This is a genomic window from Phycisphaeraceae bacterium (assembly GCA_019636795.1).
In the GTDB taxonomy this organism is placed as follows: Bacteria; Planctomycetota; Phycisphaerae; order Phycisphaerales; family UBA1924; genus JAHBWW01.
Window position 1 is genome coordinate 519045 of record JAHBWW010000003.1, and the last position, 115343, is coordinate 634387.

Here is a 115343-nt window from a genome sequence, read left to right on the forward strand (position 1 = left end):
CTCGAAGTGGATGTCGATCTCGATGAGCTTGCCGACATTCTCGCTGAGGAGCTCGAGCTCCCGCGCATCAAGCCCCGCGGCGAACATCGCATCACCTCGATCCGCGACAAGTACTCCGGCATCCGCCCGGTCGGTCCCGCAGCCCTTCGCAACTTCAAACGCAGTTACAAAGAAGCCCTCAAGCGTCAACTCGCGATGGGTGACTACGACCCCGCAAACCCGATCATCATTCCTGTGCGGGAGGATCTGCGGTTCCGCAGCTGGAACGAGGTCAAGAAACCGCAGTCCAATGCGGTCATTGTCCTCATGATGGACGTCTCAGGATCGATGGGTGAGGAGCAGAAGCAGCTCGTTCGCTTGCAGGCGTTCTGGATCGATACCTGGCTTCGCCGCAACTACGAGGGTATCGAAACTCGCTATATCGTTCACGATGTGCGTGCTGCCGAGGTCGACAAGAAGACATTTTTCACGATGCGTGAAGACGGTGGCACACGCATCAGTTCTGCCTACGCGTGCTGCCACGAACTGCTCGACGCCCACTACGACCCCGAAGCGTGGAACACATACCTGTTCCACTTTTCCGATGGTGACAACTCATCCGAGGCTGACAATCGACAGTGCGTCAAGATCCTGGATGAACAACTCATCCCCCGGTGCAATCTGTTCGGGTATTGCCAGGTTCATTCCGCGTATGGATCGGGCAACTTCATCAACGTTCTTCATGAAGCGTTCCCGGATGGGAGGCGTGATGAAGACGGCCAGCGTCTGATTACCAGTCGCGTCAATCAGAAGGCGGACATCTACGATTCGCTCAAGACGTTCTTCCAGGCCGGGCGGTGAAGTATCCACCGCCGGCGCAGTACTCAGAGCATTCGGGAACTCACGGGTGATCGCATTCACGATCTATGCTGCGCTGGTTACGTTCTTTGCTGCTCGTTGGCGCAGGACATTGCGCGGATTTGTGATCGTGGCGCTGGCCGACGCGTTACTCGTGGGTTTGGCGTGGTTGCACCTCCAGATTCCTGTGCTTGAGGAGCAGGGATTCAGACTCGCTGCGAACATCAACATTCGACCGTTCCAGGCGATTCTGTATCCGTACATTGCGGTCATCGCGTTGGTCGGGCTGTTTGTCGCTTCACTGCCTCGCCATGCCCCGGTCGAGAGTTGCGGGCACTGCCGCTATGACCTGTCCGCGCTGCTTGAAGAACCGGGACCACTGATCTGCCCGGAGTGTGGGCGTCGCCATGTGCGTATTGGCTCGAAGGAGCATCGGCAATCGGGTACGCTGCGATCAAACTACCGCGAGAGTGATTTCGTCGCCATTGACATGCTGCATCCTGAAGAGCGTGCCTGACGAAGTTTGCCGCCTATCTCCCGCTGATCCCCTGCCTGCAGCGAACTATGCACATACGATGCCCTGTGAGTGACTTCGTACGCATCACAGACGTTTCGCCGCGCGACGGGCTGCAGAATGAGCCTGTGCCGATATCGACAGAGCGCAAACTCGAACTCATCGGTGCTCTGGTGCGCACTGGTGTGGCGGAAATCGAACTGACGAGTTTCGTCAGCCCTAAATGGGTTCCCCAACTGTCCGACGCGGCCGAGGTGCTCGAACGCGCTGCCGAGATGCGCTCAGACTCCGTCTGTTTCAGTGCTCTCATTCCAAACGAAAAGGGGCTCGAACGCGCACTCGAGATTCGGGATCGCACCCGATGCCTTGATAAAATCGCGGTCTTCACCGCTGCCAGCGAGACCTTTACACAACGCAACACGAACACATCGGTTGATGGCACGATCGATCGTTTTCGCCCCGTTGTGGACATGGCGCGGCAGGCAGGGCTCATGGTGCGTGGGTATGTCTCGTGCGCGATCGCGTGTCCGTTTGAAGGCCCGATTGCGCCCGAGGCGGTGGTGCATGTCGCGGCTCGGCTGCTCGCGCTGGGTGTAGACGAGATCGACCTGGGCGACACCATCGGTGCGGGCACGCCGGATTCGATTGCTCACCTCATTGACACGATGTTCGGTCGCCTCGGGCCCTGCCGCCAGACCGATCTGGATGAGCCATGTCTGACATTGCACCTGCACGACACGTTGGGCCATGCTGCTGCCTGTGTGCGCAAGGCTTTGGAACTTGGCGTGCGTTCGTTTGACTCGAGTGCCGCTGGTCTTGGCGGGTGCCCGTATGCATCGACCGAGACGTCGCGCGCTCCGGGCAATATCGCGACTGACACGCTTGTGCGCACGATTGAAGAGGCTGGCTACAACACGGGAATCAACCACGCTGCGCTTGCCGATGCGACCACGATCGCGCGTGCGATTGTTGCGGAGGCGCACTGAGATGATCCGAGTGGAAGATGCTGCGGCTGTGCGCACCATCGCGATGTCGCGCCCGGAGAAGCGCAATGCGCTCACGACTGCGATGCTTGGCGAACTTGAGCATGCGTTCGCAGTGCCCGATTCGATCCGTGCGGTGGCTTTGATTGGTGAGGGTCCGGTGTTCTGCGCCGGGTTTGATCTCTTCGAGAATGCGCCAGACGTTGAACTGCGCTCACTGCGGGCTCAGCTATCGGGCTTGGCGGCGGTGCTGTCGGTCATGCGAAGCAGCCATGCAGCGATTGTGGCTGGTGTGCAAGGAGCGGCTGTGGCTGGCGGATGCGCGCTGCTGGGCGGCTGCGACCTTGTGATTGCGGACCGCGCAGCCAAACTCGGCTATCCGGTGGTGCGACTGGGTATTTCGCCAGCAGTCACTGGTCCATACCTGCGGCAGTCGGTGGGCGACGGAAGCGCGCGAGCGATCATGCTTGATCCGATGCTGCTCACGTCGGACGCAGCACATGCAATGGGGCTTGTATCGCAAGTGGTGAACGACGCAGCGGAGGTCGCACCCGCGGCACTCGCCGCCGCCGGGCGCCTGGCGAGCAAGCCCGGTCTCGCCATTGCTGAGACACGACGCTGGCTCGGTGTGCTTTCGCCGATGGGTGATTGGACTGATGTTGCGCGCGATGCGTCGCTGGCGGCGCTTGATCGTGATACCTTCGTACGCCTTCAGCAGGAGGTCTGGAACCGATGAGTGACTTCGCACTGCTCGATTTTGACGCGCCACGAGCGACGCTCAGGCTCAACCGGCCACAGCAGCACAACGCACTCTCACTCGACTTGCTTGCTGCGTTGCACGCGCGACTCGAAGAACTCGAGGGGCGTGATGACATCACTGTGCTGACGCTGACGGGCACTGGGCGGAGTTTCTGTGCTGGGATGGATCTCAAGCAAGTGCTTCGGACCGAAGGTGCAGAGTGGCAGGGACCGGCGGTACTCGAAGCGCTCGCACGGTTTACGTTGAGGCTTCGCGAGCTTCCCATGGTCGTTGTCGCGAGCGTCAATGGTGCGGCGATTGGTGGCGGGTGTGGCCTGGCATGCGTTGCGGATCTTGCGATCTCGCATTCAGACGCGAAGGTTGGCTTTCCCGAAGTCGATCTGGGCTTGTGCCCTGCGGTGGTCGCGCCGTGGGTGGTGCGCAAGCTTGGTGCGGGTCGTGCGCGGCGGGTGCTCTTGAGCGGGGGAGTGATGAGCGGTGCCGAAGCACACAACATCGGGTTGATTGATCATTGCGCACCCTCGCGCGATGAACTTGCCGGGCTGACCGATAGGATCGTCAGTAGGCTGGCAGCTGGTGGAGCGGGTGCGATGCGGGCGACCAAGGATCTCTTGAACCGGCTTGATGGGTCGCTTGATGCAGCGAGCGTGCTTGAAGGTGCGCAACTGTCGGCCAGGGTGCTGGGAACGGCAGAAGCACAGGCTGCATTGGCGGCGCGGTCGGGTTGAAAGAGAGTTGCGGTTGCCAGGATGATGCAAAAATGCGGATTCGCAGGGGACTTGAAATCACGGGGCACCCCGGACCCAATACTGTTTCAGGCACGATCTTTCGGATCGCTCGAAGAGCGAGATTGATCGGGCCTGGGTGGCTGCTTTGCGGTTGGGGAAAGGAAGGACGATGCACGATCGAACAGGTCAAGAACGCACATCATTGAGAGCAATGAACATGGGAAGAGCTCTCACGTGGCCGTGCAAGAGTGCAGCAACGGGCGCGTGGCGACGGCGACGAGCGGTGTTTGCGGGCGTGCTCGTTGCGACATTGGCTGGCGGTGTTGTCGCGGAGCATGTGCCAGGCGCGGCATCGGTCGCGCGCGTGGCAGCCGAGCCGACAGTTGCTGAGCGCATTGCCTGGATTGAAGCCGAGTTGGAAAAGGCCCGCGTCGAAGCCCGCACACCCGGAGCGGGCGTTGCAATCATCGTTGACGGCAAGATTGTGCTGTCGCGAGGGTTCGGGTTGGCCGATGTCGCGTCGGGACGTGAAGTCACGGCGGATACTCGCTTCGCGGTTGGCTCGACAACCAAGGCATTCACAGCAACATTGTGCGTGATGCTGGCAGAAGAAGGCGCCATGAGCCTTGACGATCATCCGCGCAAGTTCCTTCCTGAGTTCGCCATCTCGGACGCGGAGGCGGATGAAAAGGTGACGATCCGTGATCTGCTGTGCCACCGCACGGGGCATGCAGCAATGACTCAAGTCTGGTACGGCGTCGAAGGGTTGTCGCGCGAGGATGTGCTGGAATGCTATGCGAAGGCCGAGCTGTTGCACCCGTTCCGATCGGCCTGGAACTATTCGAATGAATCTTTTCTTGCGGCAGGGTTGGCGAGCGCGGCGGCGGCGAAGACAGACTGGGACTCATTGCTGGCGGCGCGTCTGTTCAAGCCATTGGGCATGACAGGAGCGAACTCAACGCTCGCGGCGGCGAAGGCCGATGTGCTTATGGCGACTGGGTATTACCTTGACCCAACTTCTGATGCGATGGAAACTCAGCCGATGCGACTGATCGACCACGTGGCACCTGCGGGCTCGATCAATGCGAGTGCTGCCGATATGGCACGGTGGGTGATGTTGCAACTCGGGCGCGGGACGATCGATGGCGAGCAACTGCTCTCGCGTGAGAGCATCGAGGAAACGTGGAAGTCGCACAGCAAGATGAGCGGGAGCATCGGCTATGGACTGGGCTGGATGATCGCTGATTGGGAAGGGAAGCGTCTGATTACGCACGCTGGCGGAATTGACGGCTTTACAGCCGAGGTTGCGTTTGTGCCCGATGAAGGTTTTGGCGTCGTGATTCTGACTAATCATTTTGGGACTCCGTTTGCGCAGCAGGGGCGTGAGATTGCACTGCGCGGCATGTTCAAGGACCTGCCCAGTACGGTGGCCGATTTGCCGAACGAAGAGAACTTTGATCGCATGCTCGGCATGTACATTGCCAACTTCGGGCCGTTCAAGGATGCGGAGATGCCGGTGAGCGTGCAGAACGGCAGGCTTGCAGTGCTTGTGCCGGGGCAGACGACGTATGAGCTTCGGGGGCCGAGTGCGGATGGCAAGCGTCCATTCGCGCTGACCGATGCGATTGCAGTGACATTCAACGAAGACAAGGACGGAAATGTCTATTCGTTCACGTTTCATCAGGGCGGCATGAACTTTGAGGTATTCAAGCAGGGGGCTAGCGCACCGCTCGACATTGATCTTGCGGAGGCGAGTGAGTTGTGCGGCGTGTATCGCATCGATGCTGGCGGGCCTCAGATCGATGTGGATGTTCGCATTGAAAACAACCGCCTCGCGGTCAATGTGCCGGGGCAGATGGTGTATTCGTTATACGCGCCCGATGCGGAGGGGTGGTGGGTTTTTCGAGCGACGGACATGATTCGTGTGCGGTTCGACCGCGATGATGAAGGAAACGTTGTGTCGATGACTCAAAGGCAAAGCGGCAACGACATTGTGATGAATCGCGTTGGCAATCTGTCAGATCAGCCTTCACTTCCTAGCGTTGCCGATCTGATGACTCTGATTGCCGAGACGCTTGATACTGAGGGGCGCATCAAGTCGCTTGAAGTTTCGGGAGCAGTCGTCGCCCGACATCAGGGACTGGCCGGCACGCAATTGCTGCTGTCGGATTCGAGCGGGCGAGTTCGAAGTCACAGTAACTTGGGGCATGGGCGCGTCTCCGACTCGTGGGTCGGGGCGAGCGGCGGAACGAGTCGTGTGTACGCTGTTGCGGAAGATATCCCGATGACTCCGGGCATGTGTTTTGGTCTGTTGCAGCAGACGCCGCTCTTCTGGATGCGTGATTGGCGTGAACAATTCGAGCGGGTGCGCGTTGTCGGGAAGGAGCAGCGTGATGGTGGCGAGACATACGTTGTGCATTGTTCACGTCAGGGTTCGCCAGCGACGATCATTGAAGTGGATGTGTCGACCGGAAGGCTGCGGTCGATGAAAGTCACGAGCGAAAATTATCTCGGAATGCCAGTGGAGATCGAGACAAAGCTGGATGACTGGAGGCCGGTCGAGGGCGTGATGATGGCGCACCGATGGGAAATGAGCGTAGCGATGGCCGGTTCGAGCGTGATGCACTGTGAAAAGGTGCGTGTCAATGTGCCAGTGATGGATGCGACTTTTGAAGTGACGCCTCGCGAGTAGGGCGAGCACTCGAATCGTTTGTAGCATTCAAATGAAAAAGCCCCGTCATTGGTATGACGGGGCTTTCTATTTCGGACGCAGTGTTTCGCTGCGCGTCGGCGTTCAGGCGCGACGGCGGCGGGCTGCCATCAGGCTTCCGATGCCCAGAAGCGCGAGCGTGCTCGGCGAAGGAATGATGCAATAGGACAGGAAGTCGCCCGCGACCGAAGCAGTATCCCAGTCGGTCGTTGCGAAGTCACTGCGGCTCAGGTGGTCGACGCCCGGAGGGTTGCCGACTCCGCCAGATGAAGCGATATCGAACATGATCTTGTCACCGACACTGACGCCGAGCGATGCGAGCGAGACGGAGAAGACCTGCCTCCCGGCTGCATGCTGTGAGTCGTCGGAAGAGGTCAGGCCGTCGATCAGGTTCCAGCCGCCGCCGTCATGCGACCACAACTGCCCACCAACGCCGCTGCCGTTGTCATTTGCCCAAGTGCCGATCCAGTGACTGATGGATTGGCCGCCCCAGTTGATGTTGCGACCCCACGGGTTGTCGCCAGCGACGCCCGCACCGGTGTTGATGCCGACCACGTAGGTGCCCCAGTTGGTAGCATCGAGGTCTGCCCCGGTCTGAATGCTGATGTAAAGGTTGGTCGCGTCGTTGGTCACGGTGACGCTGATGATGTCGAGGTGATTGAACCCCTGCGAGGCGAAGAAGTCGTGGAGGTCGCCACCTGCGAGATGGTTTCCACTGTTGTCGTTGTAAACGTCCGCCGCTGCGACTCCGGCAGCGAGCGCCAGTACTGCCAATGCCATCTTCATACTCTGACTCCTCTCTCAATGAACGAACATCGAATCGTAAGGCCAAAGCCGCGGAACCGAGCACATCGCCAGCCGCGAGCGGCAGAGTCCAAGCCAACATGGTACAGCCAAATGCCGAAGATGCAACGCAAATCGCGGTCGGATCCGTGTGAAATTCACAAGATTTCAATCGGTTCCGAACAGGAATTTCAGCGCATCGGGAAACCGCTGGGCCCATGCGGCTTCATTGTGGCGGGCCTCGGGAACGATCACAAGCCGAACGCGATGCGGGTTCGCTCCTGATTCAGTGAGCCTTGCGTGAGCAAGACGGGCCCAACGTTGGAGGCGATCGTTGCCCAGTTTGACATCGGGTGAGTCGCCGAGCTCGCGGCCGCCCACTCCGATCGAGATTTTGGCTGGCCACAGATCCGAGCGGGCGAAAAGGGATGCCGCTTCGTCGCTGCGTTCCTCGACCGATGTAACGCTCTCGATCAGCAGACGTCCGAAAACTCCCGGGTTGGTGGTGGCAATGTAGATGCTGATGACGCCACCGAGCGACGACCCTCCAATGCCCGTCTGGTTGGCATCCTTCGATACACGAAAAGCCCGCTCCACGCGCGGCTTGACTTCGGACATGAACCAACTGCCAAACTCGGCACCCGCCGGCGCAACACCCGGCAACACATCGAATGGCAAGTACTCGGCGATGCGGTGACTCCCAGCGTGCGGGACGCCGACGATGATCATTGGCGGGATCGCACCGTGTTCGATCAGGCGTGAGGCCGTCTCATCCACCTGCCACTCGTCGGGCCCGCCCGGTGCACGATCGAAGAGATTCTGCCCGTCAAACATGTAGAGCACGGGGTACTGGCGGTTGACGTTCTCGGCGTTGTCATAATCTGGTGGCAGCCAGACGATCAGGTCTCGCATCATGCCCGCGGCGGGGCCTGCACCGCCAGCGACCTGAAGGCGGCGCACCGTGCCTGTGACAGTCAGGTCACGATACTCGGTGGTCTGCCGCCCGCTGGCAATGTCGCGTGGACTGCGAAAACGAGGTACCTGGAACTCGATCACCGGGCGCGAGCCATCGGCGAAGTCTGCGGCTTTGATGCGAGGCAGGACACGATTGTCGATATCGTTGCCATCCGGATCGGTCTCAACATAGTCCCAGGACCCGAGCGTGAACTTGAACTGGATTGTGCCATCGTGTGTGAATTGTTCGAACACATACTGCCACCGGCCGTCGGATCGAGGTGACATCTGGAACTCGCGTTTGGCCGGATCCCACCCACCGACGTTCGAAGCGATGAACATCGGTCGTGCGTCCGATGCCATGCGCGTGGTGTCATCAACAACGATCACAAATCCCTGAGGCAAGGTTTCGGGCTGGACGAGATCATCCTTGACGGCCAGAACAATGTCTGCGAAAGCGGGTGAGACCATTACAGACGCGAAAGAACAAGTCATGAGGCCGGCAATGAGAATTGATCTGAGCATGACTGGATCGTAGATCATTTGTTGGCGAGCAGGCTGGCCTTCACGCCATGGACTGGGAGGAAAAATGAAGCCTACTGCGGAGCAAAAAAAGCGTCGCCCGCGCCTAGAAGACACGGGCGACGAAATCGTGGTTGTTTCAGTCAGGTCAATGTGCCCGACATGGAATCATGACCTCAAGGGCAGCCCTGGCTGAAGATGTTGAGGTAGAACTGAACATCGAAGAAGTCGTAGAGACCGTCATTGTTCATGTCAGCAGACGGATTCTGAGCGGAGAAAGCTGCGAGGAAGTTCTGGACGTCGAAGAAATCGAGCGAGCCGTCTCCGTTGCGGTCTGCCAAACAGGGTTGAGCCGTTGCACTGAGGTTGACGTACTGCGTGCCTGCGATGGTGTTGAAGTCGATTTCGGAGACTTCACCGAGATTGTCGGCTGATGGCAGTCCACCGATGACCTGGTTTGAGACGAACCCGAAATCGCCGCTCGAAATCCAGCCGGCCATCAGAATGTCCTGTGTGCCGTCCCACCCGAGTTCGGTGAGATCGATGCAGAGCTCGATGCCGGTATTGACATCGGCCGCACCGGCTGTGGTCGTTGAGGTTACGCCTGCGACGTTGGAGTTGTTGATCGCGCCCTGGACCAAGCCGACTGCCGGGCGATCGGACGGGAGTGCGGAGCCCTGAAGAATCTCCAGCCCCAGTTCAGATGAACGACGCGGGCCATACTCAGCGAACAGGTTTGCGCTGAATCCGTCCTGCTGGTCAAAGCGAGGCCCGGAGAAGTTGATGAGTTCTACCGCGTTGGGCACTGCGTTGCCCTGACCATCGGTGACCGGGCCACCGAAGTAACAGCCATAGTCGGCCTGAAGCCCGAAGAAAGGATCAACCAGCGGGGAAGTGCGAAGCACAGCACAGTCGATGTAGTTGATGAGGTTGCCATTGCCCCCATCGACGCCGTTATTGATATTCAACCAATAGTCAGCCGCAAAGGGGCTGTCGAAGGTCACACCCGCCATGCGGTTGAGCCCACCGAAAGAGATGTCAACGTTGTCGTTGCGAAGCGAGCTTTGGCCGCCCGGACGAACATCGAAGAACAGGCTCAGCTTGTTGTAGTTGACTTCCATGTTGCCACCGATGAAGACGTACAACTTGCCCGCGTTGGTATCGATGTAGGAGCGGACATTGTTGATTTCAGAGCCGTATGCCCAGTTGGCATTGGGCGAGACCGGCGAGGCCTGCGACGGGCTGCCGATGACGCCTTCGACGTTCGAGTTGTCGACCGCGAGGGCATAGTTGGACGCGACGACGCCGGCATTGGCAGCCCCATAGCCTGCGATGGTGCCGAGTTCGTCAATCGATCCGGTCGTGGGCCCGGACCACAGGCGAGGTTGGGCGTTGGTCGAATCGACAGTAACCAGGAAATCGGCCCCGAAGTTTGAATCGAATGTCAGTCCGCCCTGCGCGTTGATGATGAACGCGCCCGCGCCTGAGCCGCCGCCGAGCGTGTTGAGCCCCGTTCCGGCATTCGAGTCAAGATCGAGGTAAAGGTCCAGCCCATTGCCATTGGCTTCGAGGTTGCCGGCAATGAAGAGGTAGAGGAATGTGCCGTCGGTGGCTGCGTAGACAGCGTCGATTTCGGATCCGCCGCCACCAATCTCGGTGCCTGCGGTCGAGTTGCCAAAGCCGGTGTAATTGGTCTGAAGGAACTGCGCCGCGCCGTAGGCCGCATCGCGCGTGCCATCGACAGTAATTGAACCGGCAGCGACTGCGTTGATCGCGACCCATTGATTGCCGGGGAAGGCGGGGTTGTTAGCGAAATCTGGGGTTCCGCCGATGTTCGGTGTGTCGATCGGAAGGTTGGAGTGAATGATCTGATTCGAGAGGAATGAACGATCGCCGGAGTTCACCCAGCCCGCGAGGCGGAAACTGGTCGCGTTGTTGATGGCTGAAAGTGGGATACGGATTTCGACACCGGTGCTGACGTTCTCGGGCGGCAGGCCGAAGTCGCCGCCGGTGAACATGCCGGCTTGATTGTCGCCGAAGGCTGTGGGCTGATTCTGAACCCACTGCACCGCGCTGTAGAGCGAGCCTTCCGCCCCCGGGTCGAAGATGCCGTCCACGGTGGGTTGGGCGACAGCAAGACCGGCACATGCCGCGAGCGCGGCGCACGAGATCATCCTCTTCATCATCACTTGGTTCTCCTCAAAGTGGGCTCGATCATGTCGCGCCCGTTGCTTGCCGAGTTCGCCCACATTGACCGCCCCGATGCGTTCGGGTCGTTCAAAGCACGGTGTGGGCATCGCGTCTGATCAGAATCAGAAGCCGCAACGGAAGAGTTTACCACCCTAATGACTTTTCGGCTAGACTTTTTTTCGTGGTGTGTCGATTTCGTGGTATTTACACAATCTGAACAAATGCCGCCCCAGGAACGATGACCGAATGCGATAAAGGCAAGCAGATATCGCATCCATGTCCCTGCGACAGCGAACAAGTGTTGTTGCACTTTTGATTGACTCGTTGTTGAACCGACTTTATCATCGGGGTCAGGAACGATGCACGTGGACAGGACCGATAGCCAATTCTTGGTGATCCGGCATGCCAGAGCGTGCCCCTGTCAGAGGGATTGACATATGAAACAGCCTCCAAACCGCTGCCTTCGGGCCTTCACGCTGATCGAGTTGCTCGTGGTCATCGCGATCATCGCGCTGCTGATCGGGATTCTGCTGCCTGCACTGAGCAAGGCACGCAAGGCTGCGCAAGTCGCGGGGTGCCTGTCCAACGTAAGGCAGGTTGGAATCGCGATGGCTGCCTATTCGGGCGACTCCAAGGATTGGAACCCGTTTCTTCCGTTTGCCAGCGTTGTTGATGAGCAGGCGTGGAGAGGCCAACTCTCTGCTCGTCCATACCTAACCGGGCAGGAAAAGTATGGCGGCGTTGCTGGCCTGTTCAGCACATACCAGATCGGCGATGGCACGCCGGGAACTCCGCCTACGGGCGATGTCGGTCACACCTTCACACTCATTCCCGGGCGTGGAATCGTCTATGGAGCGTATAGAGATGGAAACACATCTCCGCTCCTCGCGTCTTACATTGACGGCTTCGGCGTGCTCAAGTGTCCGTCGGATCGCGAAACCATTTACTGGGGACGCTTTTACGGCCAACTCGAAACACGTCTTGCAGCCGCTGTTTCTGCAGGACGACTCAAACTCCCAATCGCACCTGGTGGAAGTAACGAGGTGATCGGCTACAACATTTCATATATGTACATTGCCGGTTTCAAGAGTTACGACCCCGACATCCTTTCTCCCGCTCCACTATGGGGCGATGAGACGCAGGCTTCAGATGTCGGCACCAACTCGTTCTATGGCAATTCTGCCGACGCTCAGTACGCAGGCCTTACCGGCACTCACGCTGATCGCCAATCTTCCTACGCCAAGATCGACAACCATGGCGACTCAGGGGGCAACTGGGTCTTTACCGATGGCCACGCGACGTTCTATCAAGGCAACGTTCACGAGACATTCTTCAGGACCTTCCCTCCCGGCCAGCCGGCCAACGGCGAGAGCATCAACGTCATCAATCGTTACCGCAGCGAAAAGGTGCAGACGTACGATTGAAATTCGTCGGGTGGTTCAGCCGTCTACTCGCTCAGGAGTCGCTTCACACCCACGAGCCAGTTCACGCACAAACGCCCCGGCTTCGAAGGCAACATTACCGTTGCGCGCTTGTACCTCGCCCATGCGTCTGACGAGCGCGCTGCCGACGATTGCAGCCTCGGCGTGAGCGACGACTGCACGCACATGTTCCGGCGTCGAGATGCCAAAGCCGCAGGCAATCGGCAGGTCTGTCACTTCGCGCAGCTGCGACACGCGCCGTCCGACATCGGGAGCCTGGTCACGCTCTCCGGTGATGCCGGACCGCGCGAGCAGATAGATGAACCCCGTCGAAAGGGCTGCGATTCTGGCTGCACGTTCGCGTGAAGTGGTCGGGGCGATGAGCAGGCTGGCGGTCATGCCTGCCTCGGCTGTACGCCTTGCAAGCTCGCCCGCTTCTTCGAGCGGTGCATCAGGAAAGATGAACCCATCGAAGCCCGCTTCGCGCGCTGCTTCGATGAACCGGTCAGCGCCGATCCGATGCACGATTGACACACTCACCATCGCGATCAGCCCGACATTGGTCCGGCTGCGCACATGGTGTACCTGTTCGAACACTCCTAACGGGGTGCTGCCCTGAATCAACGCCTCGTGCATGGCCGCTGCAATCACAGGTCCATCGGCGATCGGATCAGAGAACGGAATACCGATCTCGATGATGCTCGCGCCCGCGCCGGCGACAGCCTCGATCACGCCTGCAAGCGACCCGCGTTGAGGATAATCCGCACACACGAATGGCATCAGGGCTTTGCGTCTGCTCTCCCGAAGTTGCGAAAAGATCTGATCAATCCTGTTCATTCGTCTTTGCGCCTCGACCTTGCGGCCATGACCGGCTCTATTCGATCACATCCCGTACCTGCTCAAGCCCGGCAGTCAGCACTCGAGGCCCATCGGGCGTGATGAGCACATCGTGTTCGTAGTGCACCGATTGCGACCCATCGGCGGTGTAGATCGGCCAGGCGCCCCGCGCTTGCGTGGTTTGCCCGGTCCCGACTGCAATCATCGGCTCAACCGCAAGAAGTGTGCCGGGTTCGCAGGGTTTGGCACCATCGGGCCATTCTCCGGAGTAGGTCGGTACCACGTTGGACACAAAAGGAGGCTCGTGCAGCCTGCGTCCGTATCCATGCCCGCCTAGCCCACGAATGAGGTGAAACCCGGCGATCTTCTCGACATGATTCTGTACCGCCTGGGCCCACGCCATATAGGTGTTGCCAGGGCGCAGTTCCGCGATGCCCAATTTCAGCGAGCGTTTGCCAGCGTCGCAAAGCCTGCGCACTTCGTCGGTGGGTTTGCCGAAGACGTAAGTCCATGCGGCGTCGCCGATCCACCCGCGATAGGTCACGCCAATATCGATCTTGAGCACATCGCCCTCGACAATCGGACGGGTGATATAGCCCGCTGTGCCGTGGACAACACATTCATTAAGGCTCAGACACGCATGCGAGGGGAACGGCGGCAGCCTCGGAACGCGATACCCGCGAAAGCAGGATTTGCACGATAGTTCTTCGAGGGTGCGCGCGACGAATGAGTCGATCGTCGCCAGCGTCAAGCCCACTTTGAGCATGTCCGCCAGGCGCAAGTGCACCTCGACGACCTTCTCGGCAGCCTCGGCCACCGCCTGCTCATCGCGTGTATGAAGGGTCTTTGACATCGACCCCATGGTAGGTTGCACAGACATGGTCGGCAGGCCGCTATTGTTGCTACTGCTGTGCATGTGACCATTGCCTACAACCCGTCCTCCGGCCTGGGCAAGTCCGAAGCGTCGGCTCGCCAGCTCGTGGGGGCTTTGGAGTGCTCCGGGCTGGAGGTTGATCTTTGCGACGCCCGCGCCGGGATCGACGAGACAAGCCTTACACAGTCAGCTGCACTGGTGGTTTGTGGCGGCGACGGAACGGTGCTGCATGCTTCAGCTGTTGCCGTACGCGCTGGTGTGCCACTCTATCATGTTCCAACCGGCAACGAGAATCTGTTCAGCCGAGCGTGGGGATTCTCACGCGATCCGGAGATGCTGGTCGCTGCACTTCGGTCCGGACGCACCGTGCGAGCCGATGTAGGACTCGCAGCAACTCAAAGCCCGGCGATCGCGCCCGAACGGTTCCTGCTCATGTGGTCGATCGGGCCCGATTCGAGTGTCATCACGCGACTCTCTCAATCACGCACGCGCCCGAATGGGCATGCGGCGTATCTTGGTCCAGTCTGCGTCGAAGCGCTCAGCCCGATGCTTCCGACGGTCAGCATCTCGATTGACGGACAATCGCTTGTCGAGCGTAAGCGAGGCTGGGTAATTGTCGCAAACTGCGCTCAGTATGCCTGCCGCTGCAACTTCGCCCCCGATGCCTCGATGACGGATGGCTCGCTGGATGTCGTCTTCATCCCGGCGACAACAACACTTGGCTGCTGCTGGGCTCTGCTTCGCGCTCGCCTTGGTACGTTGAGCAGCGACTCTCGAGTGCGCCGAGGCCGAGGCCAGTGCATTCAGGTTGCCGCAAAACGTGCACAAGGTATCGCTGCGCAGATCGACGGTGAATCTGCAATGTCCGCGGAGTGCCCCAATGCACTCGAGGTGACTCTCTCGCTCGATCCGGCCAGCCTGCAAGTGCTTCTGCCAGCTGTAAACTAGTCTGCCTGAGGTGAAGGGATCGCCGTTTTTTGTGTGCTTGGCGTACCGCTGTCAGGCGTGCGCAGAACAACCTCTCCATCCTTGTCATAAAACGTGAGCGAGCCGATACTGTCCTTGAGCATCAGAACCGCTGCCCCCTTGAGTTCAGGGCCGTGCATCGCGATTCCGCCTCCGCCATGCGAGAACTGTGCCGCGCCGAGTCGCACAACGCCGGCTTCATCCATGAGGTACATCGCGGTCTGAACTTCGTCATGAACGAGCGTCGCTCGGATCAGCCCGCCCCCATCGAGCACGAACAGCCCCGCTGAACCTTGTTCATCGATCCCCAGCTCTGCTCGTACACGCTCATTGTCATCGACCATCTGAATGCGTTTGGCCCGCAATACCTCTGGTGATCTGGTTGCTGTCGTCGTCAATCCCACTGTTGCCAGCGTGCCAATCGCACACAACGCGACAACAAGCGAGCGGTTGATCCTGCGAAGATTCGCCACGCGCGATTCGAGGCTGTCCAACCTTGCTGCGATTGATTCGCCCTCTGCGCTGGTCGTGCTGTTGGCGATGTCATTCAACGTCTTCATCCCTCGTCCTTTCATGGTGCCGTGCATGTTTGTCAAAGTGTGTCCATCTAGTCTCACTCGATCGGCCTCGGCCCGAGTCGGGCTCGGGACCGCGCCCCCGCATCAATTATCGACATGTCGAGTCAGTCTGGGCGAATCTATATCCTCCAGTGTTCCTTTCAGCCGCCACCTGCGCAAAAGTCGCAGGGCGTTGAGCACCACCACAACCGTTGACCCCTCGTGCAGAACCACCGCAACCCCGAGTTGTGCATATCCAATAGCTGCAAGCGGAGCGACAGTTGCGATGACGCCCAGTGCAATGACCAGATTCTGCACCATGATTCTTCGGGCACGCCGCGCCAGTGCATGAGCCTCGGCAACCGACATCAATCGTTCGCCCATGATCGCAATGTCGGCGTTCTCTGCTGCGACGTCGGAGGCTGCCGACCCCATCGATAGACTCACCGACGCGCGAGCCAGAGCCGGGGCGTCATTGGCACCATCGCCGACCATTGCCACCCGCCCGGTCTCATGCTCGATCGACTCAAGCCATGTCATCTTCTCGCCCGGTGCGAGTTCTGCGTGAACTTCATCAAGCCCGACCTCGGCAGCAATGACACGCGCCGAGCCCGCATGATCCCCGGTCAGCATCGTCAGCCGCAACCCCCGTGCAGCGAGCGCCGCAAGCGCAGCCTTCGCGTCAGGCCGCACCTGATCGCGCACACCGATAAGCCCGATGATGTGCTGCCCGCGTGTGACCACGACGATTGAGCAGCCCTCCGCAGCCAGTGCCGCAACATGCTGTAACGCATCGCTTCGCTCAGGTTGATTGTCGATGAGTTTGGGCGAGCCTGCCTGCACGGACTGCCCGCCGACGACCGCTTCCACCCCGCGGCCGGCGATCTGCCGGGCATTGCTGACTTCGGGCAGTTCGAGCCCGCGCTCCTCGGCCTCGTGCACAATCGCATCGGCCAGCGGATGCGTGGCCAGTGCCTCAACCGCGGCTGCAAGCGAGAGCAATTCCTGCTCGGTCGCTACCGCACTGCGCCCTGCTCCTTCCATGACCAACACGCGATGCACACGAGGCGTGCCTTGCGTGATTGTGCCAGTCTTGTCGAATGCAAACGCCTTCACGCGCGACAGGCGTTCGACGCTTTCGCCGCCCTTGAAGACGATCCCGTGCCGCGCGCCTGATGCGATCGCGCACAGATATGTCGCCGGCGCACCAATCACCAGCGCGCACGGTGAAGCCGCCGTCAAGAACGCCATCGACCTGTAAAACCACACCGCTGCCTCATACCCGAGTGCGACCGGCACAGCAAACAGCAACGCTGCCGCACCGAGCACACACGGCGCATACACCCGCCCGATGCGTTCGGTCAGCATCTCGATGCTCGCCCGCTTTGACCTTGCCTCGGTCACGACGTGAACGACGCGCGCCAGCGCGCTCTCGGCTGCTGGCCTGCTTGCTTCATAGACAAACGCCGAGCCCGTGTTGAGTGTGCCGGCAAAGACTTCGGACCCCACCTTTTTCTCGACCGGCATCGCCTCTCCGGTCAGCGTTGATTCGTCAATGGCCGTCTGCCCTTCGATCACGATGCCATCGCAGGCGATGCGCTCGAACGACCGCACCCGCACGCGATCGCCAACCCGCAGCGCGTCGATCGTGACCACTTCGTATGTACCGTCGCCGCGACCACGCTCAGCGGCAACGGGCACGAGCGATTCAAGGTGCTTGAGCGATCGTTCGGCGCGATCGAGTGCCATGTGCTCGCCCGCAGCCCCGAGCCCGAAGAGGAACAGCAGGAACGCCCCCTCGACCGCGTGATCGATTGCCGCTGCTCCGATCGCCGCGACGAACATCAGCGTATCGACATCAATGCGACGCTCTCCCAAGGCCTTGAGCGCACGCCGCGAGGTCCGCTGGCTCGTCAGCAGCGCGCTGAGCCCCGCAAAGATCCAGAGCATCGCCCCTGGCCAATCGCGAAGCTCGACCACCCATGCCAGCGCCACGCAGAGCCCGCCCGCGCCCACCATCGCAACTTCGTACCATGATCGATCGGGCACGACGGGCGCCTCGCCAGCCGCTTCCGTGGTGGGGAGTGCCGCTGATCCGTCTGGCGCAATACCACTCACATTCGGCTTTGCGCTGCGGCTCAATCGTCGCTCTCTTCGTAACGGCGAGGCACGAACACAGGCCAGTTCGTATCGCCCGTGTACTTCGTAAGCGGAGCGTGCACCCCGAACTCGTGGACCAGTCGCCCGCCAAGGTGCCCGACGTTGGCCAGTGCCACCACTCCGCCCATGAACGCAAGCAGATACACCGTGTGCAGACCGAGCATCATCGCTTTCTTCTTTTTCCTGAGCAGCACGGCCGTCAGACCCAGCACCGCGACGTAGCCCGCAGTCAGACCGAGAAAGATCCACCGCGCCATCTCGCCGCCTTCTTCATGCTGCTCAAGGACCGTGGTTGCGGCTGGAGACAGAATCCCATCGACCAGTTTCGCAGCCGCCTCGCCGCTCATCACCGCCAGCACCAGGCCCAGCGTGCCCACCGCGATTACCGTCATGGTCGCTGCAGCCAACCCGCGTCGCCAACGCTCGCCCGCAAGCGCCGTCGCAACGATCAGCACCGGCGCAAACGCAAGCAGACCGATCGGTAGATGGACGAGAATCGGATGTGCCGCGTCCCATGAAGGAATCGACGGAAGCGCAAACATGATCGTCCTTTCAATAAAGGTGTCTGCACGCTGATTATACTCTGCGCGGGCAAAGCCCAGAGTGACCAGAAGGATTGAACGGTCCAGCGGCGAATCAGGATTGTCCTGCACGTCGCACGCCGTGCCCGCAACACACACAAGGGCCATACTCCATGCAAACGCACAACCTCATCGCCGGGCAGTGGACTGCTGCTGCCGACGGCGCGACCATCGAAGTCACCAACCCCGCCACCGACGAAGTCATCGCCAGCGTCCCGCGCTGCGGCCGCGACGAAACCCGCCGCGCGATCGAGGCCGCTCACGCCGCTCTTTCCGCCTGGCGGACCCGCCCGGCACACGAACGGGGCGCCTTGTTGCGCACCCTCGCAGGCCTGATGATGCGCGATGCCGACCGCCTTGCGCGGCTCATGACCCTCGAACAGGGCAAGCCTTTGGCCGAAGCTCGCGGCGAGATCGCCTACGCCGCTTCGTTTCTCGAGTGGGCAGCCGAAGAAGCCCGTCGCGTCAGCGGCGAGATCATCCCCGCCTCGACAACCGCTAAACGCATCCTGGTCCTGCGTCAGCCTGTGGGCGTTGCCGCGATCATCACGCCCTGGAACTTCCCGTCGGCGATGATCACGCGCAAACTCGGCCCGGCTCTTGCGGCCGGCTGCACCGTCGTCATCAAGCCTGCCGAATCAACTCCGCTCTCGGCCATCGCCATCGGTGAACTCTCGCTCGAAGCCGGCATCCCAGCCGGTGTTGTCAACATCGTCACCGGCACCGCGCGCGAGATCGGCAGCGAGATGTGCGACAACTTCCTCGTGCGCAAACTCTCCTTTACCGGTTCGACGCCTGTGGGCCGCGTGCTCATGCAGCAGGCCTCGAAACACCTGCTGCGTCTGAGCCTCGAACTGGGCGGGCACGCTCCGTTCATCGTCTTCGACGATGCCGATCTCGACGCCGCCGCTGCCGCTGCGATCACCACCAAGTTCCGCAACGCGGGCCAGACGTGCATCTGTGCCAACCGCTTCTATGTTCACGCCAGCGTCCACGATGCCTTTGTCCAGCGGCTGGCCGCTGCGACCGAGCGCCTCGTGGTCGGCAATGGCCTGGGCGAGGGCGTTAACATCGGGCCGCTCATCGACGACAAGGCCATCGCCAAGGTCGAGGAACACGTCGCCGATGCGACCGACCGTGGCGCACGCCTGGTCTGCGGCGGTTCGCGCGTGCGCGTGAGCGGCTGTGCCGATCGCTTCTACCGCCCCACCGTGCTGGCCGGGCTCGCGCCCGAGATGAAGATCGCGCACGAGGAAACTTTCGGCCCGGTGGCGCCGGTGGCGCGCTTCGAGACCGAGGCCGAGGCCATCGCGCTGGCCAACGACTCGGAGTACGGGCTGGCGGCGTATTTCTTCACGCGCGACGCCTCGCGGCTCATCCGCGTGGCCGAAGCGCTCGACTATGGCGTGATCGGCGCCAACGACGCAGCACCTTCGACGGCGCAGGCGCCGTTCGGCGGGATGAAGCACTCGGGCTTCGGCCGCGAGGGCGGGCACTACGTCATGGACGAATACACCGAGATCAAGTACGTCTCGTGGGGCGTGTAGGCCGCCGCTCGGGTTCCTGTACGCCCACAAAACACAGAACCCTCGCATGCCAAGGGGCGTGCGAGGGGTGTGCGGTCCGGACTCATGCTCAGCAATGACCCCGGCGGGATTCGAACCCGCGTTACCAGGATGAAAACCTGGTGTCCTGGACCTGACTAGACGACGGGGCCGAGGGGCGTCATTGTAGCCCCCACACCCCCGGGGGTCGTGCATCCTCGCTGCATGTCGTACCATCGAGCGATGCCCGCAGACTCTGGCCAATCCTCCCGCCCCCCCCCGCCGACGCCTCTGCCTGTCGATCCGCGCTCTGCTGAACTGGTCCTCTTTGGCGGTTCTTTTGATCCGCCGCACCGCGCTCATTTCGCCTTTGCCCGTTTCGTTCTTGAAACTGTGCCGGGTTCATCGCTGATTTTCGTGCCCGCTGCGCGTTCGCCGCACAAGTCCACCGGCCCCATTGCCACAGGCCCGCAGCGCGTCGCCATGCTCGAAGCCGGCCTCTCCGATCTCGGGCTCGCGACCGACCCCCGCATCGGCATCTGGACTGACGAACTCGACCGCGCCGAGTCTGGAAGCGAGCCGAGTTATTTCGTCGACACGCTCTGCCGCGCCCGCTCGCTGCTGCCCGCGTCGGTGCGTGTGCGCTTCGTCATCGGCAGCGATCAGTGGTGCTCCTTGGGCGACTGGCGTGAGCCGCACGCGATCCTCGAACTGGCCGCTCCGATCCTGCTTGTGCGCGGCGCATCGGTCGAGACCACGCCCCCCGCCCCCCCCGGTCCCTCCGCCCCCCCCGGTTCCTGGTCGGCGGCTGAGCGTCTGCTCTTCGATCGCGCCGTGCTCCCGCACCAGCCTCGCTTCGACGCCTCTTCGACGCAGGCCCGCGCTCTGCTGGCCAACGATCCGCAGTGCGATGACCTCGATGCCCTGCTGACGCCTTCGGTGCTGCATCTGGCCCGCGGCATCTACCGCGGCTGAGCCCGCGGCCATAGATAGAAACGCCCGCCCGGATCATTCCGGACGGGCGGAGTGTTGGCGTCGATTGCTCCCGCGGTCCGGGCGCGTTTCAGGCCGCGATCGTCAGGTTCTTCTTGCTCGCGATGGGGTTGCCCTCGGCCGAGCCGAAGAAGACGGTGCTGACATCGCTGGGCAGGCTTGCTCCGCCCGAGCGAACGGCGATGATGTAATAGGTTGCGTTCTGGAGTCCGGTGGGCAGGGCCGAGTCGGTGAACCTGCGTTCTTCGCTGGTGCCCAGGAGGACGAAGGGGCCGCTCTCGGAGTTGGGGCTCTTGAGGCTGCGGAAGATCTTGAATGACGTTCCGCCCTCGCGTGAGCCCTGCCATGCCAGTTCGATCGTGCCGCCGGTGGTGAGGGTGGTGGTCAGATCGGTCGGCTGCTCGGCGGGCCCGAGCGGCGAAGGCTCGGCCGGTGCGGGGATCTGGGCCATGGCGTAGACGGCCGGGTTGTTGGTCTTGAAGGCCCAGGCGCGAATGACGCGCACCTGTGCGCGTCCGATCTCGAGCATGGCCGCGACCGCGATGTCCTGCTGTTCTGTGGCTGCCTTGGCAAGGTTGCGTGCGGCCTGTGCTGCGTTGAAGGCGGCGCGTGCAGCGGTGACGGCGTTATTCAAAGAGACGATATCGGCGGGCAAAAGGCCCAGCGATGGTGGACTGACCGACCAGACGGGCAGCCGCTGCTCGAAGAACTGAATCTTCTCGTTGAGCTTGGTGGGAATTGTTTCGTTCGCCATTGTGTTCACATTCCTTTTGAGTCGGGGGCGAAGCACCATCGTGCACACAGATCGAACTGCGCCGGATTCAGATGTGCGGCCCGCGACATGCGACCCGCGTCCGCCTGTTGCATCGACTCTCGATGAATGCAACTGAAGTGTGCGGGCGGGAAAATCTGAGAATTCTGTTCGCCCGTGGCTCGGCCCGCGGGGATCGGTCGCCTGGCGGCGCAGAAAATGCGCGGCGGCTGCGGCACGAGCGTGCAGTGTTCATGCATGGGTTCCGCGCTCGTTGATGCGACACCCCAGGGGGGGGGCGGCTTCCAGCCGCCCATGCACGGTCCAGTGTCTATCCATCGGGGCCGCGTTGGTTGGTGCGGCGTCAGATCATGGCCACAGACGGCACAAACAACACATGCCCCTACATCGGGACCGCGCTAGGTGATGCGACACCCCAGGGGGGGCGGCTTCCAGCCGCCCATGCACGATCCAGTGTCTATCCATCGGGGCCGCGCTGGTTGGTGCGGCGGTCCCAGGAGGGGCGGCTTCCAGCCGCCCATGCGTGTCCATTCACCGGGGCCACGTTGGTTGGTGCGGAGTCAGATCATGGCCACAGACGGCACAAACAACACATGCCCATTCATCGGGGCCGCGCTCGTTGATGCGACACCCCAGGGGGGGCGGCTTCCAGCCGCCCATGTACGGTCCCGTGTCCATTCATCGGGGCCGCGTTGGTTGGTGCGGCTCGCCCAGCCGCATCATCGGGCTGGCGTGCAGGCTGTGTCCATTCATCGGGGCCGCGTTGGTTGGTGCGGCGCGCGACTGCTGCATGGTGCGTGGGAGCGAGCCGGTGTCCATTCATCGGGGCCGCGTTGGTTGGTGCGGCTGCGCATCGAAACCGCCGCTGGTGACGCATGGAGGGTGTCCATTCATCGGGGCCGCGTTGGTTGGTGCGGCTGCGCATCGAAACCGCCGCTGGTGACGCATGGAGGGTGTCCATTCATCGGGGCCGCGTTGGTTGGTGCGGCGCGCGACTGCTGCATGGTGCGTGGGAGCGAGCCGGTGTCCATTCATCGGGGCCGCGTTGGTTGGTGCGGCGAGCGACTGCTGCATGGTGCGTGGGAGCGAGCCGGTGTCCATTCATCGGGGCCGCGTTGGTTGGTGCGGCCGCCGCACTCGCAACATGCTGCCAAACAGGCACTTGCGAGGCGGTTTGCGAGCGTGGGCGACAACGGGGCATCGCGGGGGCCTGTTTCGGGCGCTGCCGGGCCTCAAAACCATCGAAAACGCCGGGGAAAACCGCATCCGCGAGCGTGCCCCGGCCCCCCATGCACCACCATCGCACTCGCGGGGGCGGTGCGCGACAAAACGCCCGCGCACCAACACCCCCCGCCCGGAGGGCCGCAATCAACCAACTTGCCAACGCCGCGTCGCTCTCCCGCTGCGGCCCACGCCGCCCGAGATCACCACCAACGCGAACCGGATGAATGCCGAGTGCCAAGGCGCAGTGAAGGCGACGACACGTTCTCGGAGATGCGCTGGCCCGTGGCCAGACATCGGCAGTATATCAACCCGATGCACGGCTCGCAAGTTGGAGTCCCGTCGGATCCGGGCTGCGGCGAAACGATGAGGCCGATTCAAAACGGCGTTTCGAGGTCGTCATCGCGCTCAGGTATGGGGTTATCCACAAGGCCGTTGGCAAGGCGCAGGCGCGCCATGACGCGGTGCTCGACCATTCTCCAGTATGCACCCGGTTCCCACCACGCGCCTTCGTTGAGCGAGCCCGGTTGTGCATCCGGGTCTTTCCAGAGATTGATAATCTCCTTTTGCGATGCCGCCTTCTTCGCATCGTCGTGAGCCTTCTTCGCCACTTCGTAACGTGCCTGGGTCTGCGCCAGCAAGGATTGGTCCGCGCCCTTCTTCTTTGCCGCCCTCTTTGCGGCATCCCGCTCGCGTTTGGCTTCCTCCAGTTGCAACTTTGCTTTCTTCACCGTTTCGTCATCCGCTTCACCCAGTGGCGAGCCATCGGCGCACAAGAAGGCCTTGCCTTGCTTTGTCGCAACCTTCCAGCCGTCGAGACATGCTGCGCCTGCGCAACTCTTTGGCATCGGCACGCGCCAGCCATCCCCGATGGAGGCGGGCACATACCACCACCGGCCCGCGAAATCGGGGTCGAGCAGGGCCCGCAGCCCGATGTTGGCCGCGGCGTTGAGATCGGCCTGAATCGCTCTTTTACCGTCGCACAGGGGACAGGGTTGATGGCCGACCTTCCTGCACGATCGTGGGGGCGCGGCGACGAACAGGTCGCCGCTCTTCGACAGGATGCGAAGGGGCTTTGCCTTGTTCACCTTTTCCGTGTATTCCTCCTGCTTCGCTTTCGGGATGCTGCTGCGGTCGGGCCACAATTCATCGAGCGCAACGAAGAAGCGGGCCGCCGCATCGAATGGCCTGTCCTTCGTCGAGTTTTCCTTACGTTCCTTTGCCTGTCTGACCCGCTTGCGACACCACGCCTTGTCGAGAAAGTCGGCAACGGAAATGTCCTGGCATCGATGCCCCGGCAGGCCGGTGCGACTGCACTGGCGGCTGGTGTAGTTCGGCGAGACTTCGCGCAGGTGCAGGCCGCTGAGTTGGCAGGCTTCTTCAAGGTACTTGCGTACCTTTCCCGCCGACCACGACATCAGGCCCCGATTCTCGCGACGAGGCTGGGTGTCAGCGAACTTGTAGTTGCGCAGATTCTCGATGACAATGGCGTGACAGGGCGCGTACCTGGCGCTTGGCTCCTCGACCCACACTGATTTGGTCCGCTGCCGGCCGCGTGCGTCGAGCAACGCCCGGCCCGCATGGTCGCGGCGAATGACCTGTTTCCAGTGCCCGCCCAGCCCGAGGGCCGAAGCGGCGATGCGACTGGCGATCTGCTTGACACGCTGCTCGCGCATGCGCTCCATCGTGTCGAGAATGCGCTGCGCGACCCCGGCGTTGCTCTCGCCCTTTTCTGGCGCTCCTCTGACGTTGTCCGGCTTCGGCCGCATGGCAAACTGCTTGTGCAGTCGATACAGCGATTGCATCGTCCCGATCCGCGTCAGGGAGAGTCCGCCGACATTGCGGGTCCACATCGGTGAAGACGCACCATCAAGATGCCTGCCCATGATCCAGTCGGTCAGTTCGCGCAGGTGCCCGTGCCAGCCGCCGCCTGACTCCTTGCCCGGCTTCGGGGTTGTGCGCGTGCCGATGACTACGCCGTTCTCGTCAGTCACGGGAGCATGTACAAAATCTGCTTTCGTCCGTCCTTCGCCGTCGTCGCCTTCCCATCGCTGCCTCCATCCGGCATGCATCGCCTTGGTCATGTCCGGCTTGGCCTTGGACAGGTATTCAGCGATCGGCTTGATGCGCGTCTCGCGGAACTCGTCTTCATTCTTCCTTCGCTGTTGCCGCGAAATCTCAGTCGCTTCGGGATCGACCCGCGCAGGCTCGCCGACGGCGAAACCAACACCTTGCAGCGGCTGGATATGCTCGTTCCACAACTCCCGCTCGGCAGTCCCGTCCCAAGATGTGTCAACCGCAAGTGCGTGCCAGTCGGCGAGCGTCTTGGTGAGAAATTCGATGTGCTCAGCATCGCCGCGCGTGATGGCCGTCCGCTTGTCGCCCATGCCCGGGATGTACGGACACGCGGGATCGAGCGCGTACGCGATCTTGGCTCGCCGACCGTGGCGTGTGAGGCCTGTTGATGCGATCCAGACCGCGCGGCGCATGAGTTCGTCTACGCCGCGACCCTTGACCTTGTCGGCAATATCACCCCGATACCCGAGGCTGCAAGCCAACCGAGCCACCATTTTCTCTTCGTCGATGTCTGTTGGCGTTCCGTCCTTCAAGCGGCCTCGGGTCGCGGCCCGCGCAGGCTTGTCCTCACCTGGAAGTTTGATTGAGAATTGGCGTTCGAGCCGCGCCCAGGGCGCGGGATGCGGAGTCTCCGTCGGCTTGCCTGTCTTTGGATCGCGCAGATAGTCCTCGCCGATGCGGCGGTAGATCGTCGTCTCTTCAACAGGCACGGTCTTGCCTTTGTCGCGGCCCTTGGTGCGTTCCTTCTGCACGGTCCGGGTCAGATGCAGGTACAGATCCGACTCCCGGGGCTCGGCCTGCCCATGCTCGCGGCAGGCGGCTTTCATCTGCTCGCGGTCGATCGCTTCCCACACCGCGCACGAGGCCGCGAAGCGATGGCCCAGATCGACCGACTGTACCCGCAGGCCGGGAAGTCGGGAGAGGATGAGCTTTGCGTGAATCTCCCGCTTTTCTTTCTTGTTGAGGTCAGTGTGTGGACTTCCCTTCCAACCGAGTTTCGGGTGGATGTTTCGCCCAGGACCTTCCATTGTCACAAGTTCCGGCGCGAACGTGACGAACCAGCGAGCGAAACGAAGGTCCTTTCCGTCGTCCCGCCAGTCACGCCGGCTTTCATCCCACTCCTGTTCGAGCCGCTCCAGCGTGTTCCGGTCGAGTTGCAAGCGAGCGTTCCAGCCCTTTGCACTCTTCGTAAATGGGTGCTCGGGGCGATATCGGATCGGCTCGTTGTTCGTATCAAGAGATGGCAAGCGAGCTGCAGCAAGGCTGATCCGGTCTGCACGGGGAACCGAAACTTCGGTATATTCTCGCACTCCTCCAAGATCATTCGAGAGCCGCTTGCACCGCCAGCGCATCGGCACAGGTGCTGCCTGTCTCGAGTTGAAATCAGGAAGTAGCATCCACAAACGGCGTGAGCCGTCGTTATTGCCGCCAGATTCTGGATTCTGCGGCTTGCTGTCCGGCCTCCACGCGTACCACACATTCGGCTTGGATGTGCCGCCGAACTCGCACCACGTTGGGTGATGAAAGGCATCGGGGTGGCAGAATCGCGGGATCTTGAACCGCCGCTGGTCGTGCTGCGCCTGCCGCCACTTCACCCACTGCTTGAGAAGCTCTGCGCCTCGCTCGTTCTTCCAAATGACCTCAGCAGCGAGGTCTCCAGACAGATCCGCGTAAAAAAGCGCATCGCCGAACTTCTCGGCCTTGGACTGCACCGAAGCGGTTTCTCTCTCCCGGTCTTCGGGGGATTCGATTCCCTGCCAGGCTTTGAAGACCGCCTCGCACTCTCCGATCATCCGACGAGTGATCCGAAACTCTGATGTCGGTTGCGAATGCTCTCCCCGTTTTTCTTCGTATGCGGCGAGCCAGCCCCGTGCCGCCCGGTCCGGATCAATCGCATCCAGAACCTTGTTTGCCGCGTCTTCCCTCACGGCGGCCTTGTGGCGCTCGGTTTCGTTACGCTTCATCCATGTCTGTGTCTGGCTGATCCGACGAGCGGCGAGCGCAAACATCAGATAGCGAAACTCAGACGCCCTTCTGATTTCTCCGACCCGCGCAGCACGTTCAAAACGATTCTGAACCTCCTCGGCCCATTGGGGCTTGAATACACGCAAGTCTTCTGCAGTTACTCGTTTTGCGCATGCCTTAAGGATGCTCTCAATGAGCCCCAGCATGCCCGGTGATGTACTGGTTGTAATCGCCGCTTTCTTCAGATTATCCTGAACCCGAATGCCTGCCTTGTCATGCTGATGCGTGATTGCGCCGTCTTCGTCATTTGATTTTGGCCACAGATCGGCGGCGACCAAAAGCTTGCGGTATGGTACTGCGATCTTATTCACCTTGTTGTCGGGGCTTGCCTCTCGCGGGAGCAAATCAGAGCCATTACGACCCCACCCGTGTAGCGTTCGCCAATCACGAAGTTGGTCCGGGATGGAACGTTCGGGATCACAGCGATGTAGGGTCTCGCCAAGAAAGAGATTGGTCCGGTCGAGGAACACCCATACCTGATTTCCAGCCGCAAGTGGTGACAGGAACTCATAGAGCATCGCAGCAAAGCGAATCTTGTCTAACTCCCGTTTGACTTTGGGGCCCGGGTCACCACCGAAAAGATCGCAATAGACACCACGTGAAGCGTTGCTTGGCTCTACAGCCTCTTCGGTTTCAGATTTGGATTTCTTCGTTTCCGTATCTTCGGAGTCACCTTCATCAGATGGCTCGGTTTCTTCCCGATCCTCTTCCTCCTTGACAGTCTCGTCTTTCGGCAGTGTCAACGATGCGAAGCCTGTACCACACATGGCGAACAGGATGCGACGTGCCTGCTCGGGCATATCCGCGCCCGATTCACCGAACTCGCACTGCCACTCAGAAAAGGCCGCAGCGCGATTCACGATGACGGCGTCTGCGCGGATGTTGGCGCACAATGCCAATGCACAGTCGTTGACCCACTGTCCAATCTCGACTTGGTCAGTCAGCCCTTTCGACGTCTGCAGGCATGTCCTCAGCACTTCGCCAGCCGCTTCTTTAGTCAAAGATTCCCCCGGACCCAATGCGACCAATCGGTGCGGATGATGTTCCGCGCCACGAAGGCTCTCGACCGAAAACCAGCCGAGCGCGAGAACTCGCCGGGCGCCCCGCTGCAAAAGGCGGCGACGATCAGGGTCTGGCTCAGCGTCGCATGAAGCGAGCGATGCCGGGAGCCCTCCCCGAAGGTTGAGAAAGAACTCGCCAAACTCACGCGCGCCGCAGCAAACCGCGTAGTGGGTTTGGAACAACCGCTTCCAGAGCGGCAGCCAGTCAGCGGCATCTGATGTCGAGAGCAAGCCGAGCGTGTATGAGCGCGTTGTTGTAGACATCTTCTTCGCCATTCTCGATTGCTCCTCTTGGAGTGGGCTAACGGACATTAGTGGCAACTGAGTTCATGTTCGGTCGCCAAAGACATTGACCCCGGCGTTGATCGCCTCGTGCGTCGCCCACAGGGCTTCGCGCCAGGTTCGGTCTTCGTCATTTGCCCCGCGCAGGCGAAGGGTGTAGGCCCGCTGGGTCGTCGGGGCCTCGACAGCGTTGGTATCGGTCGGGGTGTTCGCCATAGCCGAAAGGATACCGCACCAAATCGGCCGCCGTCGTCCGTGTTGTGGGTGTTCCCCCGGCCCTCCGCCGCGTCGGCGCGGCCGCTGCGGCCGCCAGGCACCGTGCCCGGTGGGTGCGCGGGGTGAAATCCTCCACCCCATCGCGTCCACCGCGTTTATTGATGCCGCCAGCGGGGGACAGCGCAGTTCCTGCCCGTGAATGGCTCGTCCGAGCGCGACGTTTTGCTCGCCGAGCGCGACGTTTTGTCTTCCGAGCGCGACGTTTTGTCTTCCGAGCGCGACGTTTTGCTCTCCAAGCGCGACGTTTTGCTCGCCAACGGCGACGTTTTGCTCTCCAACGGCGACGTTTTGCTCTCCAACGGCGACGTTTTGTTCTCCAACGGCGACGTTTTGCTCTCCAACTGCGACGTTTTGCTCTCCAGTCGCGCCATGGCCAGAGCCAGCCGGGTGCCGTGGCCATGGCTCTGCATGGCCACGACGAAGAGCCCAGTTGGTTGCAGACGCCGCATCAGACGACCCGGGGAGCGAGGAGGGCCGAGGGGTGGGTGGAAGGCTGGGCGGCTGGAAGCCGCCCCCCCTGTGAAAAGGAAGCGGGGGCAAAGGAGTGGGCGGCCAGGGTGCCGTGGCCATGGCTCTGCATGGCCACGACGAAGAGCCCAGTTGGTTGCAGACGCCGCGTCAGACGACCCGGGGAGCGAGGAGGCCGAGGGGTGGGTGGAAGGCTGGGCGGCTGGAAGCCGCCCCCACTGTGAAAAGGAAGCCGCCTCCCCTGGGAAAAGGAAGCCGCCTCCCCTGGGAATTAGGAAGCGGGGCCCCCCCATGGAAATAAAGGAAGACGGGCGGTTGTCGCGCTGTTGTCGATGGCGGCCTGAAACGACGCACGCTGGTCGGACGCCTCGCCCGCTTCACTGCTCGATGCGCGGGTCCACCCAGCGGTACATCACGTCCACCGCAAGGTTGAACAGGATCAGCATCGTCGCGAACACCAGCACCACGCCCATGATCAGGAACAGATCCTTGGTCTGCACCGCGTTGACGAAATGCTGGCCCAGGCCGGGGATCGTGAAGACCCGCTCCACAATGAACGAGCCCGTCATCGCCAGCGCCGTCGCCGGGCCCAGAAAACTCAGCACCGGCAGGAACGCGTTCTTGAGCGCGTGCCGCAGGATCACCGACCGCTCGCTCGCCCCCTTGGCCCGCGCCGTGCGGATGTAGTCAGCCCCGAGCGTCTCGATCATGCCCATGCGCGTCAGCCTCGCGATATACGCCGCGAACGGCAGCGACAGGGCAATCGCCGGCGCGATCATCCGATCGATCGAGCCCCAGCCCGCGACCGGGAAGATCGGGATCCACACGCTGAACAGCAGCAGCAAAACCGTGCCCGTGACAAAGCTCGGCAGGCTGATGCCGATCAGCGCCACCGCCAGCGTGCCGATGTCGGCCCACGAGTTGGGACGCACCGCCCCCACCACCCCCGCCGACACCCCCACCACCAGCGCGATGAGCATCGCGATCATCCCCAGCGTCGCCGACACCGGCAGCGCCGAGGTGATGATCTCGTTGACCGACCAGTCCTCGTAACTCAGACTCGGGCCCAGATCAAACACCCGCCGCTCGCGCGGAGCCACGCCATCGGCCGCCGCGATCGCCCGCTCGGTCGCGATCGTGCCGTCAAGCCGCTCGCGGGCATACGTCACGCCCGTCGCGCTGGCCAGGTACGAGCCGTAGAACTTCCAGAAACTGTCGAGGTTGTACTGCGCCTTCATCCGCTCGACCACCGCCGCGGGCGGCCGCCGGCCCTCGTCACGCTCGAGCGGATTGCCCGGAATCGCCCACGCCAGCATGAGCGTGAGCGAATAGATCACCAGCAGGATCAGCGGCAACTGGAGCAGGCGACGGACAATCATGCCGATCATGATTCAAGGCTCTCCTGTCGTCGCATCAGTCGCCGAGGCGGGGGCCGCGGGCACCAGCGGCATGGTGCGCGGCGTGTCTCTCCCCTTGCCGTCGCCGAGCATGTCGATCAGAAACAGGTTCTGCATCGTGCGCGGGTGCGGGTTGAGCCCGCTGACACGCTCAGCATCGAACAGGTACATCGTCACGTAGTGATAGATCGGCACCATCGGCAGATCGTCCTCCATGATGAGGCGCTCGGCCTGGCTCAGCAGCGCCATCCGCCGGGGCACATCCAGTTCGAGCGCCGCCGCGTCGAGCAGCGCGTCGTAGGCCGGGCTCGAATACTTGCGGTCGTTGTTGCCGTCGCCCGTGCGGTTGAGTTCGAGAAAGGTCGTCGGGTCGCCGTAGTCGCCGTACCACCCGGCGCGGCTGGTCATGTAGTTGGCCTTCTTGAGATCGTCGCGGTAGACCTGCAGCTCCTTCTGGGCCATGCGCGTGCGCACGCCCAGGTGCTCCTGCCAGTTGCGGCTGATGGCCTGGGCGATCAGATCGTGCCCCGAATCCTTGTTGAACAGCAGCTCCACCGTCGGAAACTGCGACGGATCAGGCCAGCCCGCCGCCGCCAGCTCGGCCCGAGCGCGCGCCGGATCAAAGTCCAGCCCCGCCGGCGAAACATACCCCGCGATCGAGCTCGGCGGAATCAGCGTGGCGGCGACCGGCTCGCCCGTCCGCTTGATGTCGCGCACGATCGACTCCTTGTCGATCGCCATCGCAAAGGCCCGGCGCACCCGCGCATCGGCAAACGGATTGGCCCGCCCGTCGGGCAGCGTGGGCAGGCAGTTGAAGTTGTACCAGTACGTCGCAAACGCGGGGAACGCGTGAATGTTCTTGCGGGGATCGGCCGGGAGACGCCGATCAATCTCGAACTGGTCAAGCCCCTGGGCCCGCAGCCGCTCGAGCTCATCGGCGTGCTCGCGGTAGAACGCGAGCTTGGCCTGCCAGATGTCGGCGCGATAGTTCACCGCCACGTCCGACACCCAGTCCACCGTGCCCGTCTCGAAGGCCAGCACCTGCGCGTTGGGCTCGCTGACCTCGGGCGCGTAGATCGAGTCGATGTCCAGGTTCGCCCGGTCCCAGTAGTGTTCATTGGCGACGAAATACATGTCACGCTTGAAGCGCCAGCGCTCAAGCCGGAACGGGCCGTTGCCCACCAGCAGCGGCGGCTTGGTCCAGCCCATCTCCAGCCGGATCATTCCGCTGGACGCATCGACCTGCTCGAACTGCGAGACCAGCGGCGGGTACACCGGAGAGAACGTCGGGAACGCCGCCAGATCAAGAAAGTACGGCGTCGGCTGATACAGCCTCACGACCAGTTCATGCTCGCCCGCCGCCCGCACCGCCACCATCTCATCAAACCTGGCCACGGTCTGAGCCCACAGATCCATCGCCGCCTGCCGCGTGCGCTCGCGCGCCGGACGCGCGGCATAGGCGTCCAGCGCCGCCTCGCGCCAGTCGTAGAACTCGCGCGAGCCCTCGATGAGCTGAAAGAGCTTGGTGTAGTCGGCCGCCGTGTCGGGCAGCAGCGCACGCCGCCAGGCAAACACAAAGTCGCCCGCCACGACCGGCGAGCCGTTGGACCACTTCGCATCATGCCGCAGGAAAAAACGATACTCAAGCCCGTCGGCCGAGACCTCCCACCGCTCGGCCACGCCGGGCATGATGTCGTAGCCCCAGGTAAAGACATCGTTGCGCACCAGCGGCTCGAACAGAATCCGGCACACACGCATGTCGGGCACCCAGCTCATCCGCTGCGGATCGAGCGTCGTCACGCCGGTGCCGTTGAGCAGCGTGAAATCGGCCTCGGGCGTCGGCTTGTCCGTGAAGACAATCACCGCCACCAGCAGCACCATCGCAATCAGTGGAGCCATCAGCTTGGCCATGACGGAGCATACGCCCGCGCAAGCCCCAAGCCCGCCGCCACGCCCGCCGCCACGCCCGACTCGGGGGCTTTCTTCCTACTGGACTTTCTTCTACTGGATTGTCTTCTACTGGACTTTGAAGTGCGACGCCGCATGCCCGAACGGCTGCCGCGTCAGCACGCCACCTTCGCCCACGATCCGCAGCACCGCAAGCCGAAACTCAGCCATGTTGCCATCGGTCAGTCGCCGCGTGAGCACATCGGGCGTCGCGATGGTCGACTCGTCGATCCGCTGCTGGGGCGAACGCTCGTTGTGCTGCCCGACCAGCACCCGCAGCACTTCGACCGATCGCTGCGTCAGCCGCTCGAGGTGCCGCCTTGATGCGCCGTCACGCGGAACATCCTGATACGTGCGCGACACCAGTGCCAGCGTCTGGCCCATCAGGCCCCCGATCGAACGCATCGACGCCTCGTCAACCTGCGTCAGTCCTACCGCGACAATCCCGCGCACCGCGTCGGCCGCTTCGAGATACATCAGCAGTTCGATCATCGCTTCATCGGCCCCGCGAAAGTTCGACGCCTGCTGCCGCGACACGCGCGCCGCAACCGCATTGCACATCTCGACCAGCGCCGACCGCTGCGCCGCAGCAATACGCGGGCTGCCCGCCTCGGCCAGTGTCCGCAAGGCACGAACCTGATACAGCGTCACGTCCGCGTCCGTCTCCTCGGTCAGGCTCCGCCCCAGCGTCCGCGACAGCTGCACCAGCGTCTCGGGATACACCGCAGGATTGTCGGTCTTGCGCACTTCCAGAAACAGCACCCGCAACTGGCCCAGCGCCATCAGACGGTCGGCCTTGGAAGGTGTGCTGATCGCAGACTCGAACAGGATCGCCGATTCTTCTGACGCCACCTTGGCCGCAAGCCGATACCCGGCGAACCGATCCCAGTCCCGCTGCGACGCGATCAGCCTGCGCACCTCGGGCATCAGCGCCTCGGAACTCTCGATCCGGAACGCCACCGAAATCGAAGACCCGTCAAACATCTCCAGCAGCCGATCACGCCCGCTGCGCCGCGAGAGAAGATCCTCGCTCTGGAGCATCGTCTGCCCCGCACGGATGTACTCGCGGATCTGCGCCTTCTGAGCGCTGCTCAGGTCCGCAACTTCCTGAATCCCGGATGGAAGTGTCGCCGCCTGCCCGCACGCCATCGAAGGCACGCACAGCGCCAGCATCACTCCCGCAAACCAACCCAGTCTTCGAGACAGTGCTCGTCTCAAAACGGCATCCCCTCTATTGGTAGACCCGGCTGGCAAGCCCGGCTCATGCAAACCACTCGATCCTTCAAACAGGTGCGAAACCTACACCAATCCGCACCGCGCGTCAACTCTAGCCCCTGCCAACCCCTCCGACCCGCAACCCTAGTAGACCTCAAGCAGCAATCTGCCCGTGGCTCGCACCGAACGCCCGATCGCCCGGCGATCCCATTGCGACCAGGGCCCCGCCTCCGGGCTCACCCGCACAAACTGCGACACCACCTCGTCGTCGTAGTGCTCCGCAAGCCCCCGAATCAACCCCACCTCCATGCCCGCAATCCCGCACACATACACCAGCGTGCGCTCGCTCCGCAGCATTGGTTCCAGCTGCTCCCGATGCGTCACCAGACGATCCTGCACATACCCGCTCCCCGCCCCGTCCGGCCCCGGATCGCGACTGATCGCGGTCAGATAGGTGAAGTTCGGATGCTCCTGAGCCCACCGCTGCAGATCCTCGTCATAGAGCAGATCCGTCGTGTACGGAACCCCCATCACCAGCACGATCCGGCTGGCCACCCCGGCCGCCAGCAGTTCCTTGATCATCCCGCGGAACGGGGCAATGCCCGTCCCTGTCGCGAAAAAGACATAATCATGCTGCTCGGGCGCGACCGGAAGCAGAAACCGCTTCCCGCTCGGACCCGTCAACTGAACATCGTCGCCCACCGAGAGATCGCAAAGATAGTTGCTCGCGACACCCGTCAGGAGACGGTGCGTCTCCCAATGTTCGTCGAGCGTTCGCTTGACCGTCGTGGCGATGACCTGACCCTGCCCGTCTTCGCCAGAGGTCGGGCTGGCAATCGAATACAGCCTCAACTTGTGAGGCTTGCCCCGTTCATCCACACCCGGAGGCACCACACCAAAGGCCTGCCCGGCGCGGAACGAACCGGCAAGCCTCGTTCCCGAAACATCTATCGCAACATGGCGCACAAACCCTGAAGCTTTGCGACCCCGCGTGCACAGCGTCGACTCGATCACCCGACCCACCACCGGCTGGGCCGGTGTCACCACGTTCACGAGCACTTCCGGAAGCACCGGCTCGCCAGGAACCCCGTCGCCAGTCTTGCCCCCCGGTTGGTTGCTCATGGCCGATTGGTCGCTTGTAGTAGATGATGGCCCGGCGTGCGGCTGCATCGTCGCATCAGCCTTCATCTTCGTCGCTCATTCCTTCGTCTTCGAACGGCTCGTCGATCGGGTCAGACTCCCAATCGGTCGCAGGCGCGGCATTGCGATCCCGGCGGCCGGCGATCTCATTGAGGCGCCCGATCACCACATCCAGCTTTTCGCGACTTGCGCCACGCCCGCCCGTAGCGCCAAAGTCATCGGCCGCCGCGCCGTACGCCTCCACCGCAGCCTCCATCGCACGCCTGACCTCCGAGGCTGCCCGCGATGCCTGCTCGGCGAACCAGTTGGCATCGGGCAAAGGCGGATTCATCATCGCCAGCCCCTGCATGAGCTCCTGCAACGCGCCAAACGAACGCGCACGCTTGGCGTGCACATCGCCTAACGCCAGATTCGCTGTACCACGGGCGAACTTCGCATTGACCCGCATGTCGGCCTCGGCCTGCCGGGCACTCGAGACCGCCGACGCCAGCGCGGCGATCTGTTCTTCATACTGCGCATTGAGCCCGCTACCTTCGCCCCGGCCCGCACGAAAGTCGATCAGTCCGTTCGCTTTCTCCCGCACCTGCTGGGCAACCGCCGCGGCCTTGGCACGCGCAGCCGATGCTTCGCTCGCAGCATCCTGAGCCGCCTGACGAATCTCAGCCTGCGAAACCCCGATCAGCGCCTTCTGCTGCACGAACTTCTCGTAGGTCAGCAAGGCTTCGCGGGCTTCGGTCTCGAGTTGATTGGCCCGGGCCGAAAGGCGACTGACATCGAGCAGCTTCAGGTCCGCAGCGTGAGCGTGCGTCGCGATTGTCGGCGCAAGCTCCGCTGCCTCGCGTGCCGAAAGGGTCGAGGCCCGCAGTTCCAACTCCGCAGCCTTGTCCCGCTCGGCCTTCGACTGGGATTCGAGTTGCGCGATCTGAGTCCGCAGGTCCGCAAGCTTGCCGTCAATCACCGACTTCTCACGCTGCGCACGCTCGATGAATCCTTCGATCTCGCCCTCTTCGCTCACGAGCAAGGCCAGTTCGGGTGCGGGATCGTAACTCTGCGCCGCAGCGGCCTCGGCCTGGAGAGCCTGCCACGCACGAGCGAGCCCGCGCAGCTCAGTCATCTGCGCAACCGCCTGCTGTTCGAGCGTGTTGACCTTCAGCCCCACCCCGGCCGCGATGCCAGTCTGCGCACGACTCTTGAGGATCTGCACGCTTGCCTTCTCGGCAGCCGTCCCGTCGGGCGTCCCATCCAACGCCCGCTTCGCAGCCGTGAAACCCGAAGCAGCCACGCCAGGATCAGAACCCGAGCCGCCGCCAGCCGCGATCCCGCTGATCGATGCCCCAGCCTCCCTCACCGCGACCTTCGCCTCGGAGCGTCCATCGCACCCCGTCAACACGCAACTCGCCAACCCCGCCGACGCCAGCACCAACTGTAGTTTGCCCTTCATCGAAACCCTTTTCATCATGGCTCCTGTTCCATCGGCTGCAAGGACCATCAGCAGGCGGAGTCCCCCTCCGCAGTGAGCCACAGTTTAGGTCATACACCAACCCGCCGCACGAGACTACCGCTCGAGCTTCTCGATATCCTCAGCCTCTCCTGTCTTTGGATCTGGTGGGGGCCGAACCTCATAATCAATCGGATACTCGGGTCTCGGGCGGTACATCCCCGAAATCCACGCCACCGCATCCTCAAATCCCTTGTCCTCGGTCGATCGGAAAACGGAGCTCCACCCGCGACTGCCTCGCGTCCTCGCCGCATCAGGGTGCGGATACAGCGAAACATCACGCGGCAGCGCCATCTGCAACAACGGCGAACGCGCCGGCTCTGCGTAGTTGATCAGTGGCGTCCCATCGGCCAGTCTGAACCGATCCAGAATCACCATGTTCGTGTACACGGTTTGATCCGAGTTGATCTTCTGGTTATACAGCTGCAAACGCCCCGCCTCGGCTCCGCCATGACACTGTTCGGTCGAGCACGCGTTCATCAGCCATCGTGCGTGCACGTCGCTCCTGAACCTCTGGATCGCCGGCGGATGATCCCGGATGATCACCTCACGGTAGAGTTCTCGTGCCTGAAGTTTGAACATCAACTCCAGCACTTCTTCCGGGCGCTTGCGGAACAGTGCATCACGCCCCTCCGATGTGCTCGGGATCAGATGACTGCTCGCGTGAAGGCGGATCATGCGATCAATCGTTTCCCGTCTGATGATGATGCGCGGCGGCCTCTGCAAATCGACCTCATACACCTTGATGAGATTGATCTCCTCCGGCTTAAGCAACGGGAATCGCCGCCTCGCATCCACACGCTGCGAAAAACGTTCAGCCCCGCTCGGGCCGCTGAGCGATTCATCACGCTCGTCCATGACCCGCTGCTTGCTGAGCAGATCCATCTGAATCTTCAGCCAGCTGTGCAACTCGCGCGCCTGACGATGGAACGGATCCCGCGCCAGCACCGCGTCGACCTCACCCATCGCCAGTTCGTACTGCTCCCTTGCTCGCAGCCACTCGGCCAGCAGCGTACGCCCGTCAAGGTCCGAGTCCTTGATGAGACGCCGCATGTTCTCATACCGCTCAATCAGCGGCGGCAGGATGCGGATCGTTCGTACCAGGTTCCCGGAAAATCGAGTTTCAATCCCCTCGATGCGCAGCACCACCTCATCCTCGCTGTGCGACACCAGCAGGCCAGTCACCTCACGCCCACCTTGCATCAACACCACGCACTCACGCAGCGCCGTCTTCTCGACATGCACTGAAGGTTGGTCCCCATCCGCTTCCTGTTCTGACTCATTCTGCCAAACTGCCCCAGCAGGCGCACCGGCACCGACCACGCCCGCCGCGATCACTCCCGCGCAGCACCAGATCAGGATTTGGATTCTTCCGGCACGCTTCAGCATCCCGCCATGATACGCGAAAACCTCACGCTCAGTCAGGACTCTGGAACGAATGCAACTGCGAGAGTGACAGCACACGCTCATCACGCTGTATCCGCACCGCACGATCCAGGGCAAGCACATGCCCCGTAACCGGCTGAATGAACTCGACGCTGCCCTTGTCATTGAGTCTCAGTTCGATCGGGCCGGGAACATCGCTGCGAAACTCCACAAAGTATCCGGGCAGCCAGACCTTCACCCCAGCACACACGCGCTTGCGGATCGTCAACTGCGCCGCGACCAGACCGAGCATCAGACTTGCCAGTTTCTCGCTCGAAGTTCGTACTCGGTCAAGATCCTTCTTCGCTTCGCTCGCGGACAACTCCAGTTCCGCCAGTTCCTCTGTCTGCTGCGCAGTGAGGGCGTTGAAATGCCGCTTCAGATCCCCCACCTTGCGCTCCGCTTCTGCAAAGACACGCTCCAGTTCAGGGATCAGATCCAATGTTCGTCGGGCTACCTCTTCCTGTTCCCTCAATGAACCAAGAACAACATGAGTCGAAACCCCCCCATATCCGCCGAGCAACCCAATCTCTGCGTGCCCAACCACCGAGTACAACCCCCCGCGCACCGATGCCCCGGCCGCAAACATCGGGCCATGCACTTCCAAATTGCAGTTGTTCACCTCGTTCTTGATCGTCACCGGGCCATAAATGATCCCGCGCACTCCATCGAGATACTTCGCCTCCAACGATCGTCCGACCTCGATGACACCCTGCTCGCGCCCCGCCATGCCCCCGCGAAGCGTCAGATGACGACCACATCGAATCGTGGCAGCCTCGACCAGACCCTTGATGCTCAACGATCCTTCAGCATTCACCACGAACTGGTCCTTGACACCCTCCTCAACAACCACATCACCAGGAAAACGGATATTGCCCGTCGAGAAATCGACCGCTCCACGCACTGTCAGCACCGGCTCAACCCCGATCAGATCATGCTTGCACACGAGATGCCCGGGACGCCGCGCTTCAACAAATTCTTCATCCCGTACGCGAATGTTCTCGTTAAACTGCATCTGACATTGCAGGCCGCTCTTGGCTGCGATGGCTTCGCCATAGATGTCTTCGCCATCCACTCCATCCGTCGGATGGATGATGCGCCCTATGCGATCCCCCCTGCGCACGATCACAAACGACGACTGCTCGCGAAAATTCACCGCCTCCTCGCTCGATTCCGACACATCCTCTTCAAGCGACACAAAGACACGCCGGCGATGTGCGATCTCGGCAAGCTGCTCCTGAATTTCAGTCGTGAACTCGAACCGCCCCGCTTCGCCGTTCTTCGGCGCCACTCCGCAAGCCACAAGCGCCTCGTGCCGTTCGTCCGGAGCCTCTCGGCACCGATCAACCAGCTGCGCAATCTCCTCTTCATGGATCACACGGCGAAGAATGCCCGCTGCGTCCAACTGACTGATCAGCGTCTGGGCGTCAAGCTGCGCAGGGTCATAGCCAGGTGTCACCAGCAGCACAGCGCGCACCTTCCCCTCTTCGTGTCGCAGTTTCAGACATTCCGAGAGATCACGACTCATCAAACACGCTCACGCTTCCGGCGCAAATCCACTCACGCCGCCTTGAACTTCGCCATCGTCTCGTCAATCCGCTGAAGCAGCAAATCCGGAGTGAACGGCTTGACCACGTAGTTGTTCACGCCCGCCTTGATGGCCTCGATCACGCGGCCACGGTCGGCCTCCGTCGTCACCATGATCACCGGTGTCGTCTTGTTCGAATGCCGAAACGACTTGACAAACGTCAACCCATCCATAGTCGGCATGTTCCAGTCCACGAGAATCAGGTCCGGATTGAACGCCGCGACCTTGCTCAGTGCGTCCTGCCCGTCGCCGGCCTCCTCAATCTCCGTCACGCCCAGCTGTTTGAGCACAGCACGCTGGATATTTCGCATCGTCTTCGAGTCATCAATCAACATCACACGCATCACGTAAACCCCCACTTCGACCCAAACCGTTCTTCCCTGAACTACGCCCTTGCTCGTGCGCTCGACGATTGCACTTCCTCAACTTCGCTCGCCAGACGAATCGCGATCTCGATCGAGAACCCGCCCAAATCTGTCATGCACGGAATCACAACGCAAGGCATCCCCTTCTGCTGCGCGATGAAGTGTCCAGGCCCCACGACCACACTCGGACACGCGATCGACACCGAGCGCAGCCCCAGATTCGCCTTTGCTCCGCCTGCCACCATGTTGGCCAATTCTCCGATCGCGTCTGCAAACTCCGCCTCATCTCGTTCAAGTCGCTCACCACAGAACAGCATCACCACCGCTTCGGCTGTATCGATCGGAAAACTGAGCACGACCGATCCATTGACATCCCCGCTCATCCCGATCACTCCCGACACGTCGCGCGGGGCAGCGAAGCCATTCTTCAACCGCGGCATGCCGACACTGACCGGAAGCTGCATCATCGTCATGAGCACATTTTGAATGCTCAGTATGAACGGCTCTATGAGTTTCAAGTCCATCATCACACTCCTGTCATTCATGCAGCTACTGCCTGTTGCCCTTCACTTCGCAGCATCCACCGCGCGAGCGCATCAACCTCCACAATCCAAATCGCACACCCATCCGTGCCCACGCTCGCCCCAATGAATGGACATCGCTCTCCCTGCCCAGTCATCGGCTTGACGACTACTTCTTCCTGCCCGATCACGTCCGACACCACCAATGCCATCAACTGCTCGTGCACTCTGAGAACGACCGCAACATGAGCTACCTCGTCTTGCTGTCTCTTCACGCCAAATGCTTCCGCCGCCAGGATCGCCGGCACCTCCCGCTCCCCGATTCGCAGCACCCGAGTTTGCACGATCCTCTTCAACTCCTGATCCTCGAGTTGCACAATCTCCACAACACTGCTCAGCGGCAGCGCATAAATCTCGCACGACACCTCCGCCAGCACCACGGGTAACACCGCAATACTCAGCGGAATGCGCACACGGATTGTCGTCCCCCGGCCTGCCACACTCCCGACTGTGATCTCCCCCCCGAGTCTTTCAACATTGGTGCGTACAACATCCATGCCGACACCACGACCCGAAAGATCGCTCACCTGCTCCGCAGTCGAAAAACCGGGCGTAAAGATGAACCGAAACACCTCGTCGTCGGACATCGCCGCAACTTGACTTGTTGTCGCCAGACCTCTCTCCACCGCCTTGGCAGCGATCTTTTCGCGACTCAGCCCGCGGCCGTTGTCGTGCATGACAATCTGCACGCAACTCCCATCCTGAATGGCACGCAGCGCAATCGTCCCTATAGCATCCTTGCCGGATTCGAGCCTCTCGGCCCGCGTCTCGATGCCATGATCCGCGCTATTGCGCATCAGATGCACCAGCGGGTCATTGAGCGCTTCGATCACAAACTTGTCAAGTTCGGTTTCGCCGCCCTCAACCACCAACCGAATCTGCTTGCCCGTCTTGGTCGCAAGTTCACGAATCACGCGCCTGTACCGACCGAACAGACGCGACAGTGGCTGCATGCGCGCACGCATGACCGCATTCTGAATGTCTGTCGTCACCTGCGCAAGCTTCTGTGAAGACGTTTCCATCGCTTCAAGCACTTGCGTCTCAGGCGTTGCGCCCGCTTCGAGACCGCGCACAAGCGACACGATTCGATTCTTCTCGATCACCAACTCGCCGACCAGATTCATCAGCGTCTCCAGACGCTCGACTTCGACGCGAATCGTGGCTTCCGGTGTGTTCTCGCTCGCGCCTGCCTTGCCGCCTGACGCATTTGCATCATCATCGCCCTCGACCACGCCCCAGGGCTTTCGCTCGCCGACCTCCACCACGCACGCGCCGCGATCCTGTCCTATCTCATTCAATCGCTTCACGAGACTTTCAGGTGCAGCCTCTATCTCAACCACCCCACGATGCATCTGCTCCAACTGCTTCCCAAGTACCCCCGACGCAGCCAGTAACAGTCCTATGAGCTCGTGTTCAGTGCCAGCACGACCGATGCGGACCGCATTGAGCGCGCTCTCCGCAGCGTGCGCGATCTCCACCATGTTGCCCAGCGCCAGGAACGACGCGCTCCCCTTGATCGTGTGCAGAGCACGAAACGCCTGATCAATCCTCCCCGGATCGGGTGTCGCACTCGATTCCATCGCGCCAAGATCACGCTCCAACTGTTCGAGCAGTTCGCCCGCTTCAGTCAGAAAGTCATGAATGATCTCCGGCTCGAATCCGCCAAGCGACATGCACTACCTCTTCTGCGATTCCTCGCCACTTCCCCTCAAACGCTTCGCAAAGCAGTTCCCCCGCGAAAACCGCTCCTCCTCAAACAGTTCCGTCACTTCATCGGTGTGTTCACCGCGCCCGACGATCAACACTCCGTCACCCGCCAGATGTTCATAAAACGTGCGCACAACGCGAGCCCTCCTTGCCTGGTCAAAGTACATCATGACGTTGCGGCAAAGAATTAAATCCCATGTGCCACGCGCCCGCGTGCTCATTGTGTCATTGAGATTGTGAACCTGAAACGAAACCAGATCCCTGATTTCGTCGCGCACATGCCACTTCCCGTCCACCTCACGCAGATACTGCGCCCTGATCGCATCAGGAATTGAACACGCAACAGCACTCGCATAGACCGCGGTTCGCGCCGTGCGTACCACACGCTCTGATATGTCCGTTCCGAGTATTTCAATGTGCCATTCCGCGAGCCGGGCTCCGAGTAATCGGTGAAGCATGATCGCCAGCGTGTACGGCTCTTCCCCGGTCGAGCACCCCGCCGACCAGATGCGAAGATGCCTGCTCTCCAATCTCGCATCTAGCAGCACCGGAAGAATCTGCCGACCCAAAACCTGCAACTGTGACTCATCACGGAAGAAACTCGTCTCATTGATCCCGACTCGGTCAAGCAACTCCTGAAACTCCTCCGCCTGATAGGGGCCAGTCGTCAGCAGTGCGAAGTACTGGTCAAAGTCATCCATGCCGAGCTCTGCTAAGCGCGTTCCCAATCGGGACTCGAAGACATGGATCTTGCTACCCGGAACGCGAATCCCGCTCCGGGTGCCGATCACTTCGCGCAACCTCGCAGCCTGCAACCCGCTCAGTTGAATCCCGTTGTTCGTGATCGTCACGCCAGATTCCTCCCCGACGAACTTGCCGCAAGCCGCGCTCGCGCTTTGGCTCTACGTCCAACTGCTGCCAGCAGCACCTTCATCTGTTCTGCATTGCCAACCGCATTGGCAAGCCCCGCCCGAATCACATTGCCTGGCATCTCATGCACCACACATGTCGTGCGCTCCTGCGCCACCACCGCAGCCCCTGCCGCGCGCAGACTTCCCGCACCGGCGGTCCCGTCATCGCCCATTCCCGTAAGCAACATGCCGAGCGCATGTTGGCCATAACTTTGAGCCGCGCTTTCACACAACTCGTTGACGCTTGGCTTGAACACGTCGCCCGAAGGCTCGCCTGAGACCTTTAGCCGCATTTCACCACCGACGCTTACCACACGCAGATGGCTCCCGCCTTCTCCGATATACACCACCCCAGGCTGAACCCGGTCCCCATCCTCAGCGATCATCACTTCCACATTGGCCATCGCCCCGAGCCGCTCTGCAAAGCAGCGCGGGAACAGCCCCGGCATGTGCTGCGCGATCAGGATCGGAACCTGCCACCCCGGCTCAAGCGAACACACCAGCGACTCAACCATCGGAGGCCCACCTGTATTGGCCCCGATCACCACCACACTTATCTCCTGCTCAACAATCGAACCAACAACTCCCTCAGACAGTGATCGCTCGTGAATCGGACTCCCCGATTCACCATTCGCCCGAGGAGCACCGACAGCTCTCAGTTTCGCGACCAGTTCCTCTCCAAATCTCGCAGGGTTGCGTTGACACGAGTCCAACTCTTTGGTCACGAAATCCGCCGCGCCCATCCGCAGGGCCGCCAGTGCCTCCAAACTACCGTCTTTGGTCAGGTGCGAACACATCACGACCCCTGGTCTGGGGTTCTGATTGAGACGAAGAATTTCACGCAACACAGCCAGTCCATTCATTTCCGGCATCTCAAGGTCAAGAGCGATCAGATCGGGCTTGAGCGCCATCGCCTGCATCACACAGTCACGTCCGCTCCGCGCCGTGCCAACCAATTCCAGACCCTCAGCCTTCTCGATGATCGAAGAGATCACCTTGCGCATGAAAATCGAATCGTCAGCAACAAGCACTCTTGACATGGGCGCGCAACCTCGGTCCAGACATTGGACCTATATCCCACGTATCGAGTAATTGGCGAGCCCAGTTTACTCTGCTCTCATGGGAAGACACCCAAAGCCCGTGGCATACAGCACACTTCCCATTTCGAGGTGCCCCGCCCGACTCACAGCATCCCCAATCCTGGTGGGGATGCGGTACAACCTGCGCACTCACCGCGGGACAAAAACAACGAGACGCCGAGTATGCGGCGTCTCATCAATGCCCAGAAGAGGACTCGAACCTCCACCCCGTTTCCGGGACCACCACCTCAAGGTGGCGCGTCTGCCAATTCCGCCATCTGGGCTGCTGGTTGTCGTCCCGCCGGATGACAGCGGGAGCGAGTATAGGCCACAACCGTCCAGTCAACCCTCTCACCCATTCGGACTTCGCAGTCAGGTTGCCTATCCTACTTCTCTTCCTGCAGGAAGCCGGTGTGCAGCACCCAATTCCTCGCCGGGATCAGCGTGGGTACGAACAGGTAGAACAGTCCCTGAAACAGGTGTATTGGTCGCTTCGCGCTGCTCGCAAGGCGCGAAGCCTAAAGGATCGGACTCGATGAGGATTTTCATGCTCGGGTGGGAGTTTCCTCCCTTCATCGCGGGAGGGCTTGGTACGGCCTGCTACGGCCTGACCAAGGCTCTGGCACGCGCCGGGCACGAAGTCCAGTTCGTCCTCCCACGGTCGATCGACCGTTCGCATTCCTCGCACGTTTCGCTGCTTTCGCCCGACGAACTTCCACACCTCCCCGACGATGTGCTTGGTCGTGAATTCCCTCCTGCAACAGGGTCGACCGCATCACAAGGAACTTTGCAGACATCGACCGAAATCATCGAACGCCGCGGGAGTCGGGTCGAGATGATCCCCGTTGATGCCGGGTTCAGTTCGCCGTATCCCGAGTTTTCGGGGGGAACAACTCTCGCGCTCAGCCAGATGATCGAACAGATCCACCACGACCGTCAAACTGGCACGATTCGCATCGGTGGCATTGAACTTCCAACAAGCAGCGCCACAGCCGCAATGCTGCGCGAGGCGTACCGACGAAAGGACGAACTGTCCGCCGCCGAGGGCCATTATGGATCGGATCTTTTCGGCGACGCCCAGCGGTATGCGTTCCTGTGCGTCGCCCTGGCTGCGACACGTCAGTTTGACGTCATTCATGCGCACGATTGGCTGACCTACCCGGCTGGGATCGCCGTCCGCGCCATGACCGGCAAGCCTCTGGTCGTCCATGTTCACGCGACGGAGTTTGATCGCTCAGGCGATTGTGTCAATCAATCTGTCTATGACATCGAGCGTGCCGGAATGGCGGCTGCGGATCGCGTCATCGCGGTCAGCCAACTGACGCGCAACATCCTCGTGCGACGTTATGGCGTGCCCGGAGAAAAAATCGACGTGGTCTACAACGGCGTCGATCAGGATTCCGCACAGCCCCCGACCGGCGCCATCATCGAACGCGACGACAAGATTGTCCTGTTCCTCGGTCGCATCACGATGCAGAAGGGGCCTGAGTATTTCATCCGGGCGGCCAAGCGCGTGCTCGAGAAGGTTCCCAATGCGAAATTCGTGGTCGCGGGTTCGGGCGACATGGCGCTGCGGATGATCAACCACGCAGCCGAGCTTGGCATTGGGCAGAAAGTGCTGTTCACCGGGTTCCTGCGCGGTCGCGACGTCAAGCGCATCTTCGACATCGCGTCGTGCTACGTCATGCCCAGCGTCTCCGAGCCATTCGGCATCGCGGCGCTCGAAGCGATGCATCATGACACGCCGGTCATCATCAGCAAGCAGTCGGGTGTCAGCGAAGTCCTGTCGCACGCGCTTAAGGTGGACTTCTGGGATGTGGACGAAATGGCCAACAAGATCGTTGCGGTGCTCAAGTACCCCCCACTGAGCAAGACCCTGCGCGAGCACGGCGCGCTCGAACTGCGCGGGCTGAGCTGGGACGGTGCAGCGGGCAAGTGCGTCAAGACCTACGCCCGCGCGATCGCGTCGCACGGTTGATATTGAACCCCTTCGGCGTGATCCAGCACACCGAACCACAGACAGATTCGTTGCGTAGGCGTTCTGATGCGCCCATAGACTTGATGTCCGCAAGAGGAGTTTGTCATGCCAAGCCATACCGCCAGTGCCGTCGCTACGTTCATCGCTTCCGCCGCGCTGGCCATGAGTTCATTTTGCGGGACCGCGTACGGGACGAACCCGGACCCGCAAGCCTCGCCATACATGCGTGTGGTGACGCCGGATGAACGGACACTCCAACTTGACATGGCTGTGCGCACACTGATCCCGAAAAACCCGAGCCATCCGATTGTGCATCTCGTCGGCGCTATCCATATCGGGGATCGTTCCTACTACGGCGATTTGCAAGCGTACCTCGATGTGCATGACATTGTGCTCTACGAAGGTGTCGGCGGCGCGCGCACGCCCAGACTCCTGACCGACACGACGCGCGACCGCAGGACGACCGAGCACCACCTGCAATTCCTCGGTCTGATGGCCGCAGACGTTCAGCGTCGAACGAACTCATGGCCTCAAGATCGCGATGCACTCCTTGGCCAGTTTGCAGGAACAACCCGCACCCTGATTGAGAGTGCTCTGACCGATGCCTGGGGGAACCAGATCACGATCATTGCGTCACCCGACTCGTTCGACGCCTTGAGCCTCGGGGCCGATCATGCGATCGGGGGCGAGGACGATAACGAAGACATCAGACTTTCGGATCTTCGTGCCGCTGCTGCCGAACGCGAGATCGTTCGCGAGAGCGGAGGTCTCCAGCGCGATCTGGCTGATGCCCTTGGTCTGGAGTTTCAGCTCGATGGGATCGACTACACCAAGCCGCATTGGCGCAACAGCGATCTTTCGATCGACGAAATTCGGGCTGCAATCTCCGGGCGTGATGCGCCTGCCGACGCCCCGGCCAATCCTGACGCTGAGTCCGGCAAGCCCACCGACACTGAGCGAGCAGCCAACGCCCTGTTCAGCGCGCTATCCGGCGAATCGTTCCTGGCCAAGACGGGAGGGTTTCTCTTCAAGATGCTCGGCTCGAGCCCGCGCGGGCGCACGATGATCAAGGTGATGCTGGCCGACACGCTCTCGCACGCCGATGATCTGCTCGGTTCGCAGCCGGGTGTTATGGGCGATTTGATGAAGGTGATCGTCGATGACCGCAACGTTGCCGTGGTGCGCGATCTTCAAGCCATCATCGAAAATGAGCCAACCGCTCGCAGCGTTGCGATCTTTTACGGTGCTGGCCACTTTGCCGACCTTGAAACCCGCATCAGCAATGAACTCGGGTATGCGTGGGACAGCACGATGTGGATTCCGGCGATGACCGTTGATCTTCAGCAGGCAGGCATGACGCTCGATCAACTCGCCGGGTTTCGCGCGATGATGCGAACCAGTATTCAGAGGCAGATGCGGCAGGGGCAGTAAGCCCAAAAACGAAACTCAATCCCTCGGCACGGGACTGGCGTGTGCAATCGGATCCTCGCCTCGCAGCCTCCGCGCAATGTCCACAATGATTCCCATGTGATGCGTAATCAACTGATGCGCGAGCAATGGCGGCCCATCGAACCAGATCGGGTCCACGCCCGGAGGTGATGTGTTGGTAGCGCCCACAAGCCAATCACCTGTTGCAGCGTATGGAAACAGTTCGAAGTCCGCGTGCTCGAGCGCCGCATCAAGTTTGGCAAGAAACTCTGACCCCGGCATCATGCACCGCGAAGCGGCATCAATGCGCACAAACTCGGCCAACCTCGCGCCGCGGTGCGGCGTCCCGAGTGTAAACAACCGTGCAATATTCAGCCGATGCTCGCGATCGGGCAGTGCAGCGGTCCGAGCGACCAATCCGCCCATCGACACCGCCACGACATCGACCTGCTCGCCGTTGGGAGACAGTCGAGACTTCGCCAGCAACACGGCGCGATCGGCCAGCGGCATGATGTCCGAGCCGTAGGGATACGACAGCCACGCGAAACTCTCGGGCGGCGCACCCGTCAGGCTCCGCAGCCGGCGCATGAGCACATACGCAAGCGTGCGTGGCGAGCGCCATCCGGCGAGGACCAAGATCGGCCGCTGGAGCGCGATCGGACTCGCCTTCATGCGGCGAACATCAGCAGCCAGCCATTCGCGTGTCTTCATGTTGTCCGTTCGCGATCGACGGTCAGTGGCACCGCCCGGGGTCCGCTGGTCGCAGCGATGCGCTCGGCTGCCATCTTCTCCCACCCGCTTCCGAGTTCACCCTCGGGATCGGGCGGCACAATCGACACCTTCTTCTCGCCGAGCTTCACTTCGCCTGCACGCACACGATCCTGAAACACGCAGCACTCGTGAAGCAATCGATCGAGAATTTCGGTTTCGGGCACGATTGCAACCCGCTCGCCCTGAACATAGATGATGCCCTTGCGATCGCCCGCGAACACCGCCACATCGGCGCCTTCAGCCTCACCGGGGCCATTGACCACGCAGCCCATGACTGCCACTTTCATCGGCACCGTAATGGCCTCGGCAAGTTTGGCACGCACCTGCTGCGTGAGGGTGAACAGATCGACCTGTATGCGCCCGCATGTCGGGCACGCGATCAGTTCGGCCCCGACGCGCTCGCGCAGCCCAAGCGACCAGAGCAACTCGAGCCCATCTTCAACTTCATAGATCGGATCGCTGGCATAACTGATGCGAATCGTGTCGCCAATGCCATTGGCCAGCAAGGTGCCCAGCGCGACGACCGAGCGGATGCATCCGGTTTCCTTTGGCCCAGCGTGAGTCACGCCAAGATGCAGCGGATGATCGAATCGCGCGGCTATCTCCGTGTAAGCGTCGATCACGACTGTCGGATCCATGCTCTTGGCGCTGATGCAGATGTCGAAGAAGTCTTCTTCGTAGAAAATGTCGAGGTACTCCTCGAGTTTGGCGATCATGATCGCGAGCAGGTAGCCGTGCTTGTGGTGACTGAAGACCGCGCCCAGTTCGCGCGCTCGCTTCTGCTTGTCCTTGCGTTCGATGATCGAGCCTTCGTTGACCCCGACTCGGATGGGAATGCCTGCATCCTTGCACGCCCGGATGACGTCTCGCACCTGGTCTCGTTCGGTGATGTTGCCGGGGTTGAGGCGGATCTTGTGGATGCCGGCTTCGACGGACTCGAGCGCACGCTGAAAGTGAAAATGCACGTCAGCGACGATCGGAACCGTTGTCTGAGCCAATATCTCGGGAAGGGCAGCAGTGTCCTTGCGCTCGGGCACCGCGACACGAACGATGTCGGCCCCGGCCGCGGTCAATTTGTGAATCTCTGCCACGCAGGCGTCGATCGTGTGGGTATAGCCCGCGGTCATAGTCTGAACGCTGACCGGAGCAATGGTGGTGCCGTGGAGTCCGCCCCCAATTGCGACGATGCCTGTCCGATCATCGCCGATTCTGATCTGCCGTGTCGCGCGTCGTGGTGTCATCGCGGCAATCGTACGACGACGCTCCGCAGCCGGGTCGCTGGTTCGACGGGCGACATCCATATTCGCACTCTGTTCGTTATCCTTGACCATGCCATGAAATACTCTTCGGAAAATATCGTTGGTCCTTACGAACAAATCTGTCAGTTGGAGCATCCAACCTGCGGCCGGTTTGTGTAAAGACGCGCAAGGGAGAGCAACCGAATGCGTCGGAGGAGTTTCGAGTATGTTGACTGCACGAGTCGAAGCCATGGACACGAGTTTGGTGACATCTCCTGCTCCGGATGACATGTCCCCGATCGAAGCCGCGATCATGGACGGCTGTAATGCCCTGCATGCTGCGCGTGCTTCGGGGGATGAAGCGTGCCGCCGTCGGATCCGGGGCGAGCTCTTTGAACTACTCGACCGTTACGACGCGACCGATGGCGAGGACCATCCGAACCCGGCGTGGTCGAGGCCGAACCAGCGCGCGTTGGTGCATTCAGCCGCTGGCGAGCTCGATGCCGCGATCCGTTTTGAGATTGCTGCCCTGCCCTACGCCGACACGAACCGTCGCAAGGAGATCAGTCTGGGCAATCTTGCAGAACGGTGCATCCGTGCAGGTCGGCATGACGATGCGGTCGAGTGGTTCCTGCTGGCGCAGGAAATCGCCCCGCACCGGGTACCGATTCTGTTGACTGGTGCGCAGGCGCTCTTTTTCGCTGGGTATCTTGCCGAGGCCGATCAGATTTTCGCCTCAATGCTCGACATGACTGAACTGCTCGCTGTCGGGAGCGAACTGACTGCGTATCTGGACTACGAGCCGCGTCTGCGCGTGATGGCTGCGGAACTGCCCTCGCTTGCAGAGTTGTATCGCCGATGGAACAAGACCCAGGGTCGGTGAAGGACTTGAAGGGGACTCACCATGATGAACCAACAGCAACAAGACGAGTTCTGGCGGCTGTATGAAGCCAAGGCCCGCAAGGTGCTCGAAGGTGCCTGTGTGCGTGCTTCGCGCAGTCTTTCCGGCGGGTCAATGGACGTCTTCGACATGATCGCCTGGATCGACGACCGGGTGTGGCGCATGCTCAAGCTCGAACAGGCACCCCTGTTTCATGAACTCGTCTCGCCGGAAGAGGCGGTCGAGCGCGTACTCGCGCACTCCAAGACCTTGAGTCGCTGGGCGTATCTCGCACTGAGCCGACGCCACTGGAAGCGTCTTGAAAGGTCGCAGGAATTCGTCGCACAGACATCGAGAGCCGAGCGCCTTGCGTATGTCAAGGCTGCGGAAGTGGACATCGAAAAGCAGGAAGAAATCGACGAAAAACTGGCCAAGATCCGCTCCACAGTGTCGCAGAATGTGCGTCGCCGGGCTGCGGCATCATGGCAGGACCTTGCCGAGCGCCATCGCATCGCAGCCGCACTCGGGGCAACTGAAAAAGAGGATACCGACTTGATCGAACAGACCACCTCAGGGGAAATCAAGATCAATACTGTCGAGCAGATGCGCAGCCGTTCGATTCGGCGTATCCGGGAGATCGTTGCCGAGCACGCCAGCAAAGCACTCGTGCTGATGGCGGTTGTGTCCGCATTGGTCGCAGCGGTCCCGGCGCACGCTGGCGAGCAAAGTGGAGGTCGAGGCGGCGGGTCGGCAGCAGCCGAAATCCAGGTGCTCGATCACAATGCTCTGCGGGCAGGCGAACAAAGTGGTGGCCGAGGCGGACGGGGCTGATTTCACCCCCAAGTCACTCAAAGCCGCCGAAGGGACTCGAACCCACGACCTGCGGTTTACAAAACCGCTGCTCTACCAACTGAGCTACGGCGGCGCTCGCCCAATCCTATCCCGGCCGGACGAGGAATCGTTGAGTCCCTCCGACCATCAGCGGCAGCTGCCATGACGTGACCCATGGCCCGCACTGATTTTCAATCGGCGAGAAATTCCTATCAGACCGTACCCGTTCTTCCTTGCCAAGATGCGGATCTTGGGGTACACTGTGCTCGTTGAGATTGAGTCTCAGTTACGACCATTTATCCCCCCTTTTCGAGGAGTGTTGTATGCTTCATCGCGCGATTTCCGCCGCAGGCAGCGTCTGCCTGCTGGCGACAATGACTAATGCGAACATTCTCGGCTTTGTCGAGTCCTTTGACGCTGGGCCCGCCAACTGGAGAAACTTCAACAGTTCGGCGGACCTGGAATGGTCTGCTGCAGGCGGCCCCGACGGGTCGGCCTATGCGTCAAGCGTGTTCAACCTCTCGGGCACGACCGTCGGCGGGTTTCCCCCCACCGTCATTCGTGCTCATGCGAACTTCAACTCCTCGAACAGCGCGTATGTCGGAGATTGGATCGCGGCCGGGGTGACAGGGGTTTCGTTCGATTTTCGTCACAACCTTTCTGAAGCCCTGACGATCACCGGGCGGTTTGCGACGCCCAACAACCAGTCCGGAGCATCAATCGAATCGACAGTTTTGATCCCGGGTGATGTATGGACCACAATCTTCGTCGATCTGACCCCGAACAGTTCGGATTTCATTTCCTTCGGCAACAGCAACTACAACGCGATCTTCAGCAACATCGGGAATATTCAGCTCGGATTCAACGTGCCTGTGTCGCTGGCGGGTCAGAATATCGATGCGCGATTCGATATCGACAACTTCCGCATTGTCCCGGCTCCGGCGTCGGCCCTGTTGATGGTTCCGGGCTTGCTCGCCTGCGTCCGTCGTCGCCGCTGACGCAGCATCGCCCGACCGAGTCGATTCAAACTACACAAAGTGTGCCAGCAGGGTGTCGCGAAGACACCCTGTTGCGTTTTGTGACACTGGCCAGGTTCATCTCGCAATTTGTGGGAGTTGGATCGGAACCTTCGGAGCGAGAACCCGTATGACATAGTGTCCGACATTCATCGGATTGGTGATTGCCTATTGGATCCTGATTCAAAAACCCGCATTCGCGGACCGGCAAGAGCCAGCACAGCAGGAAGAAGCCAAGCAATACCCCTCAGCGGATCGAGTGCCGGTGTGTTACAGGTGCAATCGTTGCGGGGGTGTGGGATATCGGGCTATAAAGCCCCGGATGCCTGGGGAGAGGAATCGTGACGAAGATGCCGGATCACTGGCGGCAGGCGGTCATCGCTGCACTCAATCGACTCGTTCATGGCGACCAACGCGGGTTCGAAGACACGCTGTGGCTCGAACTGGGCGATTCATGGTGGCCTTTGAGGCAGGCGCTGATCCGCAAAGGTCTGATCGAGGTCACTCCCCAATCGAGCTACCCACGACTCACTCCTCGGGGCGAAGCTTTCCTCCATCGCACTGGGAAACACTGAATCAGCGCGAGAAACTCCCCTCGGCGGGGTCGGCGAACTTCCCCGGATCGCCGGCCCCGCTCCCCATTTTGATTCACGCCGGTCTTGGCCAGAACTGCAACTGAGGCTGAACAACAGCGTCGATGCCGCCGCCTGGACCCGCAAAGCGCACAAGTGCTTCGGGCTGGGCGGATGCCCACTTGAGCATGGCGAACATGATGATCTCGCCCCCGAGCATCGGGCTGATGGTCGAACTGGTCACAGTGCCGATTGCATTGTCCTGGTTGTCGCGCGCAAAAACTGGAGTGCCCGTGACAGGCTGCCAGTCTGAAGGGATGGCGGTGCCCTTTTCAAGGCGAATTGCAGCGAGGCATTGTTTGGGATGGCCAAGGCTTTTCATGCGGGCGACGATTTCCTGTCCGAGATAGCACCCCTTGGCGAAACTGACGCGATCGTGAAGTACGCCTGTCTCGGCGGGAAGTGAGTCCGTGCCGAAGTCGAGCATGAAGAGGGGCTTACCCGACTCGATGCGGGCAATGTTGAACGCGTGCCACCCAGCCGGGCGCACTCGGATCGGCGGCTCCGATTCGTGCTCTTCGGCGTGGGCGAGAATGGCGCGCCACACGGAGGATGCATGCTCGGTTGGAACGGTGATTTCAAACCCAGGTTCGCCGGCACGATCCCAGCGGTCGGCGATCACATTGACCCCAGCGATTTCGAACGAAGTGACCTTGCCAGCGGCGTTGAGTGAAGCGGATGGGCCTGAAAAGCGTGCGAGGAGTCGCGGCGCGTCGGGGCCATGCAGAGCCAGGCGGTGCACTGACTCGGTGACGTCGAGCAAGTGGACATCTTCACTGAAAAGGTATTCGCTGAGCGTTGCGATGGTGGCGCCAACGGCATGAACATCAAGGTCGATCAGAACTCGATCTTCGAGCGCGACGACGCGGAGATCGGCGCGAATACGCCCCTGCCGATTGAGCCAGAGGGCGCAGCGAGCCTGACCGGGCTGGAGATCACCAAGTTTCTGCGTGAGCATGCGGTCGAGGAACCCGAGGGCGTCGGGTCCGCGCAGTTCGATGGTTCCGCGCTGGGGCTGATCGAAGAGTGCACAGGCTCGCCTGAGAGCTGCGTATTCGAACTCGATCTCGTCGAAGCGTTCGACGACCTCGACAGCGTTGCCCGCTGGGCCGTAACCGAGCGTTTCGGGCAGTGGATCGGTGATGTGGGGAAGAATGGGGCTTTGCCTTGCCATTTCGCTACACTCCTGTGGCATGTCAGCGGATCCTACGCTGCACCGGAACACACACTTTGGAGATTGAACGTGAACATCGAGTTGCTCAAGCGTCTTTGTGAAACCCCCGGAGTCCCTGGGCGTGAAGAACGAGTGCGTGCCCTGATCGAGAAGGAAGTGGCGGGGTTGTTTGATGAGGTGTCAACTGATGCGCTGGGCTCGTTGATCTGCCGTCGAAAGCCTCGCGCCGGAGCGGGAGCTGGGGCAAAAAAGAAGACCGGAGGCAAAGGCGGCGAGCCTCTCAAGGTCATGCTGCTGTGTCACATGGATGAGATCGGGTTCTACGTCAATCACATCGACGACAAGGGTTTTCTGTGGCTTGATCCGGCGGGAGGTTTTGATGCGAGAAACTTGTTCTCGCGCCGCGTGAAGGTGTGCACCGCGTCGGGCGATCTGCCGGGCGTGATGAATCCGGGCGGGAGACCCATTCACATTTCGAGTGAGGCAGACCGGAGCAAGGTGCCGGAGATCAAGGAGTTTTGTATCGACACGGGGCTCAAGGCAGACAAGGTCAAGAAGACCATCAAAGTCGGAGACTACGTGGTGATGGATGAGCCCTTCCGCGAGATGGGCGACAAATTGGTCAGCAAGGCGATGGACAATCGTGTCGCGTGCTGGCTTGGCATCGAATCGGTGCGTCAGGCAGCTGCAGCCAAGTCGGGTCATGCATGCGAGGTCATCGTGGCGTTCACGACTCAGGAAGAAGTTGGTCTGCGAGGGGCGCGGGCAGCTGCGTATGCCGTCAAGCCTGATATCGGGTTTGGGATTGATGTGACACTTGCGGTGGACACCCCGGGCGTTCCGGATCAGGAAGCCGTGACGCGGCATGGGCAGGGGTTCGGCCTGCACCTGAAGGATTCATCTTTCATTGCAGATGCGGGACTGGTCGGACATGTGGAAAAGGTCGCGATTGCGCGCAAGATTCCGTATCAGCGCACAATTCTTGCGCGCGGCGGCCAGGATGGTGCGGCTGCCCAGCAGGCGGCAGCCGGCGCCAAAGCCATCGGCATCACAGTCGGTACCCGGTATATTCACACTGTGACGGAGATGATCGACAAGCGCGACCTGAAGGCAGCGTGCGACATCCTCGCGGCGATGATCGGGGAACTGAAGTAGAACGATCCGATGGCAGAGGTCAAAAAGCCTCTGCCATCGATTAGACAGGGTTAATGCACGACGGACGTGACGTTTTCGATGATCTTGACAGCGTCGCGGACGGGGAAGGGCTTTTTGAGGAAGCCGTCGTACCCGGCGGAACGGAGTCCCTGGGCCTGGCCATCGGTGAGTTTTCCGCTCATGGCGACAACGCGGGTCATTTGCATGTGATCGCTGTCGCGGATGAGATCGGCCAGACTCTTGCCTTCGGTGTCGGCGATGTGGATATCCAGCAGGACGACATGTGGACGAAAGCGTTCACACTCGAGGCCGGCTTTGAATGCGCTGTTGGCGGTCCGGATTTCATAGTCGGTGCCTTCGCGAAGGGCTCGTTCGAGGGCGTCGACGATCTCGACATGGGAATCGACGATGAGGACGCGGGTCTGGCCCATGGCGATGCCCTCGACGGGGATGCCGTGGGCCTTCATGAAGCGGTAGAGCTCGGCGACGGGAATACGGCGGTCCTTGGATCCGGGGATGCGATAACCCCCAAGTTGACCTGAATCGAACCATTTGGAGACGGTACGGGGTGCAACCTGGCAGATCTTGGCGACTTCGCCGGTGGTGAGAACGTCCTTGTCAAGCGGCATGAAACAACTCCTCCGTGGCTTGCTAGAGACTGATCGCGTGAGTCGCACCGATCATGCCGTTTCGATCGGCATAACGAGGAGGGCAGTTGATCTGATGGGAACATCGAAATGGGATTGGGGGGGAAACCGGCAATTGTCGCGCGTCTGGACCGTAAGGAATACCCCAGACCCGGGTGGTGGACGGTTGAACGTGATTGGAAGGGATCCGCTCGGTCTGTGCGACGAATCGACGATTGGGCTACGATCATCGCTCGGATTGACGCGATCGGGTGCGGGTCGGTACAGTGCCTGCTGTCGATCGAGAGAAACGGACGTAGTTGGGGGCCGCGGGGAGTGTTTCCCGCCCCGAAACGGTGGTCGGTGTGAAGGGGTTTCCCGCTTGTCGCACACGCGTGGCGGGCTAGGTTCAAGTTCAGGAGACGAATGTGGGACGATCGCAGGGAAGACTCAACCGCATCGCGGCCGTGGTGGCACTGACGTTCTCGGTCGGCTTCACGGTGCCCGCCGTAGCTCAGACCGACGAACGGACCAATGAAGAACTGCTCGCGGACTTCGAGCACTTCATGCTGATTGCGAATTACGAACTTGCGGAAGCTGTGGGTGTCGAGTTGGTCGACCGTGGGCTTTCGCCGGTGGAGTATGTCGAACTGGTCGAGAGCGGGCGGAACATTCGTCGCTACGAGCAAGCACTTGCCCGGGCGATGAACGTGCCTGCGCTGGAGGATCTCGCGGCGTCGCTGGATCGCCTGTATCGGCAAGGGCGTCTGGATCGTTCTCGCAACCCGGACGAGATTGCCCGCAATATCGGACTCTTGACCGGAACGCTGCGCCAGCAGCAGATTGCGCGTGAGAGGCTGGTTGCTGCGGGCGAGTATGCCTTGCCACAGTTGCTTGATGCTGCGATTCAGCGCGAGAATCCGGAGTTGCGGGCGCGTGTGATCGGGGTGTTGCGGGATCTTGGTCGGCAGTCGATCATCCCGCTGGTGACGGCGATTCCGCAGTTGGATGCGGCCCGCCAGGAGATGGTCGCGGACATTCTCGGACAGATTCCGTACCGGACGAGCCTGCCATTCCTGCTCGAACTGCATCAATCGACGAACAGTGCTCCGGTTCGTGAGGCTGCACGTCGCGCGATCGAGCGTCGCGAAGGGCGGGTCGATGCGAGTGCTGCGGAGATGTACCGCTCGCTGGCTGAAGGGTACTACGACGAGAGGATCGAACTGACGAGTTTTGCCGAAGAATCGCACCAGTTGATCTGGCGTTACGACGCGGGGCTCGGGTTGGTGATGATCCCGATCAGGACTGAAGTGTTTCATGAAGCCATGGCGATGGATCTGGCCGAGCGATCGATGAAGTTGAACCCTTCGGATCGGGCGACGCTGGCGTTGTGGCTTGCATCGAACTTTTCGCGTGAAATTGATTCGCCAGCGGAATATCAGAACCCGGCGTATCCGAACACACGGCGTGAAGCGATGTACTACGCGGTGGCGGCGGGGCCGATGGTGAGCCAGTTGGTGCTTGCTCGGGCGATTGACAAGTCGGACACCAATCTTGCACGGCTTGCGATTGCATCGATTGCCGAGACTGCTGGAAGCGATTCGCTGATTTCGCTGGGCGAGGGCACTGAAGCTCGCAGCCCGCTGCTGGAGGCGTTGCGGTATCCGGATCGGCGTGTTCGGTACGAGGCTGCGCTGGCGCTTGGTAAGTCGCAACCTTTGCAGAACTTTGAGGGCGCGAATCGGGTGGTTCCGATTCTGGCCAGTGCAGTGCGTGATGCGGCGAGGCGTACGGCGCTGGTGGCAACGGGTCCGGACCGCGAGGAGTATGACCGGCTTCGGAATCACCTCGAGAAGCTCGGTTTCTCGGTGCTGCCTCCGGCGGACAGTGGGCTTGCGGATATTGCAGGACCGATCGCGGATGCCCCTGCTGTGGACATCATCGTGACTTCGCTCTCGGGCGACAGCACACGAAGCGTGATCGAGCAGTCGCGTGCGAACTCGAAGTTGATGGTGACTCCCGTGCTGGCTTTGCTGAGCGGCGAGGATTTGGAACCGACGCGGCGTGTGTATATGCGTGACACGCTGGTCGAGGCTCGTCGTCGGGCGATTTCGACCGAAGCGCTGACGCAGGCCATCAATGATGTGATTGAGGTTGGCTCGGGCGGGCTGATCAGCGATGCAGAGGCGACTGCCTATGCGAAAAGGTCGCTGGGTGTGCTTCGTGACCTTGCAGTGAGCCGCAATCCGGTGCTGGCAATCAATGACGCCTCGGCAACACTGATCGCGGCACTTTCTGAGAAGTCCGGGAGTACTCGTCTGGACGTTGCGGAAGTGCTCTCGCACATTGGTCGTGGCGAGGCACAGGTCGCACTGGTCGATGCATCGCTTCGTGCCCAAGGTAGCGAGCAGATCGCACTGCTTGGCAAGGTTTCGCAGTCGGCCAAGCGGCATGGGAATCTGCTCCCGGAGCGTCAGGTGTCGCGGGTGGTGGATCTCTCGAACAGTTCGGACTTCCAGGTGGCGACTGCGGCTGCGGCACTGATGGGGGCGTTGGAGCTGCCGAACGCGGGCGTGGTTCCGATGATCCTGCGCGACGGCGGGCACAACAATGCTCGTGCGGGCCGATAAGTGTTGATGCTGGCCTGACGTTCAGTTGCGAGACAGTTTGACGTAAGAATCAGTAGGCCGCTCCGGATTCGGGGCGGCCTTTTTTCTGCGCGCGTGAGGCATTGAGTCCGAGAAGCCACCCGGCAAAAAGTGCCTGTGGTGTGCAGGCGTTAGAACCGCACCTGATCCATTGAAATGAGAAACGTGAGCACTCAACTGTGGGTGTGTGGATGTCGATAGGTCTTGGCAGCAGGCAGAGTTGTCTGCGAGGCCAGAGCCATCGGAGGAGACGGCTCTGGTCGAACGCGAGGTACCCGGTCGAGTGCGAGTGGCACAAGGCCTCGAAGTCAATGTTACTTTGAAGGAGTGTGAAGCATGCTTGTGAATGGTGTGCGTCGGAAGACGCGTGGTTTTACGCTGGTGGAAATTTTGATTGTGGTCGTGATCCTTGGCATTCTGGCGGCCATCGTGGTTCCGCAGTTTACGAATGCGGCCAACGATGCGCGTGCGGGCAACCTGCGCTCGCAGATCAAGACGATCGAGAACCAGCTCGAGTTGTTCCGTGCCCGCACGGGTGCGTACCCGACTCTGGCTCAGCTCCAGGCTGCTCCGACTGACGCGACAGCTGGAACGTCGTTCGGCATCATGGTCGATAACGACTACCTGAAGACGTCGCCGACCAATCCGGTCAACGGCAGCCAGACGGTTGCTGCGGCGGCCGCTGCCACTGTCGGCTGGCACTGGGACGGTTCGGTCTTCGGCGCATCGTACTTCAATGAGACGACCGGCCAGATCACTTCTGATCCCTAATCCCCAGGTGTAACTATCGGGCGGCCCAGTTGCTGGGCACACGCCCTACAAGTTTCCCAAACGGTCGATCCCCTCGCGGGATCGATCGTCTTTTTGTCACCGACTCAGGGGGGGCTGTGTTTCAGCCGACGAAAGGGGTATGAACAGTTCCATTCAACAGCACGCCTCTGGCATTGTCGGGCATGTTCGCCGTGCGTTTACGCTCGTCGAAATTTTGATTGTGGTTGTCATCCTTGGCGTTCTTGCTGCGGTGGTCGTGCCGCAGTTCGGCAGTGCGGTGCAGGATGCTTCGATCGGAACAACGACGAGTGAACTGCACAAGATTCGGCGGGCTCTGGAGGTGTACATGGTGCAGAATGCCAATCTGCTGCCCACGGTAGCGGAAGGTGATGGCACCTGGGGGCCTCTGGTGACGGGGTCGGGATACCTCAAAGGTCCGCCTCTGAATCCATATGTGGGGGGCTCGAATGCGGGGGTTATTGTGTTCCGCAATGCGCCGGATAACGCGTATCAGACAACCTATGGGTGGGTTTATGACAACGCGACTGGGCGCATCTGGGCGGGCGGGTTCGACGGGAATGACAACCCGTTGCCTCGCTGATGGACCTGAGAGTTGTTGACGGTCTGAAAGGATGCACGATGAACCACGCACAAAGCGCATGTAAACGGGGCTACACACTCGTTGAGGTGTTGGTGGTGGTGACGATTCTAGGTATCGCGGGAATGCTGATCATTCCATCGCTGGGGCAGGCGGACGTGTTGCGTGTGCAGGGAGCGGTGAGGACTGTGGTATCGGACCTGACGTATGCGCAGGCTGACGCGCTGGCGTATCAGGAACAGCGCGCGGTGCTGTTCAACGTCAGGGACAATGAGTACACATTGGTTGCGGTGGATGAAACGGGCATCGACCCGGATCTGAACGCGCTGTGGGATCCTACCGGACCTGACCAGCGATACGTAGTGAGTCTGGATAACCCGGCCTACGGGCTTTCTCAGTTGGCGATAGCGAACTTCGGGAGCGAGAGTTACATTGTCTTCGATGAGTTGGGTGGCCCGGTTGTTGGTCCGGGATCGGATGTGCCGAGCGAGGGCGGGTCTGTGGACGTAATGAGTACGCAGGCACGCTTCCGGATCCATATTTCGGCATTTACCGGGGCCATCACCGTGGCATCGGTTCAGATGGATGGCGGGAGCAGCGAGGGAGGCTCGGAGTAAGCGAGCGGGCTAAGCCAGGAGATCCGGCATCATGCAAGGCAAGCAGGCGTGGAGAGGCAGGACAGTTGTGGCACTGACCGCGCTTGCTGGTCTGTTGATCTGGTCCAAACTGAGGCTGGTGACGGACTTCCCTCGAACGGTGCTCGCCGACCCGGAAGAGGAACTGGTGCTGGGGAATGGCTCTGTCACGGGGATCGAAGTCGAGCGCGACGATCACGCGACGGATGAATTGACCCACCCGGATAAGTGATTGCATCGCACGATCGATCGAGCAGGTGACTCGGGCTTGAAATGCTGAGCTACCGAGGTGTTGCGTGCATGGTGCGAGTTTTCTGGGACGTGGCGCAAGTCTTGCGCGACGGACGGAATGAACGCACCTCTGAGACGCTCAAAGTTCGCTGGATTGTCTGATCGTTGCAAAGTTTGCATTCGAGAGAGACGACAAGTGTGACGCAGTGGTTGCGTTGAACCGAAGCATCGAGTCGGTTCGGCGTTCGAGCCGATGCTCGGCGCCTGACCGTCTCTCCGAATGAGGGCTTGAAGATGTCGGACCGTGTTGTGAAAGAAACGAACTTGCCTTTCGTCTCGAGCGGGTCGCGTGGCCTGCGAGTGTCGGCGATGCTGCTCCTGTGCCTTGCGGGCACAAGTGTCGGCTTTGGCCAGAGTTCCGGGTTGAACTCGTTCCTCGACGATCTGGTCGACGACGACCTGATGTACGACGAGGATAGTGCGTACCCGACTCGGGAACCTGCGGACCTGTCTTATCTTGAGGACAAGGTCAAGGTGAATGAGTACGACATTGTTGACCTGCATGTGAACAACGAAGATCTGGGCAACGTGCTTCAGTTGCTGAGCCTGCAAAGCCAGCGGAACATCATTGCGTCGAACAAGGTGAGCGCGACGGTGACCGCGGACTTGTACAACGTGACGTTCGAGGAAGCGCTGAATGCGATCCTGCACGTCAATGGGTATGGGTGGGTGCAGAAGGGGAACTTCATCTATGTGTACACGGCTGAGGAGTTGACAGCCATCGAAAAGGCTTCGCGTCGAAGGATTTCGCGCGTCGTTACGCTCGACTATCTGAACGCGGTTGATGCGGCGACGTTTGTGCAGCCGCTGCTCTCTGCGGAAGGCAAGATCACGGCGAACAGTGCGGCCGGTCCGTTCAATATCGGTTCGAACACGCCGGTCGGAGCGGATGAGTACGCCTCGAACGCGATGATCGTGCTGTTCGACTATGAAGAAAATGTCGATCAGATCGTGGAGTTGATCGGCTTGCTGGACACCAAGCCGGTGCAGGTGCTTGTTGAGGCGACGATTCTGCAAACATCGCTGAACGAGTCGAATGCGTTTGGCGTGGACTTCTCGATCATCAATAACATGAACTTCACGGACTTCGTCGGGTCGGGCCCGCTCGGGGTCGTTGATGATCTGATCAGTGGTATCGGTTCAACGATGTCCGGCGGCGGCGCGACGGATGTGACCGTGCCTGTTCGCGGAAACGGCTCGGCGATCAACACGAACATCGGCGCGGTGCGCGATCCGGGCGGGCTTAAGGCTGGCATCATCAAGGAAGACGTGGCGGTGTTCCTGCGACTGCTCGATGAAGTCACAGACGTAACGGTCATCAGCAATCCGAAGATCCTGACGCTCAATCGCATGCCGGCCCGAGTGCTTGTCGGTACGAAGGTCGGGTATCTCCAGACGACAACGACTGATACTTCGACGACGCAATCGGTCGAGTTTCTGGACACGGGTACGCAGTTGAATCTGAGGCCTTTCGTGAGTGCCGACGGGATCATCCGCATGGAACTCAAGCCTCAGGTGTCGAGTTTCAGGCTTCGGAATACGACCGACTCGACGGGAGCCACGATCACGATCCCGGACGAAGACACGAGCGAACTGGTGACCAACGTGATGGTGCGTGACGGCCAGACGGTGGTGCTGGGCGGTTTGTTCACGGAATCGACGACGGCGACGCGCCGTCAGGTTCCTGGTTTGGGCGACATTCCTCTGATCGGAGCTGCGTTCAAGGGGCACGACGACACGACACGCCGGAGCGAGATCATCTTCATGATCACGCCTTCGATCGTGAACGATCACATGCTCAACAATCAGGCGAGTCGTGCGGGTGATCACCTGAAGAACGCTCGGACGGGTGAGCGCGTCGGAACGCTGCCCTGGAGCCGCGACCGCCGTGTGAGCCGATTGCTGATCGAGGCCCGCAAGGATGCGGAGTCGGGAGATCGGGAAGGTGCATTGTTCAAGGTTCGTCGCGCATTGACGCTGTATCCGCAGTCGCTGGATGCGCGGCGCATGCTCGATCAGTTGTCGACGACGGACACCTGGCCGTCGCGCAGCATGCTCGAGGATGTGATCCACAACGAGTTGCAGTTGCCGCCCGCGTCGGTGAATCAGGGTGCGGTCAACTTCAAATCCAACTCTTCGATGTCGTCGAGCAACGGCAGCGCACAGAACGCAGTGACGGATTGGCTGCTGGCGAACGACACGCCGAGTTCGAGCACAGGAAGTTTCGGTACCACTGCGACCAAGGCTGAGCCGAACGGGTTCATTGATCAGCGCGGGCGGGAGCAGGCGATGCGTCAGTCTTCGCCGCAGGATTGGCCACAGTACGACGCGGCCTGGCTGCCGAAGCACAGTGATTGGTATAAGCAGGAGGCTGATTCGACGGGGCACGGTGCCAAGACGAACCGTCAGAATGTGGTTGAGCCGAGCACTCAGACCACTTCGATCTTCGATCAGACGGATGAGTTCGATAGCCAATCTGGATCAAACTTCGGGTCGGGTGAATCTTTGAACACGTCGCCCTCGATGATTGAGACGACAGAGCAGGTCCCCACTCAAGCTCAGACGCAGGACTATCTGAACAGCTGGGGCGACTTTGGCCCGATTACGTACGGCCCGGAGATGATTCCAGTTTTCATCCCTATGCACGGGGGATTGTTCTGGATCGCAGTTCCGCGCGGCATGTTTAGCGCCGAGTCGATCCGCAGCACGTTTTCTGAGGAAGCGGTGACCAACGCTCCGACGAATGCCAGTGGCTTTGCCGACTGATTTCGCAACCGGGGTGCTGACGCACTCCGGTTGTTTTCGGACTTTACATCAGGAGATTTGACGATGACATGGACTCAGAACTGTCGGGTTGCGTTGGGGTTGATCGCGATCGCAGGAACTATCGGACTGAGCGGTTGCGGGCAAGGCTCGTACACACGCGAGGGGTCGAGCCTTGCGAAAGAAAAGATGAACATGATGAAGAGCGCCACCGAGTGGGAGATGGCGCGACAGGCCTTCTTTGCGGGTGATCTGGACAAGGCGCTGCGCAAAGTTGATGTGAGCCTGGGCATGAACCCGAATGTGGCCAAGAGCCATGTCCTCAAGGGGCGCATTCTGCTTGAGCAGGGCGAAGTGGGGCTGGCGGTTCGATCATTCAACACGGCGCTTGCGATTCAGCCTGACTTTGTGGATGCGCACTACTACATCGGAATCGCGGCCGAACGGCTCAACCGGCACCAGGATGCGTTTGATCATTACGCCCGAGCGGCGGCGCTGGATGAATACAACGATCAGTACCCGATGGCTGCGGCCGAGATGCTGATCGACATGGGACGACTTGATGAGGCTCGCACATATCTGGAAGGCTGTGCGACACTCGAAGACAGCCCTGGCATTCGCCAGACGCTTGGGCACATCGCGCGTCTGAGAGGGGACATGCCGGCTGCAGTCAACTACTTTCAGTCGGCGCAGCTGCTGGCTCCGGACGATCAGGGAATTCTGGAGGATCTGACGCGGGCGCAGTTTGCGGTCGGCCGATTTGCGGACGCTGAGTATTCGCTCTCGACATTGCTTCAGAAGGCGGATTATGCGCAGCGTCGCGATCTTCAGCGTCTTCGTGCCGAGTGCCTGATCCAACTGAACAGAACTGGCGAAGCTCGCCAGTTGTATCTGGAACTGACGGGCACAGGCGAAGGGGTGAAGGATCTGGATTCGTGGATCGGGCTTGGTGAAGTGAGCCACAAGGTGGGTGATTTTGCAACGCTTCGCAAGGCTGCGACGCGCGTGGTCTCGCTCGCGCCTGAGCGTCAAGAAGGTTATGTGCTGTGGTCGCTGTGGCACAGGCAGCAGGGCAATCAGGAAGCAACGCTGCGGAGCATCGACGATGCGATCAGCCGGAACACGGACAATCCGCTGCTGTTCACGATGAGGGCAATGACACTGATCGAACTCAATCGAGGTTCGGAAGCGCGGCAGGCCCTGACCACCGCGCTGAAGCTCGACCCGAAGCATGCGCCTTCGCTCGCGGTGCTGAGCAATCTTGACAACCGTGTCGCGGGCGTGAGCACGGAACAGTAAGAAATGAACGTACAAGAGAACCCGGGGCACTCTTCTGGTGCCTCGGGTTTTTCATTGGGCTCGTTGGGTGATTGTCGGTGCGGGTGAGTGAGTTAGCGCTGATTCATCGGCACATAGGGTGCGTTATGCGGGCCGACATAGTCGGCTTTGGGCCTGAAAAGGCGGTTGTCAGCCAACTGTTCGATGATGTGCCCACTCCATCCGCCGAGGCGTGAGAGCGCAAACATGGGTGTGAAGAGATCAAGTTGCAGGCCGATGCAGTGGTAGGTGGTTGCGCTATAGAAATCGACGTTTGGATAAATACCTTTTGAACCGACTTCGCGGGCCATGATCTCTTCGATCTTGTGGCTCTTGGCGTAAAGATCCTGATTGCCGGTGTCCTCGGCGAGTTGCTTGGCGAGCGACTGGAGAGCGTTGGCACGCGGGTCCTTGGTGCGGTACACGCGGTGGCCGAAGCCCATGATCTTGTCCTTGCGCTCCAGTTTGCCCATGACGTAATCTTCGACAGCGTTAAGCGAAGGGATTTCGTTGAGCATTTTCATCACGCCTTCGTTAGCGCCGCCATGAAGCGGGCCACGCAGCGAACCGATCGCGCCGGTGACGGCGGAGTAGACGTCCGAAAGGGTGGAGATGATGACGCGAGCGGCAAATGTCGAGTTGTTCAGGCCGTGGTCGGCATGAAGGATCATGCAGATGTCGAACGCGCGAGCCATGGTCGGTGTGGGCTTTTCGCCATTGAGAATGTAGAGAAAGTGCTCCGCGAACGAAAGCGATTGATCCGGCTTGATGGGGTCGAGCCCGCGGCGGTAGCGATCGAAGTTCGCGACGATCGCGGGTGCCTGGCCGAGAATGTTGAGCGACTTGGCGCGGGCTGCTTCGACGGAATTGTCGTTGGGATCCGGGTCGTACATGCCGAGCGAACTGACCATCGTCCGCAGCATGTGCATTGGTTCGGCGTCCTTGGGCAGCGTGCGTATGCGCTCGCCCAGACCGGCGGGCAAGGCGTAGTGACTGCGCAGTTCTCTGCTGAAGGCGGCGAGTTCATCGGCCTTGGGAAGGCGCTTGTTCCAGAGCAGGAAGACCGTCTCCTCGAAGGTGCTTTTGGTGCTCAGTTCGCCGATGGGAATACCAACGTATTCGAGCACGCCCGCCTGGCCGTCGATGAACGACATCTCGGTTTGTGAGGCAACGATTCCTTCAAGCCCTTTGACGTATGTACTCATCCAGCAGTCCCTTCACGCTGTCAACTGATCCCGATGGTTTTGCCCTGAGTGGGTGAGTCAGCCAGCCGACCCCTCGGGAACTGCATCATAGTGCGCTTCCCGGCTGCGCTCCACAGCGTGGAATTGGCTGCGGCGTCTACCATGGGTCGTGATCATTCCATTGGGAACAGAGCGTTCGCTGGTCCGCAAGCCGATTGTAACGATCTCGATCGTGACCTTGACGATCGGCGTGCATCTGTCGGTTTTTATGCTCTCGATGTTCGATTCTCAGTTGGCGGACAGGATCGTCGAGACTTTCTGCGTGCAGGGGGGATTCCGGTTTCGCTGGTGGGGGCTGTTGACGAGCGCGTTTCTGCATGCGGGATGGCTGCATCTTGCGGGGAACATGCTGTTTCTGTGGGTGTTTGGGCCGAGTGTCGAGGATCGCTACGGGCATCTGGGATTTCTGGCGTTTTATCTGGCGGGGGCGGCAGCTTCTGGCGGGGCGCACGCCCTGGTGGAGGTGCAACCTTTCGCGATTGCCGGCGGGCAGACGATACTTGTCGGCGTACCGGCGATTGGAGCCTCGGGCGCGATTGCAGCTGTAACCGGGGCGTTTCTGGTGATGTTCCCGAATACGCGGGTTCGGGTGCTGTGGCTGATCGGGCTTTCGGTAGTTTTTGCTCCTGCGTGGTGGTTGATCGGGCTGGGAGTTGCGTGGAATTTGTTTGCGGTGGGCGTGGGCGATCAGCAGAACATCGCGTATATCGCGCATCTGGCCGGGTACGGGTTCGGGTTTGTGGTGGCGATGGGGCTGCTCGCGGCGCGTGTGGTGCCGCGCGATTCGGCAGATCTGCTGACCATGATTCGCCACGCGCAGCGGCGGCGACAGTTCCGAGTCGCTGCGACGCCCGAAGCCGTGGTCCCACGTCCTGTACGTGCGGCGACCATGCCTCCCGATGAAACGATTGACGCGGTGGCCGAAGCGCGGGCGGAGGTCTCCCGACTCATCGCCAGCAAGGATTTCGAGGGAGCGGCCAAAGCGTATCAGGCGATGGAGAGTCAGTTCGCGCACAGGCCCGAGATGCTCTCGCTGTCGCGCAATGCGCACGCAACGCTTGCGGCTCATTTGTATTCGTCGGGTCGATACCGCCTCGCGGGTTCGGCGATCGAACGGTTCGTGGCGTCGTATCCGAACGATCGGGAAGCGGATCACATGCGCATCCTGCTTGCGCGGCTGTATCGCGAGAAACTCGGGCGTGCGTCCGAGGCCACGACTCTGCTCGAGGAGATCATCGCGACGACGCAGGACGCGGAGGTGCGCACACTGGCGAGCAGCGAACTCCCCCACTCGCATCAGGAGCATACATCATGAATCACCACGGTTTCAGCCGCACGCGCATCAAGATCTGTGGTCTGCAGGACGAAGCAGCGCTCGAAGCGGCGGTGTCGTGCGGGGCCGACGCGGTGGGATTCATGCTTGTGCCCGAGAGCCCGCGGTATATCGCGGCGGAGGAGGCGCTGGAACTGATGGCGATGCTGCCGCCGATGGTGACTGCGGTTGGTGTGGTGCGCAATCTGAGCGTCGATGAGTTCTGCGATCTTGAGCAGACATTCCCCGCCCCACTGATGCAGCTGCATGGCAGCGAGAGCGAGAAGGTTGTGCGTTCGTGCGGACCGGGCGTCATCAAGGCTTTCAAGTTCGACCCGCGCACGATCGACGCTGAACTGGCGCGCTGGAGCGCGATTGATGAGGTCGATGCGATTCTTATCGATGGCTCTGACGGCGGCGAGGGAGCGGCGTTTGATTGGGAGGCTCTGGCGGGCAGACTCGATGGTGTTCAGACGCCGGTGATTCTTGCGGGCGGACTGAATGCCGAAAACGTCGGCGAAGCGATTCGGATTGTGCGGCCGTTCGCGGTAGATGTATCGAGCGGTGTCGAGTCGGCTCCAGGTGTGAAGGACCCGGACTTGATCGCGGCGTTCTGCGAGGCGGTGCATCAGGCTGGTCGTTGATCGGCGTGCCTGCCAGGCTTCGTGTGCGTGCTCTGCGGCCCTGGCGCGCAAAAAAGGACCCACGACCAAAGCCGTGGGTCCGATTGTGTGATCAGTGCGATCGCACCCTGATCGATGCGACTCTTATGGACATCCGGCGCTGAACGCGCTGAGGAACGCGCTGACGTCGAAGAAATCGAAGTTGCCGTCGCCGTTGAGATCGGCGATCGGGTCGAGGTTTGCAAAGGCACTGAGATACAGCGATACGTCGAAGAAGTCGAGCTCGCCGTCGCCGTTGAAGTCCGCCAGGCATGGAGACGTGCCTGCTGCTGCGGCCACCGCTGCCCCCGCGTTGATAAAGCCCCAGCCGAAGTCGGTATCGTAACCGGGCGTGCCCTTATCGACGGCGGTCTGTGCGAGGATCGCCTCGACCTCCGCGGGCGTCAGCGCTGGGTTTGCTGACAAGACCAGTGCCGCGACCCCGGCTGCATAGGGCGAAGCGAAACTAGTGCCGTCGATGGTGGTCCAGTCGCCGCTGGCGTACCCCGCGCTGCCGGTGCGGTCGGTGGTGAGGACGGCGGCCCCGGGCGCGCTGATGAACAACCCGTTGCCGTAGGTGCTGAAACTCGCGCGATCGCCGGTGCTGGCCAAGGCGGCAACAGCGTTGAGCGAAGCGAGATTGGCGGGGAAACTGACGGTGCTTGTGCCGTCGTTGCCCGCGGCGGCGAAGTGGAGCACGCCCGCGGCGCGGGTGTTGTTGAACGCCGTGGTGATCGCGGCCGACGCTGCGCCGCCCCCCCACGAAGAGTTGGTCACGCGTGCCCCGCTGCTCGCTGCCCAGTTGATGCCCGCCACGGTCCACGAATCCTGCGACTCGAGGAACGGCAGGCAGAACCCGAAGAAGTTGATTTCGTTGAAGATCTTGCCCGCCTGCACGCGCGTGCCCGGCGCGATGCCGACAATGCCGATGCCGTTGTTGATGGTCGCGGCGATGCATCCGGCAACAGCCGTGCCGTGGTTGTCGCACGAGTTGCCCGGACCGCCGTTGGTCCCTGTGCCCGTGAAGGACTGGCCGGTGACCTGGCTGATGTCGGGGTGGTCCTGCTGGGTGCCGCTGTCGAGCACGACCACGCGAATGGCTGGATCACCGATCGTGATGGCCCATGCGGCCAGCGCGTCCATGTCTTGGTTGTTTGCCTGCTCGAGAGCCCATTGCTGGGCGAACATCGGGTCGTTGGGCGGGCCACCCATGCGACGGGCCCAGAAGATGCGGTCCGATTGTGCCCACAACGTGAGCGGATGATCGTTGAGAGCCTGTGCGATGTCGAGCATCGCTGCGCCAGTGAGTGCGTCGGTTCGCGCGCGCACAAGACCGGCCATGCCCGCGGCATCGCGCTCGATGGCGGCTGCGCCAAAGGATGCGAGAACAGCGTTCTGCACCATGTCGGGCGTGCTCGGATCGAACGCAATGAGCAGGTCGCGTGTGGGAATCACAGGCAGGCCGCCCTGACCGAGATACACCAGCGACGCCATGCCGACCTCAGGCAGAGCAGCAAGTGCATGCACGGCCTGCTGAGCCGATGCCAGACTCGCTCCGTCGGCCGGCAGCATGACGTAGGTCCACCCCGGCACCGTACTGGCCTGTGTTTCGGCCCCGGCGAGATTCGCGGCTGCAAGCACACCTGCGACGCCGCCCGCTGCACGCTGCGGCGCAGGGGCTGCGGGGTCGAGATACACGGCGATCATCTGCGGATAGACCGACAATGGAGACTGCTGGTCGAAGTACGGCTCGGCAGCGACGTTGTGGATCGTGGCCACGCGGGGGTCGGCGAGATGTCGCTGGAAGTCAGCGTCGGTCGCCTGCGCGACGGCGAGGCCCGCACACGCTGAAAGGACGAGAGTACTCAGTGTTCGGTCAATCATCGGAATCTTTCTCCTCTTCAATCGCTTCGTGCCCGATCGCGCGGCGGCCCCCTCCAGAGCGCCGACCCACGCGCAGCAGGCTATCGAAGCCGGTAGCCGGGCCAGCATACCACGAGATTGAGTGCTGTACAACCCATAGCCCAAATACTTCGACAAGGCTGTTGCCGCCCAACCAAATGCATTAATCACACCCAGCCGCAAAGAGGCCGAGGAACAGCTGCACGTCAAAGAAGTCAAGAGTGCCGTCACCGTTGAAATCGGCAGCGGGATTCCCGGATGAGAATGCGGCAAGGAAGTGTTGGATATCAAAGAAGTTGAGGACCCCATCGCCATTGACATCCGCTGGGCATGGTGGCGAAGCCATCGGGCACGCTTGCCACTTGGCGATGTTTTCGGACACGATTCCTCCAGCAGATTTGAACGAGCCGCCAACGTACAGTCCCAGGCCAGATCCGTCGTCAAAAGCCGCCAGCGCTCGAACAAACAGATCGTTCGTACCCGATACTCCGATACCGGCCGGGCCAGAGAGACCAGACCATTGAAAGCCGTTCCACTTCGCGACGCCGCTGCAGTTGAGGTTGCCAATGCTGTAGAAAGCGCCACATGCGAACAGAGCCGGTCCGGTGCCATCATCGAAGACCGTAAGAGCACGGATTGCATTATGGATGGCATTTTCGCCCGGGATTCCGAGTGAGGACCAGTTTGTACCGTCCCATCGCGCGATGCGACTGGCAGAAGCACCACCAGCTGTCCCGAAGTTCCCTGCCGCATAGAGGGCTGGGCCAGTGCCGTCATCAAAAGTCGTCAAGGCATAGACACTAAATGGCGTTACGCCCGTTCCATTTGGGCCGCTCAGCGCGGACCAAGTTGTGCCGTTCCACCGAGCAATACGATTGACGGTCACTCCACCAGCCGTGATGAATGCTCCACCGACGTACAGCGCCGGACCTGTGCCGTCGTCAAAGACCTCGATGGCCTCCACTGCGTTGTTTACCCCGATGATGCCGCCGTCCCCTGTGAGCGCGGACCACAGCGTGCCGTTCCATCGGGCGATGTGATTGACTGTCACGCCGCCAGCGGTGGTAAAGTGCCCCCCTGCGTACAACGCCGGACCAGTGCCTTCGTCAAACACTTTGAGGGCTGCCACCCGTACCTGAATTTGTATACCGCTCATTCCGATTCCGTTGGGTCCTTCGAGAGCGGACCACGTCGTGCCGTTCCATCGGGCAATCCGGTTTGCCGTGATGCCGCTGGCGAGAGTAAACGAACCACCAGCGTACAAGGCCGGTCCACCACCGAGACCATCGTCAAAGACCACCAAGCAATCGGCAGCCCTGGTCAGCCCGCTGTACGGTCCAGGTCCGTTCAACTCAGACCATGTTTGCCCGTCCCATTTTGCGATTCCGTAGAAAATATCAACCCCGCCAGCTCGTGTAAACGGACCGCCTACGAACAGAGCCGGCCCTGAACCGTCGTCATATGTAGCGAACGAGTGCACCTCGTGCGTGGTGCCGATTTTGTTGGCTGGTTCAACCAGCGCTGTCCACTGCGATCCACTCCAGGATGCCACACTTTCACATTGTTCTCCACCTGCGGTATTAAAAACGCCCCCAACAATGAGCTTCGAGCCAGAGGCGTCATCGAATTGAATCAAGGAACTGATCGACGCATCAGAACTGGAATCCTGGACCCCAGGCATCGTGGACCACTCAGAGCCATTCCACGCGGCGATGTTCTCGACCGATATCCCACCGGCAGTGGAAAACATTCCCCCCGCGTACAGGACCGGGCCGGTACCATCGTCGAAGACAGCAAGGGCGTTGACGAACTCATTGATCCCGTTCCCACTCGGGCCGGAGAGAGAGTGCCACTCAGATCCATCCCACTTGGCGATGCGGTTGGCGGCTGTGCCGCCCGCCGTGGTAAACACGCCACCGACGAACAGGCCTGCTCCTTTGCCATCGTCGAAGACAACCATGTCTCTGACATTGGGAACAAAGGTCACAGCCGTAAGCCCTTCCCCATTCGAGCCTGTGAGTGAGGTCCACTCGGTCCCGTCCCATCGAGCGATGCGATTGACTGGGATGCCACCGGCGAATGTAAAATGACCGCCTGTATACAACGCCGGCCCAGCACCGTCATCGAAGACCGCAAGCGTATTGACGGTTGAAGAGACCCCTGTACCTTGGCTTCCAGCCAGCGCGAGCCAACTCGTCCCGTTCCACTTTGCAATGTTATTGACCGTCACCCCGCCGGCTGTGGAGAATGCCCCGCCCGCATAGAGAGCTGCGCCAGTGCCGTCATCGAAGACCACAAGATCCTGAACGCGAGCGGATTGAATACCGCCGACTCCGTTGCCGCCTTGTGTTGTGAGAGCAGACCAATCCGTCCCGCTCCATCTCGCGATGCGATTGGCTGCCACACCCCCAGCGATTGTGAAGTTGCCGCCCACATAGAGTGCCGGACCAGAGCCATCATCAAAAACCTGTAACGCACGAACTACATCATTGACACCTGTTCCGTTTGCTCCTGTGAGCGATGACCATGAAGTGCCGTCCCATTTGGCAATGTTTTGAACATCGTTGGCGCAACCAGCAATGGTAAACGATCCACCAACATAGACGGCCTGTTCGGTACCATCGTCCCATATCGCCATCACATCGACGAAGCCGGTGATTCCCGGAGGGCAAAATAGACCGGCGACCCAGTGCGGCTCGCACTCATCATCTGCACAAGCCGGGGCAGGTAGCAGCAACAGCACGCAGGACAACAGAACAAACAGCGGAATGAAGCGAAAAACGGGATTGGAAGGAGGACTTGTGTGCATGGGGCTCCTTATCAGGCAATATGCCCATCGATTTAAGTCAGTCGAGTATACCGAAAATCGGCCTGTTCACCGAAGGAAAAAAACGAATTTCCTCGCGGGCTGATGCCTCACTTACCCTCGAACCAGTTGCGGCTGATGGCGGCCTCGGCCACGATCGGCACCCGCAGCGCCATCGCACGCTCCATGCGCTCGACGATCACCGCTCTGGCCGCCTCGGCCTGCGCATGCGGGCACTCGAAGACCAGTTCGTCGTGGATCTGGATGAGCATCCGCACGCCAGCGAGCGCCTCGCCTGCGGTCGCCGCGCCGATGCGGCGGTGCAGGTCGATCATCGCGAGTTTGATCAGATCGGCAGCCGACCCCTGCACGACGCTGTTGATCGCGACGCGCTCGGCCAGGGCCCGGCGGTTGGGGTTGTTTGAGTCGATGTCGGTGATCGGCCTGCGCCGCCCGAGCATCGTCTGGACATAGCCGAAGCGTGTGGCCTGCTGCACGCACTCTTCGAGGAAGGTCGTGATGCCCGAGAAACGGCGCTTGTAGTCGTCGATGATGGTCGAGGCTTCGGCGTTGGAAATCTTGAGGCGCCGCGCCAGCCCGAAGGCCGTGATGCCGTAGACGATGCCGAAGTTGACCATCTTCGCGCCGTTGCGCTGCTCGCGCGTGACGGCGTCGAGCGGCACGTTGTGAATCTGCGCCGCGACGGCGCGGTGGATGTCTTCACCAGCCTCGAATGCAGCGATGAGTCCAGGATCGCGCGACAGGTGCGCGAGCAGACGCAGCTCGATCTGCGAATAGTCGGCCGTGATGAGCACATGATCGGGCGGCGCGACGAACGCGCGGCGGATCTCGCGCCCGAGCTGCGAGCGGATCGGAATGTTCTGCAGGTTCGGATCGCTCGAACTGAGGCGGCCGGTCGCGGCACCGGTCTGGTGAAAACTCGCATGGATGCGCCGGGTCTGAGGATGAATCTCATCGCGCAGGTTGACGAGATAGGTGCTCACCAGTTTGCTCAGTTGCCGGTATTCGAGGATCAGTTGCGGCAGTTCGCTCTCGACCGCAGGATCCATCGCGAGTTTCTCCAGGACCTCGGCGTCGGTCGAATAGCCTGTCTTGGTCTTGCGACCCGCGGGCAGACCGAGACCCGGTTCGGCTGAAGTCGGCGCGTTGAACAGCACGGCTGCGAGTTGCCTTGGTGAATCGGGATCAAAACCCCGCCCCACTGCGTCCTCGGCTGCTGAAGCGATCTCGCGCCGCAGTTCGACGAGGCGCGCTTCGAGCCGGGCACGCTGTCGTTCGAGTTCGGCCGGGTCGAGAAGCACGCCGTTGAACTCGAGCTCGGCCAAGACATCGACCAGTGGCATCTCGACATCGCGATAGAGATCGGTCAGACCCATGGCCTTGATCTGCGGGAGCATGACATGCGCGAGTTGGAGTGTGACATCGGCGTCTTCGGCTGCGTAGTCGGTCGCGAGCGCGAGCGGCACCTGATCGAACGTGCGCTGGTTTTTGCCGACGCCGATCAGATCCTTGATCGAGATGTTCTGGCGATGGAGCAACGCCTGCGCAAGGGCGTCCATGCCGTGGCTCGAGCGCGAGGCGTCGATGAGCGAACTGGTGACCATCGTGTCGCCGGCGCGAGGCTTGTCGATCGTCGGTTGATGCCCGCGCACACGCACGCCCGCGCGGCGCAGAACGATCAGATCGTACTTGATGTTGTGCCCGACCTTGGCGATGGATTCATCTTCGAGCACCGGACGCAGTGTTTCGATGACTTCGGCCTGGCTCAGGTGCGCCTCACCGACCGGGGCACGCACGGGGATGTACCAGCCTCTGCCCGGCTCGACCGAACAGGAAATGCCGCACAGATGGGCCCACATCGGACGCAAGCCGGTCGTTTCGGTATCGATGGCGACCAGTTCGGCGGCGCGCATGGCTTTGGCCACCTCGTCGAGTTGCGCTCGCGTCGTGACGCAGGTATATGTCCCGCTCGCAACAGCGCGCGGCGTCGCATCCTCGATCGCGTCGAAGAGGCCGCCGACGATGCGCGGTGCTGCTGACGTCTTGCTGTCGCTCGCTCCCCTTGGCGCAGCGGAATCGGGCATCGGCGAAACCGCCCCACCCTCGCTCTGACCGAGCATGAGTCGCACTTCATCCTGATAGCGGTTAAAGCCCAGTTCCCGCAGGACCGGCAGCAAGGCCCCAAGATTGATCCGTTCGACACTGGCCTGTGCAAGATCGAGCGCCACAGGCGTATCGTGCCGCAGCGAGACAAGCTGGCGCGACAGCGGGAGGTGCTCACGCGCGGCGAGAATGTTCTCGCGGCGCTTGCCTTTGATCTTCCATTCCTTTGCGGGCCTGTCAGCCACGACCTCGGCGAGCACCGCTTCGAGCGAACCGAACTCGGCGATGAGTTGCGCCGCGGTCTTGGGCCCGATGCCGCTGACGCCGGGCACATTGTCGACCGTGTCGCCCATGAGCGTGAGCATGTCGATGACCTGCGATGGCGTAATGCCGGTTTCATCGCGCAGTGTCTCGGCCGTGATGAGCTGGTCGGTATGCACATCGTACATTTCGGTCGGCGGTGCGCCCGAGCCGAGAAGCTGCTTGAGGTCCTTGTCCTTGCTGATGATGCGGACACGCACATCGGGGTGCTTCTCGCTCCACGCGGTCGCAATGGTGGCGATGACGTCGTCGGCTTCAAAACCCTCAGCACCGAGTACGGGCACGCCGACTGTTTCGAGCAACCGAAGACACCGCTCGACCTGCGGCTTGAGATCTTCGGGCGGTTCATCGCGGTTGGCCTTGTAGGCCGGATATAACTGGCTGCGAAAGGTGCCACGATCGCCGGAGACATCGAGCGCGACGGCGACGAAATCGGGCGGACTTCCCATCGCGCCTTCGCCGCGCAGCAGTTTGAGCAGCATGCCGACGAAACCGAACGTCATGTTGGTCGGCTCTTTCGTGACCGGGCTGGTCATCGGGGTGCGGATCGCGTGGTAGGCGCGAAAGAATTGCGCGTAGCCATCGATGATGTACAGCGTCTTCATGCCCAGAGGATATCAATGCAGCACCGCGGAACGAGTCTCCCGGCCGAACCGGGTCAGGAACTCGCGGTTGCGTGCAGGCGTGCCAGACGCTCTCGCATCGCGTTGGTGGCTTGTAGGTGCCGTCGGCCCATCATCGCGTCCATCGCGTCGTTGAATCGCCCGAGGCGGTAGAAGCGGGCCCCCTCGTCGGTCACCCAACTGAAGCGCGACGTCGCCCCGCTCAGAGCGCGTGTGGCGGCCCACATCGTGCCCGTGCCGACGACGCTCCCGCCCATGATCCGCGTATGAATTGCTGTCTTGGCGTGATCGCCAATGATGCCGCCGAGGAACTGCAGGCCCGTGTGTTCGCGACCCGAACCAGGCGCGGCAACGGCGGATATCTCGCCATAGGTGTTGAGCAAGTTACTGGTCGTCGTGCCCGCGCCGAGATTGACCCACTCACCAATCCACGAATCGCCGACATAGCCTTCGTGGGCCTTGTTCGAGTAGCCCTGGAAGATCGTGCCCGCGACTTCGCCGCCGACCTTGCACACCGGGCCGATGGCCGTGTTGCCGCGGATTGTCGCCTGCTCGGTTACCGTTGATCGAATTCCGACATACGTTGGCCCGATGAGCACTGCACCCGATCGCAGCACCGCGTGTTCATCGACCACGATCGGCCCGTCGTCAAGATCAAATGTGACACCGGCCGAGATGCGAGCACTCGGATGTACGCTCAAGGGGTTCTCCCCGTTCATCCACGGATAATCCGACATGTCACGGCGCGGCATGGTTGCAAGCAGCGACAGGTCAATCGCAATAGCCCGATTGCGGTGATGAATCACATCCCACGGCCTTGCCAGCAATACGCGATCTTCAACGACAATCGCTTCGCGCGTCGGGTTGTCGCCCGCGAGCAATCGCTCGATCTCGGACCAAGTCAGCAAGGCGCAGATCAGATCGCCCGATGATCTCTCGACAGCGGCCTGCCCGGGTTGCAGTTCCTCCATCACGTCCAGCGGCAGCGGACATCGACCATTGATCAGGAGCATTGGTTTGGAACCGTCGATCGCGGGCGTGCGGTTCACAGCGAACGTATGCCGTTCCTCGACTAACCTGCGTATCGATTCGGGCACGTAGGCCGCCACGGCTTCGAGTCGGAGCGTGCGCGTGATGCGTTCGAGCGATGTGAGCGCGCCGGTGCGAATTTCGAAACTGGCGCGCAGGTCGCAGAGCGGCTCGAGCATGCCGCGGCCATCGTCAAAGAACACACATGCCTTTCGATCCGACACGTTCTCGATCTCCAGTGCGAGCTTCAGTGCCCGAAACGCCGATGCGACTGCGGAAACCCGAACAGGCCCGACATAGGAATCAGCGCGATGGCCAAGACCGACGCCACGATGCCTGTAAATGCTGCATTGAGCAATCCGTCGAGGAGTCGTTGAGTTGGTTCCCACACGATCGGGTCGCCGATGAGCTTGTGCACGGTCAGAAATGCGACGACAATGATCGAGGAGATAACGCCCACAAGCATGGCAAGCACACCCATAGCAACTGGGTTACGACTGACAACCATGCCGCGGAGCGCGAGCACTGCTTGCGCACCAATGACAAATCCAACCGCGTGCGGGCCGATGAGCAGCGTCGTGCCTCGCGGCAGAGTCGTGATCGAACCAGTCAGATCGGTGAGCACTCCAAGCACAATCGCTGCCCAGAGCGAGGCTCGTTGAGAAGCGTTGAGGGCTACGAACACAACAAGTGTCACGACGAAACTCGGTGCGATTCCTTGAGGCCCGATATGCAACATCTCTCTCAGGCCCAATTCAAGCCCGAGGCACAACCACGCCGCCACCGCGAAGGCCAACCAGTTCATGGCGCACGCTCCTCGCCATCGACCGGAATGCGCAGTACAGCCTGACTGATGGTGCGCAGTTCGACAAGCGGCTCAACCGTGATCCATCTCCGTAGCGGCTGGCCCGGGGCAGGGTCAATCGCGACAACGCGCCCTATGAGGAGCATTTGGGCGCTTGTAGGCCACGAACCATCGCGCGCCATGAGTCGCACATCCTGCCCCAGCGCGAGTTCGGGTGCGTCAACATTCGGACCGAGCTCCGTCACCGGGCCGGACAGTGTCCCGTCGCCGTTGGGGGTCAGGCTGCAATTGAGCGTGGCTTCGCCGTCAGGACTGAGCATGACCACGCCATCGACCCGACCGCTCCGACGGGCTGTGATGGGTCGGATTTCGCACACTGAGCTTTGTACGCGCTCGACACGCCCGACAAGTTGCATTCCGTCGTATGTTGCCACCGTGCTTGTCGTCACGCCGTCACCCGAGCCCGCCCGCACAATCAACACCCCGCCGGAGAGATCGCTCGGGTTTCCGATGACGGGTCTGGCGAGCAATCGCACGGGCACGCCTGCATCGAGCGCAAACCCTCGTTGCAAGTCGTCAACGAGTCGCCTCAATCGATCATTCTCCAACTGTTCGCGGAGCAGTTTCTGCCTGGTCAGTTCCAGTTCCTGCGCCAGTACCGCCTCGGGAGCATCAGACAACGCGGTCGAACGGTCCGGCGAAACCCAACGTGTCAGTTCGGAAATCGGGTGGCTGACCGGTGCGATCACGCGCCAGGCCAGGCCGCCAAACCACTTGACCCACGACTCGGTGAACCGAAGCGGCATGAGCCCAAGCACACAGAGTACCACCACCGTCACCGCAAGCGGTCGGCCACCAGGAGCAGTGTGGGTTGTGGCTCTTGAACTCGGCATCCTTGCGTTGTGCTCGACTCCTCGCCTGCTTTAGGCCCGTTCGTGCGGGTGTGCTCAAAGATCCATGTCGCTCTCAAGCGTGTCGCGCCATTCCTCGATGTTCTCGAGATAAATTGCTGTTCCGCGTGCCACGCACGTCAGCGGGTCGTCCGCGAGCCTGACTTCGAGCCCCGTGGCCTTGTTGATTACGGTTGGCAGCCCGCGAAGCAGCGCGCCACCGCCCGCCAGCACAATCCCGTTTTCCACAAGGTCCGCAGCAAGTTCGGGCTCCACCCGCTCAAGGGTCCGAGTCACGGCCTCGATGATGGCATTGACCGGTTCCTGCAGTGCCTCCCGAATTTCCTCACTCGTGATGACCGTCTTGCGAGGCAGGCCAGAGATCATGTCGCGCCCACGGACTTCCATCGAAGTCTCTTCTCCTGAGCTGGCAGCCGAACCGATCTCGATCTTGACACGCTCGGCACTCTGCTCGCCGATCATGAGGTTGTAAGTCCGTCGCATATGAGCGATGATGGCTTCGTCCAGATCGTCGCCGGCGACACGCACAGACTCGCACGTCGCGATATCACCCAGCGACATGACTGCGACTTCGGTCGTGCCGCCTCCAATGTCCACGATCATGCTGGCGGTCGGTTCGCCAAAGGGGAGCCCCGCGCCGATTGCCGCTGCAATAGGTTCTTCAAGCAGATACGTCCGTCTTGCTCCCGCTCGCTCGGCCGAGTCGAAGACGGCTCGCTTTTCGACCGCGGTAATGCCCGACGGAATCGAGATCACGACGCGCGGATGAAAGATCCAGCTTCGCCCCGAGACCTTGCGGATGAAATATGAAAGCATGGCTTCGGTGATTTCGAAGTCGCTGATCACGCCGTCCTTCAATGGCCTGATCGCGGTGATCGAGCCCGGCGTCTTGCCGAGCATCTCCTTGGCCACCCAGCCCACTGCCTGCCCGCCCTTGAGAACCTGATTGGTTCCCTTCTTCACCGCGACGACGCTCGGTTCATTGAGCACAATGCCACGACCCCTCACCGCAACAAGTGTGTTGCAGGTGCCGAGGTCGATCCCCATGTCGACGCTAAAAAATCCTAGAAGTTTATCGAGCATCACACAAACGGATTCCTCTCGGGTCAATCCATGACCCCATCGAGCGACAGAAACTCTCATCAAGTTATCGGGTTGAACCCGATTTAGCCACTACCCCCTATCGAGAACTGAACAAATCCATGCCTTGGCCATCGACTTGGGGACAAAATGGAGCGTGACCGCCCTGACGGAGACGATCTTACGCCTCTGCCACGACGGTCACGCTGCCGAAGGGGGATGCAATCGGCGAACCCCGGCCTCGGGGAAAGTGGCGGCCTCGGGCCGCCCAGGGTCACTGACGCGACGCCAGTGGTTTGCCACTTCCCGTGTCGGCCTGTTGAGGCTTGATCTCGATAACTTCAACCTCGGTCTGGAACCCCGCGCTCGGCAGGGTTCGAACGTCGCGCCCTGCCGCGCTGGCGTCCTGCTGGATCAGGTACTGCGCCTCGGTTTCGTAATCGCGGTGCTGTGTTTCCCGCCCGATCGAGTCCAGCCTTGATTGCTGCTGACTGCGAATACTCGCGAGTTTGCGATGCAACTGGTCCAGACTGCTCGCGTGATAGCGAGAATACTCGTCGATCGTCGACTGACGCTTCTCCATCGTCGCGATCATGCGATCGTTGCGACCAATGGCGTCGATCTGTGCGTCGAGTTGGAAGAGTTGAGCTTGAAACTCGGTGCGCTCGGTTTCAAGCCTGGTGAGCAAGGCTGCCAACTGCTCTTCCTGCTGCGTGAGGTAGGTCAGATCACGCGAAAGATCTGTTGCCCGTCCCGAATGGAACTTGGCGGTCTGCTCGATCTGATTCCTGCGGGAGTAAGCATCGGGCAGCGCGAGCGAGCGATCATTGAACGAAATACGAACAATTGCGCCTTGATGAGCGGCCTGCACAGTGCGTGCCTCACCGATCTGCTCATCGAGACGTGCGAGATCGGTTGACGTCAGGGAAACAACCTTCTTGCTGACCGCCAGTTCATGCTGCAACTGCCTGATCTGCTCCTGCACATCGACCAAGTCACCCCGAACCTCGCCGATCTTCTTCGGGTACTCGGCTTCGAGCGAGCGAATCTGGGCACGCAAGGCGATCGGGTCTTCGATCTTGCTGTCGATGGTGCGGCTCAGGGTACCGCGAGCCTGTCCGGCCATGGCACGAACAGATCCGGGACTTGCCCACTCGGCAACAACAACCCCTGCTCCAAGAGTCAGAGCGCCGACGACTGCGACACGAACGATACCTTTGACGAGTGCCATGATGTAACCTCCTGATTCGCTGTTGCTCGTTCCTGCGAGGCCTCACGCCTCGGTTGTGTTCAGATGCGCCCGACTCGCCTGGGCGGTTGGGCACAGGTTTCATTCCGAAATGCACTCGCTCAATTTCACACCCAGGGTCGCACACCCCCAGTTTGTCTCCTTGCGGGACGTCCAACGCCCTATATCAGGCGGATTCACCCATAAAACCCCATTTCGAAGCCCTTGGCCCCGCTTTGTGTGCACAATCCGTCTGGGTCTCGATATCCTTGTGGGAGTCCACACAAGGCCTCGGGGCGCGAAATCCCCAGAACCCTGATCGGAATACAACGGGGGGCGCGCGGTCCTGCGCGAGCCAGAAGGGCGGATGCAATGCTCACTCAGGTCACGACCAGTTTCATCGCGCGCCTCCGCGCCAATGACGAAGGCGCATGGTTCGAACTCTGGGAGGTGTTCGGCCCGATCATTCGCGCACAATTGACGAAATGGGGCAAGGGGCGCATTGGGGCTGAGACTGTTCGCGACCTCTCGCAGGAAACGCTCGCTGCCCTTTCGTCGTCCATCGACCGCTACGACCCGGGGCGTGGGGCGCGCTTTTCGACATGGCTGCTGGCGATTGCCAAGCATGTGCTGGGCGATGAGATGGACCGCCGCATGGCGCTCAAACGCGGCGGTGGAAAGACGGCCGCCCTGCTCGATGAAACGTGGATGTCGGCCTGCGATGGACGCAGCGTGGATCGGGCGTACGAAGAAGGCGTGTTCCGGAGCAAGGTCGAGGCTGCCATTCGGATGGCCGAACGTGAAGCCGATTTCACTGACTTTTCTATCTACCGCATGCGCGTGCTTGACGGACAGAGCGGAAAGGACGTTGCTTCGGCACTGGGCATCAGCGAGCCGACCGTGAGCCGCCGACTGGCGAAAATCCGCGATCTCCTGCGGATCAAACTGACAGAAGTCATGCTGACCTATTCCTTCACGGAGGAGGAACGGGAGGAGGCTGCACGAAACGGGCTTTCCCTCAATCCCAAAGCAGGTTCAGACAAGAACGACGACTCGATGTTCGACGATGCCATTGCCGAGATTTACCATCGGCAACTCGAACTTCGGCGTCATGACGAGCAGGAACTTCTGGGCTGACACCCACGTACACGCACTGGAGCCGACATGTCCGCCGTGCCACCATTTATTCTCGTCACACTGGGGCTGTTCGCCGCGGTCGTCATTGGCGTATTCGCGATCTGGCTTCTGGTCAAGTGCTTTGCCGTTCTGGGCATGGTGGCGCGGCACATCGGGCGGTTTGTCATCGGCATGTTCTCTGACTTTTTCCGCACCATTGGTGCCGTTGTCCTTCTGTTCATACTGGCACCGTTGACGGTTCTGAATGTTGTGCTTGGGCGGTGGTCGGCGTCGGCCCACTATGGGCGTGCGTTCAAGAATGAAGTCAAGACTGCGAGCGTGAGCGTGTATCGGCTGATCGTTGGGCACCCATTGCGTTTCCTTGGGTTGGGTGGGGTCACTGAGGGACTCGAAAAGCGGCTCCCGCGCGTCATCGCCGAGGCCCCTGGAGCAGACAAGCCCGCACGCCGCGTCGGCATGTTCGAGGGGTACACGATCATCGGCTCGCTCCCGGGCGGCGGTTCGGGGAGCAAGCTTTTTATTGCCGAACCAAATGAGATAAAGCGCGCAGCATTCGAACGGCAGGGCTTTGGCGCGATCGATCAGGTTGTCATCAAGAGTTTTCGGCTCGACGATGGATCGAGCCTGCCGCAGATCGTGCGCGAAAGTCGTGCCCTTGACGCAGCCAAGAAACTCGGGCTCGTGTTTGAGCATGAACTGACGAACGATCGCTTTTTTTATGTGATGCGGTATGTTCCAGGAGAATCGCTCGCGACACTGACGACCCGCATGCACGGTTTGTCGCCGGCGCAAGGGCTCTCAGACCATCATCTCCGTACCACGCTGTCGTACACGACCGACCTACTGACTTCACTTGCCGCGTATCACGACGGGGGCCTGTGGCACAAGGATGTCAAGCCAGACAACATTATCGTTGACGGCAAGCAGGCACACCTGGTCGACTTTGGTCTCGTCACGCCGCTGCGCAGCGCAATGACCCTGACGACGCATGGCACCGAGTATTTCCGCGACCCGGAACTCGTACGGCAGGCCTTGCGTGGGGTGAAAGTACATCAGATCGACGGCACACGTTTTGATGTGTATGCAGCCGGTGCCGTGCTGTATTCGATCATCGAGAACTCGTTCCCTGCTCATGGCGGTCTGAGTCAGATCACGAAACGCTGTCCGGAAGCCGTGCGTTGGATCGTTCGCCGCGCGATGGCGGACTATGACAAGCGGTACGCGTCGGCGCACGAGATGCTTGCGGATGTCAACGCCGTTCTTGCGGCTGTCGATCCTTTCGCGGTGCGTCCGATCGACCTTCCAAGCATGAGCCAGCGCCCGGTTGATCTGCCGCATGCGCCTGTGGACGTAGTGGCGCACGCAGCCAGCCCGGTACCTCCGCCCGTCCCGCATGCAGCCCCGGCTGGCGGCGCGAGTGTGCCGGAGTCACCGGCACGTCCGGTGCCCAAGCGTCTGCTCGGTCGCCCTTCGCTTGCTGTGACCAGTTGGTGGACCGGAAAGTACAACCTCGCGGGACACGGTGGCGCCAAGCATCCAGTCAAGTATCCAGCCGATGACATTCTCGCGTCGGTTCCTGCTGGCGTGTATTTGGGTGGTCTTGTTGCCGGTGGCCGGACGCCTCGGCCCGCGCCGCATCTGCCGATACCGCATGCGCGTTCCCTTCGCCCGAAATCGGAGCGAGCCAGTGCTGCCGATCAACTGCGCGAAGCGCGTGGTCGTGCTGCAGCCCGTCGCCGTTCGGCACAGGCGCGTGTGACATCGCGTCGTGGCGGACACGGTAAAACGCCGGATCCGACAGGTATCAACGCGGGTATCGTCGGTTCGATTTTTATCGTTTTGCTTGTGGCTGCAGTCGGCCTGGGAGCGCTCCTGATCCTCGTTCCCACATCATCTCGTGTCAAGATCATGCAGGAGGGTGGGATTGCTCACGGCCAAGTGGATCAAGCACCAGCCCCTTCGTTGCCCAACCCAGTTCCTTCCTCGATCAAGACCATCTCGTACGACAGTCTGGGTGGACAACGCATACTTGTGATATCTGATTTGAAGCATCCGCTTCCTTCATCGCTTTCCGACGCTCTGTATTCCGCAACGCTCACAATGACAGACGCTGGCGCGACGCTGCTCGGCGACGGACCCGTGCTGCGGCGTGACATGGATGCGGTAACCGATGAGCACATCACGCTTGTTGCCGAGCTCAAGTCGCGGCGTGGTCAATTGCCCCATGATTCCAATGAGCTTTTCAATGTTGTCCGCTCGTTTGTGGCCGAGCGCCATGACATCGATCTCGTTATCTGGCTCTCCCCGCCCACCAACTCGCGCATCGGCGTCGACGCCAACATTTTCTCTTCCCGATCGAACGAGGGATACTACTTTGGTGATGACATCGGCCAATCGCTTCTGGGAGTAACGACGATCATGGCAGGCGAAGTCAAGGCGTCGCGGAACGCTGCGAAACCTTGACGAGAGTTTCCAGGACTTTCCTTGCCGAGCCAGAGTCGATAGATTCCTCAGCCGCCTTGATGCCCTCTGAAAGCGATGGGCAGACATCGGCAACGACGAGGGCCGCGGCAGCGTTGAGCACTGTCAGATCGCGACGCGGGCCGCGCTGCGCATCAAGGATCTCCCGCGCAGCCGCAACCGCCGCTTCAAGCCCGTCGACAGAGAGCGATTCGTGCGACGCGCTCGCGAGGCCGAGCGATTGCGCATCGACTTCTTCAACACGAACACGCCCGCTTTCGACATGCGCCACAAGCGTCGGGCTGCTCGTTGAGAGTTCATCAAGTCCATCAAGGCCATGAACGACCATTGCCCGTTCGGCGCCGAGTTGTGCCAAAGACTGCGCCATGGTTTCGACGAGATCGGCTGCGTACACCCCGATCAACTGCCTTTGCGCTCCCGCGGGGTTCGTCAAAGGTCCTAGTAAATTGAAGATCGTGCGCATCCCGAGCGAGCGGCGAGGCCCGGCTGCGTGCTTCATCGCAGGGTGGTGATGGATCGCAAAACAGAAACAAACCCCCGCTTCTTCCAGACACTGCGACTGCACCTCGGGGCTTGCATCGACCCGCACGCCGAGTCCCAAGAGGACCTCGGCCGACCCGCGCCCTGTGCGACTCCGATTCCCGTGTTTGGCGACAAACACACGTTCACGGCCCTCTCGCCCGCCTGCTCCGGCAGCGACAATCGCGGCGAGCGTGGAGACATTGAAAACTTTGGGCCCGCCGCCAGTCCCGCAGGTGTCGATCAATCTCTCGCCCCGAGGCGCCTTCACGCGGGTGACGTGTCGGCGCATGACACGGGCGGCCCCGCAGAGTTCATCGACGCCAATTGGGCGGGCCTGCAGCAAGGCGAGCACAGCCCCGATCTGTGCCTCATCGAGTTCGCCCGCCAGCAGCCGCGAGAAGAGATCCTCAGACTCGTGCGCGTCAAGCCTTCTCCCGGAAACCAGCATCGAGAGTAACGCGTGTGTATCCATGCCCTGAGCGTAGTCAAACTGCAAACGAAGTGTAGTACGGATCGCGTACAATACTTACATGGAACATCGCCCGATCAAGACGATGCAGGTGGCCACGAAGGCTCGCTCTCGCCATTTCGTTGCGACACTGGTCGCGAGCGTTGGGGGCTCACTCCTGGTCGCCTCCATCGCTGCTCTGGTGCTGGGGGTTGTGTCGGCACATTTCCTGGGTCGCGATTTTGGGCTAATCGTCATTACTGCGGCGCTGATCGTTGCAATCATCGTCGCGATTCTGCAGACGCTGCGGCGTCAACGCCCACTTATCGAGTCAGTTGCTGCGGTGGATCGCGCACTGAACCTCAAGGATCGCCTTTCGTCGGCACTGGACTTGTCGAGGTCCGCGTCTGCTGTCGATCCTGCCTTCGTTGTCTTGGCCGTCCGTGACGCCGAAACTGCTGCTTCAAACGTCCGAGTTTCAGATGCACTTTTGGTTCGTTTCGGCAATGCGTGGGTGCTGTGGCCCATGCTGAGCCTTGCTGCTGTCGCAGCCGTTTTGTATGTTCCACTTGCTGCATCGCGGATGCACCATGACAAGGAACAGGTGTTGAGCAGCCAGACACGGCTGGCCATTGCTGAAGCTGCACGAGCAATCGAAGACTCACGCGAACCGGATGCCCCGATTGATGAAGCCGATGAGCAGGTGCTGGCACAGCTACGCGAAATCGAAGCCGAACTCTCTGCCGGTCGGCGCGCTCCGGATCAGGCTGCGATCGATTCGGCTGCTGCACTCGAAGAACGCGCCCAGGCACTCGAAGCCGAAGCCCGGCGTGCAGACCCTTCACCGCTGGCCGAGATGCTTGCGGAAGACCTCCGCAACGTTGCGCCCGATGAACTTGGCCAAGCAGGAATGCTGGGTGAAGCACTTCGCGACGCCGATTTCGCAGCCGCGCGAGAGGCTCTGCGTGAACTGATTGAGAGTTCTCGTGCGCTGCCGGATTTCGAGCGAGAACTGATGGCTGAGGATTTGCGGAAGCTTTCCGAAATGCTCGATCCAGACGCCGCGGATCTGCCGGATCCTGCATTTGCACGCCCTGACCAGACGCCGAGCGATCAGGAGTCTGGCACCGAGCAGGATCCGGCTCCGCAAAACCAGCAGACACAGCCTCGCGACGCTGCGCAGGACGCGGACTCGCCACCGAACGAAGCTGAAACCACACCTCCGACACCATCTGCGCCACCCATCGAGGAGGTTCGAGAGTCTAAGCCTGAATCAACTGAACCGCCCGCTCAACCGCCGATGCAGCAAACACCACCTGCATCGCCTGAGCCACCTTCTCCTGCCGACCAGGCTCTTGATCAGCAACAACGCGAGCAGCAGACTGAGCAGGAACGCCGCGATCAAGCCCGCCAAGCCGCTCGCGATCTGAGTCGCAATCTCCGCGACGTTGCTGAGCAGATCAGGCAGAACGAGCCGCCGACCGAACAGCGTGAGAGTGGGCAGCAGAACCAGCAACAGCAGCAATCGCAGCAGGAGCAACAACCCGATGCTGCCAAGACCCCCGAAGGGCAGTCTTCCGAACAACAACAACAACAACAACAACAACAACAACAACAACAACAACAACAACAACAACAACAACAACAGGGCGATCCCTCTCAAGCCGATCCAGCGGCGCAACGGTCCGCACGCGAGCAATCCACTCAGAGTTCGAGTGATCCGCCATCGCCCCCGAAAGATCCATCGCAGCAACCCGGGCGGGGGGATCAGGCAGCACAGGAGCCTGAACAGGCTGATTCGGCAGCATCACCGCAAGCGGACCAAGGGCAGGAACAGGGGCAGGAACAGGGGCAGGAACAGCCGAATGGGCAACCCTCTCCTGACGCGGTTGATCGGGCACTAGATCAACTCCAGAACATGAGCCACCAACAGCGTGAAGCTATGCGCAAGGCGTCTCAGTCGCAGTCGCTGCGCGACAAGGCACAGGAACTGCTCAGCCGCGCTTCTCCGGAGCAGCGCGAGCGTATCGCGGACTTGGCGCGTCAGTTTGCTCGCGATTCAGCGCCCGACGAACCGGCCGAGGCTCCCCCCTGGTCGCCGTCGACCACGCCAGTTGATGCCCGCGACCGCCGCGCGAGTTCAGATTCTGGGCGCAACATCGGCGACATTGCCCCGACGCTTCCGCCTGGGGATTTTCCGGCTTCCGATCCTGGCACGCTCGCGGGGCAGGTCCGCGATGCAGCCGCCAGTGCCGAACGTGCGATCGAGGGACAGGCGATTCCACGCCGATACCGCGACTTTGTACGCAGCGTATACCGCCGATATGAGGATCGGACACATCGCTCCATCGTGGCTCCGGATGGTCGCGATGCCGACGCACCGGCCTCACCCCCTCGCTCGGACTGATCTCGCCCCCGATCGTTGAACCCAATGAAGCCCCAATCGTGAACATCTCATTCGACGATCCTCAACGACTCCTGCTTTCGCTGGCTGCGATTCCGCTCGCGCTGGTAGCGCTGCGTTGGTTCAGGTCGATGATCCTCGCACGCCGCCTGAGCGCTATCGCGGCCCGAGCGGTGCTCTTGCTGCTTGTCGCGTCGATGCTTGCGGGCGCTCGACGTGTGCGCGAGACTGAACTTCTGGCTGTGATAGCGGTGGTTGATCTCTCGGAGTCGGTCCTTCGTTTCTCGACCACAGGCCTCGAATCAAGCGAGCGAGTGCGCGAGTTTCTTCAGCTCGCGACGACGGATCGAGGGCCTGATGATCTGCTCGGCATTGTCGCGTTTGATGGCAGATCCATCGCCGTCGCGTCTCCATCGCGTGCCGACGTGCTCACACGCCCGCTCGAACCGGCCGGCATGGTGGGCACGGATCTGGCGGGCGCCCTCAGGCTCGCCGCTTCGATGATCCCACCCGATGCCACAGGACGCATCATTCTCTTCTCCGATGGCAATCAGACAACCGGCTCGGCTCTCGACACCGCATCAGAACTTGTCGCGAACTCCACGGCCACCGCTCGCTCCCCAACACCAATCGATGTGATTGCATTTGACTACAACGTCCAGGACGAAGTCGTGTTCGAGTCGCTCGACGCGCCACCGCACGCTGCCGGTGAATCCACCATCACCCTTCGCGCCATCTTCAACAGCACATCACATACCCAGGGCACACTCTCGCTGCTGCGCGAAGGGGAACCTGTCAATATCGCACTGTCTCCGGCTGCTGGGCCCTCGCGCCGTGTGACGCTCACCCCAGGCCGAAGCATTCAACTGCTCACGGTCCCGCTCCCGTCCGGTCGTGTGCACCGCTTCTCGGCCGTCTTCGAACCGGACCCCATCGATGGCGGTTTTCTCGGCGACTCGACGCTGGTCAACAATATTGCCTCAACATTTACACTCACACCGGGCCGCGGCTCGGTCTTGCTTGTCGATGGAGTTTCGGATGGATCCCCGGTCGGTCCGGGCGCGACACTCTCGCGAACTCTGATCGAAGCCGGGATCGACGTACAGACCATTCCGCCGCGCGCGTTCCCTCGCGACATGCTCTCGCTCCAGCCGTACGACCTGATTCTCTTTCAGAACGTGCCCGCCGACGAGATCGACGACGACCAGCAGCGTCTGCTCGCCTCATCGATTCGTGACCTTGGTGCCGGGTTTGTGATGATCGGCGGTCCCGACGCCTTCGGCGCAGGCGGATGGCACAACTCAACTGTCGAAGCACTCCTTCCCATCCGCATGGATCTGCCCGATCAACTGATCGCGCCCGAAGCTGCCATTGTGTTCGTGCTCGATCAATCTGGTTCGATGGCGGCCAACGTGCTTGGCTCCATGCGATCACAGCAGCAGATTGCCAACGAAGCTGCTGCACTTGCCATCCGCTCGCTCGACAAGTCGGATCTTGTCGGCGTCATCGCGTTCAACGATGCGTATCGCGTGATCGCGCCGCTGGCTCCCAACTCGAACGCAGACCAGACGGCTGCCCGTGTTCGCGCGATTGCTCCTGGCGGCGGCACAACCCTCGGTCCGGCACTGCGCGAAGCCGGGCGCCAGCTCGCCGCAGCCGACGCGCGCAACAAGCAGATCATCGTGCTGACCGATGGCGTCTCGACCGATGCCGGCGAACTGCCTGCACTCGCTGCTCAACTGTCGCGCCAGGACATTCGTGTCTCGACCATCTCTGTCGGCGACGGCGCCGATGATGCTGGCCTCAACCAGATCGCCTCGCAAGGCGGCGGAACATTCTTCGCGGTAGTCAATCCCAATGCCCTGCCGCGCATCTTCCTCAAGGCAGTGCGCGTCGTCCGAAGCCCGCTCCTGCGCGAGCGTGAAACATCGCTCATTGTCCCGGCCACCGGCTCGCCCCTGACGGCCGATCTTGTTGACCCACCGCCGCTGCTCGGGCACGTCATGGCCCGCTTTCGCGACGATGCGACGATCACCAACGCGATCATCTCTGCCGAGGGCGAACCGATCTTTTCGCACTGGAACGTGGGCCTCGGACAGGTCGGTGCGTTCACATCCGATGCGCACCGCTGGGCCGAACTGTGGCTTGAGGCACCAACGTACCGTCAGTTCTGGATTCAACTCGCGCGGACTGCCGCGCGCGTGCCTGCTGATTCCAACTCCGAACTCTCGGTCGATGTTTCGGGAGGCATGCTTTCGATCGGGCTCGACGCGTTCGATCGCGACCTGCGTCCGCTCGACCTGCTGACTGTTCCCGCAACGGTCTTTGCGCCTGCGGGTTCGAGCTTTGAGGTGGTGTTGTCGCAGAAGGGACCAGGCTCGTATGAGGCGCTTGTGCCCGTCGATGCTGAGGGATCGTACATCGTCATCGCCCGACCACGCCTGGGCACGTCGCGCCTCACGCCGCTGCTTGCCGGCGCCACGCTTCCTGCCGGAGCCGAACTGGCCCGCCTCAGCCCCGACCTCGGGCTGTTGCGCCAAATTGCCGAGCGCACCGGCGGGCGTGTGCTTTCACTCGACATGGCGATGGATCGCGCAAGCACGCCGCTGCTGTTTGATCGCTCGACTATTTCGCCTGCGCGGACCAGCCGCCCGATTTGGCCGTACCTGCTTGCGTGGGCGCTGGCCGTGTTCCTGCTCGACGTAGGCACGCGCCGCATCGCGTGGGATCGATTCATCAGTCGCCGCTTCGGCGTCGATCTGCGACGAGACATGCGCGAGGCCGTCGCTGCGCGCGATGTTCGGGCCCCCGAGTTGTTGCTGGCGCGGCGTTCCCATGAGCGCGAGGTGTCCCCCGTTGCCCTCACATCGCAGGACGCACGCGAGGCGGTCGCGGACGCCAAACGACGCCGCGCCCAGGCTCATGAACGCAAGATTCAGGAGCAACGCGCCAATCGCGATCAGAGCCATGCGGCTCCGATCGAGCGTGATGCGCAGCCGCCGCCGTCTGATGATGCTCCCGGCGATCTGCTTGCTGCCAAGCGAAGGGCCCGCAAACGATTCGAGGACCAACAGCCATGAGCGACGATCCACATCCGACAATGCGCTTCACCTCGCGTGCCGACGACTACACACGCTTCCGCCCAGACTACCCGGTTGCTGCATTCCCCGCCATGCTCGAAGGCCTCGGCTATCCGCACATGCTCACCGCTGCCGACATCGGTTCGGGCACGGGCATCTCGGCGCGCCAGCTGGCGTCCTTTGGCCCGCTGGTCGTCGCGGTCGAGCCCAACGCCGCGATGCGAGATGCGGCCGCATCGCACGAGCGTGTCCTGCCGCACGAGGGCAGTGCCGAGGATACCGGCCTGAACACCGGCTCGATCACGCTCGTGCTGTGTGCACAGGCTTTTCACTGGTTCCGCGCCGATGAGGCGCTGGCCGAGTTTCGCCGCATTCTCTCGGGCCTCGGCCGGCTCGCGCTGATGTGGAACACGCGCGACCTCTCCGACGAGGCCACACGCACCTACACCGACCTCATCAGTCAGGCCGCTGCTGCGCCGTTGCCGGATCTCTTTGTTGAGCCTGCTGCGGCGCTGGCAGCCAGTCCGCTCTTTACCAACTATCGCGAACTGACCTTCGTGCACCCGCAGCGTCTGTCGCGCGAGGGGCTTCTCGGCCGCGCCCGCAGCGCGTCATACTGCCCCAAAGCCGGCCCGGCCTACGACACCCTTGCTGCCGGGCTCAATGCCCTCTTCGACTCGTGCGCCGAAATTGACCCGGACTCGGGCGAATCGCTCGTGACTCTTCGCTACCGCACCCGCCTGTATCTTGCCGAACCTGCATTCGAATGAGACGTGCCTTGCGCCAACGGTGCTTGAGTGACGGCCTTTGAGCGTTGATCGTTACCATCGCGTGACGTGCTTCCAGCGGGCATTCTGTACGATAATGACATCCGGAGAACACACATGATGCATGCCATACCAAGCGCGGCGATGATCGGAATCATGCTTCTGGCCTGCGGGTGCAGCCCCACTCGCCATCAGGTGCGCAGCGAGCCGGTCCAGACTCAGGCTCCACAAACCCAGGAAACGCACGCCCCGCCGTTCGATCCGCTCGACGGCGCGTATCCCGCGATCCACTGGATGTTCAACGTCTACGACGTACCGCTGACGGCTGAAATCGCACCCGATGGCAGGCTCCAGATCGCCCGGGGCGAGCGGGCCCGCGGGCTCGGGCTCGTCAGCGCCGCTCAGGTCCCCGCCGCAATCGAGTCGATCAGCGCGTTCCCCGGCGCGGTCCATGTGGCGGCTCCATCGATCCTCTCACAGCCCGGCCAATCGGCCCGCATCGAATCGACATTCACCGACAAGCCCGGCGCCACGATCGGCTCGCGCACAATCGCCATCAGCGGCCAACTCGCGCAGCACGGCGTGGAGACTGAACTGGACATAACCAATGCCGCATCGGGCACGGGCTGCGGCACAGGCCCGCTGATCGTGGCCGAGGGCGGCGCTGTGCTCTTGCTCTGCCCGGGACCGGATCAGCACCACCCGATGACGCTCGTCGTCGTGCGGCCCATCGTGCTGCGTTCGATCGAGGACTATCCGTTCCAGCGTGCCAGCAGCATGCCCCCACCGAAGTAAACACCGTCCCGGCGCGGCGACTCCGCTCAGAAGCATGCGCAGCGCCGCGGCGCGTCCCAGTGCATGCCCGCGGCATTACCCTTGCCCGCGGTCACTGCGCCCAGACAGGTCGGCGCGGAAACGGGCTTCGAGCCGCGTCTCGGCGGCGCGCGTCGGGTCGAGGCGCAGCGGCACGATGAGGCTGAACATCGAGCCGTGCCCTTCCTGACTGACGATCTGCAGTTCGCCCTGAATCACGCCAGACAGTTCGCGGCAGATGGCAAGACCCAGGCCCGTCCCCGGGCGGGTGCCGTCGCGGTCGAGGCGGCTGAACTTTTCGAAGAGCAGTTTCTGATCGTCGGCGCTGATGCCCGGGCCGTTGTCGATCACGCTCACGCGCACGCGCGCATCCTGACTCAAGAGCCCGGTCGGCGCGAGGCGTTCGGCCCGCAGGATGATCAGCCCGCGCTTGCCTTCGGGGCTGTCGGTGAACTTGACGGCGTTGGACAGCAGGTTGAACACGATCTGGCTGAACTTCTTGATGTCCGTCTCGATGATGGGCACATCGGAGCGCACGTCCAGTTGCACCTCGAGCCCCTTGCGCCGCGCCAGCGGGTCGATCAGGGCGACCAGACTCTCGCACGTCGCCCCCACGCTCATGGGCGCGGGGTTGACCTCGATGCGCCCGGCTTCGAGCTTGGCCATCTCGAGCAGCGACTCGATCATCTCGAGCAGCGTGCGGCCCGCGCTGATGATGTTGTCGAGGTAGCGCTGCCGTTTGGTCAGCGCGACGGGGATCGACTGCGAATCCGTCACGAACCGTTCGTGCTCGGCCCGCGCGATCTCGGCGAGCAGTTCGGCAAAGCCGAGAATGGAGTTCATGGGCGTGCGCAGTTCGTGGCTGACGCTGGCCACAAACTCGCTCTTGAGCTGCGTCGCCTTGGCCAGGGCGGCGTTGACTTCGGTCAGTTCGGTCAGGCGCCCGTCCAGGGCCGAGTTGATCGCCCGCAACTGGTCCTGCTTCATCTCGAGGTCGCTGAGCATGAGGTTGAAGGTCTCGGCCAGGGTCTCAAACTCGTCACCGGTGCGGATCTCGGAGCGCGTCGCCAGGTCGCCGTCGCGCACGCGTTCGGCCGACTCGCGCAGCGACCGCACCGGCGAGAGAATGATCCGCGTCAGGATCGCGCGAAACAGGAGCACGGCCACGCCCAGCACCACCAGCCCGGCGGCGAGCAGGTAGAGTGTGTTGATCGCCAGGTTGGCCGCCGCACCGTCGGAGCGCTGTTCGATGCTGACGATCGAGACGAGCGTGCCCGCCTCGTCGCGGCGGGCGCGGGCGTATCGATATCTCTTGCTCCCGCCTTCCCAGGTGCTTTCGAGCAGTTCATTACGGGGTTTGGGGCGGGTGAAGGCTCGCGCCGCGCGCGTGAGAAAATCGTTGAATGACGCTTCGTCGGCAGGGGTCTCGGTGATCGAAGCCCCGGCGACGAGGAGGGCTTCGGGCTGGTCGAGTTCGATCCAGACCTGTGCCAGTTCGCGCGAGATCTCCAGTTGCCCGGCCCGCACAAGCCCGTTCATCCGCAGCCACGGCACGGTCAGGGCGATCGCGATCAGGATCGTGATGGCCCCGCCGAAGAGCAGCAGGCACTTGTTCGAGAGCGACAGTCGCAGCAGCAGCGGGCGCAGCATCGGGTGAGTGTAGGGAATTGGTGCCGCGTGCACGGGGGCGGGCCTCGCCTTGATTCAGGCCGGAGCCGATGGCTCGCGCACGCGCCACGCGCCGCCGCACTCAGGACAGACGCTCAGGCCGTCGGCTTCGGGCGGCGTGGCGGTCAGGTCGTAGCCGCACGCGGCGCAGCGGCCGGCAGCGGCGATGAGATCGGCCACGCGAGGACGCAGCAGGATGAACCACATCACAAAAGCGCCTGCGCAGATGCGGCGAAACCGGCGATGTAGATCAAAGGGAGCCAAGCCATCCACGCTTCAACCGCCGCGAGGTCAAGATCACCCGGATCTTCGGGTAGAAACAAGTCAAAATACAGCGGTATGGCGCAGGCGGTTCCGAACCATGGGAGCGTCACAAGCACGGCGTAGAACCACGAGGCCATGAAGTACCGAAATCGTGCGCGACGGGCGAAGGCATTGGGCATGCGGACCCACAAACTCCAGTTGAAAGAGCGCTTGCGGACCCGGTTGTTGCGGTGATCGCGCATGGGATATGGGCATCATACCTGATCGCCCGTGATCGGTTGCGGCACAGTTGGACTCTGGACGGGTGCATGGCGCGATCTGCGTCGAACACGGGGCGATATGGCGCGATCATGCCGGGTTTGCGAGCCGCGAGCGGCGGTTGCGACCCGAAAAGCGCGCATTGGTACTCTTGAAACGCGCGTTTGTACTCCTGCAGCGCGCGTTGCAACGCCTGCAGCTCGAGAAATTATCGTGTCAGCGCGCGTTGCAACGCCTGCAGCGCGCGGAATTGTCGTGTCAACGCGCGGAATTATCGTGTCAGCGCGCGTTGCAACTCCTGCAGCTCGAGGAATTATCGTGTCAACGCGAGAAATTGTCGTGTCAACTCGAGGAATTCTCGTGTCAACTCCAGCGTGTGCAGCGCCAGCGGGCGCAGAACCTGCGCCCCCCGCCCGCCCTGCCGACGCCCGCAGGGCCGTGCGTACCATCCCTCCCATGGCTCAGCGGACCGTCTATCTCGAAACCTTCGGCTGCCAGATGAACGAGCTCGACTCAGAGCTCGTCGCCGGGCGGCTGGCCGATCTGGGCTACGCCTTCACCGCCGACAGCGAAGCGGCCGACATCGTCCTCTACAACACCTGCTCGGTCCGCGAGCACGCCGAGCAGAAGGTCTGGAGCCGCCTGGGCGACCTGAAGGACCGCAAGGCCCAAAGGCCCGACCTGGTCGTCGGCGTCCTCGGCTGCATGGCCGAGCGCGACGGGGCGGGGCTGATGAAGCGCATGCCGGTCGTTGACCTGATGTGCGGCCCGGCTGAACTCGACAAGCTGCCCGACCTCCTCGACAACGCCGTGCGCACGCGCCTCTCGCTGCTGGCCGACGACCCGGCCTCGGCCGCGCGCGTCTCGGCACGCATCGCAGCGCTGGCCGGCGGGGCCTCGCGCCGCAGTTCGACTCTCGCCGCCGCCGCCGACTCGCTGGAAATGCTCGACCTGTCGCGCACCATCGCGCCGACGGACAGCGCCCACCGCCGCAGCGCGTACGTCCGCATCACGCGCGGGTGCAACAAGTTCTGCACCTACTGCGTTGTGCCCTTCACGCGCGGGGCCGAAGTTCACCGCCCGCCCCAGCACATCATCGACGAGTGCAAACGCCTGGCTGACACCGGCGTCATCGAGATCACGCTCCTCGGCCAGACGGTCAATCACTACCGTTTCGAGCACGACGCGGCCGTCAGCGCCGGCGGCATCACCCAGCCGCAGAAGGGACGCAGCTATAAGGGCGGGCATCGGCGCGATCCGTTCGCCGGCTCGCGCGTCACGACGTTCGCCGATCTGCTGCACATGATTCACGAGCGCGTGCCCGAGATTCTGCGCCTGCGCTTCATCACCAGTTACCCGCGCGACTTTGGCGATGATGTCCTCGACGTCATGCGCGCCAGCCCCCGCCTGTGCCGCTACATCCATGCGCCGGGCCAGAGCGGCTCGGATCGCATCCTGAGCGCGATGAACCGGGGGTATTCGGTCAGCGAGTACGACGAGTTCCTCGCCCGCTGCCGCGAGTACCTCGACGAGCCCGAAAAGGGGAGGCCCCTGATGCTCTCGGGCGACATCATCGTCGGCTTCCCGACCGAAACCGACGAAGACTTCGACAAGACCATCGCGCTGGTGCAGCGCAGCCGTTACAAGAACTGCTACATCTTCAAGTATTCGCCGCGTCCGGGCACCATCGCCTTTGACAAACTCGCCGATGACGTGAGCGAAGAGGTCAAACGCCAGCGCAACAACGCGCTGCTGGCCGTGCAGGCCGAGATCTCCGACGCCATCTCGCGCCAGCAGGTCGGGCGCACGTTCGACGTGCTCGTCGAGGGTCTGAGCCGCCGCGAACACAAGAAGCGCGGCACCGATGTCAAGCCCGGCAGCGGCATGATCGAACTGACCGTCGGCGGTCGCGCCTCGCATGCGGCCGTCCTCGATCTCGAAACAGATCCCGGCCAGAGCGTGCAGCTGAGCGGCCGCACCGAAGGCGACCAGATCGTGTTCTTTGACGCTGAGGCCCAGACCGATCCCGCCACAAACCTCGCCGAACATTTCGTCGGACAGATCGTGCGCGTGCACATCACATCGGCCGAGCGACTCGCTCTGCACGGCCACCTCGTCTGAACGGCTCGAGCGCCGCCCGGCCCCGGCACTCACGTCAACTCGACTTACTCATCGTTGTCAAGATCGGCCAGTGCCCTGTCTGTCGCAGCCGCGACATCCGCAGCCGGCAGGACCGTGTGAGCAAAGACCAGCTGGCCGGTCATCGAGTTCTGCATGGCCATCATCTCGTCCTGCTCGGGCAACTGCAGCACTCCAAAGCCCACGACCGCTCCGTCGCTGGCGAACACCGGCAGCCCGACGGTCACGTTGCCGCTGGCGACAAACAGACTCCGTGGCTTGCTGACAATCGCCGCCACCTTGCCCTCGACGATGTACGCGGCGCGATCGAAATACTTATCGAGCTTCATCACCTGAAGCACCTCGGCCCCGAGATTCACACTCGACCCGCCCGCAAACGCCACGGCCGCGAACTTCTGCTCGGCCTTGGGAGCGATGCGCAGCCAGGCCAGATCGCGCTCGCGATCGCGGATGATCACCGTCGCGTCCAGGCCTTCGGTGTCTTCGCCGACGAGCACCTTGATCTCGCGCGGGCGGATCTCGAAGCCCATGCCCTCATAGCCGAACATCATGGCGCTCGAGACCAGCACAATGCCGTCCTCGCGAATCATCACGCCATGGACCTCGCTCTCTTCGCTCTGCTCGCCCCCAAAGCCGCTGTCAAAGTCCATGACGAACTTGACGTTGACGATCGCGGGGGCGACTTCCTTGGCAAGCTTGGCGTAGGTCGCTTCGGACGACGAGACAACACGAGCCGCCGGGGCCGGAGCCTCGATCGCAGCGGGAGACTGAATGAACGACCACGCGACAAGCGCGGCGGTGAGAGTGAACATGCGGGACTCCTGAGTTGGGCGGGAGCGTTCCCGCGGTGTTGACGCCTGATCGGGCGGCCGATGAGGCACGCCGGGAGAAGTTTAGTCCTCGGCCTGAACCTGCGGCTTCCACTCGGGTTCGACGAAGCGGAACGACGTGCGATAGCCGCGCAGGATGCGAAATACAACGCGCTCGGGCTGCGTGTCGATGACCGTCTCGATCGCGGACTTGAACGACGCCAGCCCCAGCACCGGCGAGTCCCCGATCTGCTGGATCAGATCGCCACGCGCGATGCCTCCCGCCCCGGCCCAGCTGCCATCCTCGACACCCTCGACCAGCACCCCCTTGACCTCCTCGTCCCAACGGTTATCGATGCGATCGAAGAATGTGATGGCGCGCACCGTCAGACCAAAGTCGCGGTTGCGCTCGCGGCGGGCCTCGGCCGGCGTGGTGCGCGATCGCTCGAGCACGACATCAACAGTCTGGGTCGCCCCGTCACGAACGACCGACAGCGTTGCTCGCGAGTCGATGTCATGTCGCCGGATCTCGCGACCCAGCAGACCGGCCTGCTCGATCGCTGTAGGCTGTACCGCAACGTCGTTGATGGCCGTGATGATGTCACCAACATGCAGGCCCGAGTCGGCAGCGGTGGTCTGCGGGTAGATGCGCGTCACGCGAAACCCGGTGGTGATCGACAGTTGACGAGCAAGTTCGGACACGATCGGCTGCGTCTCGATGCCGAGCCAGGCCTTTGGAAGATCCGCCGGAGGGTCACCAGGCTCGGGCAGGTTCGTGCGCAATGCCGTGACCATTTGCGCGTCACGCCGGGCAAACTCGACGACCAGATACTCGGGAAGCTCGTCCGAATCGCGCAGAGAGTTATAGAGATCCACGAAGTCGCTGATGCTCTTGATGGGCTGACCATGCACGCGATGAATGAGATCGCCCCACTGGAGCGGCGGCTGAGCCAGTTCGGCGGGCATGCCGCTGCGGGTGCCCTGCACCAGCGCCCCGTCAGTCGAATCGAGCCTCAGCCAGCGCGCGCGGTACGGCGTGATATCGGCAATAGTCAGGCCCAGCGGACGCAGCGAGACACGCCCGATATGATCGAGTTCGAGCCTCTGGGTGATGATGTCCAGATCCAGTTCTTCACCAGATCGCAGGACACGAACCGCGATGGCCTGCCCGATTCGGGTTGACGCGATGTCGCGTTCGAGCGATGGGATCTGCTCGGGAAAGCGGATCGTGATTGGCTCACGGTTGACGTGAGTCATGACATCACCGGCGCGAAGGCCGGCTGCGTACGCCGGGCCATCGGTATCGACAGAATCGACAAACACGCCATGATCGAATCCGGTGCGATCGAGATGTTTGAACCCGACACCGATCCAGCTGCGCGGCACGGAGCCATGCTCGCGCAGATCGCGTGTGACGTCGCGGGCGATAGTGCTGGGCGTTGCAAAGCCGTTGCCCCCGCCGCCCCGCGTGTTGATGCCGATGATCTGCCCCCGCATGTTGACCAGAGGTCCGCCGCTATTGCCGGGGTTGATGAGGGCGTCGTGCTGGATCCACGACGTGAACAGCCCCGTACGCTGACCGAAGTTGTCGAGCTGGAGATGCTCGACTTCTTTGGTCGCCCCAGCGGTGAAAACGCGCTCGGTGTTCGAGACAATCCCGAGCGTGACAGTTCGGTCAAGCGCGAAAGGTGAACCCATCGCCATGACAAAATCACCAGTCTCCACACGCGTGCTGTCGCCAAAGGCGGCACTGGGAAGCCCGCCCTCATAGCCCGCCAACTTCGACATATCGAGTTGAAGGAGGGCCAGGTCAGTCCATGGGTCTTCGCCCACGAGTGTGGCGGGGATCTGCTGCTTGTCAGCCAGGGTGCACATGTAACGCCGCCCGTTGCGGGTGACGTGAGCATTGGTCAGCACAAGGCCCGACGAGTCGATGATCGTGCCCGAACCCGTGGAGATGCCCTTGGACTCCTGCCCGGACCAGTATTCGACCGTATGCGATTCGATGTGCACGAGTGCAGGAAAAACCGCATCACGGGCCTCGGCGATCATCGCCCGTAGCGGCTCACGCACGTCCACCGGCTGGGCTGAAGCTGGCAGCACGAGGACAGCGATCGCAATGATCGGAATCAGACGAGAAAAAATCGAGTCGATCTTGTGAAAGAGCAAAGTGTGTCTCCGTTGTTACAGATTCCGCAGGCCCGAGACGTTATGCTTGGTTCATGATAAACACGCTGAGCCTGGTCGTAGCGCTGTGCACAGCCGGCGCGGGCAATCCTCCCGCTGGGCATGAGTTCGGAGTCACACAACGGATCTACGACATCGGACATCCTATGGGCCGCCTGCCGACTCTGGTTGAAGGGCAGACCCCCAATGTCGATCGCGTCGCGCCAGGGATCGACTGGACGAATCCCAGCGATTTCGGAGGATTGACCGACTTCTTCGTGGTGGAGGTGCTCGGGGCCCTGCTGATCGAGGAAGGTGGGGTCTACGGCATCGCGATGGAAAGTGATGATGGATCACGGCTCTGGATCAATGGCTCGGTTGTCATCGACCACGACGGGATCCACCCCACGCTCCGCAAAGAAACCGAGATCGAACTTCAAGCCGGGCTTCATCCGCTCCGGATTGACTACTTTGAAAACGACGGACAGCAATCGCTGCGGTTGCTCTGGCGCACTCCCGCAAGCCAGACCTGGGAAACCGTGCCCCCTGCGGCGCTCGTGACCAAAGTCGGACTGACGCCCGTCACCTCGCCAGGGCCCAAGCGCCTCATGGGCGCAGCAGGCGCCATGCGCCCGGGCAGCGGCATGCCGCTCGAAGGCGTACATCCCAGTTTTGCCGTCAACACAATCCGCCCGGAGGGATTTGAACCGCAAGTCAGCGCCATGTCACTCGCGGGCGACGGCACGCTCTACTTGGCCACCTTCAGCCCCAATCAGGATGGATGGCGCGATGGTGTGCGCACAAAACCCGATGGTGTTGTCTGGGCCATCGACAACCCACGCGCAGCGCCCCACGACATCGTGGTGCGAAAGGTCGCAGAAGGACTCTTCGAACCCGCAGGGCTCTGCGTGGTTGATGGTGTTGTCTACGTCTCGCAGCGCAATGAAATCACGCGGCTGCGCGATGACGATGGAGACGGATGGTTTGAAAAACACGATCCCGTCGCACGCGGTTGGATCAGCGACAACTACCACCACTTTACCTTTGGCCTCGTCGAAAGAGACGGCTCGCTCTACGCAGCGCTCTCGACATCGATTTTTATCGACAGCGCCGAAGCGCACAAGTTCGGCTACGTCGGGCTCAATGGACCAAACCCGCGCAACCGAGGCACGCTTCTGAAAGTCGACCTCGCGACCAGACAGATCGAGTACATCGCAGGAGGATTCCGCACGCCCAACGGCCTCGGCATCGGACCTCGTGGACAAATTCTCGTTTCCGACAACCAAGGGGCGTGGAAGCCCACGAGTTGCATATACGCGATCGAGCCCGGCGCGTTCTACGGCCACTACAACGCAACCGCAAAGGGCACGCTCTATCCCACTGGTGGTTTCGCAGGACCCTTTGAGAGCAAACCCGTCTCTCCCCCGGCACTGTGGCTGCCGCATGGTGAAGTGAGCAACTCCCCCACCAACATGGTTGTGATTCCTGACGGTCCGTTTGCAGGCCAGATGTATCTGGGCGAACTCACCGCCGGGGGTATTCGTCGCGTCCTGCTCGAAGAAGTAGAAGGCGTCACACAGGGCGCGGTGTTTCGATTCACGCAAGGACTCGAATGCGGCGTGAACCGGCTCGTCGTGGATGATGATGGCACAATCTACATCGGAGGCACCGGGGCCGGAGGAAACTGGAACTGGCGAGGCACAACATTCGGATTGCAGCGCCTGACGCCGACAGGCAGTCTCGCGTTCGAAATCGCGGCCGTCCGGGCGGTTGCGGGCGGTTTTCATATCGAGTTCACCAAACCTGTGCATGGCGAACAGCTGACCGACGCATCGCGGTACTTCATCGAGCAGTACCGATACGAACCATCACCCGAGTATGGCGGACCCAAACTCGATGTCGAGCGACTGAGCGTCGAACACATGATCCAGAGCACCGACAGCAAGAGCGCCTGGCTCACCATTCCGGGGCTCAAGGAAGGGCACGTGGTGCATGTCGTGGCCAACATCACAAGCAATGAAGGCGATGAGTTGTGGTCCAACGAAGCGTGGTACACGCTCAACAAGCAGCCCGCTCCTACACAGCGCGACCGCCTCGCAGTGCTCGTCTATTCTCGAACAGCCGGATTCAGGCATGGTTCAATCGAGCCCGGCATCGAGGCCCTGCGCAAACTCGGTTTCCAGCATGGATTCGACACAGTGAGCACCGAAAACCCCGCAATGTTCACTGATGGCTCACTCGCAGCCTTCGATGTGGTCGTCTTCCTCAACACCACCGGCGATGTGCTTGACGATGAACAACAGGCTGCCTTTGAACGCTTCATACAGCGTGGCGGCGGGTTCGTAGGCATTCACTCTGCGTCCGACACCGAGTACGACTGGCCCTGGTATGGCCGCCTCGTCGGTGCGTATTTCGCCGGCCACCCGCCGACTCAGCCCGCTGTCGTTGAAGTTCACGATCACGAGCACTGCTCGACGCGACACCTGCCCGAACGCTGGGGTCGCAATGACGAATGGTACAATTTTCAAAAGGCCCCCGAACACGTCAATGTCCTCGCGACACTCGACACATCCACCTACACCGGCAGCGCACACGCGGGCAACCACCCGATTGCGTGGTACCACGAAATGGACGGAGGCCGGGCGTTCTACACCGCAGGAGGACATACCAACGAATCATTCAGCGAACCCGAGTTTCTCCAGCACCTGCTCGGCGGAATCCTCTGGGCAGCGAGGCGAGAATGTCAAACCGGCGCGACTCTGCCCTGACCAAACGAATCACTCGGCCTCAATCGGCACCCACCTGCTCGGCTTGAGTTCACGGATGCGAACGTTGCGAAACCTGACTTCAAGCGGGTCTTCGCGTCCCCCCACGCTGTGAACTTGAAGTCCGATGAATCCCTCAGAAGCCGCTTCATCCACAAGATCCGCAGCAGGTACGCCGTTGATCCATGTACGAATGCGAGAGCCCTCAGCCAGGACGCGCAGGCGATTCCACTCGCCTTGTCTGAATGCATCGCGTGCAGTTGAGTTTTCCTTCAGGTGCGCAAGCCAGCCTCGTCGACTTCGCTCTTCATAAATACCCCCCGTCCACGCTCGAGGCGATGGATCGATCTCAACCTGATACCCCGTCACAGACGGACGACCATTCGCATCTTTCTCCACCCGGCTGCGAATCTGCAAGCCTGAGTTGAGTTCCGGGTGAACAAGAAATTCCAGATCAAGTTCAAAGTCAGAATACACGCGATCTGTGCAGAGAAATGAGTTCGGCTGATGTGGCTTCGTTGTGCCGATGACCTGACCCTCGGCTATCCGAAACTCAGCCTGACCTTCACCCCGCCGCGACCAGCCGTCAGCGCTGTCGGGGGAGAAGAGCGGGTACAGAAGCGGCCAGGCTCTCGATTCTTGATTCTTGATGGGCCGCACGCTGATATGACGAAATCGCACCGACTCGTTGTGCGGACCACCGATCCTCAGCCCGATATGGCCGGATGTCATCAGCCGAAGCGAAGAGAAGTCCTCTACCCGCGCCGCACCTGTAACCCGCTCATGCACCACAAGGCCGTTATGAATGACGCTGACCGAAGGAGGCTGAACCTTGAGATCAACATCCACCCATGCCGGGTAATACACGATCTCAACCATCTGCCAATCCGTTGTCGCAACACCAGCCGGCATCTGAGGCTCAATGCGCCGCAAGCCATCAACCAGCACCACCGACTCATACGCACGCGGCACGGCCTTGAACAATTCAACCAACAGCCCACACGGCATCAACACCGCACTCATGCCTCGCCGACCGTTCCAACTCGGCTCGGGCTCATCTCGTGATGCAGGCAAGGCATACTCAACGCGCAGGTGAAAAGCCTCGAATCGGGCAGTCGTTTGCCGGTACGATCCATTCTCACTGCTGAGCACGCCATCACGAATAGTCCAGTCACTGAACTCCTCCTGACCGCTGTCCACACGCCAAGCGTCGAGACTGGTGCCATCGAACAGCACTTCTCGCGGCCCATCGTCGCGCCACTCCGGCACATCCCATTGCTTCTGAGCATGAGCCGCTGTTGTCAGTACGACGACGGCAACGACCAAGACATGGGTACGCATCGTTGTACTCCTGTACTCACACTCATTCCAGTTCATCCGCCCGCCATGGTCGGTTTCGGCCGCGCGTCTCGCGCCGCACTTGTTCCACAAGCTGAGCATCCACCGCTTCGGCATCATTGCCCCACGATCGTCGAATATATGTCATCACCGCAGCAAAATCGCGGTCACTGCCCAGCGGCGCGGGCGGCATGGATTCGTTGTAAGTGCGGCCTTCGCGCGTCAACTGACCCTCAAGGCCATGCAGTAACACGCGCGTCAAAAGTCCCGCATCGGCAAGCACCCGCGGCGAACCAGCCAGCGGCGGATACTGCGAACCCATGCCTTCACCATCCGCACCGTGACACCCCTGGCAATATGTATACAAACGTGCGCCGCGCGCAAACAATTGCTCCTGATCCGAAGTCAGTTGAACCGGTGCATCCTGAATCCGCCCCGGCCACGCAAGATGCCCATCGATACGAGCTGCAAGATCGCCAAGGCGGCCCGAACGTTGCGAGAGCATTTGAGACCAGCCGGTCGGTTCGTGCGAAAGTGCAAGCCGCCGCGGCCTCGCATCATTGAGCCTCTGCCACGCCGCAACTCGGGCAAGCAGTAGTTCCGCAGTTGTAGTGCGATCTGAGGCCAGCATCGCTGCAAGTTCGACCACCTCCACCGCTCCTGAACCTCGCAGGGCCGCATCGGCAAGCTCCGAAAGCATCGCGCGATCCGCGTCGTGTCCCGGCCACGCAGCATCAACAGCAAGTTCGCGCAGCGCGCGGCCGTGGTTCGCCCCCAGGCTCGCAATAATCGCAGAACGCAGAATCGCATCCCCAGCATGCCCGCGTGCAAGACCAACCAGCGCACCGAACGCTGCATCCGAATCGGCCCCAAGCGAAAGTGCTGCCTGTGCTCGAAGCAGGATCGGCCCGGCAGCAGCCAGCGCGGCAAGTTTCTCAATCAGTTCGGCATCCAGTTCGCGCTCCGCCAGTTGACAGCCTGCACTCGCCACTGCCGGATGCGCATCGCTCAAAGCGCGTTCGATATCCTCCCGCGCCAAGGCTCCGATGCCCTCGAGTGTCCACAGTCCATGCAGGCGGGCCCAAGGCGAAAGATTGTCACCAAGCGCTCGAATCGCGGGTGCAACGCCGATCGCGCGCCGCTCCACGAGCAACCGTTGTGCCGTCAGCCTGTACCACTGATCCTCATGGGCCAGCAGTTCGACAAGCTGCTCATCCCTCGCCTGCGAGAGTTGCCGCGTGGGTATCACCTCGCTCTTTTCCGGCGTAATGCGCCAGATCCTCCCCATACCCATCGGCTTTTCGAGATTGCGGGCGCGAATCTCCTTCGAGAGATACTCCGTCAGGTAGATGCGGTGCTGAATGACGCCGCGATACATATCCGCGATATAGAGCGCCCCGTCCGGGCCGAACTGCGCTTCCACCGGGCGAAACCGCTCGTCCCGCGACGCGAGAAACTCGCGATCCTTGAACGCATTGACCCAGAACGGCAGGCCCGCCGCATCGTGGTCGCGGTGGATGACTTTGACAAGATTTCCCGCAGGTTCGCAAACAAAAACGCCTCCTCGCATCGCGTCGTCCCAGCGCGAAGAGTGGCACATCGCCGGCCCGCACGCCGCGGTCAGCGAAGCCAGTCGCCCGTCTTCGCGCAGGATCCGAGGCTGATAGCCACGGTTCACGCCGGTGTTCGGGCGAATCGAAAAGGTCGCGGCGTCGCGACCAACCTTGTGATACACCGTGCGAATGTTCGGGCTGCTCGCGTCGCGCCGAGCATAATGCCTGGGCAGCAGATCGCCGCGCAATGACTCGGAGTTGGGCGTGGTATACAACCGCCCCCACTCGTCGAGTGTCATGCCCCACTGGCCTTGCACCGGCACGGGCCGCGTCAGCACCGTCTGGCCATCAAACTTCAAGTCGATCTTGAACTGCGACAGGTGAATCCAGTTGTCAACGCCCCAGCGCAGCGCATTCCCGGCGTGCTCCGGATTCTCGTGCCCATCAAAGCCCGTGAGCAGCACTCGCTTCTGGTCCGCCTTGCCATCGCCGTTGGTGTCGCGACAGAACAGCAGGTTCGGAGGCTCGATCACCAGAAGCCCGCCAAAGCACGGCAGAATCGCACGCGGCAGCACCAGCCCGTCGAGAAACACCGTCGATCGATCAGCACGCCCGTCTGCGTCGGTGTCTTCAAGCACCACCACGCGGCTGACCGGCACCAGTTCGCCCGCGCCCTCGACGTTGGGCATGTAACTCCGCATCTCGACGACCCAGAGCCGACCGTCTTCATCGAACGCCATCGCCACCGGGTCTTCGATCATCGGCTCGGCAGCAAAGAGAGCGATTTCATACCCCGGCTCGATCTCGAAGGCCGCGAGTGCCTCATCGGGCATGAGCACGGGCGATTCCGCGCGCTGCTTCTCTCCCTCTGCTACCGCCTCGACATCCACCAGCCGCCCGCCACGTGCCACCAGCGCCGCGCCCACCACCAGCACAACCCACAGGATCGTCAGCGGACGCAGGCGTGTGATCGCACGCAGGACCATAAGTCATCAATCTCGTTCCGAGCGTCGCCGCTTGAGCTCGGCGTCGATGAACTTGTCCAGTTCGCCGCGATCGAGCACATCCACAGGGTTGGCTTCCATGCCCGTGCGATGATCTTTCACGCGATTGTCGTACAGCACGTAGCTGCGGATCTGCGCCCCCCAGCCGCGGTGTTCGAGCTTGCCGCCCGAGGCTTCGCTGATCTCCTTCTCGCGGCGTTCATCTTCCAGCAGTTCGAGCTTGGCCATCAGCAGCGACATCGCCTGCCGCTTGTTCTGCCCCTGATCGCGGTACGTGCTCGACACCACCATGAACCCCGTTGGCTTGTGCACCAGCCGAATCGCCGAGGCCACCTTGTTGACGTTCTGCCCGCCGGGGCCGCTCGACCGCGCAAAGGCCGTGATCTCCAGATCCTTCTCCGGGATCTCGACATCCACTTCCTCGATCACCGGCGTGACGTCCACAGTTGCGAAACTTGTCTGCCTCTTGCCCTGGGCGTTGAACGGGCTGACGCGCGCCAGGCGGTGCGTGCCGCGTTCACACGACATGTATCCAAACGCGTAGGCCCCCTTGATCAGCAGCGTCACGTGGTCGATGCCCACTTCCGTGCCATGCGTCAGCGAGACTTCCTCGACCTTCCATCCGGTGCGCTCGAAGTAGAACATATACATCCGCAGCAGCATCTCGGCCCAGTCGTTGGCCTCTGTGCCGCCGTCGCCGGCCGAGATCGTGAAGTAGCAGTCTCGCGTGTCATACTTGCCGCCCAGCAGCGACTGGAGTTCGATCTTGTCCATCGCGCCCAGCAGCCGCGCCAGCGCCGCGTCGGCCTCTTCGAGCAGATCGGCATCATCCGACTCGCGTGACATCTCGTAGGCGAGCCTGGCGTCGTCGAACTGGGCCATGAGAATCTTGAGTGGCTCGGTCTGGGCCTTGATGAGCTTGAGTTCCCCGACGACTTCCTTCGCCTTGTCCTGATGATCCCAGAAATCGGTCGCGCCCATGCGCTCCTCGAGCGCACTCATGCGCTGGCGTTTGACGTCGTAGTCAAAGAGAGTCGCGGATGGTCAAGATCCGCGCCTCGAGTTCATCGATCACCCGCTGATGTGCTTCCAGCTGCATGCCTTGCTCCTGTGCTCGGAGTTTAGGCCTGCTGCGCCCTGCCCCTTCCGGGCCATGATGCCTGCACTGATGGCGACCTAGCGTTCACCCATGTTCGACCTGACGCTGGCCACCCTGGATCCCGATCGGCAGCAGGCCATCGCGCAGGCTCTGGCGCTGACCATCGTCGTCCTCGGGCTTCTAGTCGCGCTGGTTGTCTCGCTCGCGGCGTACGCCGTGGTCCGTCGGCGTCGCCTGCGTCGCAGCGCGGCACGGCCCGCGCCCACCGCCCATGTCGATGCCTGGGCCGCCGCGGCCGCCCGCATCGCCGTCGAGTCGCATGAAGACGAGTTCGAGGACGACGACTCGTTCGACGAGGACGACGACTCGACCTGGTATGGCGACGACAATGACGATGATGACGACGACGACGATGACGAGGACTCGAGCGCCGGCGGCAGCACCTACTACACCACCGACAAGCCCGCAGACGCGCCGGGCGAGCGCGATCCGGGCAGACCGGGCTCCAGGCCCAGCGGCCCGCAGAGCACCGGCGACGACGACGACACGCCTGACGAAGACTCGTTCGACGGCGACATCCCCGGCAAGCGGCTCGACTTCTAGCCGGCGCGGGCGCGGGCGGGCGCAGCGGCGTGCGGGCCTGGCCGCGCGCGGCGCATAAAAAACCAGCGTCGCCGCTGGCTGGTGGTGATTCGTGTTTATCGAGGTTGGGCGCGCCCCGGCGCGGCCGCTCGTCCCTGTTCAGGCGGCGGCGGGCACGGCCCGGGAGGCTTTGCTCGCCTGGCTCACCAGTTGATCGAACAGTTTGGGGTCGTCGATCGCGATCTGGCTGAGCATCTTGCGGTTGAGCGTGATGCCCGCAAGGCGCAGCCCGTTCATGAACAGGCTGTAGCGGGTGTTGCGCATGCGGCAGGCGGCGGTGATGCGCGTGATCCACAACGCGCGGATGTCGCGCTTGCGCTGGCGGCGGTCGCGGAAGGCGTAGCAGCCGGCGCGGACGACGGCGTCATAGGCGCGATACGGCGAGCGACGATTGGACCCGAAGTAGCCGCGCGCCAGGCGGCGGAGTTTGCGGCGGGCCTGGTTGCGGGCGGCGCCCTTGCTGACTCGTGGCATGATTCAATCTCCTTGGCGTCTGGTGCGGAGCGGCACGCGCCGACTTTCCTGAATGTGTCCCGCCAGACCACGATCGGACCCATCTGGTCCCTGGTGCTGTATCTGTCCGACTCGAATCGTCAATCGTTCTTCGCCTGCGCCTCGCGACGCTGCTGGGGCGAGGGGCTGCGTCGCATGGCCGAACGCGGCGCATTGCGCCCGCGGAGGCGACGGAACAGCAGCTTCTCGAAGCGCTTGGCGTCCGGCCCCGAAGCGTACGGGTCCTTGCGCAACTGGCGCAGGCGCTTGCCGCTCTTGTGGCTCGACAAGTGCTTGTGGTTGGCCGAGCGGTGGCGGATCTTGCCGGTCGCGCTGATGCGGATCCGCTTGAGCAGGCCCTTGTGGGTCTTGAGTTTCGGCATCGCCCTGTTCCTTCTGCAGACCTGCGGCGGTCTGCGGCTGTGTTCCTCGACAAAACGCCCCGGATGCGTCAGATCCGAGCCGGGCCACGATCATAGACCGGCCTTGCGGGTCGAGCAAGGCGGGCCAGAGTCGACAACGAGCACCGCGCGGGCAGCACCCGGGGCCGCGCCGCCGCGTGCGGGTGCCGTTTGGGAGAGAGCAGCGAGCGCCGGGGTGAGCGGGGGTCGATACGAGGCGGAGTTTTGTCGCTACGAGATGACAATTGCGCGATGCGAGTTCATGTTGTGTCGATGCGAGATGAAGTTGTGTCGATTCAACCTCAGGTTTCATCGATGCGAGTTCATGTTTCATCGATACAAGTTCATGTTTTGTCGATGCGCGATGATGTTTTGTCGATCAATTCTGACCAAAAATCGCGCTTATCACGACGTTGTCGCCTGCGGCGTGCTCGGGAATCGACGAATTTCGGCCCTGTCACGCGAATAAACCAGCCCGGACGCACCCAGACTCATGTTTGGCTGCTGCACGGAATACCGAACAGAACCCGACGCCGCCGGGGGCTGTGACCATGGCCTTGCATGGCCACGAGCAGTGGCATAACCGAGGCAAGGGCACCCAGCGCCCGCTCACCGCGGCGTCACGCCGAGAATCGGGTCCTCGGGCGCGACAACCTCAGGCGCTTGCGGGGCGCGCAGCCGCAGCGCGAGCGCCTCGGCCTGACGCGCATAGTCGATCGACTCGCCCAGGATCCGCGCCGCCTCCTGCGGGGCGTGAAACCCCTTCGAGTTTTCGCTGCTCACAAAGTCCAGCCGCCACATCGACTTCCGCTGCAGGTCGTAGACCTCGGACAGATCACTCTCGCTTACGCCCGAGAGTTTGGCCTCCATGATCGCATCGACCATCGACACCATCGCCGCCGCCGCCCGTTCCATCAACGCCTTGTGCCGCGTCTGGATCGTCGCCACCCGCTCGCGCAGTTCGGCCTCGGACACCTTGTGACACGTCTGGCAGGCGTTGTTGATGTTCTCCATCGGGCTGCGCACGTTGTGATTGCTCAGTTTCATGGCGCCTACCCGCTCGTAGGGCATGTGGCAATCGGCGCAGCTCACCCCCGCCCGCGCGTGCACGCCCTGGTTCCACAGCTCGAACTCCGGGTGCTGCGCCTTGTAGAGCGCCGCGCCCGTCTCGGCGTGCACGTAGTCCTTGAACGCCGTACCGTCGGGAAACGTCAACTCATCCCAGTACCGCTCCATGTCCTCGACCCTGAGCCCGAAGCCCCACGGGAACGTCAGCGTGTCCTGCGTCGCGCAGTAATACTCGACATGGCACTGCCCGCACGCGAACGAACGCATCTCGGCGCGCGTCGCGAGCTTGTTGGGGTCGTACGGCTCCTTGCGGTCGCCGCGCCGCCACCGCTCGACGCTGGGCATCGCGTGCACCTGTCCATCGCCGGCCGCCAGTTTGGCCATCCCCAGCATGAACCCGGGACGCGTGATGCGCACCGCCATCGTCTTGGGATCATGGCAGTCGATGCAGCTGACCGGGTGAGCCTCGCTCATCGCAAAGTGCCCCTCGGGCATCGCCTTGGGATCAAACCCGCCCACCGGCGGCTCGCCGAACACCGCCGGACTGCCCGGCGCTGTGCCGTCGGGCATCTGCGTGAGCATCGCCAGCACCTCGTGATAGGGCTTGCGGCTGAGCACCTCGAAACCCTTGATCACCGCCTCCATGTTGAACTCGGCCGCGAGCGCCGCCTCGTCGCTGGGCAGCCCCAGCGCGTCGAGCCCCGCCTTGCGGTAGAGCACCGTCGTCGAAGCGTGGCAGTGCAGACACGCCCCGGCCTGCTGCCGCTGGTTGACGCGCTCGGTCACGACCTGGTCGTAGAGCATGTAGGCGTGCCCGCGCGCTTCGCGGTAGTCGATGCTGAAGGCGTAGCCCGCATAGAGCCGCTTGAGCCACGGACTTTCGTCGAGCTTGCTCTGGGGCATCGCGCTCGAGCCGCCGTAGAACGTGTCGCCGGCCGTCATCGTGTACTGATCGAAGTGGTGCGGCCAGTTGAGCCCCCAGGGCGCGGGGTCCGTGCTCGTCTCGTTGAGATCGACCACGCGGAAATACGGCGAACGCGCGTCCTGCTTGTGCTCGAACATCGTCACCAGCACGAAGACCACGATCAGCGTCGTGAGCAGCGTCACGCCGAAGATCGAGCCGAGCAGCAGAAACTGACGCGCGCGGCGGCTGGAACTGCGGGGCGCGGATGGAGGAGTCGGTGCAGTCGTCGTCATGGCAGCAGATCCTTGAAGCGCAAACGAAACTCAGTCACGATGGCGATGGCCAACGTCAGAATGACAGTGAACACACGAAAGCATGTCGCCGCCGGGCTGGGTCGGCAGCATCTGATGCACGAAATCACTGTGGCAGTGCAGACACGCGTTCTGCGCCACCACCTTGTTGCGGGCCTTGATCCGGATCGGCTCGTGAAACGCGCCGGTCGTGAAGGCCAGCGAGTGAAAAAAGCCGTTGTCACCCTTGACGATCCACTTGCCCACCGGATGATGCGACAGATGACAGTCGTTGCACGTCGCCACGTTCTTGTGGCTCGAACTGAGCCACGCGTCGTAATGCCCCTGCATGACATGGCAGTTGGTGCAGCTCAGCGGATCGTTCGACAAATACGACGCGCCCTGCCCATAGCCGAACGTGAACACACCCAGCCCGCTCATCATCCCCAGCAGCGCTACCAGCAGCAGCGGAATGACGCCGATGCGGACCAGACGCGCGGCCGGTGGCGACGCTGCGCCCTCTGCGGGCACAGCAGGCTCCGGACTGCTGGCTGCGACTGTTGTCTCGTGTGTCATCGTGCGTCTGCCTGAGCCCGCTCACTATAGCAAAATCAACGCTGACATGCCGCACGCTCACACACTGGCCCCGCTGCGCCACCAACTTCGGGGGGCAAGGCCGATCGCGATGATCGCCATCTGAGAAGCCACGAACACGATGAGCCAGAAGACCGCCGAATCGACAAAGCCGTAGGAGTGCAAGCCGACGCCGAGCATGTTGGTGCCGAACCAACTCCACGCCGTGACGATGTTGCCCCCCACCGCCAGCAGCATGATGCCGCGCAGCCGCACCAGCCCGCCCCAGCGCGCGTGCAGGATGATCGCGTTGATCAGCACCACCAGCGCCGCGCCGTTCTCCTTCGGGTCCCACCCCCAGAACCTGCCCCAGGACTGATCGGCCCAGATCCCGCCCAGGACCGTGCCGACGAAACTGAGCAGCAGCGCAAAGCACACCGTGCCATACACCATCCGCCCCAGCGCGCGAGCCCGCTCGGGGTTCAGGTACCGCGAGAAGACCCCCAGCACGAGATACACCATCGCCAGCGCCCCGGCCAGAAACGTCGCGCTGTAGCCCAGCGTGATCGTCACCACGTGCGTCGCGAGCCAGAAGTTGCTGTCGAGCACCGCCTGCATCATCTGCATCGTGTCGCCGTCGCTGCCCAGGTGATGCGCCACCAGCAGGGTCGCAAACCCGATCGCCGCCGCGCCCAGCACCGCGATGCCCAGTGCGTGGAGCCGCTCGAGCACGAGCCCCAGCAGCACCGAAGCCCACCCCACGAACACCGCCGACGAATACAGGTTCGTCACCGGCGGACGTTCCTGCAGAACCATGCGCAGCACAATCGCCAGCGTGTGCACCGCCAGCCCCGTCCACATCAGACTCACCGCCGCGAGACGCACACGCCCGCCCGCGCGGCCGCGCAGCATCAGCGCAGCGCACGCCAGCACGAACGCGAGCACATACACCGCCGCCGTGCCGACAAACAGCGAAGCGCGGTTGAAGAGCACCTCGAGATCGGCCCGCCGCATCACCCCCGGCAGGTCGCGCCGCAGCAGCGCGTCGTAGCCGCTGACCGCCCGGTTGAAGCCCTCGGCGTCGCCCTGGCTGGCCGCCGTCATCATCGCGATGTAGTACGCCAGCGAGGGGTGCAGCGTCGCCGGATCAAAGGACTCCGATTCTCCTCCCCCCAGCACAGCCCCCGCCAGCGGCGCATCCATCAGCGCCGTGTGGAACGATTCCCACTCGGGGCTCTCGCCCAGCGGCGCGATGACATGCGGCCAGAGCATCCGCGCGTGGCCCAGCAGCGTGTTGACGCGCTCGTGCAGCTCGATCACCGCGCGCTCGAACGCATCGCGCTGCCGCGGCTCGATCGCAAAGGCCCGCTCGGCCTGCTCGCTGATCGCGCCCCACTTCGGCTCGATCTGGTTCATGCTCAGCCGCGCTGGCGCGCTGGCCTCGCGTCCCAGCAGCGTCAGCAGATCGGGGTGATCGACGCGCACGACGGGCTGGTCGCCGATGGTTTCGGGCGCCGCCATCAGCCCGAGCATGAACTCGGCCGCGCTCAATCGCCCCTGCCCCGTCTGAATCGACTGCCGCCCGCCCGCAACCAGCAGCGCGTGCCGCGCCGCGGTGTCCATCGGTTTGACTCTGCCGCCCGACGAGACCGGCAGCGACGCGAACGTCGCGATATCCATCTCCGTGCGCGCCTCGGGCACCAGCAGCCCGTGGCCCGCGATCACCAGCCCCAGCGCGCAGGCAACCGCCGCGAACACCGCCGCGGACCTCTCGCCCGCGCTGTGCGCCGCCGCCGGTTCGACAGCGGACGCCGCGAGCCCGGCGTTCTTGCGCTCGGCTGCACCGCGCCGACGCAGGAACGTACTCAGCGACAACACCAGGTGCAGCGTCAGCCCGCCGGCCACCATGATGCACGCGATGTAGGGCAGGGTCGCCCCGGGGTTACGGACCACCTGCAGCACCGTGCCGGTGCCGTCGGGCTTGTACGAGGCCTGATAGAACGTCGCGCCGCGATAGCGCAGCGGGTTGTTCATCGAGATGAGCACCTCGCGGTCGGTCCCGCGCGCCGGATCGACAATGCGCACCCGGCTCGAAAAGTTCCGCGCAATCTCCGTCCCGACGAACCGGTCGTGGCGGAACTCGAGCAGGTGCAGCGTGTACGGCTTTTCGGTGCGGGCGTAGCGCAGCGCGATCTCAATCGCTCCGTCCTCCATCTCGACGACCTGCGGGTCGATCAGGTTGGTCCACAACAGCCAGGTGCCCAGCAGCGCTCCATGCTCAAACAGGCTCACCACCGCCGCGGGCGCGTCGGGCCGCATGCCATCAACGCCGCGCACGCTCGGCAGTTCCTCGGCCACGGCGTCGCGCCCCACCCCACGCATCGCGGGCCCGGCATCATGCGCGTGCAGTAACCTCGCGTTGGGCATCCAGCGCTCGACCTCGATCTCGAGTGGCCGATCATGCAGCCCGATGCGCTTGTTCTGGCGCGCCGCCCTCTCGAGCATCTCCTGCGGGATCGTGATCTCGCGGGTCTTGGCGGCCGCCTGGCCCGCGCCGCTCACCCCGGCGAAGACCAGCTCGCTCGTGCGCACGTCCTCGACGAAGGTGCTGCTGCCGCCCACGTCGATGCTCATCAGGCCTTCGCGGGCCGCCGTCGCCGCAACAAACTCCCCGGCCAGCAGCACGATCAGCCCCGCGTGCAGCACGATGATGCCGATGCGCTTGCGCGAGAGCCGAAAACGCACCGCGTGGGCCGCGATCAGGTTGACCAGTAGCGCCGCGCCAAGCGTAAGCCCCCCCGGCATCGGCACGGCCCCCGCTGCCCTCCCCCAGGCCTCGGGCACGAACATCTGCAGGTCTACCCACGCGACTGTGCTGCGAAAGTACACCTCGACCGCCTGCCAGATGCCCATGTTCACCTGCGCCAGCGTCCCGGCGAAGATAAGCGCCATCGACAGGGCCAGCAGCGCGACCGTGAACTTGAGTGAACCCAGACCTCGCAGCAGCGCGGCACCCTTGCTCTTCATCTTCGACCGTATGCCCCCTGATCGCGTCCCGGCGCGCCTCGTCCGGAGAAACACTCAGCGAATCTCGCGCACCCGCACGCCCGGCGGCAGGGCCGCGATGAACTGACGCCCGTAGTTCTTGCTGACCAGTCGCGGATCGAGCACCACCACGCGCCCCCGGTCATGCTTCGAGCGGATCAGGCGGCCGTAGCCCTGCTTGAAACGCAGGATCGCGCGCGGGAGGCTGTCTTCCATGAACGGGTTGCCGCCCTGCTCGGCGATGCGCTCGCAGCGCGCTTCGCTCAGCGGGCGATCCGGCGGATCAAAGGGCAGGCGCGTGATGATGACGTTGCGCAGCGCGCTGCCCGCGACGTCCACCCCCTGCCAGAAGCTCGCCGCCCCCAGCAGCACGCTGCGCTGCCCCGCGCGAAAAGCCTCGAGGTGGGCCGACCGCGAGCCGCCCTGCCCCTGAACGAACATCGGCATCTCGAGCGCGCCCAGCGGC

At 61.8% G+C, this 115343-nt stretch carries 86 protein-coding genes, 3 tRNA genes, 1 pseudogene and 1 CRISPR repeat array (2 of these 91 cut by a window edge); of the genes and pseudogenes, 35 read left to right on the forward strand and 55 right to left on the reverse strand.

Annotated features, from left to right (window positions below; all coding sequences use genetic code 11):
- The 6 genes from KF757_08310 to KF757_08335 all read left to right on the forward strand — a co-directional run.
- Positions 1–840: the 3' portion of a DUF444 family protein gene (locus KF757_08310; protein MBX3322979.1), read on the forward strand. 279 nt of this gene lie to the left of the window's left edge; only the last 840 of its 1119 coding nucleotides appear in the window; its start codon lies off the left edge, out of view; the stop codon is at positions 838–840.
- A gap of 46 nt (positions 841–886) precedes the next feature.
- Positions 887–1354, forward strand: coding sequence for a hypothetical protein (locus KF757_08315; GenBank protein MBX3322980.1), 468 nt, complete (start codon positions 887–889; stop codon positions 1352–1354).
- Between the two features lie 65 nt (positions 1355–1419).
- A complete protein-coding gene (locus tag KF757_08320) occupies positions 1420–2337 on the forward strand; it encodes a hydroxymethylglutaryl-CoA lyase (GenBank protein MBX3322981.1) in 918 nt (305 codons plus the stop codon).
- A gap of 1 nt (position 2338) precedes the next feature.
- Entirely contained in the window at positions 2339–3070 is a 732-nt protein-coding gene (locus KF757_08325; protein ID MBX3322982.1) for an enoyl-CoA hydratase/isomerase family protein, read from the forward strand.
- Positions 3067–3822: an enoyl-CoA hydratase/isomerase family protein gene (locus KF757_08330; GenBank protein ID MBX3322983.1), complete on the forward strand. Its 756-nt coding sequence runs from the start codon at positions 3067–3069 to the stop codon at positions 3820–3822. Before KF757_08325 ends, KF757_08330 begins: the two co-directional genes overlap by 4 nt.
- A 217-nt stretch (positions 3823–4039) precedes the next feature.
- The gene (locus tag KF757_08335; protein MBX3322984.1) at positions 4040–6514 is read left to right on the forward strand and encodes a serine hydrolase; all 2475 of its coding nucleotides are present in this window, start codon (positions 4040–4042) and stop codon (positions 6512–6514) included.
- Between the two features lie 102 nt (positions 6515–6616).
- Here the strand turns inward: KF757_08335 and KF757_08340 are convergent, their stop codons facing one another.
- The 3 genes from KF757_08340 to KF757_08350 all read right to left on the reverse strand — a co-directional run bounded on the left by KF757_08340 (position 6617) and on the right by KF757_08350 (position 11088).
- Complete coding sequence (locus tag KF757_08340; GenBank protein MBX3322985.1) at positions 6617–7318, reverse strand: PEP-CTERM sorting domain-containing protein; 702 nt, start codon at positions 7316–7318, stop codon at positions 6617–6619.
- A 165-nt stretch (positions 7319–7483) separates the two neighbouring features.
- On the reverse strand, positions 7484–8794 hold the full coding sequence (locus KF757_08345) for a hypothetical protein (GenBank protein ID MBX3322986.1): 1311 nt from the start codon (positions 8792–8794) through the stop codon (positions 7484–7486).
- Between the two features lie 173 nt (positions 8795–8967).
- Positions 8968–11088: a hypothetical protein gene (locus KF757_08350; GenBank protein ID MBX3322987.1), complete on the reverse strand. Its 2121-nt coding sequence runs from the start codon at positions 11086–11088 to the stop codon at positions 8968–8970.
- Positions 11089–11418: 330 nt separating this feature from the next.
- On the opposite strand from KF757_08350, the pseudogene KF757_08355 reads away from it, so the two are divergent.
- Positions 11419–11547: pseudogene (locus KF757_08355) on the forward strand (prepilin-type N-terminal cleavage/methylation domain-containing protein).
- Positions 11548–12420: 873 nt separating this feature from the next.
- Here KF757_08355 and trpA read toward each other — a convergent pair.
- Positions 12421–13239 (reverse strand): tryptophan synthase subunit alpha, encoded by an 819-nt coding sequence (gene trpA / locus KF757_08360; GenBank protein ID MBX3322988.1) that lies wholly within the window; start codon positions 13237–13239, stop codon positions 12421–12423.
- A gap of 37 nt (positions 13240–13276) precedes the next feature.
- Entirely contained in the window at positions 13277–14092 is an 816-nt protein-coding gene (gene map, locus KF757_08365; GenBank protein MBX3322989.1) for a type I methionyl aminopeptidase, read from the reverse strand.
- 63 nt (positions 14093–14155) lie between these two features.
- Here map and KF757_08370 point away from each other — a divergent pair, with 63 nt between their 5' ends.
- Positions 14156–15061 (forward strand): NAD(+)/NADH kinase, encoded by a 906-nt coding sequence (locus tag KF757_08370; GenBank protein ID MBX3322990.1) that lies wholly within the window; start codon positions 14156–14158, stop codon positions 15059–15061.
- Here KF757_08370 and KF757_08375 read toward each other — a convergent pair.
- The 3 genes from KF757_08375 to KF757_08385 form a co-directional block, all read right to left on the reverse strand.
- Positions 15058–15639 (reverse strand): hypothetical protein, encoded by a 582-nt coding sequence (locus KF757_08375; protein ID MBX3322991.1) that lies wholly within the window; start codon positions 15637–15639, stop codon positions 15058–15060. The two genes, KF757_08370 and KF757_08375, sit on opposite strands and share 4 nt — an antisense overlap.
- Positions 15640–15741: 102 nt before the next feature.
- On the reverse strand, positions 15742–17685 hold the full coding sequence (locus tag KF757_08380) for a cation-translocating P-type ATPase (protein MBX3322992.1): 1944 nt from the start codon (positions 17683–17685) through the stop codon (positions 15742–15744).
- Positions 17686–17774: 89 nt separating this feature from the next.
- Positions 17775–18485 carry a hypothetical protein gene (locus tag KF757_08385; GenBank protein ID MBX3322993.1) on the reverse strand — a complete coding sequence of 237 codons (711 nt, stop codon included), beginning with the start codon at positions 18483–18485 and terminating at the stop codon, positions 17775–17777.
- A 5-nt stretch (positions 18486–18490) separates the two neighbouring features.
- On the opposite strand from KF757_08385, the gene KF757_08390 reads away from it, so the two are divergent.
- Positions 18491–19924 carry an NAD-dependent succinate-semialdehyde dehydrogenase gene (locus tag KF757_08390; protein MBX3322994.1) on the forward strand — a complete coding sequence of 478 codons (1434 nt, stop codon included), beginning with the start codon at positions 18491–18493 and terminating at the stop codon, positions 19922–19924.
- Positions 19925–20019: 95 nt separating this feature from the next.
- Here KF757_08390 and KF757_08395 read toward each other — a convergent pair.
- Positions 20020–20094 (reverse strand) — tRNA-Glu (locus tag KF757_08395).
- Positions 20095–20164: 70 nt separating this feature from the next.
- Between KF757_08395 and KF757_08400 the strand changes: the two genes are divergently transcribed.
- Positions 20165–20896 (forward strand): nicotinate-nicotinamide nucleotide adenylyltransferase, encoded by a 732-nt coding sequence (locus KF757_08400; GenBank protein MBX3322995.1) that lies wholly within the window; start codon positions 20165–20167, stop codon positions 20894–20896.
- A gap of 88 nt (positions 20897–20984) precedes the next feature.
- Here the strand turns inward: KF757_08400 and KF757_08405 are convergent, their stop codons facing one another.
- The 17 genes from KF757_08405 to KF757_08485 all read right to left on the reverse strand — a co-directional run bounded on the left by KF757_08405 (position 20985) and on the right by KF757_08485 (position 44232).
- Positions 20985–21668, reverse strand: coding sequence for a hypothetical protein (locus tag KF757_08405; GenBank protein MBX3322996.1), 684 nt, complete (start codon positions 21666–21668; stop codon positions 20985–20987).
- Between the two features lie 688 nt (positions 21669–22356).
- A CRISPR array of direct repeats spans positions 22357–22815; the repeat unit is 36 nt; unit sequence GTGTCCATTCATCGGGGCCGCGTTGGTTGGTGCGGC.
- A gap of 469 nt (positions 22816–23284) precedes the next feature.
- Positions 23285–28333 (reverse strand): type V CRISPR-associated protein Cas12b, encoded by a 5049-nt coding sequence (cas12b, locus tag KF757_08410; GenBank protein MBX3322997.1) that lies wholly within the window; start codon positions 28331–28333, stop codon positions 23285–23287.
- 63 nt (positions 28334–28396) lie between these two features.
- On the reverse strand, positions 28397–28567 hold the full coding sequence (locus KF757_08415; GenBank protein MBX3322998.1) for a hypothetical protein: 171 nt from the start codon (positions 28565–28567) through the stop codon (positions 28397–28399).
- A 155-nt stretch (positions 28568–28722) separates the two neighbouring features.
- Complete coding sequence (locus KF757_08420; GenBank protein ID MBX3322999.1) at positions 28723–29043, reverse strand: hypothetical protein; 321 nt, start codon at positions 29041–29043, stop codon at positions 28723–28725.
- A 429-nt stretch (positions 29044–29472) separates the two neighbouring features.
- Positions 29473–30483 (reverse strand): ABC transporter permease, encoded by a 1011-nt coding sequence (locus tag KF757_08425; protein MBX3323000.1) that lies wholly within the window; start codon positions 30481–30483, stop codon positions 29473–29475.
- A gap of 3 nt (positions 30484–30486) precedes the next feature.
- Positions 30487–32403, reverse strand: a complete 1917-nt coding sequence (locus tag KF757_08430) for a peptide ABC transporter substrate-binding protein (GenBank protein ID MBX3323001.1) — start codon at positions 32401–32403, stop codon at positions 30487–30489.
- 105 nt (positions 32404–32508) lie between these two features.
- A complete protein-coding gene (locus KF757_08435; GenBank protein ID MBX3323002.1) occupies positions 32509–33657 on the reverse strand; it encodes a hypothetical protein in 1149 nt (382 codons plus the stop codon).
- Between the two features lie 141 nt (positions 33658–33798).
- Entirely contained in the window at positions 33799–34776 is a 978-nt protein-coding gene (locus tag KF757_08440; protein ID MBX3323003.1) for a hypothetical protein, read from the reverse strand.
- 55 nt (positions 34777–34831) lie between these two features.
- Positions 34832–36253: a hypothetical protein gene (locus KF757_08445; protein MBX3323004.1), complete on the reverse strand. Its 1422-nt coding sequence runs from the start codon at positions 36251–36253 to the stop codon at positions 34832–34834.
- 96 nt (positions 36254–36349) lie between these two features.
- Positions 36350–37681, reverse strand: a complete 1332-nt coding sequence (locus KF757_08450; protein ID MBX3323005.1) for a hypothetical protein — start codon at positions 37679–37681, stop codon at positions 36350–36352.
- A 28-nt stretch (positions 37682–37709) separates the two neighbouring features.
- Positions 37710–39245: a DUF342 domain-containing protein gene (locus KF757_08455; GenBank protein MBX3323006.1), complete on the reverse strand. Its 1536-nt coding sequence runs from the start codon at positions 39243–39245 to the stop codon at positions 37710–37712.
- A 32-nt stretch (positions 39246–39277) separates the two neighbouring features.
- Positions 39278–39652, reverse strand: coding sequence for a response regulator (locus KF757_08460; protein ID MBX3323007.1), 375 nt, complete (start codon positions 39650–39652; stop codon positions 39278–39280).
- A gap of 38 nt (positions 39653–39690) precedes the next feature.
- Positions 39691–40215 carry a chemotaxis protein CheX gene (locus KF757_08465; protein ID MBX3323008.1) on the reverse strand — a complete coding sequence of 175 codons (525 nt, stop codon included), beginning with the start codon at positions 40213–40215 and terminating at the stop codon, positions 39691–39693.
- On the reverse strand, positions 40212–41924 hold the full coding sequence (locus KF757_08470) for a chemotaxis protein CheA (protein MBX3323009.1): 1713 nt from the start codon (positions 41922–41924) through the stop codon (positions 40212–40214). The genes KF757_08465 and KF757_08470 overlap by 4 nt, the downstream gene beginning before the upstream one ends.
- Positions 41925–41927: 3 nt before the next feature.
- Positions 41928–42809 (reverse strand): protein-glutamate O-methyltransferase CheR, encoded by an 882-nt coding sequence (locus KF757_08475; GenBank protein ID MBX3323010.1) that lies wholly within the window; start codon positions 42807–42809, stop codon positions 41928–41930.
- Positions 42806–43909 carry a chemotaxis-specific protein-glutamate methyltransferase CheB gene (gene cheB / locus KF757_08480; protein MBX3323011.1) on the reverse strand — a complete coding sequence of 368 codons (1104 nt, stop codon included), beginning with the start codon at positions 43907–43909 and terminating at the stop codon, positions 42806–42808. The genes KF757_08475 and cheB overlap by 4 nt, the downstream gene beginning before the upstream one ends.
- A 239-nt stretch (positions 43910–44148) precedes the next feature.
- Positions 44149–44232: transfer RNA gene (locus KF757_08485), tRNA-Leu, on the reverse strand.
- A 251-nt stretch (positions 44233–44483) separates the two neighbouring features.
- Here KF757_08485 and KF757_08490 point away from each other — a divergent pair.
- Both KF757_08490 and KF757_08495 read left to right on the forward strand, forming a co-directional pair.
- Entirely contained in the window at positions 44484–45926 is a 1443-nt protein-coding gene (locus KF757_08490) for a glycosyltransferase family 4 protein (GenBank protein MBX3323012.1), read from the forward strand.
- A gap of 105 nt (positions 45927–46031) precedes the next feature.
- Positions 46032–47357 (forward strand): hypothetical protein, encoded by a 1326-nt coding sequence (locus KF757_08495; protein ID MBX3323013.1) that lies wholly within the window; start codon positions 46032–46034, stop codon positions 47355–47357.
- Positions 47358–47372: 15 nt separating this feature from the next.
- Here KF757_08495 and KF757_08500 read toward each other — a convergent pair whose 3' ends face one another.
- Both KF757_08500 and ispG read right to left on the reverse strand, forming a co-directional pair.
- Positions 47373–48065 carry a hypothetical protein gene (locus tag KF757_08500; protein ID MBX3323014.1) on the reverse strand — a complete coding sequence of 231 codons (693 nt, stop codon included), beginning with the start codon at positions 48063–48065 and terminating at the stop codon, positions 47373–47375.
- Positions 48062–49456, reverse strand: a complete 1395-nt coding sequence (gene ispG, locus KF757_08505; GenBank protein MBX3323015.1) for a flavodoxin-dependent (E)-4-hydroxy-3-methylbut-2-enyl-diphosphate synthase — start codon at positions 49454–49456, stop codon at positions 48062–48064. The genes KF757_08500 and ispG overlap by 4 nt, the downstream gene beginning before the upstream one ends.
- Positions 49457–49589: 133 nt before the next feature.
- Here ispG and KF757_08510 point away from each other — a divergent pair, with 133 nt between their 5' ends.
- Together KF757_08510 and KF757_08515 are read left to right on the forward strand one after the other, a co-directional pair.
- The gene (locus KF757_08510; protein ID MBX3323016.1) at positions 49590–50246 is read left to right on the forward strand and encodes a hypothetical protein; all 657 of its coding nucleotides are present in this window, start codon (positions 49590–49592) and stop codon (positions 50244–50246) included.
- 21 nt (positions 50247–50267) lie between these two features.
- Positions 50268–51074 (forward strand): hypothetical protein, encoded by an 807-nt coding sequence (locus KF757_08515; protein MBX3323017.1) that lies wholly within the window; start codon positions 50268–50270, stop codon positions 51072–51074.
- 21 nt (positions 51075–51095) lie between these two features.
- On the opposite strand, the gene KF757_08520 is transcribed toward KF757_08515, so the two are convergent.
- Positions 51096–51168 (reverse strand) — tRNA-Thr (locus KF757_08520).
- A gap of 229 nt (positions 51169–51397) precedes the next feature.
- Here KF757_08520 and KF757_08525 point away from each other — a divergent pair.
- Together KF757_08525 and KF757_08530 are read left to right on the forward strand one after the other, a co-directional pair.
- On the forward strand, positions 51398–52072 hold the full coding sequence (locus KF757_08525) for a hypothetical protein (protein ID MBX3323018.1): 675 nt from the start codon (positions 51398–51400) through the stop codon (positions 52070–52072).
- 359 nt (positions 52073–52431) lie between these two features.
- Complete coding sequence (locus KF757_08530; GenBank protein ID MBX3323019.1) at positions 52432–52665, forward strand: hypothetical protein; 234 nt, start codon at positions 52432–52434, stop codon at positions 52663–52665.
- A 73-nt stretch (positions 52666–52738) separates the two neighbouring features.
- Here the strand turns inward: KF757_08530 and KF757_08535 are convergent, their stop codons facing one another.
- On the reverse strand, positions 52739–53917 hold the full coding sequence (locus KF757_08535) for an aminomethyltransferase family protein (GenBank protein ID MBX3323020.1): 1179 nt from the start codon (positions 53915–53917) through the stop codon (positions 52739–52741).
- 48 nt (positions 53918–53965) lie between these two features.
- Here KF757_08535 and KF757_08540 point away from each other — a divergent pair, with 48 nt between their 5' ends.
- Positions 53966–55051, forward strand: coding sequence for a M20/M25/M40 family metallo-hydrolase (locus KF757_08540; GenBank protein ID MBX3323021.1), 1086 nt, complete (start codon positions 53966–53968; stop codon positions 55049–55051).
- 50 nt (positions 55052–55101) lie between these two features.
- On the opposite strand, the gene KF757_08545 is transcribed toward KF757_08540, so the two are convergent.
- Positions 55102–55680, reverse strand: coding sequence for a response regulator (locus tag KF757_08545; protein MBX3323022.1), 579 nt, complete (start codon positions 55678–55680; stop codon positions 55102–55104).
- A 425-nt stretch (positions 55681–56105) separates the two neighbouring features.
- On the opposite strand from KF757_08545, the gene KF757_08550 reads away from it, so the two are divergent.
- From KF757_08550 to KF757_08580, 7 genes are all read left to right on the forward strand, one after another.
- Positions 56106–58307 (forward strand): HEAT repeat domain-containing protein, encoded by a 2202-nt coding sequence (locus KF757_08550; GenBank protein ID MBX3323023.1) that lies wholly within the window; start codon positions 56106–56108, stop codon positions 58305–58307.
- Positions 58308–58661: 354 nt separating this feature from the next.
- Positions 58662–59096 carry a prepilin-type N-terminal cleavage/methylation domain-containing protein gene (locus tag KF757_08555; protein MBX3323024.1) on the forward strand — a complete coding sequence of 145 codons (435 nt, stop codon included), beginning with the start codon at positions 58662–58664 and terminating at the stop codon, positions 59094–59096.
- 139 nt (positions 59097–59235) lie between these two features.
- A complete protein-coding gene (locus KF757_08560; GenBank protein ID MBX3323025.1) occupies positions 59236–59697 on the forward strand; it encodes a prepilin-type N-terminal cleavage/methylation domain-containing protein in 462 nt (153 codons plus the stop codon).
- Between the two features lie 38 nt (positions 59698–59735).
- Positions 59736–60311, forward strand: coding sequence for a prepilin-type N-terminal cleavage/methylation domain-containing protein (locus KF757_08565; protein MBX3323026.1), 576 nt, complete (start codon positions 59736–59738; stop codon positions 60309–60311).
- 31 nt (positions 60312–60342) lie between these two features.
- Positions 60343–60561: a hypothetical protein gene (locus tag KF757_08570; GenBank protein MBX3323027.1), complete on the forward strand. Its 219-nt coding sequence runs from the start codon at positions 60343–60345 to the stop codon at positions 60559–60561.
- 293 nt (positions 60562–60854) lie between these two features.
- Positions 60855–63386 carry a secretin and TonB N-terminal domain-containing protein gene (locus KF757_08575; protein ID MBX3323028.1) on the forward strand — a complete coding sequence of 844 codons (2532 nt, stop codon included), beginning with the start codon at positions 60855–60857 and terminating at the stop codon, positions 63384–63386.
- A gap of 63 nt (positions 63387–63449) precedes the next feature.
- Entirely contained in the window at positions 63450–64682 is a 1233-nt protein-coding gene (locus tag KF757_08580; GenBank protein ID MBX3323029.1) for a tetratricopeptide repeat protein, read from the forward strand.
- A 92-nt stretch (positions 64683–64774) separates the two neighbouring features.
- On the opposite strand, the gene KF757_08585 is transcribed toward KF757_08580, so the two are convergent.
- Positions 64775–65905, reverse strand: a complete 1131-nt coding sequence (locus tag KF757_08585) for a citrate synthase (GenBank protein ID MBX3323030.1) — start codon at positions 65903–65905, stop codon at positions 64775–64777.
- Positions 65906–66053: 148 nt separating this feature from the next.
- On the opposite strand from KF757_08585, the gene KF757_08590 reads away from it, so the two are divergent.
- A complete protein-coding gene (locus KF757_08590) occupies positions 66054–67259 on the forward strand; it encodes a rhomboid family intramembrane serine protease (GenBank protein ID MBX3323031.1) in 1206 nt (401 codons plus the stop codon).
- Positions 67256–67900 (forward strand): phosphoribosylanthranilate isomerase, encoded by a 645-nt coding sequence (locus tag KF757_08595; GenBank protein MBX3323032.1) that lies wholly within the window; start codon positions 67256–67258, stop codon positions 67898–67900. Before KF757_08590 ends, KF757_08595 begins: the two co-directional genes overlap by 4 nt.
- Before the next feature lie 123 nt (positions 67901–68023).
- On the opposite strand, the gene KF757_08600 is transcribed toward KF757_08595, so the two are convergent.
- The 8 genes from KF757_08600 to KF757_08635 all read right to left on the reverse strand — a co-directional run bounded on the left by KF757_08600 (position 68024) and on the right by KF757_08635 (position 80750).
- Positions 68024–69802, reverse strand: coding sequence for a S8 family serine peptidase (locus KF757_08600; protein MBX3323033.1), 1779 nt, complete (start codon positions 69800–69802; stop codon positions 68024–68026).
- A 181-nt stretch (positions 69803–69983) separates the two neighbouring features.
- Positions 69984–72629 carry a hypothetical protein gene (locus tag KF757_08605; protein ID MBX3323034.1) on the reverse strand — a complete coding sequence of 882 codons (2646 nt, stop codon included), beginning with the start codon at positions 72627–72629 and terminating at the stop codon, positions 69984–69986.
- A 107-nt stretch (positions 72630–72736) separates the two neighbouring features.
- Positions 72737–75676, reverse strand: a complete 2940-nt coding sequence (polA, locus tag KF757_08610; GenBank protein ID MBX3323035.1) for a DNA polymerase I — start codon at positions 75674–75676, stop codon at positions 72737–72739.
- A 53-nt stretch (positions 75677–75729) separates the two neighbouring features.
- Positions 75730–76947 carry a hypothetical protein gene (locus KF757_08615; protein MBX3323036.1) on the reverse strand — a complete coding sequence of 406 codons (1218 nt, stop codon included), beginning with the start codon at positions 76945–76947 and terminating at the stop codon, positions 75730–75732.
- A gap of 23 nt (positions 76948–76970) precedes the next feature.
- Complete coding sequence (locus tag KF757_08620) at positions 76971–77528, reverse strand: hypothetical protein (protein ID MBX3323037.1); 558 nt, start codon at positions 77526–77528, stop codon at positions 76971–76973.
- Complete coding sequence (locus KF757_08625) at positions 77525–78421, reverse strand: hypothetical protein (protein MBX3323038.1); 897 nt, start codon at positions 78419–78421, stop codon at positions 77525–77527. Before KF757_08625 ends, KF757_08620 begins: the two co-directional genes overlap by 4 nt.
- Before the next feature lie 54 nt (positions 78422–78475).
- Positions 78476–79522, reverse strand: coding sequence for a rod shape-determining protein (locus KF757_08630; GenBank protein MBX3323039.1), 1047 nt, complete (start codon positions 79520–79522; stop codon positions 78476–78478).
- 271 nt (positions 79523–79793) lie between these two features.
- The gene (locus tag KF757_08635) at positions 79794–80750 is read right to left on the reverse strand and encodes a hypothetical protein (GenBank protein ID MBX3323040.1); all 957 of its coding nucleotides are present in this window, start codon (positions 80748–80750) and stop codon (positions 79794–79796) included.
- A gap of 369 nt (positions 80751–81119) precedes the next feature.
- Here KF757_08635 and KF757_08640 point away from each other — a divergent pair, with 369 nt between their 5' ends.
- Positions 81120–81884: a sigma-70 family RNA polymerase sigma factor gene (locus tag KF757_08640; GenBank protein MBX3323041.1), complete on the forward strand. Its 765-nt coding sequence runs from the start codon at positions 81120–81122 to the stop codon at positions 81882–81884.
- A gap of 27 nt (positions 81885–81911) precedes the next feature.
- A complete protein-coding gene (locus KF757_08645; GenBank protein ID MBX3323042.1) occupies positions 81912–84347 on the forward strand; it encodes a hypothetical protein in 2436 nt (811 codons plus the stop codon).
- On the opposite strand, the gene trpD is transcribed toward KF757_08645, so the two are convergent.
- Positions 84316–85359, reverse strand: coding sequence for an anthranilate phosphoribosyltransferase (gene trpD / locus KF757_08650; GenBank protein ID MBX3323043.1), 1044 nt, complete (start codon positions 85357–85359; stop codon positions 84316–84318). The genes KF757_08645 and trpD overlap by 32 nt on opposite strands.
- A 58-nt stretch (positions 85360–85417) precedes the next feature.
- Between trpD and KF757_08655 the strand changes: the two genes are divergently transcribed.
- The 4 genes from KF757_08655 to KF757_08670 all read left to right on the forward strand — a co-directional run bounded on the left by KF757_08655 (position 85418) and on the right by KF757_08670 (position 92381).
- Positions 85418–87742, forward strand: a complete 2325-nt coding sequence (locus tag KF757_08655; protein MBX3323044.1) for a hypothetical protein — start codon at positions 85418–85420, stop codon at positions 87740–87742.
- A 38-nt stretch (positions 87743–87780) separates the two neighbouring features.
- Entirely contained in the window at positions 87781–90819 is a 3039-nt protein-coding gene (locus KF757_08660; GenBank protein MBX3323045.1) for a VWA domain-containing protein, read from the forward strand.
- Entirely contained in the window at positions 90816–91589 is a 774-nt protein-coding gene (locus KF757_08665; protein MBX3323046.1) for a class I SAM-dependent methyltransferase, read from the forward strand. The genes KF757_08660 and KF757_08665 overlap by 4 nt, the downstream gene beginning before the upstream one ends.
- 114 nt (positions 91590–91703) lie before the next feature.
- Positions 91704–92381 carry a hypothetical protein gene (locus KF757_08670; GenBank protein ID MBX3323047.1) on the forward strand — a complete coding sequence of 226 codons (678 nt, stop codon included), beginning with the start codon at positions 91704–91706 and terminating at the stop codon, positions 92379–92381.
- A 75-nt stretch (positions 92382–92456) separates the two neighbouring features.
- Here the strand turns inward: KF757_08670 and KF757_08675 are convergent, their stop codons facing one another.
- The 3 genes from KF757_08675 to KF757_08685 are packed head-to-tail and all read right to left on the reverse strand — an operon-like array spanning position 92457 to position 94573.
- Positions 92457–94049, reverse strand: a complete 1593-nt coding sequence (locus KF757_08675) for a HAMP domain-containing histidine kinase (GenBank protein MBX3323048.1) — start codon at positions 94047–94049, stop codon at positions 92457–92459.
- Positions 94050–94103: 54 nt separating this feature from the next.
- Complete coding sequence (locus KF757_08680; protein MBX3323049.1) at positions 94104–94277, reverse strand: hypothetical protein; 174 nt, start codon at positions 94275–94277, stop codon at positions 94104–94106.
- On the reverse strand, positions 94274–94573 hold the full coding sequence (locus tag KF757_08685; GenBank protein MBX3323050.1) for a hypothetical protein: 300 nt from the start codon (positions 94571–94573) through the stop codon (positions 94274–94276). Before KF757_08685 ends, KF757_08680 begins: the two co-directional genes overlap by 4 nt.
- Positions 94574–95045: 472 nt before the next feature.
- Here KF757_08685 and KF757_08690 point away from each other — a divergent pair, with 472 nt between their 5' ends.
- Positions 95046–96710 carry a MiaB/RimO family radical SAM methylthiotransferase gene (locus KF757_08690; GenBank protein MBX3323051.1) on the forward strand — a complete coding sequence of 555 codons (1665 nt, stop codon included), beginning with the start codon at positions 95046–95048 and terminating at the stop codon, positions 96708–96710.
- A 44-nt stretch (positions 96711–96754) separates the two neighbouring features.
- Here the strand turns inward: KF757_08690 and KF757_08695 are convergent, their stop codons facing one another.
- Together KF757_08695 and KF757_08700 are read right to left on the reverse strand one after the other, a co-directional pair.
- Positions 96755–97540: a hypothetical protein gene (locus tag KF757_08695; GenBank protein ID MBX3323052.1), complete on the reverse strand. Its 786-nt coding sequence runs from the start codon at positions 97538–97540 to the stop codon at positions 96755–96757.
- An 81-nt stretch (positions 97541–97621) separates the two neighbouring features.
- A complete protein-coding gene (locus KF757_08700) occupies positions 97622–99706 on the reverse strand; it encodes a PDZ domain-containing protein (protein MBX3323053.1) in 2085 nt (694 codons plus the stop codon).
- 53 nt (positions 99707–99759) lie between these two features.
- Between KF757_08700 and KF757_08705 the strand changes: the two genes are divergently transcribed.
- Complete coding sequence (locus KF757_08705; GenBank protein MBX3323054.1) at positions 99760–102471, forward strand: ThuA domain-containing protein; 2712 nt, start codon at positions 99760–99762, stop codon at positions 102469–102471.
- A gap of 9 nt (positions 102472–102480) precedes the next feature.
- Here the strand turns inward: KF757_08705 and KF757_08710 are convergent, their stop codons facing one another.
- From KF757_08710 to prfB, 3 genes are read right to left on the reverse strand one after another with little or no spacing between them, the layout of a single operon-like run.
- Positions 102481–103809, reverse strand: coding sequence for a DUF1080 domain-containing protein (locus tag KF757_08710; GenBank protein MBX3323055.1), 1329 nt, complete (start codon positions 103807–103809; stop codon positions 102481–102483).
- 22 nt (positions 103810–103831) lie between these two features.
- Positions 103832–106345, reverse strand: coding sequence for a c-type cytochrome (locus tag KF757_08715; GenBank protein MBX3323056.1), 2514 nt, complete (start codon positions 106343–106345; stop codon positions 103832–103834).
- 6 nt (positions 106346–106351) lie between these two features.
- Positions 106352–107365, reverse strand: a complete 1014-nt coding sequence (gene prfB / locus KF757_08720) for a peptide chain release factor 2 (protein MBX3323057.1) — start codon at positions 107363–107365, stop codon at positions 106352–106354.
- 187 nt (positions 107366–107552) lie between these two features.
- Between prfB and KF757_08725 the strand changes: the two genes are divergently transcribed.
- Entirely contained in the window at positions 107553–108065 is a 513-nt protein-coding gene (locus KF757_08725; GenBank protein ID MBX3323058.1) for a hypothetical protein, read from the forward strand.
- Positions 108066–108203: 138 nt separating this feature from the next.
- On the opposite strand, the gene rplT is transcribed toward KF757_08725, so the two are convergent.
- The 6 genes from rplT to KF757_08755 all read right to left on the reverse strand — a co-directional run.
- Positions 108204–108578, reverse strand: a complete 375-nt coding sequence (rplT, locus tag KF757_08730; GenBank protein MBX3323059.1) for a 50S ribosomal protein L20 — start codon at positions 108576–108578, stop codon at positions 108204–108206.
- Positions 108579–108697: 119 nt separating this feature from the next.
- The gene (gene rpmI / locus KF757_08735) at positions 108698–108979 is read right to left on the reverse strand and encodes a 50S ribosomal protein L35 (protein MBX3323060.1); all 282 of its coding nucleotides are present in this window, start codon (positions 108977–108979) and stop codon (positions 108698–108700) included.
- Positions 108980–109606: 627 nt separating this feature from the next.
- The gene (locus KF757_08740; protein MBX3323061.1) at positions 109607–111262 is read right to left on the reverse strand and encodes an ammonia-forming cytochrome c nitrite reductase subunit c552; all 1656 of its coding nucleotides are present in this window, start codon (positions 111260–111262) and stop codon (positions 109607–109609) included.
- Positions 111263–111292: 30 nt separating this feature from the next.
- Positions 111293–111835, reverse strand: a complete 543-nt coding sequence (nrfH, locus tag KF757_08745) for a cytochrome c nitrite reductase small subunit (GenBank protein MBX3323062.1) — start codon at positions 111833–111835, stop codon at positions 111293–111295.
- Between the two features lie 57 nt (positions 111836–111892).
- A complete protein-coding gene (ccsA, locus tag KF757_08750) occupies positions 111893–114859 on the reverse strand; it encodes a cytochrome c biogenesis protein CcsA (GenBank protein ID MBX3323063.1) in 2967 nt (988 codons plus the stop codon).
- Between the two features lie 54 nt (positions 114860–114913).
- On the reverse strand, positions 114914–115343 hold the 3' end of the coding sequence (locus KF757_08755; protein ID MBX3323064.1) for a hypothetical protein. The gene runs 1613 nt beyond the window's last position; only the last 430 of its 2043 coding nucleotides appear in the window; its start codon lies off the right edge, out of view; the stop codon is at positions 114914–114916.

What these genes read in the sequence shown, in the direction of transcription:
- KF757_08325 (MBX3322982.1), top strand. Translation starts at nt 2,339, where the DNA reads ATGATCCGAGTGGAAGATGCTGCGGCTGTGCGCACCATCGCGATGTCG.
- KF757_08330 (MBX3322983.1), top strand. Translation starts at nt 3,067, where the DNA reads ATGAGTGACTTCGCACTGCTCGATTTTGACGCGCCACGAGCGACGCTC.
- KF757_08335 (MBX3322984.1), top strand. Translation starts at nt 4,040, where the DNA reads ATGGGAAGAGCTCTCACGTGGCCGTGCAAGAGTGCAGCAACGGGCGCG.
- KF757_08340 (MBX3322985.1), bottom strand. Translation starts at nt 7,318, where the DNA reads ATGAAGATGGCATTGGCAGTACTGGCGCTCGCTGCCGGAGTCGCAGCG.
- KF757_08345 (MBX3322986.1), bottom strand. Translation starts at nt 8,794, where the DNA reads ATGCTCAGATCAATTCTCATTGCCGGCCTCATGACTTGTTCTTTCGCG.
- KF757_08350 (MBX3322987.1), bottom strand. Translation starts at nt 11,088, where the DNA reads ATGCCCACACCGTGCTTTGAACGACCCGAACGCATCGGGGCGGTCAAT.
- trpA (MBX3322988.1), bottom strand. Translation starts at nt 13,239, where the DNA reads ATGAACAGGATTGATCAGATCTTTTCGCAACTTCGGGAGAGCAGACGC.
- map (MBX3322989.1), bottom strand. Translation starts at nt 14,092, where the DNA reads ATGTCAAAGACCCTTCATACACGCGATGAGCAGGCGGTGGCCGAGGCT.
- KF757_08375 (MBX3322991.1), bottom strand. Translation starts at nt 15,639, where the DNA reads ATGAAGACGTTGAATGACATCGCCAACAGCACGACCAGCGCAGAGGGC.
- KF757_08385 (MBX3322993.1), bottom strand. Translation starts at nt 18,485, where the DNA reads ATGGCCCTTGTGTGTGTTGCGGGCACGGCGTGCGACGTGCAGGACAAT.
- KF757_08390 (MBX3322994.1), top strand. Translation starts at nt 18,491, where the DNA reads ATGCAAACGCACAACCTCATCGCCGGGCAGTGGACTGCTGCTGCCGAC.
- KF757_08400 (MBX3322995.1), top strand. Translation starts at nt 20,165, where the DNA reads ATGCCCGCAGACTCTGGCCAATCCTCCCGCCCCCCCCCGCCGACGCCT.
- KF757_08405 (MBX3322996.1), bottom strand. Translation starts at nt 21,668, where the DNA reads ATGGCGAACGAAACAATTCCCACCAAGCTCAACGAGAAGATTCAGTTC.
- cas12b (MBX3322997.1), bottom strand. Translation starts at nt 28,333, where the DNA reads ATGTCTACAACAACGCGCTCATACACGCTCGGCTTGCTCTCGACATCA.
- KF757_08415 (MBX3322998.1), bottom strand. Translation starts at nt 28,567, where the DNA reads ATGGCGAACACCCCGACCGATACCAACGCTGTCGAGGCCCCGACGACC.
- KF757_08425 (MBX3323000.1), bottom strand. Translation starts at nt 30,483, where the DNA reads ATGATCGGCATGATTGTCCGTCGCCTGCTCCAGTTGCCGCTGATCCTG.
- KF757_08430 (MBX3323001.1), bottom strand. Translation starts at nt 32,403, where the DNA reads ATGGCCAAGCTGATGGCTCCACTGATTGCGATGGTGCTGCTGGTGGCG.
- KF757_08440 (MBX3323003.1), bottom strand. Translation starts at nt 34,776, where the DNA reads ATGAGCAACCAACCGGGGGGCAAGACTGGCGACGGGGTTCCTGGCGAG.
- KF757_08445 (MBX3323004.1), bottom strand. Translation starts at nt 36,253, where the DNA reads ATGATGAAAAGGGTTTCGATGAAGGGCAAACTACAGTTGGTGCTGGCG.
- KF757_08450 (MBX3323005.1), bottom strand. Translation starts at nt 37,681, where the DNA reads ATGCTGAAGCGTGCCGGAAGAATCCAAATCCTGATCTGGTGCTGCGCG.
- KF757_08455 (MBX3323006.1), bottom strand. Translation starts at nt 39,245, where the DNA reads ATGAGTCGTGATCTCTCGGAATGTCTGAAACTGCGACACGAAGAGGGG.
- KF757_08465 (MBX3323008.1), bottom strand. Translation starts at nt 40,215, where the DNA reads ATGAATGACAGGAGTGTGATGATGGACTTGAAACTCATAGAGCCGTTC.
- KF757_08470 (MBX3323009.1), bottom strand. Translation starts at nt 41,924, where the DNA reads ATGTCGCTTGGCGGATTCGAGCCGGAGATCATTCATGACTTTCTGACT.
- cheB (MBX3323011.1), bottom strand. Translation starts at nt 43,909, where the DNA reads ATGTCAAGAGTGCTTGTTGCTGACGATTCGATTTTCATGCGCAAGGTG.
- KF757_08490 (MBX3323012.1), top strand. Translation starts at nt 44,484, where the DNA reads ATGAGGATTTTCATGCTCGGGTGGGAGTTTCCTCCCTTCATCGCGGGA.
- KF757_08495 (MBX3323013.1), top strand. Translation starts at nt 46,032, where the DNA reads ATGCCAAGCCATACCGCCAGTGCCGTCGCTACGTTCATCGCTTCCGCC.
- KF757_08500 (MBX3323014.1), bottom strand. Translation starts at nt 48,065, where the DNA reads ATGAAGACACGCGAATGGCTGGCTGCTGATGTTCGCCGCATGAAGGCG.
- ispG (MBX3323015.1), bottom strand. Translation starts at nt 49,456, where the DNA reads ATGGTCAAGGATAACGAACAGAGTGCGAATATGGATGTCGCCCGTCGA.
- KF757_08510 (MBX3323016.1), top strand. Translation starts at nt 49,590, where the DNA reads ATGTTGACTGCACGAGTCGAAGCCATGGACACGAGTTTGGTGACATCT.
- KF757_08515 (MBX3323017.1), top strand. Translation starts at nt 50,268, where the DNA reads ATGATGAACCAACAGCAACAAGACGAGTTCTGGCGGCTGTATGAAGCC.
- KF757_08525 (MBX3323018.1), top strand. Translation starts at nt 51,398, where the DNA reads ATGCTTCATCGCGCGATTTCCGCCGCAGGCAGCGTCTGCCTGCTGGCG.
- KF757_08535 (MBX3323020.1), bottom strand. Translation starts at nt 53,917, where the DNA reads ATGCCACAGGAGTGTAGCGAAATGGCAAGGCAAAGCCCCATTCTTCCC.
- KF757_08545 (MBX3323022.1), bottom strand. Translation starts at nt 55,680, where the DNA reads ATGCCGCTTGACAAGGACGTTCTCACCACCGGCGAAGTCGCCAAGATC.
- KF757_08555 (MBX3323024.1), top strand. Translation starts at nt 58,662, where the DNA reads ATGCTTGTGAATGGTGTGCGTCGGAAGACGCGTGGTTTTACGCTGGTG.
- KF757_08560 (MBX3323025.1), top strand. Translation starts at nt 59,236, where the DNA reads ATGAACAGTTCCATTCAACAGCACGCCTCTGGCATTGTCGGGCATGTT.
- KF757_08565 (MBX3323026.1), top strand. Translation starts at nt 59,736, where the DNA reads ATGAACCACGCACAAAGCGCATGTAAACGGGGCTACACACTCGTTGAG.
- KF757_08570 (MBX3323027.1), top strand. Translation starts at nt 60,343, where the DNA reads ATGCAAGGCAAGCAGGCGTGGAGAGGCAGGACAGTTGTGGCACTGACC.
- KF757_08575 (MBX3323028.1), top strand. Translation starts at nt 60,855, where the DNA reads ATGTCGGACCGTGTTGTGAAAGAAACGAACTTGCCTTTCGTCTCGAGC.
- KF757_08580 (MBX3323029.1), top strand. Translation starts at nt 63,450, where the DNA reads ATGACATGGACTCAGAACTGTCGGGTTGCGTTGGGGTTGATCGCGATC.
- KF757_08585 (MBX3323030.1), bottom strand. Translation starts at nt 65,905, where the DNA reads ATGAGTACATACGTCAAAGGGCTTGAAGGAATCGTTGCCTCACAAACC.
- KF757_08595 (MBX3323032.1), top strand. Translation starts at nt 67,256, where the DNA reads ATGAATCACCACGGTTTCAGCCGCACGCGCATCAAGATCTGTGGTCTG.
- KF757_08600 (MBX3323033.1), bottom strand. Translation starts at nt 69,802, where the DNA reads ATGATTGACCGAACACTGAGTACTCTCGTCCTTTCAGCGTGTGCGGGC.
- KF757_08605 (MBX3323034.1), bottom strand. Translation starts at nt 72,629, where the DNA reads ATGCACACAAGTCCTCCTTCCAATCCCGTTTTTCGCTTCATTCCGCTG.
- polA (MBX3323035.1), bottom strand. Translation starts at nt 75,676, where the DNA reads ATGAAGACGCTGTACATCATCGATGGCTACGCGCAATTCTTTCGCGCC.
- KF757_08620 (MBX3323037.1), bottom strand. Translation starts at nt 77,528, where the DNA reads ATGAACTGGTTGGCCTTCGCGGTGGCGGCGTGGTTGTGCCTCGGGCTT.
- KF757_08625 (MBX3323038.1), bottom strand. Translation starts at nt 78,421, where the DNA reads ATGCCGAGTTCAAGAGCCACAACCCACACTGCTCCTGGTGGCCGACCG.
- KF757_08630 (MBX3323039.1), bottom strand. Translation starts at nt 79,522, where the DNA reads ATGCTCGATAAACTTCTAGGATTTTTTAGCGTCGACATGGGGATCGAC.
- KF757_08635 (MBX3323040.1), bottom strand. Translation starts at nt 80,750, where the DNA reads ATGGCACTCGTCAAAGGTATCGTTCGTGTCGCAGTCGTCGGCGCTCTG.
- KF757_08640 (MBX3323041.1), top strand. Translation starts at nt 81,120, where the DNA reads ATGCTCACTCAGGTCACGACCAGTTTCATCGCGCGCCTCCGCGCCAAT.
- KF757_08645 (MBX3323042.1), top strand. Translation starts at nt 81,912, where the DNA reads ATGTCCGCCGTGCCACCATTTATTCTCGTCACACTGGGGCTGTTCGCC.
- trpD (MBX3323043.1), bottom strand. Translation starts at nt 85,359, where the DNA reads ATGGATACACACGCGTTACTCTCGATGCTGGTTTCCGGGAGAAGGCTT.
- KF757_08655 (MBX3323044.1), top strand. Translation starts at nt 85,418, where the DNA reads ATGGAACATCGCCCGATCAAGACGATGCAGGTGGCCACGAAGGCTCGC.
- KF757_08665 (MBX3323046.1), top strand. Translation starts at nt 90,816, where the DNA reads ATGAGCGACGATCCACATCCGACAATGCGCTTCACCTCGCGTGCCGAC.
- KF757_08670 (MBX3323047.1), top strand. Translation starts at nt 91,704, where the DNA reads ATGATGCATGCCATACCAAGCGCGGCGATGATCGGAATCATGCTTCTG.
- KF757_08675 (MBX3323048.1), bottom strand. Translation starts at nt 94,049, where the DNA reads ATGCTGCGCCCGCTGCTGCTGCGACTGTCGCTCTCGAACAAGTGCCTG.
- KF757_08685 (MBX3323050.1), bottom strand. Translation starts at nt 94,573, where the DNA reads ATGCGCGATCACCGCAACAACCGGGTCCGCAAGCGCTCTTTCAACTGG.
- KF757_08690 (MBX3323051.1), top strand. Translation starts at nt 95,046, where the DNA reads ATGGCTCAGCGGACCGTCTATCTCGAAACCTTCGGCTGCCAGATGAAC.
- KF757_08695 (MBX3323052.1), bottom strand. Translation starts at nt 97,540, where the DNA reads ATGTTCACTCTCACCGCCGCGCTTGTCGCGTGGTCGTTCATTCAGTCT.
- KF757_08705 (MBX3323054.1), top strand. Translation starts at nt 99,760, where the DNA reads ATGATAAACACGCTGAGCCTGGTCGTAGCGCTGTGCACAGCCGGCGCG.
- KF757_08710 (MBX3323055.1), bottom strand. Translation starts at nt 103,809, where the DNA reads ATGCGTACCCATGTCTTGGTCGTTGCCGTCGTCGTACTGACAACAGCG.
- KF757_08715 (MBX3323056.1), bottom strand. Translation starts at nt 106,345, where the DNA reads ATGGTCCTGCGTGCGATCACACGCCTGCGTCCGCTGACGATCCTGTGG.
- prfB (MBX3323057.1), bottom strand. Translation starts at nt 107,365, where the DNA reads ATGAGTGCGCTCGAGGAGCGCATGGGCGCGACCGATTTCTGGGATCAT.
- KF757_08725 (MBX3323058.1), top strand. Translation starts at nt 107,553, where the DNA reads ATGTTCGACCTGACGCTGGCCACCCTGGATCCCGATCGGCAGCAGGCC.
- rplT (MBX3323059.1), bottom strand. Translation starts at nt 108,578, where the DNA reads ATGCCACGAGTCAGCAAGGGCGCCGCCCGCAACCAGGCCCGCCGCAAA.
- rpmI (MBX3323060.1), bottom strand. Translation starts at nt 108,979, where the DNA reads ATGCCGAAACTCAAGACCCACAAGGGCCTGCTCAAGCGGATCCGCATC.
- KF757_08740 (MBX3323061.1), bottom strand. Translation starts at nt 111,262, where the DNA reads ATGACGACGACTGCACCGACTCCTCCATCCGCGCCCCGCAGTTCCAGC.
- nrfH (MBX3323062.1), bottom strand. Translation starts at nt 111,835, where the DNA reads ATGACACACGAGACAACAGTCGCAGCCAGCAGTCCGGAGCCTGCTGTG.
- ccsA (MBX3323063.1), bottom strand. Translation starts at nt 114,859, where the DNA reads ATGAAGAGCAAGGGTGCCGCGCTGCTGCGAGGTCTGGGTTCACTCAAG.